General features: G+C 66.3%; 93 protein-coding genes and 1 tRNA gene (2 of these 94 only partly in view). 61 read left to right on the top strand and 33 right to left on the bottom strand.

From position 1 onward, the window contains the following. Positions 1–2176: the 3' portion of a cadherin-like domain-containing protein gene (locus A6A04_RS17015; protein ID WP_068495006.1), read on the top strand. 5735 nt of this gene lie to the left of the window's left edge; the window shows 2176 of its 7911 coding nt (coding positions 5736–7911); its start codon lies beyond the left edge, outside the window; its stop codon occupies positions 2174–2176. A gap of 205 nt (positions 2177–2381) precedes the next feature. On the opposite strand, the gene A6A04_RS17010 is transcribed toward A6A04_RS17015, so the two are convergent. Further along, a complete protein-coding gene (locus A6A04_RS17010; RefSeq protein WP_068495004.1) occupies positions 2382–3086 on the bottom strand; it encodes a cytidylate kinase-like family protein in 705 nt (234 codons plus the stop codon). 219 nt (positions 3087–3305) lie between these two features. Here A6A04_RS17010 and A6A04_RS17005 point away from each other — a divergent pair, with 219 nt between their 5' ends. The 3 genes from A6A04_RS17005 to A6A04_RS16995 are packed head-to-tail and all read left to right on the top strand — an operon-like array spanning position 3306 to position 5612. Continuing rightward, positions 3306–4106, top strand: a complete 801-nt coding sequence (locus tag A6A04_RS17005) for an IclR family transcriptional regulator (RefSeq protein WP_068495002.1) — start codon at positions 3306–3308, stop codon at positions 4104–4106. Then, on the top strand, positions 4103–4540 hold the full coding sequence (locus A6A04_RS17000; RefSeq protein ID WP_068495000.1) for a PaaI family thioesterase: 438 nt from the start codon (positions 4103–4105) through the stop codon (positions 4538–4540). The genes A6A04_RS17005 and A6A04_RS17000 overlap by 4 nt, the downstream gene beginning before the upstream one ends. A 31-nt stretch (positions 4541–4571) precedes the next feature. Continuing rightward, entirely contained in the window at positions 4572–5612 is a 1041-nt protein-coding gene (locus tag A6A04_RS16995) for a c-type cytochrome (protein ID WP_068494998.1), read from the top strand. 168 nt (positions 5613–5780) lie between these two features. Here the strand turns inward: A6A04_RS16995 and A6A04_RS16990 are convergent, their stop codons facing one another. The 3 genes from A6A04_RS16990 to A6A04_RS16980 are packed head-to-tail and all read right to left on the bottom strand — an operon-like array spanning position 5781 to position 9979. Then, positions 5781–7079 (bottom strand): HlyD family type I secretion periplasmic adaptor subunit, encoded by a 1299-nt coding sequence (locus A6A04_RS16990; RefSeq protein ID WP_068494996.1) that lies wholly within the window; start codon positions 7077–7079, stop codon positions 5781–5783. After that, entirely contained in the window at positions 7066–8742 is a 1677-nt protein-coding gene (locus A6A04_RS16985) for a peptidase domain-containing ABC transporter (protein ID WP_068494994.1), read from the bottom strand. The genes A6A04_RS16990 and A6A04_RS16985 overlap by 14 nt, the downstream gene beginning before the upstream one ends. Before the next feature lie 28 nt (positions 8743–8770). Next, positions 8771–9979, bottom strand: coding sequence for a TolC family protein (locus tag A6A04_RS16980; protein WP_068494992.1), 1209 nt, complete (start codon positions 9977–9979; stop codon positions 8771–8773). Positions 9980–10204: 225 nt separating this feature from the next. Between A6A04_RS16980 and A6A04_RS23480 the strand changes: the two genes are divergently transcribed. From A6A04_RS23480 to A6A04_RS16920, 12 genes are all read left to right on the top strand, one after another. Next, positions 10205–15301, top strand: a complete 5097-nt coding sequence (locus A6A04_RS23480; RefSeq protein WP_156612663.1) for a FecR domain-containing protein — start codon at positions 10205–10207, stop codon at positions 15299–15301. 57 nt (positions 15302–15358) lie between these two features. Then, entirely contained in the window at positions 15359–17047 is a 1689-nt protein-coding gene (locus A6A04_RS16970; protein ID WP_068494988.1) for a sensor histidine kinase, read from the top strand. Continuing rightward, positions 17040–18413 carry a sigma-54-dependent transcriptional regulator gene (locus A6A04_RS16965; RefSeq protein WP_068494986.1) on the top strand — a complete coding sequence of 458 codons (1374 nt, stop codon included), beginning with the start codon at positions 17040–17042 and terminating at the stop codon, positions 18411–18413. The genes A6A04_RS16970 and A6A04_RS16965 overlap by 8 nt, the downstream gene beginning before the upstream one ends. 149 nt (positions 18414–18562) lie before the next feature. Further along, a complete protein-coding gene (locus A6A04_RS16960; protein ID WP_068494984.1) occupies positions 18563–19879 on the top strand; it encodes an ABC transporter substrate-binding protein in 1317 nt (438 codons plus the stop codon). A 42-nt stretch (positions 19880–19921) separates the two neighbouring features. Beyond that, positions 19922–21223 (top strand): ABC transporter substrate-binding protein, encoded by a 1302-nt coding sequence (locus A6A04_RS16955; protein WP_068495102.1) that lies wholly within the window; start codon positions 19922–19924, stop codon positions 21221–21223. Between the two features lie 66 nt (positions 21224–21289). Further along, a complete protein-coding gene (locus tag A6A04_RS16950; protein WP_068494983.1) occupies positions 21290–22189 on the top strand; it encodes a branched-chain amino acid ABC transporter permease in 900 nt (299 codons plus the stop codon). A gap of 2 nt (positions 22190–22191) precedes the next feature. Further along, complete coding sequence (locus tag A6A04_RS16945; protein ID WP_068494981.1) at positions 22192–23136, top strand: branched-chain amino acid ABC transporter permease; 945 nt, start codon at positions 22192–22194, stop codon at positions 23134–23136. After that, positions 23133–23918 carry an ABC transporter ATP-binding protein gene (locus A6A04_RS16940; RefSeq protein ID WP_068494979.1) on the top strand — a complete coding sequence of 262 codons (786 nt, stop codon included), beginning with the start codon at positions 23133–23135 and terminating at the stop codon, positions 23916–23918. The genes A6A04_RS16945 and A6A04_RS16940 overlap by 4 nt, the downstream gene beginning before the upstream one ends. Further along, complete coding sequence (locus A6A04_RS16935) at positions 23915–24562, top strand: ABC transporter ATP-binding protein (RefSeq protein WP_068494978.1); 648 nt, start codon at positions 23915–23917, stop codon at positions 24560–24562. The genes A6A04_RS16940 and A6A04_RS16935 overlap by 4 nt, the downstream gene beginning before the upstream one ends. Before the next feature lie 16 nt (positions 24563–24578). Next, entirely contained in the window at positions 24579–25715 is a 1137-nt protein-coding gene (locus A6A04_RS16930) for an iron-containing alcohol dehydrogenase (RefSeq protein WP_068494975.1), read from the top strand. 13 nt (positions 25716–25728) lie between these two features. After that, a complete protein-coding gene (locus tag A6A04_RS16925; RefSeq protein WP_068494973.1) occupies positions 25729–27189 on the top strand; it encodes an NAD-dependent succinate-semialdehyde dehydrogenase in 1461 nt (486 codons plus the stop codon). Positions 27190–27363: 174 nt separating this feature from the next. Further along, entirely contained in the window at positions 27364–28518 is a 1155-nt protein-coding gene (locus tag A6A04_RS16920) for an iron-containing alcohol dehydrogenase (RefSeq protein ID WP_068494971.1), read from the top strand. A 5-nt stretch (positions 28519–28523) separates the two neighbouring features. Here A6A04_RS16920 and hpaR (A6A04_RS16915) read toward each other — a convergent pair whose 3' ends face one another. Continuing rightward, a complete protein-coding gene (gene hpaR, locus A6A04_RS16915) occupies positions 28524–29006 on the bottom strand; it encodes a homoprotocatechuate degradation operon regulator HpaR (protein ID WP_068494969.1) in 483 nt (160 codons plus the stop codon). A gap of 152 nt (positions 29007–29158) precedes the next feature. Here hpaR (A6A04_RS16915) and A6A04_RS16910 point away from each other — a divergent pair, with 152 nt between their 5' ends. Both A6A04_RS16910 and A6A04_RS16905 read left to right on the top strand, forming a co-directional pair. Then, positions 29159–30616, top strand: coding sequence for an NAD-dependent succinate-semialdehyde dehydrogenase (locus tag A6A04_RS16910; protein WP_068494967.1), 1458 nt, complete (start codon positions 29159–29161; stop codon positions 30614–30616). Further along, positions 30613–31005, top strand: a complete 393-nt coding sequence (locus A6A04_RS16905) for a GlcG/HbpS family heme-binding protein (protein WP_068494965.1) — start codon at positions 30613–30615, stop codon at positions 31003–31005. Before A6A04_RS16910 ends, A6A04_RS16905 begins: the two co-directional genes overlap by 4 nt. Here A6A04_RS16905 and A6A04_RS16900 read toward each other — a convergent pair. Together A6A04_RS16900 and hpaR (A6A04_RS16895) are read right to left on the bottom strand one after the other, a co-directional pair. After that, positions 30995–32170, bottom strand: a complete 1176-nt coding sequence (locus tag A6A04_RS16900; RefSeq protein ID WP_068494963.1) for an aspartate aminotransferase family protein — start codon at positions 32168–32170, stop codon at positions 30995–30997. The two genes, A6A04_RS16905 and A6A04_RS16900, sit on opposite strands and share 11 nt — an antisense overlap. An 11-nt stretch (positions 32171–32181) precedes the next feature. Continuing rightward, positions 32182–32646, bottom strand: a complete 465-nt coding sequence (gene hpaR, locus A6A04_RS16895) for a homoprotocatechuate degradation operon regulator HpaR (RefSeq protein ID WP_068494962.1) — start codon at positions 32644–32646, stop codon at positions 32182–32184. Positions 32647–32846: 200 nt separating this feature from the next. On the opposite strand from hpaR (A6A04_RS16895), the gene A6A04_RS16890 reads away from it, so the two are divergent. The 11 genes from A6A04_RS16890 to A6A04_RS16840 all read left to right on the top strand — a co-directional run bounded on the left by A6A04_RS16890 (position 32847) and on the right by A6A04_RS16840 (position 43060). Then, positions 32847–33902 (top strand): TRAP transporter substrate-binding protein, encoded by a 1056-nt coding sequence (locus A6A04_RS16890; protein ID WP_068494960.1) that lies wholly within the window; start codon positions 32847–32849, stop codon positions 33900–33902. A gap of 49 nt (positions 33903–33951) precedes the next feature. Beyond that, positions 33952–34485: a TRAP transporter small permease gene (locus A6A04_RS16885; protein ID WP_172822803.1), complete on the top strand. Its 534-nt coding sequence runs from the start codon at positions 33952–33954 to the stop codon at positions 34483–34485. Next, positions 34482–35810, top strand: coding sequence for a TRAP transporter large permease (locus tag A6A04_RS16880; RefSeq protein WP_068494958.1), 1329 nt, complete (start codon positions 34482–34484; stop codon positions 35808–35810). The genes A6A04_RS16885 and A6A04_RS16880 overlap by 4 nt, the downstream gene beginning before the upstream one ends. Before the next feature lie 17 nt (positions 35811–35827). Next, on the top strand, positions 35828–36601 hold the full coding sequence (locus tag A6A04_RS16875) for a fumarylacetoacetate hydrolase family protein (RefSeq protein ID WP_172822802.1): 774 nt from the start codon (positions 35828–35830) through the stop codon (positions 36599–36601). Beyond that, positions 36598–37359, top strand: a complete 762-nt coding sequence (locus A6A04_RS16870; RefSeq protein ID WP_068494956.1) for a fumarylacetoacetate hydrolase family protein — start codon at positions 36598–36600, stop codon at positions 37357–37359. Before A6A04_RS16875 ends, A6A04_RS16870 begins: the two co-directional genes overlap by 4 nt. A gap of 4 nt (positions 37360–37363) precedes the next feature. Further along, entirely contained in the window at positions 37364–38821 is a 1458-nt protein-coding gene (gene hpaE, locus A6A04_RS16865) for a 5-carboxymethyl-2-hydroxymuconate semialdehyde dehydrogenase (protein ID WP_068494955.1), read from the top strand. A 60-nt stretch (positions 38822–38881) separates the two neighbouring features. Next, a complete protein-coding gene (gene hpaD / locus A6A04_RS16860; RefSeq protein WP_068494952.1) occupies positions 38882–39745 on the top strand; it encodes a 3,4-dihydroxyphenylacetate 2,3-dioxygenase in 864 nt (287 codons plus the stop codon). 68 nt (positions 39746–39813) lie between these two features. Further along, positions 39814–40203, top strand: a complete 390-nt coding sequence (locus A6A04_RS16855; protein ID WP_068494950.1) for a 5-carboxymethyl-2-hydroxymuconate Delta-isomerase — start codon at positions 39814–39816, stop codon at positions 40201–40203. Positions 40204–40207: 4 nt separating this feature from the next. Continuing rightward, positions 40208–41014 (top strand): 2-oxo-hept-4-ene-1,7-dioate hydratase, encoded by an 807-nt coding sequence (hpaH, locus tag A6A04_RS16850; RefSeq protein ID WP_068494948.1) that lies wholly within the window; start codon positions 40208–40210, stop codon positions 41012–41014. Positions 41015–41028: 14 nt separating this feature from the next. Beyond that, the gene (gene hpaI / locus A6A04_RS16845) at positions 41029–41832 is read left to right on the top strand and encodes a 4-hydroxy-2-oxoheptanedioate aldolase (protein ID WP_068494946.1); all 804 of its coding nucleotides are present in this window, start codon (positions 41029–41031) and stop codon (positions 41830–41832) included. After that, positions 41822–43060, top strand: coding sequence for an MFS transporter (locus tag A6A04_RS16840; RefSeq protein WP_245651260.1), 1239 nt, complete (start codon positions 41822–41824; stop codon positions 43058–43060). Before hpaI ends, A6A04_RS16840 begins: the two co-directional genes overlap by 11 nt. 4 nt (positions 43061–43064) lie before the next feature. Here the strand turns inward: A6A04_RS16840 and A6A04_RS16835 are convergent, their stop codons facing one another. Then, positions 43065–44393, bottom strand: a complete 1329-nt coding sequence (locus A6A04_RS16835) for a sensor histidine kinase (RefSeq protein WP_245651259.1) — start codon at positions 44391–44393, stop codon at positions 43065–43067. A 119-nt stretch (positions 44394–44512) separates the two neighbouring features. On the opposite strand from A6A04_RS16835, the gene A6A04_RS16830 reads away from it, so the two are divergent. Then, positions 44513–44944, top strand: coding sequence for an NUDIX hydrolase (locus tag A6A04_RS16830; RefSeq protein ID WP_068494941.1), 432 nt, complete (start codon positions 44513–44515; stop codon positions 44942–44944). Between the two features lie 8 nt (positions 44945–44952). Here the strand turns inward: A6A04_RS16830 and A6A04_RS16825 are convergent, their stop codons facing one another. Continuing rightward, positions 44953–46347 carry a DEAD/DEAH box helicase gene (locus A6A04_RS16825; protein WP_068494939.1) on the bottom strand — a complete coding sequence of 465 codons (1395 nt, stop codon included), beginning with the start codon at positions 46345–46347 and terminating at the stop codon, positions 44953–44955. Between the two features lie 384 nt (positions 46348–46731). On the opposite strand from A6A04_RS16825, the gene A6A04_RS16820 reads away from it, so the two are divergent. Continuing rightward, a complete protein-coding gene (locus A6A04_RS16820) occupies positions 46732–46938 on the top strand; it encodes a (2Fe-2S)-binding protein (protein WP_068494937.1) in 207 nt (68 codons plus the stop codon). A 24-nt stretch (positions 46939–46962) separates the two neighbouring features. Here the strand turns inward: A6A04_RS16820 and A6A04_RS16815 are convergent, their stop codons facing one another. After that, complete coding sequence (locus A6A04_RS16815; protein ID WP_068494935.1) at positions 46963–48717, bottom strand: AMP-binding protein; 1755 nt, start codon at positions 48715–48717, stop codon at positions 46963–46965. Positions 48718–48863: 146 nt separating this feature from the next. After that, complete coding sequence (locus tag A6A04_RS16810; protein WP_068494933.1) at positions 48864–50030, bottom strand: SGNH/GDSL hydrolase family protein; 1167 nt, start codon at positions 50028–50030, stop codon at positions 48864–48866. A gap of 76 nt (positions 50031–50106) precedes the next feature. On the opposite strand from A6A04_RS16810, the gene A6A04_RS16805 reads away from it, so the two are divergent. Continuing rightward, positions 50107–50508, top strand: coding sequence for an HIT domain-containing protein (locus A6A04_RS16805; protein ID WP_068494931.1), 402 nt, complete (start codon positions 50107–50109; stop codon positions 50506–50508). A gap of 69 nt (positions 50509–50577) precedes the next feature. On the opposite strand, the gene A6A04_RS16800 is transcribed toward A6A04_RS16805, so the two are convergent. From A6A04_RS16800 to A6A04_RS16785, 4 genes are all read right to left on the bottom strand, one after another. Then, positions 50578–53391 carry a coiled-coil domain-containing protein gene (locus tag A6A04_RS16800; protein ID WP_245651258.1) on the bottom strand — a complete coding sequence of 938 codons (2814 nt, stop codon included), beginning with the start codon at positions 53389–53391 and terminating at the stop codon, positions 50578–50580. A 343-nt stretch (positions 53392–53734) separates the two neighbouring features. Next, a complete protein-coding gene (locus A6A04_RS16795) occupies positions 53735–55663 on the bottom strand; it encodes an ATP-dependent helicase (RefSeq protein ID WP_068494928.1) in 1929 nt (642 codons plus the stop codon). A gap of 88 nt (positions 55664–55751) precedes the next feature. Further along, complete coding sequence (locus A6A04_RS16790; protein WP_068494927.1) at positions 55752–57446, bottom strand: methyl-accepting chemotaxis protein; 1695 nt, start codon at positions 57444–57446, stop codon at positions 55752–55754. A gap of 79 nt (positions 57447–57525) precedes the next feature. Next, positions 57526–58911 (bottom strand): class II 3-deoxy-7-phosphoheptulonate synthase, encoded by a 1386-nt coding sequence (locus A6A04_RS16785; protein ID WP_068494925.1) that lies wholly within the window; start codon positions 58909–58911, stop codon positions 57526–57528. Between the two features lie 97 nt (positions 58912–59008). Between A6A04_RS16785 and A6A04_RS16780 the strand changes: the two genes are divergently transcribed. Then, positions 59009–59626: a class I SAM-dependent methyltransferase gene (locus A6A04_RS16780; protein WP_068494923.1), complete on the top strand. Its 618-nt coding sequence runs from the start codon at positions 59009–59011 to the stop codon at positions 59624–59626. Here the strand turns inward: A6A04_RS16780 and bluB are convergent. After that, the gene (bluB, locus tag A6A04_RS16775; protein WP_068494921.1) at positions 59616–60365 is read right to left on the bottom strand and encodes a 5,6-dimethylbenzimidazole synthase; all 750 of its coding nucleotides are present in this window, start codon (positions 60363–60365) and stop codon (positions 59616–59618) included. The two genes, A6A04_RS16780 and bluB, sit on opposite strands and share 11 nt — an antisense overlap. A 59-nt stretch (positions 60366–60424) precedes the next feature. Here bluB and A6A04_RS16770 point away from each other — a divergent pair, with 59 nt between their 5' ends. Beyond that, positions 60425–60985, top strand: a complete 561-nt coding sequence (locus A6A04_RS16770) for a gamma-glutamylcyclotransferase (protein WP_068494920.1) — start codon at positions 60425–60427, stop codon at positions 60983–60985. A gap of 102 nt (positions 60986–61087) precedes the next feature. Then, on the top strand, positions 61088–61267 hold the full coding sequence (locus tag A6A04_RS16765) for a hypothetical protein (RefSeq protein WP_068494917.1): 180 nt from the start codon (positions 61088–61090) through the stop codon (positions 61265–61267). A 22-nt stretch (positions 61268–61289) separates the two neighbouring features. Here A6A04_RS16765 and A6A04_RS16760 read toward each other — a convergent pair whose 3' ends face one another. Then, entirely contained in the window at positions 61290–63026 is a 1737-nt protein-coding gene (locus A6A04_RS16760; protein ID WP_068494915.1) for a sensor histidine kinase, read from the bottom strand. Positions 63027–63103: 77 nt separating this feature from the next. After that, positions 63104–64990, bottom strand: coding sequence for an ABC-F family ATP-binding cassette domain-containing protein (locus tag A6A04_RS16755; RefSeq protein ID WP_068494914.1), 1887 nt, complete (start codon positions 64988–64990; stop codon positions 63104–63106). A 170-nt stretch (positions 64991–65160) separates the two neighbouring features. Between A6A04_RS16755 and ndk the strand changes: the two genes are divergently transcribed. Beyond that, complete coding sequence (gene ndk, locus A6A04_RS16750; RefSeq protein ID WP_068494912.1) at positions 65161–65583, top strand: nucleoside-diphosphate kinase; 423 nt, start codon at positions 65161–65163, stop codon at positions 65581–65583. Positions 65584–65792: 209 nt separating this feature from the next. Continuing rightward, complete coding sequence (locus tag A6A04_RS16745) at positions 65793–66245, top strand: helix-turn-helix domain-containing protein (RefSeq protein ID WP_156612661.1); 453 nt, start codon at positions 65793–65795, stop codon at positions 66243–66245. A gap of 35 nt (positions 66246–66280) precedes the next feature. On the opposite strand, the gene A6A04_RS16740 is transcribed toward A6A04_RS16745, so the two are convergent. Next, complete coding sequence (locus A6A04_RS16740) at positions 66281–67213, bottom strand: cation diffusion facilitator family transporter (RefSeq protein WP_156612660.1); 933 nt, start codon at positions 67211–67213, stop codon at positions 66281–66283. Next, complete coding sequence (gene pdxH, locus A6A04_RS16735) at positions 67186–67773, bottom strand: pyridoxamine 5'-phosphate oxidase (RefSeq protein WP_068494910.1); 588 nt, start codon at positions 67771–67773, stop codon at positions 67186–67188. The genes A6A04_RS16740 and pdxH overlap by 28 nt, the downstream gene beginning before the upstream one ends. Before the next feature lie 100 nt (positions 67774–67873). On the opposite strand from pdxH, the gene A6A04_RS16730 reads away from it, so the two are divergent. The 6 genes from A6A04_RS16730 (at position 67874) to A6A04_RS16705 (ending at position 73224) form a co-directional block, all read left to right on the top strand. Then, entirely contained in the window at positions 67874–68344 is a 471-nt protein-coding gene (locus tag A6A04_RS16730) for an RT0821/Lpp0805 family surface protein (RefSeq protein WP_068494908.1), read from the top strand. A 77-nt stretch (positions 68345–68421) separates the two neighbouring features. Next, a complete protein-coding gene (locus tag A6A04_RS16725) occupies positions 68422–69339 on the top strand; it encodes a DnaJ C-terminal domain-containing protein (RefSeq protein ID WP_068494906.1) in 918 nt (305 codons plus the stop codon). A 12-nt stretch (positions 69340–69351) separates the two neighbouring features. Further along, entirely contained in the window at positions 69352–70491 is a 1140-nt protein-coding gene (gene tgt / locus A6A04_RS16720; protein WP_068494904.1) for a tRNA guanosine(34) transglycosylase Tgt, read from the top strand. Next, the gene (locus A6A04_RS16715) at positions 70481–70987 is read left to right on the top strand and encodes a hypothetical protein (protein WP_068494901.1); all 507 of its coding nucleotides are present in this window, start codon (positions 70481–70483) and stop codon (positions 70985–70987) included. The genes tgt and A6A04_RS16715 overlap by 11 nt, the downstream gene beginning before the upstream one ends. Next, positions 70984–71538: a methyltransferase family protein gene (locus A6A04_RS16710; protein ID WP_068494899.1), complete on the top strand. Its 555-nt coding sequence runs from the start codon at positions 70984–70986 to the stop codon at positions 71536–71538. Before A6A04_RS16715 ends, A6A04_RS16710 begins: the two co-directional genes overlap by 4 nt. 234 nt (positions 71539–71772) lie before the next feature. Beyond that, a complete protein-coding gene (locus tag A6A04_RS16705; protein WP_068494898.1) occupies positions 71773–73224 on the top strand; it encodes a bacteriohemerythrin in 1452 nt (483 codons plus the stop codon). Between the two features lie 181 nt (positions 73225–73405). On the opposite strand, the gene A6A04_RS16700 is transcribed toward A6A04_RS16705, so the two are convergent. The 4 genes from A6A04_RS16700 to A6A04_RS22740 all read right to left on the bottom strand — a co-directional run bounded on the left by A6A04_RS16700 (position 73406) and on the right by A6A04_RS22740 (position 78329). Continuing rightward, positions 73406–74365 carry a dimethyl sulfoxide reductase anchor subunit family protein gene (locus tag A6A04_RS16700; RefSeq protein ID WP_068494896.1) on the bottom strand — a complete coding sequence of 320 codons (960 nt, stop codon included), beginning with the start codon at positions 74363–74365 and terminating at the stop codon, positions 73406–73408. A 19-nt stretch (positions 74366–74384) separates the two neighbouring features. After that, positions 74385–75122, bottom strand: coding sequence for a 4Fe-4S dicluster domain-containing protein (locus A6A04_RS16695; protein ID WP_068494895.1), 738 nt, complete (start codon positions 75120–75122; stop codon positions 74385–74387). Beyond that, positions 75119–78019, bottom strand: a complete 2901-nt coding sequence (locus A6A04_RS16690; protein ID WP_068494893.1) for a molybdopterin oxidoreductase family protein — start codon at positions 78017–78019, stop codon at positions 75119–75121. The genes A6A04_RS16695 and A6A04_RS16690 overlap by 4 nt, the downstream gene beginning before the upstream one ends. Before the next feature lie 136 nt (positions 78020–78155). Further along, positions 78156–78329 (bottom strand): hypothetical protein, encoded by a 174-nt coding sequence (locus A6A04_RS22740; protein ID WP_172822800.1) that lies wholly within the window; start codon positions 78327–78329, stop codon positions 78156–78158. A gap of 134 nt (positions 78330–78463) precedes the next feature. Here A6A04_RS22740 and A6A04_RS16685 point away from each other — a divergent pair, with 134 nt between their 5' ends. Further along, positions 78464–80239, top strand: a complete 1776-nt coding sequence (locus A6A04_RS16685) for a glycosyltransferase (RefSeq protein WP_172822799.1) — start codon at positions 78464–78466, stop codon at positions 80237–80239. A gap of 15 nt (positions 80240–80254) precedes the next feature. After that, positions 80255–81310, top strand: coding sequence for a hypothetical protein (locus A6A04_RS16680; RefSeq protein WP_068494889.1), 1056 nt, complete (start codon positions 80255–80257; stop codon positions 81308–81310). On the opposite strand, the gene A6A04_RS16675 is transcribed toward A6A04_RS16680, so the two are convergent. Both A6A04_RS16675 and A6A04_RS16670 read right to left on the bottom strand, forming a co-directional pair. Continuing rightward, a complete protein-coding gene (locus A6A04_RS16675; protein WP_156612659.1) occupies positions 81264–84290 on the bottom strand; it encodes a PAS domain S-box protein in 3027 nt (1008 codons plus the stop codon). The genes A6A04_RS16680 and A6A04_RS16675 overlap by 47 nt on opposite strands. Continuing rightward, positions 84287–85120, bottom strand: coding sequence for a phosphate/phosphite/phosphonate ABC transporter substrate-binding protein (locus A6A04_RS16670; protein WP_082914998.1), 834 nt, complete (start codon positions 85118–85120; stop codon positions 84287–84289). Before A6A04_RS16670 ends, A6A04_RS16675 begins: the two co-directional genes overlap by 4 nt. A gap of 184 nt (positions 85121–85304) precedes the next feature. Here A6A04_RS16670 and A6A04_RS16665 point away from each other — a divergent pair, with 184 nt between their 5' ends. Then, positions 85305–86399 (top strand): cobalt-precorrin-5B (C(1))-methyltransferase, encoded by a 1095-nt coding sequence (locus A6A04_RS16665; RefSeq protein ID WP_068494885.1) that lies wholly within the window; start codon positions 85305–85307, stop codon positions 86397–86399. Here A6A04_RS16665 and A6A04_RS16660 read toward each other — a convergent pair. Then, entirely contained in the window at positions 86356–87120 is a 765-nt protein-coding gene (locus A6A04_RS16660; RefSeq protein ID WP_068494883.1) for a cobalt-precorrin-6A reductase, read from the bottom strand. The two genes, A6A04_RS16665 and A6A04_RS16660, sit on opposite strands and share 44 nt — an antisense overlap. Before the next feature lie 248 nt (positions 87121–87368). On the opposite strand from A6A04_RS16660, the gene A6A04_RS16655 reads away from it, so the two are divergent. From A6A04_RS16655 to A6A04_RS16635, 5 genes are all read left to right on the top strand, one after another. Then, the gene (locus A6A04_RS16655) at positions 87369–88769 is read left to right on the top strand and encodes a carbohydrate porin (RefSeq protein ID WP_245651257.1); all 1401 of its coding nucleotides are present in this window, start codon (positions 87369–87371) and stop codon (positions 88767–88769) included. Between the two features lie 144 nt (positions 88770–88913). Then, positions 88914–90806: a PhoX family protein gene (locus tag A6A04_RS16650; protein WP_068494881.1), complete on the top strand. Its 1893-nt coding sequence runs from the start codon at positions 88914–88916 to the stop codon at positions 90804–90806. Then, positions 90803–92716: a hypothetical protein gene (locus A6A04_RS16645; RefSeq protein ID WP_068494879.1), complete on the top strand. Its 1914-nt coding sequence runs from the start codon at positions 90803–90805 to the stop codon at positions 92714–92716. Before A6A04_RS16650 ends, A6A04_RS16645 begins: the two co-directional genes overlap by 4 nt. A gap of 125 nt (positions 92717–92841) precedes the next feature. Next, positions 92842–93276 carry a response regulator gene (locus tag A6A04_RS16640; protein WP_068494878.1) on the top strand — a complete coding sequence of 145 codons (435 nt, stop codon included), beginning with the start codon at positions 92842–92844 and terminating at the stop codon, positions 93274–93276. Continuing rightward, entirely contained in the window at positions 93273–95177 is a 1905-nt protein-coding gene (locus tag A6A04_RS16635; RefSeq protein ID WP_068494876.1) for a hybrid sensor histidine kinase/response regulator, read from the top strand. The genes A6A04_RS16640 and A6A04_RS16635 overlap by 4 nt, the downstream gene beginning before the upstream one ends. A gap of 1 nt (position 95178) precedes the next feature. Here the strand turns inward: A6A04_RS16635 and A6A04_RS16630 are convergent, their stop codons facing one another. Next, positions 95179–95883, bottom strand: a complete 705-nt coding sequence (locus A6A04_RS16630; protein ID WP_156612658.1) for a response regulator — start codon at positions 95881–95883, stop codon at positions 95179–95181. A 162-nt stretch (positions 95884–96045) separates the two neighbouring features. Here A6A04_RS16630 and A6A04_RS16625 point away from each other — a divergent pair, with 162 nt between their 5' ends. Continuing rightward, on the top strand, positions 96046–97092 hold the full coding sequence (locus A6A04_RS16625) for a sensor histidine kinase (RefSeq protein WP_068495087.1): 1047 nt from the start codon (positions 96046–96048) through the stop codon (positions 97090–97092). A gap of 263 nt (positions 97093–97355) precedes the next feature. Here the strand turns inward: A6A04_RS16625 and secA are convergent, their stop codons facing one another. Both secA and A6A04_RS16615 read right to left on the bottom strand, forming a co-directional pair. Then, positions 97356–100070, bottom strand: a complete 2715-nt coding sequence (gene secA, locus A6A04_RS16620) for a preprotein translocase subunit SecA (RefSeq protein ID WP_068494871.1) — start codon at positions 100068–100070, stop codon at positions 97356–97358. 287 nt (positions 100071–100357) lie between these two features. Beyond that, complete coding sequence (locus tag A6A04_RS16615; RefSeq protein ID WP_068494869.1) at positions 100358–102679, bottom strand: methyl-accepting chemotaxis protein; 2322 nt, start codon at positions 102677–102679, stop codon at positions 100358–100360. Between the two features lie 268 nt (positions 102680–102947). On the opposite strand from A6A04_RS16615, the gene A6A04_RS16610 reads away from it, so the two are divergent. The 3 genes from A6A04_RS16610 (at position 102948) to A6A04_RS16600 (ending at position 104756) form a co-directional block, all read left to right on the top strand. Further along, positions 102948–103032: transfer RNA gene (locus A6A04_RS16610), tRNA-Leu, on the top strand. Between the two features lie 55 nt (positions 103033–103087). Then, positions 103088–103774: a TetR/AcrR family transcriptional regulator gene (locus A6A04_RS16605; protein ID WP_216636123.1), complete on the top strand. Its 687-nt coding sequence runs from the start codon at positions 103088–103090 to the stop codon at positions 103772–103774. 70 nt (positions 103775–103844) lie between these two features. After that, entirely contained in the window at positions 103845–104756 is a 912-nt protein-coding gene (locus A6A04_RS16600) for a DMT family transporter (RefSeq protein ID WP_068494868.1), read from the top strand. A 363-nt stretch (positions 104757–105119) separates the two neighbouring features. Here the strand turns inward: A6A04_RS16600 and A6A04_RS16595 are convergent, their stop codons facing one another. Together A6A04_RS16595 and A6A04_RS16590 are read right to left on the bottom strand one after the other, a co-directional pair. Beyond that, entirely contained in the window at positions 105120–106382 is a 1263-nt protein-coding gene (locus A6A04_RS16595) for a GGDEF domain-containing protein (RefSeq protein WP_082914996.1), read from the bottom strand. Then, a complete protein-coding gene (locus tag A6A04_RS16590; RefSeq protein WP_172822798.1) occupies positions 106379–107134 on the bottom strand; it encodes a substrate-binding periplasmic protein in 756 nt (251 codons plus the stop codon). The genes A6A04_RS16595 and A6A04_RS16590 overlap by 4 nt, the downstream gene beginning before the upstream one ends. Before the next feature lie 367 nt (positions 107135–107501). Here A6A04_RS16590 and A6A04_RS16585 point away from each other — a divergent pair, with 367 nt between their 5' ends. The 6 genes from A6A04_RS16585 to A6A04_RS16560 all read left to right on the top strand — a co-directional run bounded on the left by A6A04_RS16585 (position 107502) and on the right by A6A04_RS16560 (position 115136). Then, positions 107502–108407, top strand: a complete 906-nt coding sequence (locus A6A04_RS16585) for an alpha/beta hydrolase family protein (protein ID WP_068494862.1) — start codon at positions 107502–107504, stop codon at positions 108405–108407. A gap of 127 nt (positions 108408–108534) precedes the next feature. After that, positions 108535–109083: a TetR/AcrR family transcriptional regulator gene (locus tag A6A04_RS16580; protein ID WP_068494860.1), complete on the top strand. Its 549-nt coding sequence runs from the start codon at positions 108535–108537 to the stop codon at positions 109081–109083. Next, a complete protein-coding gene (locus A6A04_RS16575; RefSeq protein ID WP_216636122.1) occupies positions 109080–110192 on the top strand; it encodes an efflux RND transporter periplasmic adaptor subunit in 1113 nt (370 codons plus the stop codon). The genes A6A04_RS16580 and A6A04_RS16575 overlap by 4 nt, the downstream gene beginning before the upstream one ends. 131 nt (positions 110193–110323) lie before the next feature. Continuing rightward, a complete protein-coding gene (locus tag A6A04_RS16570; RefSeq protein WP_068495082.1) occupies positions 110324–113401 on the top strand; it encodes an efflux RND transporter permease subunit in 3078 nt (1025 codons plus the stop codon). Beyond that, a complete protein-coding gene (locus A6A04_RS16565) occupies positions 113398–114093 on the top strand; it encodes an RluA family pseudouridine synthase (RefSeq protein WP_068494858.1) in 696 nt (231 codons plus the stop codon). The genes A6A04_RS16570 and A6A04_RS16565 overlap by 4 nt, the downstream gene beginning before the upstream one ends. Positions 114094–114326: 233 nt before the next feature. Next, the gene (locus A6A04_RS16560) at positions 114327–115136 is read left to right on the top strand and encodes a universal stress protein (protein ID WP_082914994.1); all 810 of its coding nucleotides are present in this window, start codon (positions 114327–114329) and stop codon (positions 115134–115136) included. 69 nt (positions 115137–115205) lie between these two features. Here the strand turns inward: A6A04_RS16560 and A6A04_RS16555 are convergent, their stop codons facing one another. Next, positions 115206–115343, bottom strand: the 3' portion of a protein-coding gene (locus tag A6A04_RS16555; RefSeq protein ID WP_245651256.1) for a methyl-accepting chemotaxis protein. 1569 nt of this gene lie beyond the right edge of the window; only the last 138 of its 1707 coding nucleotides appear in the window; the start codon falls outside the window, past its right edge; the stop codon is at positions 115206–115208.

Raw genomic sequence — 115343 nt, 5'->3', positions numbered from 1 at the left:
CTCGGCCAATGTGGATGCCAGCAATGCCGTCTGCGGCCGGGTCTACGACGCCAGCGGCACCGCCCAGGGCAGCCAGTTCACCATCAACACCACCACCGCCGGGGATCAGCAGTCGCCCCAGGTGACGGCCCTGGAAGGCGGCGGCTTCGCCGTGGTCTGGCAGGATTCCACCCAGGATGGTTCGGGCAATGCCGTGGTCGCCCGGGTCTTCGATGCCAGCGGCAACGCCCTCGGCACCGAGCAGCTGGTCAACTCCACCACCTCGGGCAACCAGGAATCGCCCGCCATTTCCGCCTTACCCGATGGCGGTTTCGTGGTCACCTGGCAGTCCAACGGCCAGGACGGCGACCTGCTCGGCATCTATTCCCGCCGCTTCGACGCCAATGGCTTCGCCACCGAACCCCTGACCCTGGCGGGCACCGCCCTGGATGACACCCTGGCGGTGGCCTCGGGGGTGGGCACCGTGGATCTGGGCGCCGGAGCCGACATCCTGGCCATCAGCGGCTCGGCCACCAGCAACTGGATCACCACGGTCACCGGCGGCGCGGGCAATGACAGTATCGCGATCGGCAACGGCAACCTCGTCATCGATGGTGGCGCCGATTTCGATACGGCCAGCTATATCACCGCCGCCACCGGCATCACGGTCACCCAGAGCGGCACCATCACCCTGGTCGATCACGGCAGCAGCGGTGTCGACCAGATCACCAATGTGGAGGTGCTCGAAGCCACCGACCACGACGACAGCATCGCCTTCGGCGGTGGCACGGTGACCACCGTCATTGCTGGCGCCGGCAACGATACCTTCAGCCTTGCGGAACTTCCCGGCAGTGACCTGGTGATCGATGCCTCGACCAATACCACCACCGCCTTGACCATGGCCATCACCGGCCGTGGCGCCGAATCGGTCATTCGCGACATGGCCTGGTCCGGCACCAATCTGGCCATGACCATGCAGGGCGGCAGCACCGTCACCGTCCAGGGCGCCGCCGACATCACCATTGGCGAGGGAAGTCAACTTCAGCATGTGGTGGCCGCCGGGGGCGCCAGTTCGGCCGGGGTCGGCTACATGGTGGTCGGCCAGGCGGGAGACACCACCCTGACCGGCAATACCGGCGACGACACCTTGCTGTGGATCTCGGGCGTCGTCGATATGGATGGTGGCGCCACCGGAACCGACACGGCGGATTTCCGCCATGCCGCCACCGCCGTGGTCGCCGACCTGTCCAATGGAACCGCCACCATTTCAGGCACCACCATTAACCTGTTCGACATCGACGCGGTGCGCGGCGGCAGCGGCGACGACACCCTGATTGGCGGCGCCGGCTTCAATTCGTTTACGGGTGGCGATGGCAACAATACCCTGGACGGTACCGGCGGCTTCAGCACCGCCTCCTACGCCGACCAGTTGGCTGGCGTCACCGTCGATCTGGGAGCCGGAACCGCAACCCACGGCGCTTATACCGACAGCCTGACCTATATCCGCGGTGCCATCGGCTCGGATTTTGCCGACATCATTACCGGCGGCACCAATAACGATGTGATCTATGGCATGGGCGGCGCCGACACCCTGAACGGCGGCGCGGGCACCAATACACTGGACTACTCCCGCGACGACGCGGGGGTGACGGTCAACCTGACCAGCGGCACCGCCACCGATGGCGGTGGTTCCACCGACAGCTTCAGCAATTTCACCTATCTGAACGGATCGAGCCACGCCGATACCATCACCGGCGGCACCGGTTCGGAAAGCATCAACGCCGGATCGGGCAACGACACCGTCATCGCCGGATCGGGCTCCAATATGGTAACCGGCGGCTTGGGCGACGACCTGTTCATGATGCATGCCAGCGGCGGCGTCACCACCGTTACCGATTACGGCACCGGCAGCGACAGCATCGGCCTGTCCGATGCCCAGTTCTCGTTCGGCAGTTCGGGGACCTTGTCGGCATCCGACTACGCCGAGAGCGCCACCGCCATGTCGGCGTCATCGGTGGATTACGGCGGCGGCAATACTGGCAGCGGCATCATCGCCATCGATAATGGCGGGTCGGTGGAACTGTGGCACACCACCGCCATGGAAGCGGCCACCACCGCCAATTCCCATCAGGTCGCCACTTTGAGCGGCGTCAACACCTCGGCGCTGGACAATACCGCCTTCCATCTGGCGGTTTGACACCAGCGGCAGACGTATGAAACGACCTGTCATCCCGACGACCACCGGAAGGAGGGATCTCCGCCTGGAATGCCGGTTTCAGGCCGGAAAAGTCGTTCCAGGATGAGGTCCCTCGCTGTCGCTCGGGATGACATGACGCCTCGGATCACCCGCCGCGCGGTATCATACTGAGAAAGGGGCGGCGAACCGCCCCTTCTCGTCCGGATCAGGCAACCTTCTTCAGGTCGCCGCGCAGCACCCGGCCGCTATGGACCGCCTTGGCCATGATGACGATCATGTCGACCACGTCCTCGAAGTCCTCCATGCGGTCGGTATTGACCGTGATGTCGAACTGGCTGGCGTCGGACAGGCGGGAATGGAACACTTCCCACACGAACTTGCCGCGACGGTGGTTGACCTCGCGGGCATGGGCCAGCAGGTCGGCCTCGCGGCCGTGTCCCGACGCCGCCATGCGGTGGGCGCAGACCTCGGGCGTTCCGGCGATGCGGACACGAAGCGCGCATTCCTCGGCCAGGATCACATGGGCGCCACGGCCGACGATCAGGCCGCCCAGGCGGCCCAGGCTCATCACCACCTTGACCAGGGTGTCGCGATAGGCATCGGGGCTGATGTCCTTGCCCGAGAACAGGCGGTAGAGCCACATGTCCTTGGCGCGGCCAAAGCCTTCGTCCAGCAGGCGGACGATGGCCGGGTCGTCCTGGAGACGCGCCGCCACCTGACGCAGAAGATCCTCGTCATACAAAGGCAAGTCGAGGCGCTGGCACAGGCGGGTGGCGATCACGTCACCGCCCGAACCGAAGTCGCGCGACAGGGTGATGACCGGTTGACGAGGGTGAAGATGCTCACCCTGGCGTGGCACGGTCGCCACTTCGGCCAAGGCGGAGATGACTGTCAGGATATTGGTTGTCATGGCGCTCTCCCATGGGATGCCGCCCCATATCCGTGATGATACTCCCGGTGGCCGTCGCCCGCCAGCCCCACGCAAAGCAGCCCCGCCCCGGAAAAAACGCGCTCCTGCCCTGCATGGCTGGCAATTCCGACTGGCGGAACTCGGTTCCGCGTCTTGTTGACAGGCCGAGCCTCGCCATGGTTAGGTCGCCTCCCCCTCCCCTGTTCGCCAGACACCGCCATGACCGATGCCCCGCGCCACCGCGATGAACTCGCCCAGGACCGCCGTTTCGTGGTCGCCCTGGCCCGTGGCCTCGACGTGCTGCGCTGTTTCCGGGCCGAGGACTTCGTGCTGGGCAACCAGGACATCGCGCAGCGCACCGGCCTGCCCAAGCCGACGGTGTCGCGCCTGACCCATACCCTGACCCGGCTGGGCTATCTCGACTACCTGGAGCGCCTGGGCAAGTACAAGCTGGGCAGTGGGGCCCTGTCCCTGGGCTATACCGCCCTGGCGGCCATGGATATCCGCCAGGTGGCGCGGCCGCTGATGCAGGATCTGGCGGATTATTCCGATGTGGCGGTGTCGCTGGGCAGTTTCGACCGCGACGCCATGATCTATGTGGAAAGCTGCCGGGGCAAGGGGGCGCTCACCATCGGCCTGTCGGTGGGCTCGCGTCTGCCGGTGGCCACATCGGCCATGGGCCGCGCCTATCTCGCCGCCCTGCCCCAGGCGAGCCGCGCCCCCATCCTGGACGAGCTTCGCCGTCGCCACGGCAACGGCTGGACCACCATGGCCACAGGCATCGACCAGGCGGTCCTCGACCTGGGCCAACACGGCTTCGTCCTGTCCCTGGGCGACTGGCACGGCGATGTCCACGCCGTGGGCGTGCCGGTGACCCACCCCGCCACCGGCGAGGTGATGGCGCTGAATTGTGGTGGCGCCGCTTTCCTGCTGCCGCGCCAGCGCCTGGAACAGGACCTGGGGCCTCGGCTGGTGTCGGTGGCGCGAAGGATCGAGCTGGCGCTGGGAGGATTGAAATGAGCCGCGACCTGCTGGATGGCGAACCGAAGTCAGGTTTCCAGGAACTGCTGGACTACCATCTGAGCGAATGGTCCCAGGACCGGGCGGTGCTGGAGCTGAGCATCGAGCGGCGCCACTGCAACCGGGCCGGTCTGGTGCATGGCGGCGTCCTGGCCACCCTGATCGACACCTCCTGCGGCTTCGCCGCCACCTTCTGTCCCCATCCCGGACGGGTAAGACGGGTAGTGACGCTGCAACTGACCTGCAGCTTCACCGGCCAGGCCCGTCACGGCACCCTTCGCGCCATCGGTCACAAGAAGGCGGGCGGCAGCAAAATCGTGTTCTGCTCGGCCGAGATTCTGGACGAGGACGGCCGCCTGATCGCCATGGGCGAGGGCAGCTTCCGCTATCGCACCGGCAGCGAATCGCCTGAAGGCGTCCTGCTCGCCCCTTGACAGTAACGGCAGCGAAAGAGCATCTGACGCCATGCCGGTTCCCGATCTCATCCTGCCCGCCTGGCTGCCCTGGCCCCTGCCATTCCGTCTTGGACTCGCCGTCCTCGACGAGCCCCGCTTGGCCGGTGACATCCATTGGGGCCTGGGCTGGGCGGCGGCGGCCCTGGTCCTGGCGCTGGCCGCCCTGGCGCCGCTGCGCCGACGCTTTCGCCTCGGCCTGCTGGCGGCGGCGGCGCTGGTCGCGGCCCTGCTGGCCTGGCCGCGCATCGACCTGCTGTTCGTCCCGGCCTATCCCACCAGTTTCCGCGCCTCGCCCACCGGGTTCTCCGCCGCCGCCATCGCCCGGGGCGAGGGGATCTATGCCCGCCATTGCCAGTCGTGCCACGGCGCCGAAGGCCATGGCGACGGCCCCGAGGCCGCCAGGCAGCCCATCCCGCCCGCTGATCTGACCGCCGAACATCTGTGGGATCATCCGCTGGGCGAAATGTTCTGGTGGATCAGTCGGGGCATGACCGCGCCCGACGGCCGTCCATCCATGCCCGGTTTCGCCGACCGGCTGAGCGAGGTCGAGCGTTGGGAGCTGATCGACTTCCTGCACGCCAATGCCGCCGGGGCCGATCTGGTTCAGATCGGCTTGTGGACCCATGTCATCGATGCCCCCGATCTGGTGGCGGTCTGTGGCGACGGGCGGCGGGTTCAATTGCGGCAGTTGTCGGGCCAGCCCGTGCATCTGCTGGTGGCCGACAAAACGCCGTTGCCCGAGGCGGGAACCAATCCCGCTTTTCGGATTGGCGGTGGCCCGGCCACCGACCCGGCTTCGCCCTGGTGCGCGGTGGAAGACCCGGCCTCGGCGCGCACCGCCTATTCCATCGCTTCCGCCCAGTCCCCCGAGGGATTGGAGGGCAGCCAGTTCCTGGTGGGGACCCAGGGCCATCTGCTGGCCCATTGGACCTGGGGCACCGCCCCTGCCGCCGATACGCTGGTTTCTCTGGCGCAGTCCCTGGGCAGCGTCTGCCTGGCACCACGCGGTGTGGATAGCGCCACGCGTCATGCCGCCCATCGAGACCGCTAATACCTCGCCACGCGTGATCCAACTCGCCATGTCATCCCGAGCGACAGCGAGGGACCTCATCCTGGAACGACTTTTCCGGCTTGAAACCAGCACTCCAGGCGGAGATCCCTCCTTCCGGTGGTCGTCGGGATGACAGGTTATTTCATCCGTCGGCCGGTATAATTCACCTCAGCGTTCGTGCAGGGCGGTATCGGCGGCGCCGATGAAGGGCTCCAGGATATAGGCCAGCACGGTGCGCTGGCCGGTGCGGATATTGGCAATCACCTGCATGCCGGGATACAGGCGGTAGACCTGGGCATTATGGCGGAAATGGTCGCTGGCGGTCTCGATGCGCACCTTGTAAAAGGCGCTGCCCTTGTCGGTGAGGTTGGTATCGGCCCCCACATGGATGACGGTGCCGTCGATGCTGCCGAACCGCACCGAATCCTGCGAAGCCAGCTTGATCTTGGCCGACTGCCCCACCGAGACATAGCCGATATCGTAGGTGGGCAGCCGCGCCTCGACGATCAGGCGATCGCCCGCCGGGACGATATCGACCACGGTGCCGCCGGGCTTGACCACGCCGCCCTGGGTGGCGACGTAGAGGGTCTTGACCACCCCGTCCACCGGCGAGCGGATCACCGTGCGGTCCAGATTGTCGCTGATCTTGCTGAAGCGCTGCGACAGCTCTTCCAGGTCACGCCGGGCCGAGGCCATCTGCTCGCCCACCTCCTGGCGATAGGCCTGCCGGGTGGTCTCGATCTGGGCTCTCGCCTCCTTGATCCCGGCCTGGGTGCGACGCAGCCCGGCCTCGTCCTCGTCGATGCGCGAACGCAGGTTGGACTGCTCCTTCAGCAGCGCCAGATGGGTATAACGGTTGGACAGGCCTTCGCGGATCATGGACTCGCTGATGGAAACCTGCTCGTTGAGATGGGTTAGGGTATTGCGGGCGTTGCGCAGCCGCGCCTCCACCTCGCCCACCGCCTGCTCGCGCTGGGTGAGCGCGTTCTGCAAGCCGCCCAGGGCGGAGTCCAGGCGCGAACGGCGCGAGCGGAACAGCGCCTCGGCGGCATCCACCAGATCGGGATGGGCCTGGACCACATCGGCGGGATAGGCGGGCTTGGAACTGTCGGCGGCCTCGGCCTCCAGCCGGGCCAGGGCCACCCGCAAAGTGGCGAGGCGAATGGACAATTCGTTGAAATCGGCGCCGCTGGCGGTGGATTGCAGCACCACCAAGGGCTGGTCACGGGTGACGGCTTCGCCCTCGCGCACCTGGATTTCCGAGACGATGCCGCCTTCCAGATGCTGCACCGACTTCAGCTGGCTGAACGGCACCACCTCGCCGAGCGCCTGGCTGACCACGTCCAGCACGCCGAAATGGGCCCAGACCAGGAAAGCGAGGATCAAGCCGCCCGCCAGGCGCACGAACAGATGGGTGGCCCTGGACACCGGGTCGATCTCGGGCGGGACGGTCTCAAGCTCCGCCATCGGCCGCCTCCCGCTTGAGCGGCCCGGTCAGGGCCGGAACCGGCTTGACCCCCATGTCCAGCATCCAGGTGGCGCCCCGGATCACCAGCGCGTCGTGGGAGAAGACGATGATGGTACGCCCCTCCTTGGCCAGTTCGTTCATGGCCACATAGACGGCGGCGCGCCCCTCGACATCCAGGGATTCGGTGGGCTCGTCGAAGATGACGAAGCGGCCGCCGGTGGCCAGGGCGCGAGCCAGGGCGATGCGGCGGCGGACGCCAAGCGCCAGATTTCGCCCGCCATTGCTGATCGCCGTGCCCATGCCATCGCGCGAGGAATCCAGCCAGCCCCGCAGCCCGGCGGCGCGCATCACCCGGTTGAGTTCGTCCTCGCCCATATCGGGATTGGCCGAGCGCACCACCTGTTCGATGGTCCCGTCCAGCAGTTCCGGTTCCTGCGGCAGGTATGACACCTGCTTGCGCCACCATTCCATGGACAGCTGCCGCAGCTCGACGCCATCCACCAGGATCTGGCCGCGCGCCGGCTCGATCAGCCCCATCAGCAGCCGGGCCAGGGTGGTCTTGCCGCTGCCGTTGGGGCCTGACACCGCCAGCACCTGCCCCGGATCGAGCCGGATGGACAGATGCTCGGCCAAGGGGCCGCTGGAGCCGGGATGGGCGAAGGCCACGTCCACCAGTTCCAGGCGCCCGGTCACCGCCTTCAGCGCCATGCCCGATTGCTGTTCGCGCGGCAGGCGCATGAAGTCGTGCACCCGGCGCAGCGCCAGATCGGCGCGGGCGAACATCTCGGCCATGCCCGCCAGCCGGTTGATGGGACCCAGCGCCCTGGCCGCCAGGATATTGGCGCCCACCAGCCCGCCCACCGACATCTCGCCCTTGACCGCCAGCACGGCGCCGACGGTGACGATGACGATGCCCTGCAGCACGCCCACGGTCTGGGTGATGGATTGGACCAGGCTTTGCCGCTCGCCCAGGCGTCGCCGCGCCGCCAGGACCCGCGCCCGCGCCATCCGCCACAGGCCGAAGGTGCGCCCGGCGGCGTTGAAGGCCCGCAGGGTATCGGCGCTGTGAATGGCGGCATCCAGGGCGGCCTGCACCTCGGTCTCGCCCTCGGCGGCACCGCGGACCACATCCTTCAGCAGGCGATCCCCCACCAGCACCGTGGCCACCGACAGCCCCATGAAGAACAGGGCGATGGCGGCCAGAAGCGGACTGAGGAAGGCCAGGGCGATCACGGTCAGGACCGCGAAGGGCACGTCCAGGGCGGCGCAAAGATTGGAGGGCGTGAAGATGCGGTCGATCTGGTCGAGACCGCGCATGATTTCCTGCAGCAATCCCCCGGGCAGGCGCTCCAGCACCGCTACCCGCGCCTGGGCCAGGGCGGAAAAGGCGCTTTCGCCCCGCAGCGCCTCGGCCGGGCCGGTCACGGCGGCGGCAAGGCGGATACGGGCCTCGCGGAAGCCGAATTCCAGGGCGCAGGCCAGCAGCACGCCGGTGGTCAGGGTCACCAGGGTGGCGTCGACCGCATAGGGGACATAGCGGTTCAGCACCAGCATGACGAACAAGGTGGAGGCCAGCCCCAGCAGGTTGATGAACAGCGTGGCCGCCAGCAATTCGCCCAGGATTACCGGATGGGCGAACAGACGACGCAAAAGTTCATTCATCGAAGCCGCCCCTTGCCTTGCGTCCCCCTTATCGAACGGCGGGGGGCTCCAGGGCGCCGATGACCGCCAGCACGGTATAAGACGCGATCACCACGTCGGCCTGGGCCGAGGCGGCCTGGCTCTGGGCGCCGATCAGGGCGGTTTCGCCCGCCAGCACGTCGATCAGCGAGCGATTGCCCAGCGAACGTTCCTTGCGGGCCAGTTCCAGGAATTCGTTGGCCAGATTGGCCTGATTCTTCAGCATCTCGGCGCGGGCCTTCTGATGCATGTAGTTTTCCCAGGCATTGCCCACCTGCTCCTCGATCTGGTCGCGGCCCTCGGCCAGGCGGCGTTCCGACGAGACCACCGAGCTTTCTGACGCCTTCAGGCTGTTGACGGCGGTGAAGCCCAGGTTGAAGGGCATGGACACCTCGACCTTGGCCAGGAATTCCTGCTGGGTGCCCATGGTGCCGCCGACATTACGCTTGTTGCGGGCCTCGCCCACCGCTTCGACCTTGGGCATGAAGCCCTGGGCGCGGGTGGCTTCCATCTGGCTGCGGGCGGCTTCCACCGCGAAACTGGCCGCCTTGATAGAGGGGCTGTTGGCCCGTGCCGTGACCAGGGCATCGGCCAGGGTGGCGGGCAGCATGTCCACCGGGACCTTGGGCAGCACCATGCTCTTGGCATCCTGCATGGGCTTGTTGAACACGTTGCGGAAGCGGTTCTGGGCCTGGGCCAGGGAGAATTCCGCCTGGATGCGGTTGGCCTGGGCACCCGCCAACTGGGTCTTGGCCTGCAGCACGTCGGACGACAGCCCCGAGCCCAGGTCCACCTTGGCCTCTTCCAGACCGGTCTGCTTGCGGATATTGGCCTCGGAGTCGCGGGCGTATTTCAACTGCTGCAGGGTGCGGACCAGATTGGTATAGGCGCTCAGCGCCTCCAGCATCAGGCTCTGGCGGGTGCCGTCGCGGACCGACTGGCTTTGCTGATGGGTGGCGGCGGCCTTGTCGATGCTGGCGTTGGTAGCGCCAAAGTCCCAGACCAGTTGCTTGAGAGACGCGGAGTATTCGTTGCGGTAGGCGGCGGTATCCTGGGAGAAGCTGGGCTTGTTCTGCTTCTCGTAGCCATAGTTGACCGTGGGAGTCAGGGTCGGATACCAACCGCCGCGCGCCACTTCCAGGGAATTGCGGGCGCCTTCCACATCGGCATCGGCGGCGACAAGGCGGTCACTGCTCTTTAGAAGGTCATCGAGAAGCATTCTCAAGTCGTCGGCTTGGGCTGAAGTCACCCCCACAGAGCAAAACAGCGCCGCCGCCAAGGCAAAAGACTTCCCGGACGTCATGGAGATACCCCCTTCGATTCAGTACGCCAAGATGATATATTGCGATTGCGAGATTTACCATAGGTAGATGCCGCAGATCGGCATCCCGCTGCTGGCGGGGCTAGCCATGGTCAGGGGAAGAAGATGCGGACACAGTCGGTGATGACAGAGCGTGGGGGCTCGGCTCCCGTCGTCGTGGATGGAGCTTCCGGCCCGGTATTGACCATGCCCGATGGCTTTGGCCTTGCCGCCGCCGACTTTTCCCGCTTCGGCCCCAACCTGCTCATCACCGCCCAGAATGGCGCCCAGGTGGTGGTCAGCGACTTCTACGCCCTGCCCGCGCCGCCGACCCTGGTCACCCCGGCGGGGACCATGATCCCCGGCGATCTGGCCATGCGGCTGGCGGGACCGCTGGCGCCCGGCCAGGTCGCCCAGGCCGCCACCACCGCCAGCGATGCCGCCCCCGCTGGCCCGGCTCCCATCGGCGAAGTGGACAAGGCCACCGGCACCGCCCAGATCCGCCACGCCGACGGCACCAGCGAACCCGCCGTCAAGGGCATGGCGGTGTTCGAGGGCGACATTGTCACCACCGGCGGCGGCGGCAGCGTCGGCATCGTCTTCATCGACGGTTCCACCTTCGCGGTGGGCAACAACGCCCGCGCCGTGCTGGAACAGCTGTCCTACGACCCGGCCACCAATACCGGCACCAGCACCCTGGCCATGACCAACGGGCCGTTCAGCTTCACATCCGGTGAAATCGCCAAGACCACGCCCGACGCCATGACGGTGAAGACGCCGGTCCTGACCATCGGCGTGCGCGGCACCACCGTGGCGGGCCAGGCCGCCGCCGAGGGCGGCAACAACACCGTGGCGCTGCTGCCCGATGCCAGCGGCACCGTCGGCCAGGTAGCGGTCAAGACCGGCGCGGGCACCCAGGTGATCAGCCAGCCCAACCAGGCCATCCAGCTGACCAGCTTCAACCAGGCGCCGCCGCCGCCGGTGGTGATGAGCCCGCAGCAAATCCAGCAGAATTTCGGCAGCGCCGTCCAGAGCATGGCCCCGGCCCAGCCGCCGTTGCAGCAGCGCACCGAGCCCCCGGCCTCGCCCCAGATGCGCCAGCAGCAACAGCAGCTACAGCAAAAGAGTGAGGCCGCCAAATCCATGACCCCGGCCGAGGCCGCCAAGGCCGCCGCCGATGCCAAGGCCGCCGCCGCCGCCAAGGTCCAGACCGAGGCCGCCAAGACCGGCACCGCGCCGCCCCCCGCCGCCCCCGTGGCGCCCACCGGCCCCGAAGGGGCGCCGCAAGGCCAGGGAGGGCCGCAAGGACCGGCCGGGCCGCAGGGCGAGACCGGACCGCAGGGGCCTGTCGGTCCACAAGGCCCCATCGGGCCTCAGGGTCCCCAGGGTCTGCTGGGTCCCCAGGGACTGCTGGGGCCGGGAACCGAATCCGGCCAGGGCCTGTTCGGCCCGACCAACGCCATGCTGAATCAGGCCACCGCCCTGCTGGGCGGCGAAGGAGCCAATCTGTTCGGCCCCAACGGCGCCAACAACGTGGAACAGGCCATCGACACCCTGATGAATGTGGCGGATGCCTTCGCCAACGCCCTGAACAACGCCTTCGAACAAGGCCAGTTCGGCGAGCAGTTGGCCCAGACCCTGCTGGCGCAGCAAGACGCCATCTTCAATGCCTTCGAAAACGCCATCCAGCAGCAGATCGACCGGGAAGTCCAAAACATCATCGAGCAGGCGCAGCACCAGGGGACCGTCACCCATCAACTGACCCATGGCGCGGAGAACGTCACCACCACCTCGGGCGTCAACGACAGCATCGTCGGCACCATGATGGGCAACACCGTCACCGTCCTGGGCAGCATGGGCGCGGGCGACGGCATGATCGATTTCGAGAGTTCCGACGCCGACAAGCTGATCCTGTCCAACGGGCCCAACATCTTCTACGCCGCCAATGTGGAAACCATCGACCTTCAGGCGACATCCGACAGCAACAACATCGCCATCGGCAGCTATGGCACCACCACCATCATATTGAGCCCCAATGCCGATGACGACATCACCTCGCAGCCGATCACCGGCTACGAGACCCTGATGTCGGCCGGAAGCGGCGCCCAGACCTGGAACATCGTCGGCAATGTGGCCAGCGGCGACGCCTTCGACATGGGCGGCGGCACTGACACTCTCAGCCTTCAGACCAGCGGATCACATACCCTGACCCTGACCGGGGTGGAAGCCCTGACCCTGGCTCCCAGCGGCACCGACATCACCTTCCAGCACTCCCTCAACGGGCTTTCGGTGACGGGCGGCAGCGGCACCGACATCCTGCGCTTAGCCAGCGTCTTCAATTCGCTGACCGTTTCCTCGGTGGAAACCGTGATCGGCGGCAGCGGCAACGACTCGGTGGTATTGCAGACCGAAGCCCTGGGCAGCGGTCCCTACGAGGTTGATTTGGCGCCCACCCTGACCAGCGTCGAGACCTTGACCATCTTTGCCCATCCGGGCAGCGGAGCCGGTTTCGGCTCGCAGACCACCCGCCTGGATGCCAGCAATTTCAGCAGCGACCTGACCACCCTTTACATCACCGGCGGCGGCGCGCTGCAGACCATCACCGCCGCCCTGCCCACCAGCGTCGCCACCATCCAGGTTCTGTCCAGCTTCAACGGCGAGACCGACACCAGCACCACCGACAGCAACGCCGCCTCCGTCACCGTCCCCTTCGCCGACACCGACATCACCGTGCTGGCCTCGGCCGCCACCTTGACCGTCAGCGGCGGGGCGGGCAGCAATGATTCGCTCACCCTGACCAATGGCACCCATAGCCTGACCAGCAGTGGTGTCGATACCATCACCATGAGCAGCGGCGGCACGCAAAACACTCTCGTTTTCAACGCCTCGCTATCCGGTGCCACCGTGACCGGCACCGGTGCCGCCAATGACCGGATTGATCTGAGCAGCGGCGGCAACTCGCTGACCGTCAGCAGCATCGAATTGATCAACGGCAACAACGGCGCCGACGTCGTCACCCTGGGCGGCGCCATCACCGGCACCACCATCGATCTGGCGGGCGGCAGCGACTCGCTCACCCTGGCCAACGGCGTCAACTCCATCACCGTCAGCAATGTGGAAGCGGTGACCGGCGGCACCGGCGCCGACACCATCACCCTGAACGCGGCCATCTCCGGCGGCACCATCGACCTGGCGGGCGGCACCGACATCCTGAACCTGGGCAATTTCACCAACAGCCTGACCGCCACCAATGTCGAATCCATTGTCGGCGGAACCAGCGGCGACACCGTCACCCTGGGCACCGCCTGGACCAGCGGCTCCATCGATCTGGCGGGCGGCACCGACGCGCTGATCCTGGGCAATTTCGCCAATACCATCACCCTCGCCAATATCGAATCACTGACCGGCGGCACCAATGCCGACACCATCACCCTGGCGGGCGTGGTCAGTGGCGTCAGCATCGACGGCGGCGCGGGCGTTGATGTGCTGTATCTGGCCAACGGGGCCAACACGCTCTCCGTTTCCAATGTCGACACCATCTTCAACAGCACGGGCGCCGATACCATCACCGGAGGCACTGGCGAGAATTTCATGAGCTATGCCAATGATACCGCCGCGATAAATATCAATTACAGCACGGGCAACTACACCGACGGATACTCGTCGGCCGACTATCTTTCCAACGTCTCGCGGGTGATCGGTTCAAACTACAACGATACTTTCACCCTGGCGGCAAACGCCTATACCGTATTGGCCGGTTCGGGCAATGACACCTTCTTGTTCAGTGGCTTTGGCGGCTCCACCTCCATCGACGGCGGCATCGGCACCGACCTGATCAATCTGAACAACCTGCCGGGCGCCACTGTCAACTTGACCAGCGGGACGGCGAGCCAGAATGGCAATGTCATCACCCTGTCCAACATCGAGAACGTAACCGCCCACTCCTCGATCCATGCCAACACCATCACCGGAAGTTCGGGCGTCAATGTCATCACCACCTATGGCGGCGACGATACCATCAACGGCGGCGGCGGCGCGGATTCCATCTTCAGCGGCGGCGGCGCCGACGTCATCACCGCCGGAGCGGGGCTGATCACCATCGACAGCGGCATTGGCAGCGACACCATCACCCTGACCGGGGCGGTGACCGGCGCCAGCATCGCCATGTCGGCTGGCACGGATGTCCTGACCCTGTATGACGCCACCAATTCCCTGAGCGTGAGCGACGCGGAAACCATCACCGGCGGCACCGGCGCAGACACCATCACCCTGAGTGCCTCCCAGACCTCGGGCACCATCGACCTTGGCGCCGGAATCGACATATTAACCATGGCCGCCGGGGGCAACTCCTTCACTGTCACCTACACGGAAACCATTACCGGCGGGACCGGAGCCGATACCATTACCCTAGGATCGGTTATGACCAGTGGAACCCTGGATTTGGCAGGCGGAAGTGACTGGCTAACATTGGCCAATGGTGTCAACAACCTTACCGCTAACAATATCGAGACTATTACCGGGAGCACCGGAAACGATACGGTTGTACTTGGAACCAACGTAACCGGCGGCGTTTTTGATTTTGGCGCAGGATCTAGTGACGTCCTAGCATTCAATGCAGGAGACAACTCAGCTTCAATTTATAACATAGAGTTGATTGGGATACAGGCACCTGGCGCAACAAATACACTTACAATCCAGAACTCCATTTCAAATGCCCAGGTTTCAGGATCAATCGGTGGCGGACATACCGAGGTATTGGTGCTCGCGAATGGTGGAAACACTATTTCTGTCGGCGCCTGGGAGACTATTATTGGCGGCACTGGCGCCGACACGCTGTCAAGATACCTTACAAATGGAACATTAATTGGCGGAGAGGGTCACGATACCTTTGAAACTGGAAATGGTGAGGTAATTCACTATTCCAGCGTTTCAGAGGTAACAGCAGTCGGCAACGTTAACTCTGATACCATCAATTACTTCAAGCAGTACGCTTCTGACTACCTTCAATTCACCACCGCATTTACTACTGACGCCACATCAAACATCCTAAATGCAAGCGACTTTGTGTCCGGGGCTGGACTTACAGCGGATGCCACGCGTCACTTTGTTTACAATACGACAGATGGCACTCTCTACTATAGTGCCACCCCTGATGGCAGCACATCCTCTGCCGTGGCTGTCATTCACAGCAATACGAGCACTCCGGCAACGGTCACAGCGGCCGATATTCATATCGTCTGACGAACCCGCCGGGTGGCGGGGCCTTCAAATCCCGCCGCCCGCTGATATAGTCGGGCCATGATGCTGCCGCGCTCGCTGGTGTCTCGCTATTTCGTCGTCTCGCTGGTGGCCGCCGTGGTGCCGCTGGCGGCAGTGGGCTATCTCTATGACAGCTATGCCCAGGACATCCTGCGGGCGCTCACCGGCCAGCGCCTGTCGGCGCAACTGACCGCCACCGCCTCGCGGCTGGGCTCGTTCTTCGACACCCGCATCTACCAGTTGGACACTTTGTCCAACTATCCGTCGCTGGCCTCCTATGTCGGCCGTCCCGATCGCGACGATCCCGAGATCAGCGCCCTGTTGCGCATCGAGGCCGACGTGCCCGACCTCTACGGCATCTGGTTCTTCAATGCCACCGGGCGGCTGGCGCGAGTGATCGCGGGCCAGGCGGCGTCGGGTCCGCCCTATTGGGGCGGCGAGGCCCCCGACATCTCGCGCCTGCCCCGGGTCAAGGTGGGCGGCACCGAGATCATCGGCCCGGTGGCGCCCAGGGACGGCGCGCCCGGCTGGTTCCTGATGCGTCAGGTGCTCCGCGATCCCCGTAGCGGCGAGGACAGCGGCACCATCGCCTTGCATGTGCGGCTGGCCTCGGTCACCGAACTGATGGGCGCCCCCGAGATCGGCAGCCTGATCCAGCCGGTACTGACCACCCCGGGCGGCGGCGTGTTCGACACCGTGGGCCATGTGGCGCGGATGCGCGGCGAACTGATGCCCGGCCCCGAGATCGCGCCGGGCTGGCAGGCGGCGCTGGTGATCCAGCCCGACGCCTTGCTGGGACCGTTCAATCAGGCCCGGCACTGGCTGTACATGCTGGTCTTCAGCTCGGTGGCCGCCGTGGCGATCCTGTTCCTGCGGCTGTCGTCCAAGCTGCGCCGCCGCCTGCGCCAGTTGGTGATCGGCGCCGACGCGGTGTCGGCCGGGCAGTTGGATTATCGCCTGCCCGAGACCGGCAATGACGAGATCAACGTGGTGTCGCGCGCCTTCAACGGCATGTCGCGCAAGCTGTCGCAGATGATCGAGCGTACCGTCAGCATCGAGAAAATGGCGGTGCTGGGTAAGTTCGCCACCGGCGTCGCCCACGAGGTGCGCAATCCCATGGCCACCATCAAGACCAGCGTCCAGGCCCTGGCCCGCCAGGAAGGCGACCTGGAGCGGCTGGAAATCCTCAACGGCGTCAGTTCCGAGATCGACCGCCTGACCCGGGTGATGGAGGACCTGCTGGAATACGGCCGCCCCCGCCCGCCCGAGACCGGGCCGGTGCCGGTGCGCGACCTGTTCCGCCGGGTCAATGCCCTGGTCAGCCCCGAGGCCGAGCGCCAGGGGCTGCATCTGGGCGTCATGGGCAGCGCCGATCTGGTACTGCTGGCCGATCGCGACCATGTCATGCAGATCCTGATCAATCTGGTGGTCAACGCCATGCAGGCCACCGCGCCGGACGGCGCCATCACCCTGCTGGCCCGTTCGGAGGACAATTGGGGGCTGATCGAGGTCTCCGATACCGGCGGCGGCATCGCCGACGACGACCTGCCCAAGGTCATGGACCCCTTCTTCACCACCCGGGCGCTGGGCACCGGATTGGGCCTCAGCATCTGTCGCCAGTTGACCGAGGTGAACGGCGGTGACATCCATATCGCCAGCGAGCCGGGCAAGGGCACCACCGTGACGCTCCGCCTGCCGCTGATGCGATCGGGAGACCGCCTTGGCTGACATCTCCGTCCTGATCATCGACGACGAGGTCCAACTGGTGCGTTCGGTGGTGTTCGCCCTGAAGGGAGAGGGAATCGCCGCCTGGGGCGTCCATAGCGGCGCCGAGGGGCTCGACGAGATCGAGCGCCGCCCGCCCGATCTGGTGCTGCTGGACCAGCGCCTGCCCGACATGCTGGGCATCGCGGTGCTGGAGCAGCTGCGCAAGCGCCAGTCCACCCTGCCGGTGGTGATGATCTCGGCCCATGGCGACACCAGGGCGGCGGTGCAGGCGGTCAAGGCGGGGGCGTCGGACTACCTGACCAAGCCGTTCGAACTGGACGACCTGATCCATGTCATCCGCACCACCCTGGAGCGGGAAAGGCTGGCGGCCGAGGTCGCCTATCACCGCAAATCCGTGGTGGGCGGCGACGGCGTCATCGGCGACAGCCCAATCATGGCCGACCTGATCGCCACCGTGGCCCGCATCGCCGCATCCAGCGCGTCGCGGGTGCTGCTGCTGGGGGAATCCGGCACCGGCAAGGGACTGGTGGCCCGCTCCATCCATAACCAGAGCAGCCGCGCCCGGGGCGCCTTCGTCGAGGTCAACTGCGCCTCGCTGCCGGAACAGCTGATCGAGGCCGAGCTGTTCGGCGCCGAGAAGGGCGCCTATACCGGGGCGCATCAGCGCCGGGTCGGACTGGTGGCCCTGGCCGATGGCGGCACCTTGTTCCTGGACGAGATCGGCGAGCTTCCCCTGGCGCTGCAGGCCAAGTTCCTGCACTTCCTGGAGAATGGCAATTACCGCGCCATCGGCGCCACCCAGGGCAAGACCGCCGATGTGCGTATCGTCGCCGCCACCAATCGCGACCTGGCCGCCGACGTCAAGGCCGGGCGCTTCCGGGAAGACCTCTATTACCGCCTCAACGTCATCCAGTTGCGCCTGCCCGCCCTGCGCGAGCGCGGCGGCGACGCCCTCGACCTGGCCCGCTATTTCGCCCGGCGCTACGCCGCCGAGAGCGGCTGTCCGCCGGTGAGCTTCGCCCCCGAGGTCGAGCGCCTGTTCGCCAGCTATTCCTGGCCGGGCAATGTGCGCGAGTTGAAGAACCTGATCGAGCGCCTGACCATCCTGCATCCCGGCCAGACCGCCACCCCCGCGGAACTGCCCGCCGACATGGCGCGGGAGCCCCGCATGGCAGGCGGTGACGACCGGCGCCAGAGCCTGCCCGACAGCCTGGACGCCAGCGAGCGGGTGCTGCTGACCGAGGCCCTGGCCCGGGCCGGGGGGCAGAAGGGCCGCGCCGCCGAACTGCTGGGCATCTCGCGCCACGCCTTCAAGCGCCGCCTCCAGCGCCTGGGATTGATGAGCGGAAACCGCTCATCATCGTGAGCGGTTGTGAGCGGTTTCCGCGCATGAGCGCCGCTCACTATCGGAAAACCACAATGCCCTCCTGACTCGATCCGCTGGCATGGGGGTTGCAGTTTCATGATCCGATAATAAATGCGACTGGAACACGGTCGCGCGGGGAAACGTCGAGGATGCCGAAAAGCCTGCCCGGACTCTGTCTGCACGGCCTTGCCCGAGCCGCGTTCGCGCTGCTGGGTCTGGCCACGCTGGCGCCCGCCGCCCAGGCCCGCATCGAGTTGGGCGCCCCGGCGGCCGAGGCCGAGGTCACCATCGGCTGCATGTATCCCATGTCGGGCCGCGCCGCCATCTACGGCAAGGACAGCGTGGCGGGGATCAAGCTGGCCCTGGCCGACCTGAAGGCGGGCACGCTGGGTCCCAAGCCCCCGAAGCTTCGCATCATCGTCGAGGACGACCGCTCCAAGGCCGCCTATGCCGTGCGCATCGCCGAGGACTTCGTGCGCCAGGACAAGGCCAAGTTCTTCTGCGGCATGGTCAGCTCGGGCGTCGCCCAGGCGGTCAGCGAGGTGGCCCGCACCCAGAAGGTGATCATGGTCGGCACCGACCATGCCTCGTCGCGCCTGACCATGGATGCCCTGCACCGCTACTATTTCCGCGTCAGCAACGATTCCTGGACCTCCAACGCCGCCGGAGCCCGCTATCTGGCCGAATTGCAGAAGGAAACCGGCTGGAAGCGCATGGCCTTCATCGGTCCCGACTACGATTACGGCCATGCCTCCTGGACCGATCTGCGCGAAAGCCTGCAGTTGCTGGGTGTCGCCTACGACAATGTGGGCGAGTTCTGGCCCAAGCTCTATGAGCCCGACTATTCCGCCTATATCAGCGCCATCGTCGAGACCAAGCCCGATATCGTGGTCACCGCCCTGTGGGGCGGCGATTTCGTCGCCTTCCTGCGTCAGGCCGCCACCACCAGCTTCTTCGAGTCCTCCCGGCTGGCCAATTTCGACACCGGCGGCAATTACGAGGTGATGCTGGCCCTGGGGTCCAATCCGCCGCCGGGGCTGATCTTGTCGGCGCGCCACCACAACAACTGGCCCGAGACCGAGGGCAACCGCGCCTTCGTCACCGGCTTCCATGCCTCCGAGGGACGCTACCCCACCTATGCCGCCGCCGGGGCCTATAGCGGCATCATGGCCATCGCCAGCGCGGTCACGGCCAGTGCGCCGCGCCACGATGTCGAGGCCATGGTCGACGCCCTGGAGACCCTGCGCCTGAAGCTGCCCAAGGACCCGGACGGCTTCACCTCCTATATCGACAAGTCCACCCATCAGATCGTCCAGCCCATGGCCATCGGCAAGGTGGTGCCCAATGCCGCCTTTCCCCCCGCCAAGGTCATGCTGGCCGACTGGCGGGTCTATGCCGCCGAGGACCTGATTCCCCCGCCCGAACTGGTGCGCAGACGCCGGGCCGTCATGGGCGGGAAACCGTGAGTACCCGAGTTATAACAAGCACAAGGGAGTGAAACCGTGAAGATGACCCAATCCTCCATCGCCCGCCGGGCCCTGACCGCCGCCGTGGCCACCGCCGCCCTGGCCTCGGCCACCACCGCCCAGGCCGCCGAGAACGGCAAGTTCCGCGTCGGCATCGTGACCTTCCTGTCCGGCGCCGCCGCCGGTCCGTTCGGCGTTCCCTCGGCCCATGCCGCCGAGACCGTCATCGACGCCCTCAACAAGGGCCAGTTGCCTGCCCCCTATAACACCAAGGGCATCAACGGCATGGAGATCGAGGCCGTCATCATCGACGAGAACGGCGGCGCCACCAAGCAGGTGGAAGAGTTCCGCAATCTGGTGGAGCGCCAGAAGGTGGACGCCGTCATCGGCTATATCTCGTCGGGCGACTGTCTCGCCATCAGCCCGGTGGCCGAGGAACTGAAGATCCCGACCATCATGTATGACTGCGGCACCTCGCGGCTGTTCGTCGAGAACAAGGCCCCCAAATACGTCTTCCGTACCGGCCTCGACGCCGTGGTCGACAATGTGGGCGCCGCCCGCTATCTGGCCGACACCCGCCCAAAGATGGCCAGCTTCGCCGGTATCCAGCAGAACTACGCCTGGGGCCAGGATTCCTGGGTCGACTTCGTCGAAGCCATGAAGCATGTCAAGCCCACCGCCAAGGTGGCGGCCGAACAGTTCCCCAAGATTTTCCAGGGCCAGTACGGCGCCGAAATCTCCGCCCTGTCGGTGGCCAAGCCCGACGTCATCCATTCCAGCTTCTGGGGTGGCGACATGGAAGCCCTGGTGCTGCAGGGCGGCGCCCGTGGCCTGTACGACGGCAAGACCCTGGTGCTGACCTGCGGCGAGACCGGCATCGAGCGCTACAAGGGCCAGGCTCCCAACGGCACGGTGATCGGCGGACGTGGGCCGTTCGGCGCCTTCGCCCCCAAGAACGCCCTGTCCGATTGGCTGCGGACCGCCTATCGCGCCAAGTGGAGCGATGAGCCCATCTATCCGTCGTTCAAGATGGCCCAGGCCATCCTGGCCCTGAAGACCGCCGTGGAAAAGGCCGCCCCCGCTGGCAAGCAGCCGAGCTCGGACCAGATCGTCGCCGCCATGACCGGCATCACTTTCGAATCGCCCTCGGGTACTGTCAAGATGGCCCGCGCCAGCGGCCATCAGGCCATGCAGGGCATCGCCTATGGCGAATACCACTATGAAAGCGGCCGGGCCGTTCTGAAGAACGTCAAGTCCTACGCCGACACCTGCGTCACCCCGCCGGATGGGACCAACGGCCAGGAATGGATCAAGGCGGGCATGCCCGGCGCCAAGTGCGATTGATCCTTTGACCTCTCCCCGGCGGCGGATATGTCCCGCCGCCGGGTCCTTGCCTGAGCGGAGCTTTCCATGACAACGCTTCTCGCCATCCTGGTGGACGGGTCCATCTACGCCTCGTGGCTGTTCCTGGTCGCGGCCGGACTGACCGTGATCTACGGCGTCATGCGCATCCTCAACATGGCCCATGGCAGCTTCTACGCCATCGGCGCCTATTCGGCCGCCTCGCTGGTGGGCTGGTGGTTCACCGGAGTGGGCGGCAATCCTTACGTCAGCTACCTGCTGCTGGTGGGCGCCGCCCTGGTGTCCGGCCTGGTGGTGGGACTGGTGGTCGAATTCGCCCTGCTGCGCCGCATGTATGGCAAGGACGAGATCCTGATGGTGATCATCACCTATGCCCTGCTGCTGATCCTCGAGGACGCGGTCAAGCTGGTGTGGGGCGTCGATCCCTATTTCACCTATCAGCCCTATTCCCTGATGGGCCGCTCCACCTTCGGCGGCCTGACCTTCGCCATCTACGACCTGGGCCTGGTGGGGGTGTCGCTGGCCATCGGCATCAGCCTGTGGCTGATCCTGAACAAGACCCACAAGGGCAAGCTGCTGCGCGCCGTCATCCATGACCGCGAGGTGGCGGTGGCCATGGGCGTCAACGTCAAGGCCATGTTCGCCGTCACCTTCGCCGTCGGCGCCACCCTGGGCGCCCTGGCCGGAGCCCTGACCGCGCCGGCCATCTCGGTTTCCCCCGGCATCGGCGTCGAGGTCATCGTTCTGGCCTTCGCCGTGGTGGTGGTGGGCGGCATGGGCTCCATCGGCGGCGCCGCCGCCGGAGCGGTTCTGGTGGGGCTGACCCGGGCCATGGCGGTGCATCTCGCCCCCGAGCTTGAACTGTTCGTCATCTACAGCGTCATGTCGCTGGTCCTGGCGGTGCGCCCGCAAGGGCTGTTCGGCCGCACCCTCGTGAGGAAGATCTGATCATGCGCCTCGATCGAACCGAACTCTGGCTGCTGGCCTCCGGCGTGGTCTTGGCGCTGGGTGTCTTCGTCCTGCCCAACTGGCTGACCTTCCTGCTGACCATCGCCTTCGCCAAGGGACTGGTGGTCCAGGGTGTGGTGGTGCAGATGCGGGCCGGACTGGTGTCCTTCGGCCAGGGCCTCTACTACTGCATCGGCGGCTACACCGTCGGCATGGGCGGGCAATGGCTGGGCGTCCACGACGCCTTCGTACTGCTGGCGCTGTCCATGGTTGCGGCGGCGGTGGTCGCCATGGTGCTGGGGCTGCTGCTGACCCGCTATCGCGAGATCTTCTTCGCCATGCTGACGCTCGCCTTTTCCATGATCCTGTATGGGGTCCTGGCCAAGAGCCAATCGCTGGGCAGCACCGACGGCTTCAACGTCCACGGCATCACCGCGCTGGGCTGGACTCCTGGTTCCAGCGGCAAGATGTTCGTCTATGTGCTGACCTGCGGTATCGCGGCGGTGGCGGCGGTGTTCCTGCACCGCCTGTCCAAGTCCAGCGTCGGCTATGTCTGCGAGGCCATCCGCGAGAACGAGGTCCGGGTGGAATATCTGGGCGCCTCGCCCCGTTGGACGCTGTATTCCACCTATGTGCTGGCGGCGGCGGTCTCGGCCCTGGGCGGCGGGCTGACCGGCATGGCCACCGGCCATGTGGACCCCGAGATGGCCTATTGGACCACATCGGGCGAGTTCGTCTTCATCGCCCTGCTGGGCGGCATCGGCCATGTGGCGGCGCCCTTCGTGGCCGCCAGCCTGTTCTCGACGGTCCGCACCTATGCCATCCAGTTCGTTCCCCATTCCTGGCAGATGATCCTGGGCTTCGTGCTGCTGGGCATCATCATCTTCCTGCCCAAGGGATTGTGGAGCCTGTTCAAACGCACCAGGAAGGCGGAGGCCCGGGTATGAGCCAGACCCCCATTCTCGAATCCCGCTCGCTGCACCGCACCTTCGGCGCGGTGGTGGCGGCCAAGGACATCAATGTCGCCATCCATGCCGGCGAGGTGGTGGGCGTGATCGGCTCCAACGGAGCGGGCAAGACCACCTTCATCAACATGGTCACCGGCTTCCTGCCCCCCAGCGCGGGCGAGATCATGTTCAACGGCCGCTCCATCTTAGGTCTGGCGCCGCGCAAGATCACCCGCATGGGCATGGCCCGCTCGTTCCAGGTGGCGCAGCTGTTCCCGGAACTGACGGTGCTGGACAACATGCTGGTGGCGCTGTCCATCGCCGAAAGCCCGCTGCCGTCCTTCCTGCGCCCGTTGCGGACGCCTGAGCGGGTGGAAAAGGCCGAGGCCACCTTGAAGGAATTCGGCGTCGCCGCCTTCCGCGACCATCAGGTGACGGCGGTGCCCCAGGGCACCCGCAAGCTGGTGGACATCGCCATGGCGCTGATCGCCAACCCCAAGATGCTGCTGCTGGACGAACCCACCAGCGGAGTGGCGGTGGAAGAGAAATTCCCCCTGATGGACAGCGTCATGGAGGTGGTCCGTCGCCACGGCGTCACCGTTCTGTTCGTGGAGCACGACATGGAGATCGTCGCCCGGTATGTCAGCCGTATCCTGGCCTTCTATGCGGGCGAGGTCATCGCCGACGGCCCGCCCGATCAGGTGCTGGACGATGCCAAGGTCCGCGAACTGGTGGTGGGCCACGGGCACGGCGGCCACGGCCGCGCCAGGAGGTCGTCATGAGCCTATCCATCGCGGCGCTGGACGTCGCCATCCACAAGATCCCGGTGCTGCGCGGCGTCAGCCTGGAGGTCCCCGACGCCACCATGGTCGGTCTGATCGGCCGCAACGGCGCGGGCAAGACCACCCTGATCCGTTCCATCATGGGGCTGCTGCCCGCCGAGGCCGGCGCCATCAGTCTGGACGGCGCCGATCTGATGGCCCTGCCCGGCCACAAGCGCGCCGGGCTGGGCATCAGCTACATGCCCGAGGATCGCCGATTGATCCCCGCCCTGACCGTGGAGGAGAACATCCTGATGCCCGCCTGGGCCAACGGCATCAAGGATGCCGCGCCCCGGCTGGAGTGGATCTATGAGATCATGCCCGAGGTCGCGGTGTTTCGCGACCGCCGCGCCCTGCAACTGTCGGGCGGCCAGCAGAAGCTGGTGGCCCTGGCCCGCGCCCTGATGCCGGGGCGCCGCCTGCTGTTGCTGGACGAGCCGTTCGAGGGCGTCGCCCCGGTGCTGTCGCGCCGCCTGACCGAGGTCATCGCCAAGCTGCGCACCGAGGGCCTGTCCGTGATCCTGTCCGAATCCGACGACACCCATTCCGCCGATCTGGTGGACCGCGCCTACCGCATCGAGCGGGGCGTGGTCACAGCGGGCTGAACCAGGAGATTCCGCCGTGAGCAATTTTATCTTCGAGACCACGCCCCGCATCATCTGCGAGGACAAGTCCTCGGCCCGGCTGGCCGAGTTGTCGCGCGAACTGGGCATCACTCACGCCCTGATCGTCACCGATGCCGGGCTGGTGGCGGCCGGTCTGCTGGCCCCCGCCCTGGAGGGCTTCAAGGCGGCGGGCATGCAGGCCACCGTCTTCACCGACGTCAAGATGGACCCGCCGGAAGCCTCGGTACTGGACGCGGTGGCGGCGGCCAAGACGGCCGGGATCGACGGCGTCATCGGCTTCGGCGGCGGTTCCTCCATGGACACCGCCAAGCTGGTGGCGCTGCTGGTGGGCAATCCCCAGGCCCTGCCCGATATCTATGGCATTGGCCTGGCCAAGGGGCCGCGCTTGCCCCTGATCCAGGTGCCGACCACCGCCGGAACCGGCTCCGAGGTCACCCCCATCGCCATCTTCACCACGCCCAGCAACGAGAAGAAGGGCGTGGTCAGCGGCTTGCTCTATCCCGATCTGGCGCTGCTGGACGGGACCCTGACCTGGGGCCTGCCCGCCCGCATCACCGCCATGACCGCCATCGACGCCATGGTCCACGCCATCGAGGCCTATACCACCCGCCACAAGAAGAACCCCATTTCCGACAGCATGGCCGTCAAGGCGCTGCAACTGCTTTACGCCAATATCCGCAAGGTGGTGAAGGACGGCGCCGACGCTCCGGCGCGGGCCGCCATGCTGCAGGGCTCCATGCTGGCGGGCATCAGTTTCGCCAATGCCCCGGTCGCCGCCGTCCATGCCCTGGCCTATCCCATCGGCGGCCATTTCCATGTGCCGCACGGGCTGTCCAACGCCCTGGTGCTGGTGCCGGTGATGGAATTCAACATGCCCGCCGCCGAGGCGTTGTATGGCGAGTTGGCCGCCGCCATCCTGCCCGGCAAGTCCAAGGGCGCCGACCTGCTGGACGCCATCGCCGAACTGGTGGCCGAGATGCCCATGGAGCAGCGGCTGCACGATGTGGGCATCAAGGAGGCCGACCTGCCCATGCTGGCCGAGGACGCCATGAAGGTGCAAAGGCTGTTGGTGAACAATCCCCGCGACGTTGCCTATGATGACGCGCTAGCCATCTACGCCAAGGTGTACTGAAAGGTCTTTTGCCATGAAGCTCAAGGATTCCTCCCTGCTCAAGACCCTGGCCTATGTGAACGGCGCCTGGACCGGCGCCGCCTCGGGCGCCAGTTTCGACGTGACCAATCCGGCCACGGGCGAGGTTTTGGCCTCGGTTCCCGACATGGGCGCCGCCGAGACCCGCGCCGCCATCGAGGCCGCCAACGCCGCCTGGCCCGCCTGGAGGGCCAAGACCGCCAAGGAGCGCTGCAACCTGCTGCGCGCCTGGTACAACCTGATCATGGCCAACCAGGAGGACCTCGCCGTCCTGCTGACCGCCGAACAGGGCAAGCCGCTGGCCGAGGCCCGGGGCGAGATCGCCTATGGCGCCGCCTTCATCGAATGGTTCGCCGAGGAGGCCAAGCGGGTCTATGGCGACACCATCCCCGGCCACGGCCCCGACAAGCGCATCATCGTGCTGAAGGAGCCCATCGGCGTGGTCGCCGCCATCACGCCGTGGAACTTCCCCAATGCCATGATCACCAGGAAATGCGCCCCTGCCTTGGCGGTGGGCTGCCCGGTGGTGATCAAGCCCGCCGAGGACACGCCGCTCTCCGCCCTGGCGCTCGCCGAGCTGGCCGAGCGGGCGGGCATTCCCAAGGGCGTCATCAACATCGTCACCGCCGCCCACGGCGCCGGGATCGGCGGCGAACTGACCGCCAATCCGCTGGTGCGCAAGCTGTCCTTCACCGGCTCCACCGAGGTGGGCAAGTTGCTGATGGCCCAATGCGCCAAGACTGTGAAGAAGGTCAGCCTTGAGTTGGGCGGCAACGCCCCCTTCATCGTGTTCGACGATGCCGATTTGGACGCGGCGGTGGCGGGCGCCATGGCGTCCAAATACCGCAATGCCGGTCAGACCTGCGTTTGCGCCAACCGCCTGCTGGTGCAAGACGGGGTCTATGACGAGTTCGCCAAGCGCCTGGCCAAGGCGGTGGCGGGACTGAAGGTCGGCCCCGGCCTGACTTCCGACGCCACCCAGGGGCCGCTGATCAACCAGGAAGCCATCGAGAAGGTGGAGCGCCTGTTGGCCGACGCCCTGTCCAAGGGCGCCTCTATCGCCTGCGGCGGCAAGCGCCACGACTTGGGCCGCACCTTCTTCGAACCCACCATCGTCACCAATGTCACCAAGGACATGGCCATGGCGAGGGAAGAGATTTTCGGCCCCGTGGCGCCGCTGTTCCGCTTCCACACCGAGGCCGAGGCCGTCGCCATGGCCAACGACACCGAATTCGGCCTGGCCGCCTATTTCTACGCGGGCAATGTCGCGCGGGTGATGCGGGTGGCGGAAAAGCTGGAATACGGCATCGTCGGCATCAACGAGGGCATCATCTCCACCGAGGTGGCGCCCTTCGGCGGCGTCAAGGAATCCGGCATCGGCCGCGAGGGCAGCAAATACGGCGTCGAGGACTTCCTGGAGATCAAATATCTCTGCCTCGGCGGCATCAAGGAGTAGTACCGGTCGGCGCCTGATCCGACTCATCCTGTCATCCCGAGCGGCAGCGAGGGATCCCATCCTGGAACGACATTTCTTACTTGGCGTCCGCATTCCAGGCAGAGATCCCTCCTCCCGATGGTCGTCGAGATGACAGGTCATTTCTTACACCGACAGGTATAGGGAGTAACCCCCATGTCCTTCGTCTTCCAAAGCGTGCCCAAGCTGGTCTGCGAGATCGGCGGGCTGGCCCGGACCGGCGAGCTGATGGCCGGTCTGGGGGCACGGCGGGTAGTGGTGGTCTGCGACGCGGGCATCCGGGCCTGCGGCTTCGCCGCCAAGGCCGCCGCCAGCCTACGTGATGCCGGAATCGAGCCGCTGATCCACGACGGGGTCCAGGCCGATCCTCCGGTCGCCGTGGTGCTGGCGGCGGTGGACGCCGCCCGGGAATTCGGCGCCGACGGCGTGGCCGGCCTCGGCGGCGGCTCCAGCCTGGATACCGCCAAGCTGGTGGCCTTGCTGCTGCGCTCGGAGCAAAAGATCGAGGAGATGTTCGGCACCGACCTCGCCACCGGCAAGCGGTCGCCGCTGATCCAGATTCCAACCACCGCTGGAACCGGGTCGGAAGTCACCTGGGTCTCGGTGGTCACCAATGCGGCGGGCGAGAAGAAGGCGGTCTATTCCCGCCAGTTGCTGCCCGACATCGCCATCCTGGATGCCGAGCTGACCGTGGGCATGCCGCCCAAGGTCACCGCCGCCACCGCGCTCGACGCCATGGTCCATGCCGTCGAGGCCTATACCAGCCGCACCCGCAAGAATCCCATCGCCGATTGCCTGGCCCTCAAGGCGCTGGACCTGCTCTGCGGCAACTATGCCAAGGTGCTGCGGAATGGTCACGACATGGCGGCCCGCGCCGCCATGCTGCAAGGCGCCATGCTGGGCGGCATGGCCTTCATCAACGCCTCGGTGGCCTCGGTCCATGCCCTGGCCTATCCGCTTGGCGCCCGCTTCCACGTGCCCCACGGCCATTCCAACGCCCTGGTGATGGGGCCGGTGTTCCGCTTCAACCTGCCGGTGGCGGCGGGACTTTACGCCGAACTGGCGAGCGCGGTACTGCCGGGACAGGGCTTCGCCAATGCCTCCGCCGCCGCGGAAGCCTTCGTGGCGGAGCTGGACCGGCTGGCCGCCCTGGGCGGGCTGGAAATGCGCATGGGCAAACTGGGAGTGAGCGAGGATGACATCCCTTCCATGGCCCAGGAGGTCACGGTAGGCATCCAGCGCCTGCTGGCCAACAATCCCCGCGACATGACCCAGACCGACGTGGAGGAGCTGTACCGCTCGATCTTGTAGCCGATCTACTTCCCAAGGCTGCGGGACAATTCGTCCAGCAGCAGATGAAGCTGCTCCAGACGCTCCGCGCCAAAGGCCTGGGCGATCTGGTCGTAACGTAGTTCGGCGCCGCTGCTCACCGCCACGACCAAGGCGTGGCCCGCCGGGGTCAGCGACAGCAGAGCGGCGCGCTGGTCGCGCTCCTCGGCCCGGCGGCGGATCAGCCCCTGGGCCTCCAGGGTGCGCAGGATGCGGGTCAGGCTGGGCATGCTGATCAGGCTGGCCCGCGCCAGTTGGCCCGCCCGCATCTCGTCATGCTGCGCCAGGGCCTTCAGCGCCCGCCATTGCTGCTCGGTCAGGCTGTGGGCGCGCAGATTGGGCCGAAATCCCGCCATCACCTCTTCCCGCGCCTTCAGCAGCGCCATGGGCAGAGAGCGCGAGAACGCCCGCAGCCGCCCCAGATCATCCGAGGCCGAGGAAGAGGCAGGACTGTCTTTGGACTCCGACACGCGACTTCCGGGGGTATGGGCGAGGACTGCACGCGATGATGTCATTGCCGACCGGTTCCGTAAAGCTTGGGTGCCAGACCTTGACACATTCCCGACCGCCATGTAAGGAATATATTAGCAATTAACTTGTTAAATAAACCGGGAGGCCTGCCGTGACCGCAATCGACCCCACCCTGATCAAGTCGCAGGCCTATGTGGACGGCGCCTGGGTCGATGCCCAGGACGGCCGCCGCTTCGATGTGCTGGACCCCGCCAGCGGCGAGGTGCTGGGCAGTGTTCCCGACATGGGCGCCGCCGAGACCAGGGCGGCCATCGCGGCGGCGCAGGCGGCGTGGAAGGGCTGGCGCTCGCGCACCGCCAAGGACCGCGCCGCCGTGCTGAAGGCCTGGTTCGACCAGATCATGGCCAACAAGGACTCCCTGGCCCGGCTGCTGTCGGCGGAACAGGGCAAGTCGCTGGCGGAAAGCACCGGCGAAATCGCCTATGGCGCCTCGTTCATCGAATGGTTCGCCGAGGAGGGCAAGCGCGCCTATGGCGACATCATCCCCACCACCGCCAGTGACCGCCGCCTGCTGGTGATGAAACAGTCCATCGGCGTGGTGGCGGCGGTAACGCCGTGGAACTTCCCCAACGCCATGATCACCCGCAAATGCGCCCCCGCCTTGGCGGCGGGCTGCCCGGTAGTGGTCAAGCCCGCCGAGGACACGCCGCTATCGGCCCTGGCCCTGGCGGAACTGGCGGAACGCGCCGGATTGCCCAAGGGACTGTTCAACGTGGTCACCACCCGCCAACCCGGCGCGGTGGGCGGCGAGATGACCGCCAATCCGCTGGTGCGCAAGCTGTCCTTCACCGGCTCGACCCGGGTAGGCAAGCTGCTGATGGCCCAATGCGCCGAGACGGTGAAGAAGGTCAGCCTGGAACTGGGCGGCAACGCGCCCTTCATCGTGTTCGACGACTGCGACCTGGACGCGGCGGTGGCGGGCGCCCTGGCCTCGAAGTTCCGCAATTCCGGCCAGACCTGCGTCTGCACCAACCGCTTCCTGGTCCAGGACGGCATCTACGACGCCTTCGCCACCCGCCTGGCGGACAAGGCCGCCGGTCTGGTGGTGGGCCACGCCCTGAAGGGCGTGGTGCAGCAAGGCCCGCTGATCAATGCCGCCGCCGTCGCCAAGGTCGCCGCCCATGTGGCCGACGCCAAGGCCAAGGGGGCGCGGGTGCTGACCGGCGGCCGCCCCCATGCCCTGGGCGGCAATTTCTTCGAGCCCACCGTGCTGGCCGACGTCACCCCCGCCATGGCCTGCTTCCGCGAGGAGACCTTCGGCCCGCTGGCGCCGCTGATCCGCTTCCACAGCGAGGACGAGGCGGTCGCCCTGGCCAATGACTCGGAGTTCGGCCTGGCGGGCTATTTCTATTCCCGCGACATCGCCCGGGTGTTCCGGGTGGCGGAAGCCCTGGAATGCGGCATGGTCGGGGTCAACGAGGCGCTGATCTCCAACGAGGTCGCCCCCTTCGGCGGCATCAAGGAGTCCGGCCTGGGCCGCGAGGGCTCGAAATACGGCCTCGACGACTTCATGGAGGTCAAATATGTCTGCGTCGGAGGCCTGTCATGAGGGAGGAAGACGCCCTGGCCGCCGTGCAGGCCGCCATCGCCCACGCCCGTGACCAGGACTTGCGCATCACCGTGGCGGCGGTGGATGCGGGTGGCCACCTCAAAGCCCTGATCCGCATGGACGGGGCACCGTTCCACGGCGTCACCCTGGCCACCGACAAGGCGCGAACCTCGGCCGGATTCGGCACCCCCACCGCCGTGTGGAAGGATCGCATCGGCGCCCGCGCCCATCTGCTGGAAGGCCTCAACGGCCGCGACGGCTTCATTCCCATCGGCGGCGGCCATCCGGTGTTCCGCGACGGCGTGCTGGTGGGCGCCCTGGGCGTGTCGGGCGCCACCGAGGATCAGGACTGTGATATCGCCGCCGCCGGGGTGGCCGTCATCCGCTGAAGCTGGCGCAGGTCCGGTCGATGATGGCCAGGGCCTGATCCACCTCGGCCTCGCCGATGATCAGCGGCGGCACCAGCCGCACCACATTGTCACCCGCCCCCACCGCCAGCAGGCCGTTCAGGAACAGCCGCCCGTTGACCTCGGTATTGAGCGGCACCGTCTTCAGTCCCAGCATCAGCCCCTTGCCGCGCACCTCGGCGACGACGCCGGGATGGTGGGCGGCAATGTCGTCAAGGCCGGCGCGCAGCCGCTCGCCCATGGCGCGGACCCGCTCCAGGAATCCGGACTCCTGCACCACGTCCAGCACGGCCTCGGCCACCGCCATGGCCAGCGGATTGCCGCCGAAGGTGCAGCCATGGGTTCCGGCGGTCATGCACGATCCCGCCCGCTCGCTGGCCAGCACCGCGCCCACCGGAAAGCCGCCGCCCAGCCCCTTGGCCAGGGCCATGACATCGGGCGCCACGCCGCTGTCCTGGTGGGCGAACAGGGTGCCGGTGCGGCCGATGCCGGTCTGGACCTCGTCCATCAGCAGCAACAGGCCGAATTCGTCGGCCAGCGCCCGCAAGCCGCGCAGATATGCCGGATCGGCCGGACGGATGCCGCCCTCGCCCTGCACCGGCTCCACCAGCAGCGCCGCCGTGGCCGGGCCGATGGCGGCCCGCGCCGCGCCCAGGTCGCCGAAGGGAACATGGTCGAAGCCCTCGGCGACCGGGCCGAAGCCTTCCAGGTATTTGGCGGTCCCGGCGGCGGCCAGGGTGGCGATGGTGCGGCCGTGGAAGCTGCCGGTGCAGGCGATGACGCGATTGCGTTCCGGCCGCCCCGCCACATGGTGGAAGCGCCGGGCGATCTTGATCACCAGTTCCATGGCCTCGGCGCCGGAATTGCAGAAGAAGACCGTATCGGCGAAGGAGGAATCGGTCAGCCGCTTGGCCACCCGCTCCTGTCCCGGCACCCGGTACAGGTTGGAGCAATGCCACAGCTTGTCCGCCTGGGCGTCCAGCGCCGCCACCAGCCGGGGATGGGCATGGCCCAGGCTGTTGACGGCGACTCCCGCGCCGAAATCCAGGAAGCGGCGGCCATCGGTGGCGGTCAGCCAGGCGCCTTCCCCACTCTCGAAGGCGATGTCGACACGATCGAAGACGGCAAGCAGATGGGCGGGAAACATGGGCTCTCGACTCACTTGGCGGGCAGTTTGACCAGGGGAATATCGGCGCCACGCAACACGGTCAGGCGCTGAAGCACCTCGTATAGCTCGGCTGTCTGGCGTTCGCCGATGACATTTTCGAGAAGGCGGTATTGCTCGGCGATCAGCGGCAGCGCCTCGTCCACCAGCGCCCGGCTGCGGGGGGTCATGCGTACCAGCACCCGGCGATGATCGCTTTCCACCCGCTCCTTCACCACCAGCCCCATCTCCTCCATGCGGGCCAGCACACCCGCCAGGCTGGGGCTGAGGAACAGGCAGGTCTCGCAGATCTGCTTGGGTTCCAGCGGCTCCTGGGTGCGCAGCACCCGCAGGATGCGCCACTGCTGCTCGGTCACCCCGAAGTGATTCAGGATCGGCCGGAAGCGGGAAATGATCTCCTCGCGGGCCTGGGCCAGCAGCAGCGGCAGATTGGGATGGGCAATGATTTCCTGGCTCAACGGACACGTCCCCGAAAAAGGTCGCCGCCATGGTTGCCCCAGGCGCCCCCCCGGGTCAACTCAACTTCACGGTTGACTCACTAACATGATAGTGACATGGTGTTTGCTAACATGTTAACTACATATCGCATGTTAAATAATTCGCCAGAGGCCCGGGCCATGCACCCGGACCCGGTCGACGGCAAAACACGGAGGAAACCATGCGTATCAGGACCGCTGCCATCAGTCTCGCCGCCCTGGCGCTTTGCGCCGTCACCGCCGCCCCCCGGGCCGAGGCGGCCGATGAGGTGGTGCTGAAATTCGCCCATTTCCTGCCCCCCGTCGCCCCCGCCCATGCCCAGGTCATCGGCCCGTGGTGCGACAAGATCGCCGCGGAATCCGCCAATCGCATCAAGTGTCAGATCTTCCCGGCCATGCAGTTGGGCGGCACGCCCTCGCAGCTGGTGGATCAGGTGAGGAACGGCGTCGCCGACATCGTCTGGACCGCGCCGGGCTATTCCGCCGGTCGCTTCCCCGCCATCGAGGCGCTGGAGCTGCCCTTCATGGTGGCCAACGCCCTGGACGGCAGCCGCATGACCTGGGACTACTACACCCAGTTTGCCAAGGATGAGTTCGCCGCCTACAAGGTTCTGGCGGTGCATATCGATGGCGGCGGCCTGTTCCACACCGCCAATACCGACGTGAAGTCCCTGGCCGAGGTCAAGGGCCTGAAGCTGCGCACCCCCACCCGCCTGGCCGCCAAGACCTTGCAGTCCCTGGGCGGTGTCCCGGTGTCCATGCCGCCGTCCCAGGTGGCCGACGCCATCGCCAAGGGCGTGGTGGATGGTGGCCTGCTACCGTGGGAGCTGATGCGCCCCACCAAGATCGACGAGGTCACCAAGTTCCACATCGCGCCGCCCACCGGTCGCCCCTTCCCGGTGGCCACCGTTCTGTCCGTGCTGATGAACAAGGCCAAATACGACTCGCTTCCCGCCGATCTGAAGGCGGTGATCGACCGCAATTCCGGCCCGGTGCTGGTGGAAGCCTTCGGCAAGGTGTGGGACGACGTCACCGCCGCCAATCTGAAATACGCCGCCACCATTCCCGGCACCACCGTCACCAATCTGGAGCCCGCGCCCTATCAGGCCATGCGTGACGCCGCCAAGCCGGTCGAGGACGAGTGGGTGAAGGACGTTTCCGCCCGCAATCTGGATGGCAAGGCCCTGGCGGCCGGGGCGCACGCCCTGTCGGCCAAGTACTTCCCCGCCCAGAACTGACGGCTGGCGGCCTAGGCCGCCAACCCTTCTTTCGCGAAGGAATCGTCCCATGACGGAAATGCTTTATCCGCCCGCCGAGCGGTCGGCCCACGACGTCATCGACGCATGGCTGAACCGTACCGCCGAGGCCATGGCCTGGACCGGAGGCATCACCCTGATGGCGCTGGTGGTGATGTCCCTGGTTTCCATCATCAGCCGCAAGCTCGGCTTCCAGCCGGTCAACGGCGATGTGGAACTGATGCAGATGGGCAGCGCCATCGCGGCCGCCGCCTTCATCCCGCTATGCACCCTGCGCGGCGACCATCTGCGGGTGGAGTTCTTCACCGAGGGCTGCCGCCCCGAGGTGAAGCGCAAATTCGACGCCGTGGGCGATGCCCTGCTGGCCCTGGTGCTGGCGGCATTGGCCTGGCGCACCGGCTTCCAGGCGCTGGACGGCCGCACCACCGGCGAGGTGTCGCCATTGCTGGCCCTGCCGCTGTGGATCCCGGTGGCGCTGATGGTGCCCAGCCTGGCCCTGACCGGCCTGTGCGCCATCTACCGCACCATCGTGGAATTCACCGTCGGCCTGGAGGACCCCAAATGAGCGGAACCGAGCTCGGCCTGATCGCCTTCGGCATCCTGATGCTGATGCTAGTGGTCCGCATCCATATCGGCGTCGCCATGTTCCTGGCCGCCACCGGCATCTATCTGGTGATCAACCGGGGCGACACCAACGCCTTGCTGTTCACCTTGAACAATCTGGTCTATGCCCGGCTGTCCAATTACGACCTGGCGGTGATCCCGCTGTTCATCCTGATGGGCCAGTTCGCCACCCATGGCGGCTTGTCCAAGGCCCTGTTCCATGCCGCCGGAACCCTGATCGGCCATTTCCGGGGTGGGCTGGCCTATGCCGCCACCGCCGCCTGCGCCGCTTTCGGGGCCATCTGCGGCTCGTCCCTGGCCACCGCCGCCACCATGGGGCAGGTGGCGCTGCCGGAGCTGCGCCGCCACAACTATTCCGGCCGTCTGGCCACCGGCACCCTGGCGGCGGGCGGAACGCTCGGCATCCTGATCCCGCCCTCGGTGCCGCTGGTGATCTATGCGGTGCTGACCCAGGAAAGTATCGGCAAGCTGTTCGTGGCCGCCGTCATTCCCGGCGTGGTCGCGGCGCTGGGCTATATGGCGGTGATCCGCATCATCGTCACCCTGGACCCCAAGGCGGGCCCAGCCTCCGAGCGGGTGCCGCTGAAGCAGATGCTGCTGGCCCAGATCGGCATCCTGCCGGTGCTGCTGGTCTTCCTGGTGGTGATCGTCGGCATCTATGGCGGCTGGGCCAATCCCACCGAGGCGGCCTCCATCGGCGCGGCGGCCTGCGGCATCATCGCCGTGGCCTCGGGCGGCATGAAGCTCAAGGACGTCAAGCAAAGCATCTTCGGTACCGCCATCGCCACTGCCATGATCTTCATGGTGCTGATCGGCGCCGATCTGCTGAATTCCGCCCTGGCCCTGACCCAGATGCCCACCGAACTGGCCAATTGGGTCAAGAACAGCGGCATGCCGCCGGTCCTGGTCCTGTTCACCATCATCGGCATCTATGTGCTGCTGGGCTGCGTCATGGACTCGCTGGCCATGATCCTGCTGACCATTCCCATCTTCTATCCGGTGGTGCTCGGCCTGGAATTCCACGGCATGAGCCTGGAAGACAAATCCATCTGGTTCGGCATCGTCGCCCTGATGGTGGTCGAGATCGGCCTGGTCCATCCGCCGGTGGGCATGAATCTCTACGTCATCAACAAGATCGCCAAGGACGTGCCGCTGAAGGAAACCGCCCTGGGGGTGCTGCCCTTCCTGGCCTCGGACTTCATCCGAATCCTGGTGCTGGTGTTCTTCCCGCCGCTTTGCCTGTGGCTGGTCCATGTGACCGGCTGAACCCAAGGATCATGACCATGCGTCTGGCACGTATCAACTTTCCCGGATCGACGGCACCGCTGGTGGCGCCGGTCACCGATGACGGACAGGGCCTTGACCTGGGCGGCCGCGTCGTGGCCATCCCGGATGGCGGCTTCGCCCCCGCCGTCACCGGCTGGATCTATGGCCCGCTGCTGAACGAGTCCGCCACCCTGGACCGCTTCGGCCCCCAATTGCACGACAAGCCCTATGTGGCACCGCCCACGGTGCCGGTGCTGTATTTCAAGCCCCGCAACACCCATCTCGGCCATGGCGGACGGGTGCGCCTGCCCGCCTACTCCGAGCGGGTCGAACTGGGCGCCAGCATCGGCATGGTGTTCCGGCGCTCCATCGGCCGGGCCGATCCCGCCACCGCCCTGGACGCGGTGGGCGGCTATACCATCGTGCTCGACCTCTCCGTGCCCAATGCCAGCGTCTATCGCCCGCCGGTGCAGGAGAAGTGCTTCGACGGCGCCTGCCCGGTCGGCCCCTGGGTGGTGGATGCCGCCCGCATCGGCGACCCGGCCAAGCTGGTGGTGAAGACCTATGTCAACGGCAGCCTGGTGGCCGAACGCCGCTTCGACGATCTGGTCCGCTCTCCCTCCCGCCTGATCGCCGACGTCACCGACTTCATGACCCTGGCCGAGGGCGACGTGCTGACCCTGGGCCATCCGGTCGGCGCCGTTCCCACCGCCGGGCGCGGCGATTCCATCCGCATCGAGGTCGATGGACTGGGCGCCCTGGACTGCACCATCGAGGAGGGCTTGGCATGAAGCGCGCCCGCGTCGCCTATAACGGCGCCATTCACCACGCCCGGGTCGAGAACGACCAGGTGATCCTGGCCGATGGCCGCGCCGTGGCGGAAGATCGGGTGGTATGGCTGCCCCCCGTCGAGCCCGGCACCACCTTCGCCCTGGCCATCAACTATGCCGACCACGCCAAGGAGCTGGCCTTCAAGGCGCCGGAAAAGCCCCTGGCCTTCCTCAAGGGGCCAGGCACCTATGTCGGCCACCGCGCCGTCACCCGCAAGCCCGCCGATGCCGAGTTCATGCATTACGAATGCGAACTGGCGGTGATCATCGGGCGCACCGCCCGCGAGGTGAAGGCCAAGGACGCCTATGACTTCGTGGCGGGCTATTCGGTGGCCAACGACTACGCCATCCGCAATTACCTGCAGAACTACTACCGCCCCAATCTGCGCACCAAGAACCGCGACGGCTGCACCGTGCTGGGGCCGTGGATGGTGGACAGGGACGACGTGGCCGATCCCATGGCCCTCGACATCCGCACCTTCGTCAACGGTGTCCAGGTTCAGGCGGGCAATACACGCGACATGGTGTTCGGCGTGCCCGCCCTGATCGAATACCTGTCCTCGTTCATGACGCTGGCGCCCGGCGACGTGATCCTGACCGGCACCCCCGACGGCATCGTCGACGTCAAGCCCGGCGACCAGGTGGTCACCGAGGTCGAAGGCGTCGGCCGACTGCTCAACACCATCGTCGATGACGAAACCTATTTCCAGCGGAGCTGATGCGATGATCAAGCACCTGATCAACGGCCGTTCGGTCGAAAGCCCGACCACCATCGCCAATCTCAACCCGTCCAACAACGAGGTGATCTGCGAGATCGCCGCCGGAGGCGAGCGCGAGGTCGCCGAGGCGGTCGCCGCCGCCAAGGACGCCTTTCCCAAATGGGCGGGCCTGCCCGCCGCCCAACGCGCCAGGCTGCTGCGCAAGGTCGGCGACCTGATCAACCAGCATGTGGACGAGATCGCCAAGCTGGAAAGCACCGATACCGGGCAGTCCTATTGGCGCACCAAGAAGATGCTGGTGCCGCGCGCCGCCGACAATTTCTACTTCTTCGCCGACACCTGTTGCCATGTGGACGGCGAGACCTATCCCACCAACGACCACCTGAACTACACCTTGTACCAGCCGGTGGGGGTGGTGGGCCTGATCTCGCCGTGGAACGTGCCCTTCATGACCGCCACCTGGAAGACGGCGCCCTGCCTCGCCTTTGGCAACACCGCCGTGCTGAAGATGAGCGAGCTGTCGCCGCTGTCGGCCGACCGGCTGGGCCAGCTGGTGCTGGAAGCCGGCATTCCGGCGGGGGTGTTCAACATCGTCCACGGCTATGGCGCGGCGGTGGGCGAAGCCCTGGTCAAGCACCCCGATGTGCGCGGCGTCTCCTTCACCGGCTCCACCGCCACCGGCAACCGCATCATCCAGGCGGGCGGGCTGAAGAAGTACTCCATGGAGCTGGGCGGCAAGTCGCCCAACATCATCTTCGACGACTGCGACTTCGAGCGCGCCCTGGATGCCGCCATCGTCGCCGTCTATGGCAATAACGGCGAAAGCTGCACCAACGGCACCCGCATCCTGGTGCAGGACTCCCTCTACGACCGCTTCGTGGCCGCCCTAGCGGCGCGCACCGAGAAGGTGGTGGTGGGCGACCCGCTGGAGGAGGCCACCAATGTCGGCCCCATGATCACCCGCGACCACTGGAAGAAGGTCACCAGCTATATCGAACTGGGGATCAAGGAAGGCGCCCGGGTGGTGGCGGGCGGATTGGGCGAGCCGCCGGGCTTGGCGTCGCATTTGAGGAACGGCAACTTCGTCCGTCCCACCGTCCTGGCCGATGTGGATAATTCCTGGCGCGTCGCCCAGGAGGAAATCTTCGGCCCCGTCGCCTGCGTCATCCGCTTCAAGGACGAGGCCGAGGCGCTGCGGCTGGCCAATGCCACCACCTACGGCCTCGCCTCCTATGTCTGGACCGAGAACGGCGCCCGGGCCATCCGCATGGCCGAGGGTATCGAGGCCGGACTGGTCTTCGTCAATTCCCAGAATGTCCGCGACCTGCGCCAGCCCTTCGGCGGCATCAAGGGCTCGGGCACCGGCCGCGAGGGCGGCCACTACTCCTATGAGGCCTTCCTGGAGGTCAAGAATGTCTGCGTCTCCAAGGGCAGCCACCACATCCCCCGTTGGGGGGTGTGAATAACCGGTCCCAAGACCGGATCCGTCAGCAACAGAGCTTCACGAGAGAGGAGAGTTCCCATGGGTAAGCTGGTTTTCGCGGCCAAGGTCGCTCACGTCCCCACCATGTATCTGTCCGAGCAGGACGGCCCGTTCAAGGGCTGCCGCCAGTCCGCCGTCGACGGCCATCGCGAGATGGGACGCCGCATGAAGGAATTGGGGGTCGAGACCGTCATCGTTCTCGATACCCACTGGCTGGTCAACAACGCCTATCACATCAACGGCAATGCCCATTTCAAGGGGGTCTTCACCTCCAACGAATTCCCCCATCTGCTTGCCGACATGCCCTATGAGCATGTGGGCAATCCCGAGATGGCCGATAAGATCGCCAAGATCGCCACCGAGGAGATGGGCGTCACGGTGCGCTCGCACCACATCGACAGCCTGGAGCTGGAATACGGCACCCTGATCCCCATGTGGCTGATGGGCGCCAAGGAATACGGCTTCAAGGTGGTGTCGGTGGCCTGTCTGTGCACCGTCCACGACCATATGGAATCGGCCACGGTGGGCAAGGCCATCCGCAAGGCCATCGAGGAATCCGAGGGCAACTACGCCATCGTCGCCTCGGGCTCGCTGTCGCACGCCATCCATCCCAACACCGCGCTGAAGACCATGGATCACTTCTTCACCATCTCCAACGAGTTCTACAAGCAGGTGGACCTGCGGGCGCTGGACCTGTGGAAGGAAGGCCGTTTCAAGGAATTCACCGCCATGCTGCCGCTCTACGCCAAGACCTGCCACGGCGAGGGGCTGATGCACGACACCGCCATGCTGCTGGGGGCGCTGGGCTGGGACAGCTATGACAAGAAGGTCGAGATCGTCACGCCGTATTTCGAGGCGGCGGGTACCGGCCAGGTCAACGCGGTCTTCCCCGTGGCGGCTTGATCCCCCCTGTCTCCCTCCCCCGCCTTCGGTGGGGGAGGGGAACGCCGAGGCCAGAAGGACGACAAGCCATGCCCCACTTCATCGCCGAGTACACCGACAACATCAAGGACCGGGCCGATATCCGGGGAATGCTGAAGAAGGTCACCTGTGTCCTGCTCGACCAGGGCGGCATCTATCCCATCGGCGGCATTCGGGCCAGGGCCATCGAGCTGCACGACTATGTCATGGCCGACGACCAGGAGGACTATGCCTTCGTCCACGCCACATTGAAGATCGGGGCCGGGCGCAGCGAGGCGGTCAAGAAGAAGACCTGCGACGAGTTGTTCGAGATGATGAAGGATCATTTCGCGCCGCTGTTCGCCGCCGGATATTTCGCCCTGTCCATGGAGCTATACGAGTTCGACGAGGGCGCCACCTACAAGCACAACAACGTCCACGCCCGTTTCAAGAAGGCCTGATCCCATGCCGCTCTCGCCCGACCAGATCGCCACCGCCGCCGCCCGCCTGCATCAGGCCGAACAAAGCCGCGTCCAGTGCGGCCAGATATCCCTGGACCATCCAGACATGACCATCGCCGATGGCTATGCCGTCCAGAAGGCCTGGGTCGATACCAAGATCAGGGAAGGCCGCGCGGTGATCGGCCACAAGATCGGCCTGACCTCGCGGGCCATGCAGCAATCCTCGCAGATCGACGAGCCCGATTACGGCACCCTGCTCGACGACATGCTGTTCGCCGACGGCACCGATATCCCGCTGGAACGGTTCATCCTCCCCATGGTGGAGGTGGAACTGGCCTTCATCCTGAAGCACCGGCTGGAAGGCGAGGCCGTCACCCTGCCGCAGGTGCTCTCCGCCACCGACTATGTCATTCCGGCGCTGGAGATCATCGACGCCCGCTGCCATCGCATCGATCCCGCCAGCAAGCGCCCGCGCAAGGTGTTCGACACCATCGCCGACAACGCCGCCAATGCGGGCATCGTCATGGGTGGACGGCCGGTGCGGCCCATGGACGTGGACTTGCGCTGGGTGGCCGCCATCATGTATCGCAACGGTGTCATCGAGGAAACCGGAGTCGCCGCCGGGGTCCTCAACCATCCCGGCAACGGCATCGCCTGGCTAGCCAAGCGCTTCGCCCCCCACGGCATCGCCCTGGAGCCGGGTCAGGTGGTTCTGGCCGGATCCTTCACCCGGCCGGTACCGGCGCGGGCGGGCGACACTTTCCATGTGGATTACGGGCCGCTGGGCGCCATCGCCTGCCGCTTCGTGTAAGGAGAAGAACGCCCATGCCGCCCGCCGCCAATCCCTTCAAGCGCGCCCTGGCCGAGGGCCGCCCTCAGATCGGCCTGTGGCTGGGTCTGGCCAATGCCTATACCGCCGAACTGTGCGCCGGGGCGGGGTTCGACTGGCTGCTGCTGGATGGCGAGCACGCCCCCAACGACGTGCCGCTGCTGCTGGCCCAGTTGCAGGCGGTGGCGGCCTATCCCTCCCATCCCATCCTGCGGCCGGTGATCGGCGACGCCGCCCTGATCAAGCAGATGCTCGATATCGGTGCCCAGACCCTGCTGGTGCCCATGATCGAGAGCGCCGAACAGGCCGCCGCCACCGTCGCCGCCATGCACTACCCGCCGCGCGGCATCCGGGGTGTCGGCGCGGCGCTGGCGCGGGCCTCGGGCTGGGGCCGGGTGGGCGACTATCTCAAAACCGCGTCGGACGAGCTGTGCCTGCTGTTGCAGATCGAGACCGCCAGGGGCCTGGACAATCTGGAGGCCATCGCCCTGACCGAGGGCGTCGACGGCATCTTCATCGGCCCGGCCGATCTGGCCGCCTCGCTGGGCCATCTCGGCCAGCCTTCCCATCCCGAGGTCCAGGCCGCCATCGAGACCGCCCTGGCCAAGCTGAAGCAGCTGAAGGTGCCCAGCGGCATCCTGTCCGCCGACGAGGCCTTGGCGCGCAAATATCTGGCGGCGGGGGCCGGGTTCGTGGCGGTGGGCATCGACACCATGGTGCTCAGCCGGGGGCTGGCGGCGCTGGCGGCCACGTTCAAGGATGTCGCCGCCCCCGCCCCGGCGGATCGCGGTGGTTATTAGCCTTCCCAAGACCTTCCGCGCCCTGGAGGCGCCGCGTTACCGCCGCTATTTCCTCGGCCAGGCGGTGTCGATCCTGGGCACCTGGATCCAGAGCGTCGCCATGAGCTGGCTGGTCTATCGCCTGACCGGCTCGGCGGCGCTGCTGGGGGTCACCGCCTTCCTGACCCAGGCGCCGCAACTGGTGGTCTCGCCCCTGGCGGGACTGATCATCGACCGTTTCGACCGTCGCCGCCTATTCCTGGCGGTGCAGGCGCTGATGATCACCCAGGCCGCCGCCCTGGCGGTGCTGACCGCCCTGGATATGGTCCAGCCCTGGCATCTGGTGGCCCTGGCCGGGGTGTTCGGCGTGCTGAACAGCGTCGACACGCCGCTGCGCCAGACCATGCTGAGCCAGTTGGTGGACGACCGGTCACATCTGCGCAACGCCATTGCCCTGAACGCCTCACTGTTCAATTCCGCCCGCTTCGTCGGGCCGCCGCTCGCCGGTCTGATCCTGGCCCTGACCTCGGAAGCCGCCTGTTTCGCCATCAATGCAGCCTCGTTCCTGGGCGTGGCGGCGGCGGTGGCCCGGCTGCCCTCGCCGCCCCGTCCCGCCACCAGCGGGGGGCTGATGGAGACCTTGCGCGAAGGCATCGGCTTCGCCCGCTCCAGCCTGCCCATCCGGGTGCTGCTGGCCAGTGTCGCCGCCATCAATCTGACGGGTTCGGCCTATCTGGTGCTGATGCCGGTACTGGCCAAGGAGGTGTTCGGCGGCGATGCCCGCACCCTCGGCTGGCTGCTGGGCGCCACCGGCGGCGGCGCTCTTGCCGCCACCATGCTGGTGGCGTCGCGCCAGGGCATCCCGCCGCTGCTGAGACTGGTGCTGGCGGGCTGGGGCATCTCCACCCTGGGCCTCGCCGCCCTGGCCGCCACCAGCCGTCTGGACCTGGCCCTGGTGGCCGCCTTCGGGCTGGGCCTGGGCATTTCCTCGGTCAATGTTTCCACCAACGCCATCCTGCAATCCCTGACTCCGGATCGCATCCGGGGACGGGTCATTTCCTATTTCACGGCGCTGCGGTTCGGCATGGATGCACTGGGCGGACTGGCGGCGGGTGCCCTGGCCGCCGCCTGGGGTACCGGCCTCGCCTTGGGGCTGGAGGCGGTCCTGGTCCTGGCGGGGGCCGGCTGGATGGGCTGGCATTCGGCCGATCTGCGCCGCGCGGTGGCGGCGGGGGAAGATCACGGCTGAGGGATCAGGCGGGGAACTCGGCCATCACCCGGGCTTTCGGCCAGGTGAACGTGACACAGGTCCCCTCGGCCCGGTCGGTCTCCACCCGGATGCCGCCGCCATGGCGCTCCACGATCTTCTTGACGATGGCAAGGCCAACGCCGGTTCCTTCGAATTCATCGCGGGCGTGCAGGCGCTGGAAGATACCGAACACCCGTTCGGCATGCTCGACGGGAATGCCGATGCCATTATCCGTGACGCTGATCCGCCAGGCGTCCTCCAGGTCGTGGCAGGCCACCACGATCTCGGGCGGCCGCTCGGGGCTGCGGTACTTGACCGCATTGCCGATCAGATTGAGGAACAGGCGTTCCATCTCGCTCTGATCGCCCATCACCACCGGCAATTCGCCATCGGCCCGTACCCGCGCCCCCGATTCCTCGATTTCGAATTGCAGATCGGCGGTGGCCGAGGCCAGGGCCTGTTCCAGGCTGACCTGCTGGTCGGTGGCGATACGGCCGACGCGGGAATAGGTCAGCAGATCATTGATCAGCCGGTCCATGCGCCGCACGCCGTCCCGCACGAAGCCCATATATTCCTGGGCATCGCCGTTGAGGTTGCCCTGAAGCTCCTCTTCCAGCAGCGAAACATAGCTGCCCACCACCCGCAACGGCTGGCGCAGGTCATGGGAGGCGACATAGGCGAACTGCTCCAGCTCTTCGTTGGAGCGCCACAACTCGCGGATCAGCCCGTCCAGCTCGTCTTCCAGCCGCTTCCTTTCGGTCACGTCCTGGATGATGGAATCCAGCCGGATCGGCGTCCCCGCCGCATCCACCTCCACCTCAGCCCGGCCGTTGATGATACGGATGTCGCCATCGGGGCGGATGATGCGGAAATTCCGCTCCAGCCGCCGCCCTTCCTTCGCCACAAGCTCCAGCGCGGCCTCGACCTCGGCGCGGTCCGAGGGATGGACGCAGTCCAGGAACAGCGACATGGACGGCTGGACCTCACCCGGGGTCAACCCCAGGATGGCATGAAATTCATCGGACCAGAGGGATTGGCCGCTTCTCAAGGAGCGCTCGGCGATGCCGAGCTGCGCCACCCGCTGCACGCTGGCCAGCAAGGCCTGGCTGCGTTCCTCGCTGCTGGCCCTGCGGTTCCGGTGGCGCCGGTCCATGGCCGCACCGGCCACCGCCCCCAGAAACGGAGACAGGCACAGGCAACCGAGCACCAGCGGTGTCGGTCCCGCTGCGGCCCACAGGGCGGCCCCCGACGGCAAGGCCACCAGCGCAGCCAATGCCGCCCCTTTCAGCACAGTCGCCTGGGCGCTTGACGTGATCTGAGTGATTATCCGCATCCTTACCGAAGGGTCACCTGGGCTCAAGCTTAGTGTTCCCATACCAATGGTCAAGTTGATACGAATGACAGGCCCTACGGCCAGGGCCATAGTCATGACTTTCAGTGAGTGTCGTTCCGATGCCCAGACAATACCCGTCCCATCCCCTGCTCGGCGTCCTGGCCCTGGTCACCCGCGACGACCGGGTTCTGATGGTCTTGCGGGCCAAGGAGCCCGACAAGGGCAAATGGGGTTTTCCCGGCGGCTTGGTGGAACTGGGCGAGACGGTGCTGGCCGCCGCCCTGCGCGAACTGTCCGAGGAAACCGGCCTGGTCGCCGAGGCGGACAAGGTGGTGGACGTGTTCGACGTCATCACCCCCGATGCCGGGGGCCGCGTCCGATATCATTTCGTGCTGAACGTGGTGGCCTGCCGCTGGCTGGCGGGCGAGGCGGTGGCGGCCGATGATGCCGCCGATGTCGGCTGGTTCAGCCTGACCGAGATCGATGATCCCGGCCTGGTCTGCAGCAGCAATGTGGGGCGGCTGGCCCGCATGGCCCTGCCGCCCCGATAGACCGAGACCTATCCCCGGGCGGCGGTGCGGCCGCCACCGGGCAGACCCTTGAAGCCCGGCTTGCCCTGGGGCTTGCCGCCCTGGGCCGGACGGGATGAGGACTGGGCCGGGCGACCGGCGCCGCCATGGCCATGCCCGCCGGGCTTGGCCGCATGGGCATGCTCGCCATGGGGGTTGCCGCCGCGTCCGGCCTGCGGCCGCGCCTGGGGCGGACGGGGAGCCTGGACGCGGGGCTTGGGCTTGCCCGAACCGCGCGACGCGATGTGCGGCGCATGGAAGGCGTGCTCGTAATCCACCGGCACCGCTTGGCGGATGGTCTTCTCGATGGCCCGCAGATACGACACTTCCTCGGCGTCGCACAGGCTGAGCGCGATGCCGCTGGCCCCGGCGCGGGCGGTGCGCCCGATGCGGTGGACATAGCTTTCCGGCTCGTTGGGCAGCTCGAAATTGATCACATGGGTGACGCCGTCCACATCGATGCCGCGCGCGGCGATGTCGGTGGCCACCAGCGCCTTGATGCGGCCGTCACGGAAATCGGCCAGGGCCTTCTGGCGGGCGCCCTGCGACTTGTTGCCGTGGATGGCGTCGGCGGTGATGCCTTCCTTCTCCAGCAGTTCGGCGACCCGGTTGGCACCGTGCTTGGTGCGGGTGAAGACCAGGGCGCGGCCGACGCTGGGGCAGCCCAGCAGCTCGGCCAGCAGGGTGCGCTTGTTCTCGCGGTCAACGAACATCACCTTCTGGTCGATCTTTTCCACCGTGGTGGCGGCGGGGGTGACTTCCACCTTGACCGGACGGTGCAGCACGCTATCGGCCAGGCCAACGATGGTTTCCGGCATGGTGGCCGAGAACAGCACGGTCTGGCGCGACTTCGGGATGGCGGCAACGATCTTGCGGATGGGCAGGATGAAGCCCATGTCCAGCATGCGGTCGGCCTCGTCCAGCACCAGCACCTCGACCGAGTCGAGACGGATGGCGCCCTGGTTCATCAGGTCCAGCAGACGGCCGGGGGTGGCGACCAGGATGTCGACGCCGCCCGCCATGCTCTTGATCTGGGGGACCATGCCGACGCCGCCGAACACCAGGGCGTGGCGCAGACGGTAGTGGCAGCCATAGGTCTTGAAGCTTTGGCCGACCTGCACCGCCAGTTCGCGGGTGGGGGTCAGCACCAGAACGCGGGTGCTCTTGGGCATGGCGCGCTGCTTGATCTGGTCCAGGCGCTGCAGGATCGGCAGCGCGAAGGACGCGGTCTTGCCGGTGCCGGTCTGGGCCAGGCCCAGCATGTCGCGGCCTTCCAGCAGATGGGGGATGGTCTGTTCCTGGATCGGGGTCGGCGTGGTGTAACCCTCGGACTCAAGGGCCTTCAACAGGGGTTCGGCCAGGCCGAGTTCGGAAAACAACGTCATCAGGTCTCTTTCTTCAACAAGGCGTCGTGATCGCGCCAACCCCTTGGGCGGCGGCGGACGACAGCGGGATAAACCCGCGGGCTGCGGGTCCGGATCGTTCCCTGGGCGCGCGGCCATGGGGCTATGGGCAAGGGAGTCTGGGCTCGGGACGGAAGGCGGCCGGTCTTTGCTAGGAGACCATGTGGCGCCGTGCGCGCTGTCCTCGAGCAGCCGAACGCGGATCGTCCGGAGCGAGGCGACCCTGCGCTACTTGCGGTGCAAAGTCAAGCGCCGCCGCTCCCGCCAGCATGCGAATCGCTATCACCCAAAAAATATGTTGGAATCCGTGATGCGAGTCATTATCATGCTCATAGTGACGTTCGGGACCCTACCGGAGAGTTCGCCATGTATGTCTGCCTCTGCCACGGATTCACGGACCGTCAGGTGCGCAGCGCCGTAGCCGAGGGCGCAGGCAATCCCAGTCAGGTGTTCCGGCAGTTCAACGCCAAGCCCCAATGCGGCAAATGCGTTTCCACCATGCGCGAACTGGTGGACGAGTCCAAGGGCGGCTGCGGCAAGACGGCGGGCTGTCCCTGCGGCAAGCGGAACTGAGTTCCGCCGCCCCGTCTCCCACACTTATTCGTCGTCGAAGCGCCCGGGACAAGGCGGCAGGTCGGGCAACAGCTCGTTGCCGTCCAGTTCCGCCACCGCCCTCGCCTTGAGCGCCCGCCGCAGGATCTTGCCCGTGGAGGTCTTGGGCAGTTCGGCAATGAAGTGAATTTCGCGCGGCGCCAGGGCGGCACCGAGTTCCTGGCGGGCAAAGGACAGCAGTTCGGCCCGAAGCGCATCGCCCGCCTCGAAGCCGGGATTGAGCGAGGCGAAGGCCACCGGCACCTCCCGCAGCAGCAGGTCGGGCTTGCTGACCACTCCCACCTCGGCCACCGCCGGATGGTCCATCAGCATGCCTTCCACCTCGAAGGGGCCGATCTGCTGGGCGCCGCATTTGATCATGTCGTCGGCGCGCCCCACGAACCAGAAGAAGCCATCGGCATCGCGCCGGACGAGATCGCCAGTGAAATACCAGCCATCGCGGCAGCATTTGCCGACCCGGTCATCGCCGCCGATATAGCGCGAGAACATGGCGGGCCACCCCTGGCGCAACGCCAGTTCGCCGACCGTATCGGCATCCGTCACCATCTGGGCCGCGCCGTCCTCGCATCGAACCACGGCGGCCTCGACCCCAGGCAGGACGCGCCCCATGGAGCCGGGGCGACGCCCCTGGCCGGGAGCGTTGGCGATGATGATGGCGCCGGTCTCGGTCTGCCACCAGGTATCCAGGAAGGGCACGCCCAGGGCCTTGGCTCCCCAGCTCACCGCCTCGGCGTTCAGCGGCTCGCCCACGCTGGCGGCCACCCGCAGGCTGTTGTCGCGATAGGAGCGGGCCAGGGCGGCGCCGAAACGCATCATGGTGCGGATCGCCGTCGGGGTGGTGTACCAGGCGGTCACCTTCTCGTCGTGCAGGATGCCGTACCAGCGCCGGGGCTCCACATCCGCTTCATCCACCAGCAAGGTGGCGCCGCAGACCAGCGGGGCGATGACGCCATAGGCGGTGCTGGTGACCCAGCCGGGATCGGCGGTGCACCAGAAGACATCCGCCTCGGTCAAGCCGAATACCGCCCGCCCGGTCATCAGATGGCCGAGAACCGCGCCATGGGCATGGACAACCCCCTTCGGGGTGCCGGTGGTGCCGCTGGTGAAATGCAGGAAGGCGGGATCTTCGGCCTTGGTGGAATGCGCCGCCATGGGCGTGGCGCCATCCACCAGGGCCTTGAAATCGAGGCACCCTTCGGGCAACGGACCCGTCGCATCCTCGGCGCGGACCAGCAGGACCTGGCGCAGGCCGTCCAATGCCGCGCGGCTGGAAACCAGCTTACGCAGATATAGATCTTCCGAGGCGATCAGGATACGGGCCTGCCCCACATCCAGCCTGGCCTTCAGCGGACCCGGGCCGAAGGCACCCGACAGCGGGCAATAGACACCGGCGGCTTTCCAGATTCCCAGGGCCGAGGCATAAAGCTCGGGGACGCGATCCAGCAGCACCGCCACGCTATCCCCGTGGCCGAGCCCCAGTTCGGACAGAACGGCGGCGATCCGGCCGGACCAGGCCGCCAGTTCGTCATATCCGATATTGCGACGGTCCTGGTGGCGGCCAATCCAGCGGATTGCCACGGCATCACCGCGTCCCGCCGCCACATGGCGGTCGGTGCAGGCAGCGCCGAGATTTAACGGGCCGGATGCCGATCCCGCCAGTTCAACCGCGAATTCATCCCAGGAAAAGCCCTGGGCAATGTTCTTTTCCTCGCTGGTCTTACCGGACTTCGCCGAAGCCATGCGTCCTCCCGAAACCTGTGCGGCGGTGGATGACTGCCGGACCTCCCCAGGCATCCTGCTCCCCACCTTCGCCGTCATATTGGGTCAAGCCCCGCCTTGCGCGCAACCACGCGTAACGCAGACCACCGATGCAGCATCAAAAAAGCTCAGCGCGGCGCCAGCATGCCGCCGTCCAGAATGGCCGAGGCGATGCGCTCGCCGATCAGCCTATTGAAACGCGGTGAATAGTGCACAGTGTCGATATAGGCATTGGCATCGGCGGGCTCTTCCTCGGCCAGCCACAGCAAGCCCTTGTCCCACAGCCGCCCCTCGGACTTCATCAGCGCCATCTTGGGATACCCCCGCGCCGAGTTCATGTGATAGCCCAGGGCCTCCTCCTTCACCGGGAACGGCCGCTTGCGGTTATCGTAGGTATAGGTCGGCACCGGCTGCTGCACGAACAGGGTCTTGAATCCCAAACGCTCGCCCGCCGCGTCGATCAGGCGGCGGTTGGTGTCCAGCCGGGTGATGACCTTGTCCACATCGGCCTCGGTCTCGCAGAAGCTGCCCCATTCGCGCACCATCACCGACTTGTCTCCGCCCAGATGGCGGGCCAACTGCACCACCGAGGACCGGTGCGACAATTCCAGGGCGATGGGCATGCGGGACCGCGCCCGGGTCAACTGGGTCAGACGCTCGTTCCAGGCCGAGACGTCGGGAATGGTGCAGTAGTAGAAATCGTTGAGGCCATCGACGAACACCGCCACATCGGGCTTGACCCCGGCGGTGAGCTGGCGTTCCAGGGCGATGCGTTCCTGGGTCGAGAAATACGACACAACGGCGAAATTGAACACCTGGACATCGTCGCGCCCGGCCGCCGCCAACGCCTTTTCCACCTGCGCCGGAATGGTTTCGTCGTCGGCGACGCCGATACCCATGGCGGTGGAGCCGCCATAGACGAAGACCTTCGGCCCGGCCGCCGCCAGTTCCTGGCCCGCCCGGCCATTGGAGCGATAGCCATCCTCGGCGATATTGAAATGCTTGCCCTTGTAGGGCGTCATCTTGTACTCGACGAACGGGCTGTAGACGGTATCGGACTGGCGCCAGCTTTCCGACATGATCTGTTCGTAGCGGGCGACATCGTCGGTATCATACAGCTTGCGGATATCGTCGGGGGTCCAGCTGATGGCGAAGGACGGGCGTTTCGCCCGCAGCATCTTCAAGGCCCAATTGGAGGCGGTCTCGGCGATGGTGATGCCGATCACCGAGCATAGCAGGATCACCGAGACCGAAACGAACAGGCGGCCCAGCGGATTCGATTGTTTCCGACGCATCCGGCAAATACCTTACGATGGCGAGGCCTTGGTGATACCGCGATTGCGCCAAGGGAGCAATGAGGAGAAATCAGGCATGTTCGTCCTTCATCCCAGACTGGAGGCAGATACCATCGCCATCACCGACTGGCCGCTGTGCCGGGTACTGCTGATGAAGGACGCCAACTACCCCTGGCTGGTGCTGGTGCCCCGCCGGGATGGAGTGAACGAACTGACCGATCTCGGCCCCGAACATCGGGCCGCCCTGATGGAGGAGGTGACCCGCGCCTCCGAAGGCCTGCGCGTCCATGCTCGCCCCGACCGCATCAATGTGGCCGCCCTGGGCAACATGGTGCCGCAACTGCATGTCCACGTCATCGCCCGCTTCACCACCGACGCCGCCTGGCCGAAGCCTGTCTGGGGCGCCGCCCCGTCCCAGCCCTATACCGACGAGGCCCTGACCAATCGCCTGATGGAACTGCGCGACATCCTGAAGTGAGGCGGTGCGGCCGAAAATGAAAACGGCGCCGGATCGCTCCGGCGCCGTCATTCATGGGATGGACCAAGCCTATTCCAGACGGCCCAGCGAACGGGCCAGCACCAGATAAAGCTTGCCCACCTCGGACGAGGTGAAGGTTCCGGTCAGGACGTCCATGTGGTCGGAGTTGCGGGCCTGGCTCAGCAGGGTCTCGAACTCGGCCAGATAGCGGGTGACGTATTCGCGGAACTCGCCATCGTCCTCGAACTTGTTCTTGATGGACGACATCTGGTGCTTGTCCAGATTCTTGAGAATCTTGCGCACGAAGATGCTCTGGTCGCCGGCATGGAAATCGCGCCAGGCCTTCTCGTCGATATTGGCGTTGAAGATGCGTCCGATATCCACCGACAGGCTCTGCAGCTTCTCGACGATGAAGGCGGCGTTCTGGAGGAAATGCTCCACCGAGGCCTGGGCCCGCTTCTCTTCCATCTGGCCGGTGCGCAGTTCCGCAAGCTTGGAGGCATTGACCAGTTCGTCGATCTGGCGCGCGAAGCTGTTGGAGAAGCTTTCCGCCTGCTGGGCCAGACGATCGCCGGTAATGCCGAGATCGTTGGACTTGGTGCGCACCATCTCGAAGGCGGCTTCCAGCTTGGCGCTGGTGCGTTCGGTGGCTTCCTGCAGGTCCGAGGCATGACGGCGCAATCCGTCACCCGCCGCCCGGACCTGGGCGGTGATGCGTTCCGACGAGGCGGTGAGGTCGCGGATACCGGCGCGCAGCATATCGCCGGCGGCGGTGACCTGGGCGGCGGTCTTGTTGGAGGCTTCCTCGAAATCGCGGCTGATGGTGCGCAAGGCATCGCCAGCCGTCTGGGACTGGGCGAACACCTGTTGGGCGGCCTCGCCCAGTTCCACCGCGTTCTGCTGGATGGCGGCGCCGAAGGCCTTGAGCACATCGGTGGAATCGTCGGCCACCCGGGCCAGGGACTGGGACTGCACCCGCAGGCTTTCGCCGACGCCGCCCACCGAGGCCTCGGCCTGGTCGGCGGAAATGACCACCTGCTCGGTCTGCTTGCGCAGCACTTCGGTGGCGGCGCGCACGCGCGATCCCAACTGCTCGGCCACATGGCCCAACTGCTCGGACCGCTTTTCCAGCACCTCGGCGACGCTGGTGGTCTCGGCCTGGGCGCGGGCGGCGGCGGTGCCCACATCGGTGGTGCGCTGGCGCAACGCCTCGCCCACCGCTTCCAGTTCGACGCCGACGCGGGACGACATGGCGATCAGGTCGTTGGTGTTCTGGCGCAGCGTGTCGGCGATGCCCTTGACGCGGCCCATCACCTGATCCGAGGTGGCGATGAGATGACGCGACTGCTGGTTCAGCGAGGCTTCCGACAGCTTGGACTGGGTCGAGACCACATTGGCGGCGTCGGCCAGTTCGTCGGCCTGCTTCCGCAGCGACTGGCGGATGGCCTCGGCCTGGGCGGCGGCCCGTTCGGCGCCCTTGTTGAGGTCCTCGATATGCAGACGCAGGGTCTCGGCCACTTCGCGGCCGCGCACGCTCATCTGGTCCGAGGCGGCGGACAGGGCGCGGGTCTGGGCCTGGAAGCCCTCGCCCACTTCGCGGATGCGGCCGATGGCCCGTTCCACGGCGGCGTCCACCTCGTCGCGGCGCTGGACGAAGACCTCGCCCACCGCGCCCATCTGGGTCGAGGCCTCATCGGCGGAAGTGCGCAGGTTGTCGGTATGGCGCGCCAGCACTTCCTCGATCTCGCGGAAACGGCCCATGGCCTGATCCGAAGCCGAGACCAGCTCGCGCGACTGCACGCCCAGCGCTTCCTCGACGATCTTGACGCGCGACAGCACGCGTTCGGTGATCTGGTCGAGGCCGGTGGCCTGCTGCTGCAGCGAGGCGGAGATGCGACTGGTCTGTTCCGCCAGCCGTTCGGCGGCAAGATCGAGATCGGTATTCTGGCGGGTGAACAGAGTTTCCAGCGCATCGACCCGTTCGGCGAGCGCGGTAGCCACCACTTCGGTGCGGTTGGTGGCCTGCTCGGCCGAGCTGCCCAGACTGGCGGACTGGCGCTCGAACATGGAAACCACCTGCTCGGCACGCACCACCGCGTTCTGGGACGTGCGGTCAAGGGCCTCGGTCTGGCCGCGCACCTGTTCGACCACGGTATCGGCGCGGGCAGCGGCACGGGCGCTGGTGGCCTCGATGGTCTCGAACTGGCCGCGCAGCAAATCGCCGAAATCACGGATACGGGTGGCCGAGGTCTCGGTGACGGTGTTGAGATCCTGGGTCTGGACCCGCAGCAGATGCTCCATCTCGCGCGCCCGGGCGGTGGCGGTATCGGCGGCCTTGGTCAGGCTGTCCACTTCCTGGCGCAGCGCCTCGACGGCGGCCTGGGCCTCGCCGTTGACGCGCCCCACCACCGTGGTCATGGCTTCCACCTGGGCGGCCAGCATGTCACGGATGGCCTCGCCCTTGCCCGAGGCCTCGGCCGAGGCCTGCAGCAGATGCTGGGCCTGCGAGCGAAGCGACTCGGCGATGGCGGCGACCCGGTGCTCGGAGCCTTCGGCCGGATAGGTCAGGCGGGACAACTGAAGACGGATATCGGACGAGACCGCCCGCAGCTCGCGGGCGCGGTCGAGATAGGCGATCACCAGCCAGAGGAAGGCCAGGGGCACGAAGGCGGCGCCGGCCAGCCCTCCCACTTCCTGGGGCTGCATGAAGATCAGGTTGCTCCAGCCCAGCGACGAATTGACGTAGCTGCCGCAAAAGCCGATCCAGGCCAGCGACAGGACCACGGCGACGATCTGGCCGAGACGTCCTCCACCTCCCCCCGAAGGCGGCGCGGACGGGACCAGGGGCTCAGACCGCAGAACCGGCAGAGGCGGGGCGGACACGGGGTCCCTCTCCGGGGTATCGACCACCGGAGCGGGCTTCGCCCCCGGATCCTCAGCCTCGGTCTCGCCTCTGGTCATCGTCGTGTCACCCATGAGTCAACCTTGAACGTCTGGAATTGCTGGCTCGCCACCGCCCGCAACCTGTCGGACGACAACGGATGAACCCTCGCCCCGCCAACGCGACGCACACGCGGACAGGACACCGGCTATCACCGGATGGTGTTCCAAGACATGGGCGGAAACTGCTCCCCCGCCCCCCCCGGACCTTGGATAGCGCCTCGCAGGATGCCTTTTTCATCCGCGAAAATCAAACACTGATCCCGTTGCTACATTTCGCGAAATGTCACGATTCGGCAGGCGTCCGCAGCCGTCGGCGGCGGGGTCTTCGAACCTTGGGCAGGGCAAGCTCGGGCCGCTTGCCGCCCGATGACTTCGCCGCCTCCGGGCGGGGTGGCGGCTGGCGCAACCGGGCCTCGCTGGCGGCGTCGTGGAAGCGGATCTGATCGGGGTCGAGACCGGCCAGCAATTCGGCCAGATAGGGCGATGGCGCCGCGCGCTTGCGCCGCTCGGCGGCAAAGCTGAGGACCAGCCAACGCTTGGCCCGGGTGGCGGCCACATACATCAGGCGGCGCTCCTCCTCCAGGTCGGGAGAGGAGTCGTGGGGCATCAGATCGGCCTCGCAGCCCGCCACCACCACCGCCGACCATTCCAGGCCCTTGGCACCGTGAATGGTGGACAGCACCACCGCATCGCCCCCGGCCTCGGCGTCGCGCAACGAGCGGCGCTGTTCCTCCATCAGCCGCAGGAAGGCCGCCAGCCCGTCGCATTCGGCGGCCAGATCGGCAGCGGTGAAGCAGAGGTCGCGCCACTGTACCCCTTCCTCTCCCGGCGGCCGGGCGGTGGACGAAACCAGGCGCCCGACCTGACGGCACAAGGCAGGCCAGGGCGCGGCGGCATCCACCTTGTCGGGGGCCTGCTCCATCAGCTTGTCCACCCGCTTGCCGTGGCCCAGCAGGGCGCGGGCGTCCAGGTCGCGGGGATCGAGCAGCAGGCGGATCATGCCCACCACCAGACGGACCGGCGCCAGTTGCCAGAATTCGCCCGAGCCCCGCACCACCACCGGGATTCCGGCCTCGGCCAGGGTGATCTGGATACGCGAGCCCACATGTCCGGCGCGGTAGAGTACCGCCATCTCGTGCCAGGGCATGCCGCGTCCAGCCAGACCGCGCACCACGCGGAGCACATAGGCGGCCTCGTCCAGGTCGTCGTCCAGCCCGGCGATGGTCAGGGCGAGGCGCGACGGGTTATGCGGCACCTGCTCCTTGGCGTGGCGCTTGCGGTTGCCCCGGATCAGCGCCCCGGCCGCCCGCACGATAGTGGCGGTGGAGCGGTAGTTGCGCCCCAGCCGGTAGAGCGCCGGATCGGGCCAGGCCCGTTCGAAATCCAGGATATAGGCGGGATCGGCCGAGCGCCAGGCATACAGGCACTGGTCGTCGTCGCCCACCGCCCACAGCCGGGCGCCGCCCGAGCGCAGCAGCCGCAGCATGCGTTCCTGGGCGGGATTGATGTCCTGGTATTCGTCGATCAGCAGATGGTCGAAGAATCCGGCGATGCGGGCGCGGTAGTCGGGATGGGCTTCCATGGCCGCCACCAGCGCCATGATCAGGTCGCCGAAATCGAAGCCCCCTTCCTCGGCCAGCGCCCGCTGATAGGCGGCGTATTTCTGGGCGGCCTCCAGCAGGTCGGTGTCATTTTTGGCCTTGGCCTCGGCCAGGGCCGCCGCCGGGTCCATCAGGCGGTCCTTGTAGGCGCCGAACACATCCAGCGGCTTCTTGTTCTCGTCGGACAGATACAGCCGGTGACGGGCGACGATGCGGGCCGAAGCCCGTTCGTCGAAAATGCGGAAGGGCGGACAGCCGGGCGGTGGATTGCGCCCCAGCAACCGGGCGGCCATGCCGTGCAGGGTGGCGATGGGCAGGCGGCGGAACTGTTCGGGATCGGGGGCCTGACCGGTCTCCTCCAGGCGGGCCTGGATGCGAAAGCGCATCTCGTCGGCGGCCCGCGCCGTGAAAGTGGACACGAAGATGCGCAGCGGCACCGCCCCGCCGTCCAGCAGATGGAGATAGCGCCCCACCAGGGTGGTGGTCTTGCCGGTTCCCGGCCCCGCCAGCACCAGGACGGAGGCGGCCGTCGCCTCGGCGGCGGCGCGCTGGTCGGGATCGAGGGGATTTTCGGGAATGGGGGCCGGGGCCGCCGCCGGGATGGCTGTCATGGGCGGCAGAGTATATGGTCGAGGGCGTTCCACACAATAGGTTGGTGCCTTTCGGCCCCAACCTATCTTCATCTAGCTAAAATCGCCCTCAACCGGCGGCCCCCTGATCGGCGCGCATGGAGTCCATGAAGGTATGGATTTCGCTTTCCAGGCTTTCGGCCTCGGTGCTGAGACGTCCGGCGATGTCCTGCACCCGCTCGGCGCTGCCCCCCGCCTCGGCGGTGGCGGCGGAAAGCTCGCCCAACACGGTGGTCACTTCCTGGGTGCCCGCCGCCGCCTCCTGGACATTGCGGGCGATCTCGGCGGTGGCGGCGCCCTGCTCCTCGACCGCCGCCGCGATGGCGCCCGCGATCTCGTTCAGGGTGCCGATGATGCCGCTGATGCCGCGGATGGCCGCCACCGCCTCGTTCGTGCGGGCCTGCACCGTCCCCACCTGGGAAGATATCTCCTCGGTGGCCCGCGCCGTCTGATTGGCCAGGGTCTTGACCTCGTTGGCCACCACCGCGAATCCCTTGCCCGCGTCACCGGCGCGGGCCGCCTCGATGGTGGCGTTGAGCGCCAGCAGATTGGTCTGCGACGCGATATCGTTGATCAGGGTCACCACCTCGCCGATGCGGCCCGCCGCCTCGGCCAGCCCCATCACCAGCGCGTCGGTGCGCTCGGCCTCGGCCACCGCCTGACCCGACATGGAGGACGAGCGGTGGACCTGCTGGGCGATCTCGTGAATGGAGGCGGACAATTCCTCGGCGGCGGTGGCCACCGTGCCCACATTGGCCGAAGCCTGCTCGGCGGTCGCCACCACACCCGCCGCCTGATCCCCGGCGCTGCGGACCGCGCCCGAGACGATGCGGGCGGCATCCTCCATATCCGATACCGCCGCCACCAGCACGTCGGACACCCGCTTGATGGACGCCTCCACGTCGTTGGCCAACTTGAGCCGCGCCTCGCGCCGCTGAATGGATGACCGCTTGTACGCCTCCTGCTGCTCGGCGCGGACGGCGTCGAGTTGGGCGGCCTCGTCGCGCAGCACGCCGATGGCGCGGTTGAGGGTGCCGATCTCGTCGCCTCGCGACGTCCGCTCCACATCGACGCTGAAATCATGCTGGGCCAGACGCTGCGCCACGTCCACCAGATGGGTGATGGGGGAAACGATATTGCGGGCCAGCAGGGTGACCAGCACCAGCGCCACCAGGGTAACCACCAGGGCGATCAGGCCGAACCGCCAGGCGGCGGCGCGGAATTCCGCATCCAGATCGTCGAGATAAAGGCCGGTTCCCACCACCCAGGACCACGGCGCATAGGCCATGGTCACCGAAACCTTGGCGATGGCCTCATCCGAGCCGGCACGGGGAAACTTGTAGAACACCCGGGCGGTGCCGGACTTGGCGCCGTCCACCAGCTGACGGATGAAGGGAATGCCATCGGCATCCTTCGCTTCCATCATGTTGGTGCCCTCGCGCTCGGGGCGGGGCGGCAGCAGGACATTGACGCCCTGGTAGTCGTAGATGAAGTAGTATTCCTGCCCCTGATAGCGAACCGGACGCAGGGTCTCGATGGCCTGGGCCTTGGCGGTGGCCTCGTCGAACTCGCCCGCCTTGGAACGGTCGTGGAAGGATTTGACGGTGGCGCGGGCCACTTCGGTCAACGACTGCACCTTGGCGATGCGTTCGTCGAGCATGGACTGGCGCAGATGGCTCAGCGCCACCCAGGACAGAACGATGAATCCCACCAGTGCCAAGGCGGCGATGGACAACAGCTTGATCAGAATACCCGAACGCCCCATGGCCCACGTCTCCCCCCCCTAAGCGGAACCCAGGGGAGAAGCGTACACCAGGGACAAAACTATCGCCAGCGGCGAAGAATCAGCGCGCCGCCGCCCGTGCCTTGGCCCGGGCCTGCACTCTCTCGTCCTTTAGTTGCTCGGCGATCAGGAAGGCAAGTTCCAGGGCCTGGGTCGCATTCAGGCGAGGATCACAATGGGTATGATAGCGATCACCCAGGCTTGCCTCGGTGATGGCGGTCATGCCGCCGACGCATTCGGTGACGTCCTGGCCGGTCATCTCGAAATGGACACCACCGGCATGCGATCCTTCGGCCTTATGGACGGCGAAGAAAGCGCGCACCTCTTCCAGGATGGTATCGAACAGGCGGGTCTTGAAACCGCTGGCCGCCTTCACCGTGTTGGCATGCATGGGGTCGCAGGACCACACCACCGAGCGGCCTTCCCGCTTCACCGCCCGGATCAGGCCGGGCAGGGCGTCGCCGATCTTGGCCGAGCCCATGCGGGTGATGACGGTGATGCGGCCTGGGATATTGGTGGGATTCAACTGGTCGATCAGGCGCAGCAGATCATCAGGGGTCATGCTCGGCCCGGCCTTGAAGCCCAGGGGGTTGCCGACACCGCGCAGGAATTCCACATGGCCCGCGTCCAACTGGCGGGTGCGCTCGCCGATCCACAGCATGTGGGCCGAGCAGTCGTACCAGTCGCCGGTGGTGGAATCGACGCGGGTCAGGGCCTGCTCATAGGGCAGCAGCAACGCCTCGTGCGATGTGAAGAAATCGGTCTCGCGCAGTTGCGGCGTGGTCTCCGAGGTCAGGCCGCAGGCCTCCATGAAGGCCAGGGTCTCGTCCAGGCGGGCGCACAGATCCTGGTAGCGGGCCCCCTGCAAGGTGCCGGCGACGCAGGACAGCGTCCACTGATGCACCTTGTGCAGGTCGGCATAGCCGCCCTGGGCGAAGGCGCGCAGCAGGTTCAAGGTGGCGGCCGACTGGTTGTAGGCCCGGATCATGCGGGCCGGATCGGGAATGCGGGAGTCCGGCGTGAACTCGATGCCGTTGATATTGTCGCCGCGATAGCTGGGCAGCGTCACGCCGTCGATGGTCTCGGTATCGGCCGAGCGCGGCTTGGCGAACTGTCCGGCCATGCGGCCGACCTTGACCACCGGCATGGCGGCGCCATAGGTCAGCACCACCGCCATCTGCAGCAGGGCGCGGAAGGTGTCGCGGATGTTGTTGGCGCGGAACTCGACGAAGCTTTCCGCGCAATCACCGCCTTGCAGCAGGAAAGCCTTGCCCTCGGCCACCTCGGCCAGGGACGCCTGCAGCCGCCGGGCCTCGCCCGCGAAGACCAGGGGCGGGAAATTGCGCAGGGTCTCCTCGACCTCGGCCAGGGCGGCCGCGTCGGGATAGGTGGGAACCTGATGGATCGGCTTCGCGCGCCAGCTTTCCGGCGACCAGTTCTCGGACATGAAAGTCTAAGCCCTAAACGGTAAAGAGAGAGCGGTTCATATACGACTCCCCGCGATATATTTCCAGTCCAACCTAAACCCTGTACCATATCGCCTGATGAGCGAACGCAAGACCCACTGGCAGAGTGTCTGGACAACCAAGGACCATGAGGAGACCTCGTGGTTCCAGGACGACCCCACCCCGTCCCTTGAGATGATCGAGGCGGCATCCTTGCGCAAGGACGCCGCCATCATCGATGTGGGCGGCGGCGCCTCGCATCTGGTGGACCGCCTGCTTGAGCGGGGATGCGTGCATGTGGCGGTGCTTGATGTCGCCGAGGCCGCCCTGCATCAGGCGGCGGAGAGGCTGGGGCCGATGGGAGACGATGTCACCTGGATCGTCTCCGACGTGCTGGACTGGCGGCCGGTGCCGGGGCTGTTCGACCTGTGGCACGACCGCGCCGTTTTCCACTTCCTGCGCGATCCCGGCGAGCAGGCCGCCTATGTGGCGGTGATGAAGCGCGCCCTGGGGCCGGAGGCGACGGTGATCATCGCCGCCTTCGCCCCCGATGGGCCGGAGAAATGTTCCGGCCTGCCCGTGGTCCGTCACGGCGAGCAAAGCCTTGCCCGCATCCTGGGGCCGGAATTCCGCCTGGTGGAGCATCGCCGTCAGGAGCATCAGACCCCCATGGGCAATATCCAGCACTTCACCTGGTGCCGCTTCGTCAGGGAATGATCCCACCGCCTTCGGCCGCCGCCTGCGCCCGGTCCAACTCGGCGGCCAGGGCTTCGTCCCGCTCGCCTTCCCAGCGATCCAGGCTGACCAGATCGGCCAGGGGAAGGCGTTTGCGCCAGCCCCGGCTTTCCAGTTCCGGCTGGGCGAAGAAATGACTGACCTTGCCGAGGCAGAGATAGGCCACCGGCACCACCCGTTCCGGCAGCCCGAGAATCTCTTTCAGGGCCGGTTCCGAGATGATGCTGACCCAGCCCAGCCCCAGCCCTTCGGCCCGCGCCGCCAGCCACAGATTCTGCACCGCGCAGACGGTGGAATAGAGATCCATGGTGGGAATATGGGTGCGGCCCAGCACCACCGGCCCCACCCGATCGCGGTCGCAGGTGACGCAGATATTGAGCGGCGCCTCCAGGATGCCTTCCAGCTTGAGCGAGCGGTAGACCGCCGCCTTGTCGCCGTCGAACATGGAAGCCGCCTCGGTATTGGCGGCCTCGAAGGCGGCCTTGATGCGCCCCCGCACCTGGGGCGAGCGCACCAGGATGAAGCTCCAGGGCTGCATGAACCCCACCGAAGGCGCGAAATGCGCCGCCGTCAGCACCCGGGCCAGCACGGCGTCGTCGATGGGATCGGGCAGGAACTGGCCGCGCACGTCGCGGCGCGACAGCAGCACGCGATAGAGCCCCAGGCGATCGGCCTCGGCCAGCGCGTCGTCCCCCTGGATGGCGGCTTCGTGTTCTGTCATTCTTCCGTCCCCTCCCGCTCGCCCTGGCGTGCGCCACCTTATATACAACTCGATGCCCCATGACCACGGAACGCGACCTTTGGGTATTCGGCTACGGTTCGCTGATGTGGCGCCCCGGCTTCGACTACGACGAAATCCGCCCGGCCCTGCTGGAGGGATGGCATCGCGATTTCTGCGTCTATTCCCGCCACTGGCGCGGCACGCCGCAAAAGCCCGGACTGGTGCTGGGCCTTGATGTCGGCGGATCATGCCGGGGCCTGGCCTTCCGGGTGGAAGCGGCCCGCCGGGCGGCGGTGATCGACTACCTCAACGAACGGGAACTGATCGGCTATGCCTATGTGGCACGCACCCTGGATGTGCGCCTTGACGATGGTCGAGTGGAAGCCGCCTATACCTTCGTCGCGGATACCGACCACCACCATTATGCCGGGCATCTGCCCCTGGAAGACGCCGCCGCCATCATCATGGATGCCGAGGGCTGCGCCGGGCTGAACCGCGACTACCTGATCAACACCATCCGCCAGTTGGAGAAGGACGGTTTTTCCGAGCCCGATCTCCACGCCTTGCTGGTGGAGGTCGAGCGTCAGACCGGCATCATCGAGGCCGGATCGGGCATCTGAGCCCCTCTTATATTGCAACGCAACATTCAAGCCGCCGTCATCATATCCACGGGGTGGATGTGGCATACCCTGACCATCCGACACTGGCCGGGAGTTGCCGCCATGAAATACCGTTGGGACGAAGTCAATCAGATGCGCGACATCCTGGAGGCCGAAATCCGCGGCCACCACTTTGACCGTGAACACGCCCGCCGTCTGGCCGTCACCCTGGCGCGCATGTTTCCCGACTGCGCCCAGAGCATGGGCCGCGTCGCCGAGCGCATGGCATCGGGCACCGGCTGACATCGGGATACGCTGAACCGGATCAGGCCCGCTTCACCAGGACGGTGAAGCACGAGCCCTTGCCCGGAACCGATTTGAGGTCGAGACCGTGGTCCAGCAGCACCGCCATGCGGCGGACCACGCCCAGGCCGAGGCCGAGGCCCTTGTTGCCCTTGCGGTCCCTGATGGCGTCCAGCCGGGTGAAGTCATCAAACACCGCCTGAAGCTTATCGACGGGAATGCCGATGCCGGTATCCCAGACCTGGATGGCCACCATGGCATCGCCTCGACGACGGCAGCCGATGCGAATGCCACCGCTTTCGGTGTAGCGCACCGCGTTGACCAGCAGGTTCCGCAGCATGCGTTCCAGCAACACCGGATCGCTGACAACCTGCGCCGAAGTGGTGATGGCGCCGATGGACAGGCCCTTGACCGAGGCCTCGGGCTCCATCTGCTCGGCCAGCCGGGCCAGCAAGGGCATCAGGTGGAACGTGGCGATATTGGGCTTGATCTTGCCTGCTTCCAGGGTCGAGACATCCAGCAGCGAGGTCAGCAGGGAATTGGTGGCCTCGATACTTTGGCGCAGCTTGTCCACCACCATGATCTGGCTGGGCTCGGTAACGCGCGAGGACAACACTTCGGTGAACATGCCAGCCGCCTGCAGGGGCTGGCGGAGGTCATGGCTGGCCGCCGCCAGGAATCGGGTCTTGCTGTCATTGGCCTGGCGCGCTTCCTCGGCGCGCTGCTCGGCCTCAAGGGTCCGCTGCCGCACCGCCGCCTCCAGGCCCCGCGCGATGGCTTCCTCGTTATCGATGGCGCGGAAGGCCATCCGGGCAACGCCGGACAGGCCGATGGCGATCACCAGGATGCCTCCCCCCAGGAAAAGCGCGGTCCGGCGCCAAGGGGCCAGAACCTGGTCAACCCCCATTCCCGCCACCACCACCACATTGAAGACCGGCAAGGTGCGATAGGAAATGATCCGTTCGATTCCATCGGTTTCCAGGGTGATGAACGTCGTCCCGTTGGGTTCGGCCGCCGTTGCCTCCGCCAGGGTGCCGCCCACGAAGGGATTGTCGACGAAATCCTCGGGCCTGGGCTGGCGCAACACGATCTGGTTATTGGTGCTGGCGGCGACAAAGCCATCGCGCCCCAGCACCAGACTGCGATGGTAATCGGCGAAGATCCCGACATCGATTCCGACACTGACCATGCCGGCGAAACGGCCGTGGGCATCGGTGACGGGACGGCTGACGGTGAAAATCAGGCGTTGATGGATGCGGGCGCGGAACATGGGCCCCACCACCACCGGTGCTCCGGCCGCCACCGCCTGGAACCAGGGCCGCGCGGCCAGGCTGACGCCGCCGGCGCTTTCTGGGGCGGCGGTGCTGTTCACCACCAGGCCCTTGGCATCGGTGGATACCAGGGCGCCGCGTTCCGGCAGGGTGGTGACCAGTTCCTGGAACCGGCGCAATTCCTCGGCGGCGGTGATTTGCCCGTCGAGCCGGGACCGGGAGATCTCGGCGGCCCGCATCAGGATGGAATCCGCGCCGCTCAGCATCCGGCTGAGATGCTCGTCCAGCAGGCGGGCCACGCCCTGGGTCCCGGAGGCGGCCTCCTCGATATCCGCCTGCCGCAAATGGATGATGACCGCGCCGACACCGCCGATCATCAGCACCAACACCAAGGCCACCAACAGCCGCAGCAGGCGACGGACCTGTTCCGGGGGCCTGGGCTGTCCGGCAGGGCGGCAGGTGGCAAGGGTTGGGGTCGGCGCGTCCACGGGAGAATGCCCAGCGGTTGAGTTTCGGTCGCAAGCCTACATGGTTGGCGTCCGAGACGAAAGGTCTATGCCTGGGGCTAGGCCTGCGCCTGGGCCGCCTCCAAGGCCTCCTGGGCCTCCAGCCAATGGATTTCAGCGGCCTCGACCTTGCGGGCCAGCTCCGCCTGCTGCAAGCGCAGCTCCGTCAGCCTGGCGGGAGGGCCGTTGTACAGGCCGGGATCCGCCAATTGCCCATCCAGGGCCGCTTGCTTGCGATGCAGCTCTTCCAGGGCTTTTTCCGCCGCCTGGGCCGCCTTGCGCAACGGCGCCAACTGGGCCCGGACCTCGGCGGCGGCCTTGCGATCGGCCTTGCGCAGCCCGGCATCGCCGGTCTTTTCCGCCTTGCCGCCGCGCCGGTCCTCGCGGGCCTTGTCCAGCAGCAGCTTGCGATAGGCGGCCAGGTCGCCGTCGAACGGCCGCACGCCGCCATCGCCCACCAGCCACAGATTATCGACGGTCAGCTCGATCAGATGGGGATCGTGGCTGATCAGGATCACCGCGCCGTCATAGGCGTTCAGCGCCGCCACCAGCGCCTCGCGGGCATCGATGTCCAGGTGGTTGGTGGGTTCGTCCAGGATCATCAGATGGGGGGCCTCGCGGCTCATCAGCGCGAACAGCAATCGCGACTTCTCGCCGCCCGACAGGCTGGAGACCTTGACATTGGCGCGCTCCTGCTCGAAGCCGAAGCGGCCCAGCTGGGCGCGGACCTTGGCCTCGGGCAGCCCCTTCATCAACTGGGCCATATGCTCGAACGGCGTCTCGTCCAGCCGCAGTTCCTCGGTCTGGTGCTGGGCGAAATAGCCGATCTTCAGCTTGCCCGGCTTGCGCAGCTGGCCGCCGATCAGGTCAAGCCGGTCGGCCAGCACCTTGGCCAGGGTCGACTTGCCGTTGCCGTTGGCGCCCAGCAGGGCGATGCGGGCATCCATGTCGATGCGGATGTCGAGGCCGCGGAGAATCACCGTATCGCCATAGCCCGCCACGCCGTGGTCGATGGCGATGATGGGCGGGCTGAGCGGTTCGGGGTCGGGGAAGTCGAAGGATAGGGCGCGGTCCTCCACCACCGGGACCACCAGTTCCATGCGTTCGAGCATCTTGACCCGGCTTTGCGCCTGGGCGGCCTTGGTGGCCTTGGCCTTGAAGCGGTCGATGAAGGACTGGATCTTCTTGCGCTGTTCCTGCTGCTTGACGAAGGCCTTGGACTGCAATTCCATGCGGGCGCGCCGCGTCGCCTCGAAGGCGTCGTAATTGCCGCCATAGGCGTTCAGCTTGCCGCCTTCCAGATGGATGATGCGGTTGGCGACCTCGTTCAGCAGTTCGCGGTCGTGGCTGATCACCACCAGCGTGCCGGGATAGGCCGCCAGATGGGCCTGCAGCCACAAGGTGGCCTCCAGGTCCAGGTGGTTGGTGGGCTCGTCCAGCAGCAACAGGTCGGGACTGGCGAACAGGGCGGCGGCCAGGGCGACGCGCATGCGCCAGCCGCCCGAGAAGCCGGAGACCGGCCGCGCCTGGGCCTCGGCATCGAAGCCCAGACCCGACAGGATGGATGCCGCCCGCGACGGCGCCGAATGGGCGTCGATGGCCAGCAGCCGCTCGTGAATCTCGGCGATGCGATGGCCATCGGTGCAGGACTCGGCTTCCTCGAACAGGGCGGTGCGCTCGGTATCGGCCGCCAGCACGCAGTCGATCAGGCTGGTCTCGCCCTCGGGGGCTTCCTGGGCAAGTCGGCCCAGCCGGGCGCGCGGCCGCAGATTGATCTCGCCGCCATCCAGATGGAGTTCACCCAGGATCAGCTTGAACAGCGTCGTCTTGCCGGTGCCGTTGCGCCCCACCAGGCCGACGCGCTGCCCCGCCGCGATATGCACCGTGGCTTGCTCGAAAATGGTCCGGCCGCCATAGCGGAACGTGATGTCGTTGATATGAAGCATGGCGGCGTCTTTACCACGCCCGCCCAAGGGTCACAAACACCCCGTTGCTCTTGGGCGTGGTTGGCGTTATAACCCGCCGTCCCCCGAGCGCCCGGCCGCCGGGGGCGAACGCGGCCGCTCGCCTTGCAGTGGCGACGCGGCGCGAGCAACCGCCGAAAGGAATTTCACGAATGGCTACCGAACGTACCCTGTCGATCATCAAGCCGGACGCCACCCGGCGCAACCTCACCGGCAAGATCAATGCCCGCTTCGAGGAAGCCGGCCTGCGTATCGTCGCCCAGAAGCGGGTCCAGCTGACCAAGGCCCAGGCCGAGCAGTTCTACTCGGTCCACAAGGAACGCTCGTTCTTCGGCGAGCTGGTCGCCTTCATGATCTCCGGCCCGGTGGTGGTCCAGGTGCTGGAAGGCGAAGGCGCCGTCGCCCGCAATCGCGAGATCATGGGCGCCACCAATCCGGCCAATGCCGCGCCGGGCACCATCCGCGCCGACTTCGCCGAATCCGTGGAAGCCAATTCGGTGCACGGCTCCGACTCGGCCGAGAATGCAGCCATCGAGATCGCCTACTTCTTCGCGGGCAGCGAAATCGTCGGCTGATCATCCGCGAGCAGCGGTTCTTTCAAACCCCCCGGAGCGGTCGCTCCGGGGGGTTTCGTCTTTTGGGACGCGCGAAAAGAATTATACTTCGAAAGAGAGAAAATAAACAAACAGCGTATCTTCTGGTTGTAAGATAGTTGAGGTTGCTACTTGAACGTCACTCTGCGGCGGGTAGAATTGGCGCAATACAACTTGTGCGGATGTCAATTATGCCTAGTTCCCGCCTGCCAAAAAGCCGCCACAATTCTTCCGGGCAGCCTAATCCCGTCGATGTTTATGTGGGAGCCCGCCTCCGTCTTCGCCGATCCCTGCTGGGATTGAGCCAGGAAGCCCTGGCCGCCGCCATGGGCCTGACCTTCCAGCAGGTGCAGAAATACGAACGCGGCGCCAATCGCATCGGCGCCTCGCGGCTGTTCGATCTGGCCCGCGCCCTGGGGGTGGGGGTGGACTATTTCTATCAGGACATGGGCGAGGAGGTGGCGGCAGCGGGAGCACGGCGCATGACCCATCATGTGGAGGAAGCCCCCCTGCGCCAGACTAGCCTGATGGACAGCAGCGAAACCCGCGACCTGGTCCAGGCCTATTACAGCATCGGCGACCCCCGGGTCAGGCGTCGGGTGCACCAACTGGCCAAGGCGCTAGCCGCCGTCTCCGGCCAATAGGCGGGACGACGGCGGTTCCCGGCCCGCGGGCGTGATCAGTCGAGGACGGCTTGCGGCTCGGCCACGCCCGCCGGGTCCTGGTGGATGATGACCTCGAAATTGGGGAATTCCGCCAAGATGGCGTGCTCGACCTCGTCGGCGATGCGATGGGCGTTGGCCAGGGTCAGCTCGGCGGGCAGTTCCAGGTGAAGCTGGATGAAGCCCTGGCGCCCCGAGGTCCGGGTGCGCAGATCGTGAAAGCTCAGGACCTCGGGATGGGACTGGGTGATGGCGCGGATCCGCTCGCGATCGGTGTTGGGCAGTTCCTTGTCCATCAGGGTGTCCAAGGAGCCCAGCATGATCTGCCAGGCATTCACCAACAGCCAGCCCCCGATGCCGATGGCGAAGATCGGATCGGCGGCGGACCAGCCGGTGGTCATGGACAGGGTCAGCGAGACGATGACGCTGGCATTGATGGCGACGTCTCCGGCGTAATGCAGCGAATCCGCCGAGATGGCGGTGGAGCCGGTGCGCCGGACCACATGACGCTGGAACATCACCAGGGCGACGGTGGCCAGGATGGAGAACACCATGACGGCGATGCCCCATTCCCCGTGGGATACGGGTTCGGGGCGCATCAGCCGCCCCGCCGCCTCGATCAGCAGCAGGCCGCCCGATCCGGCGACGAAGGTGGCCTGGCCCAGGCCGGCCAGCGCCTCCGCCTTGCCATGGCCGAAGCGGTGGTCGTGGTCGGCGGGCTGCAGCGCGTGGCGCACCGCCATCAGATTGAGGGCCGAGGCCCCCAGATCCAGGGTGGAATCGATCAGTGTCGACAGCAGCGACACCGACCCCGTCGCCGCCCAGGCCGCCAGCTTGACGGCGATCAGCAGCGCCGCCACCGCCGTCGAGGCATAGGTGGCCAGCCGCATCAGCCGACCATGCCCCAGGGGGTCGTCCTGGTTCACGGATACAGGTGTTGCAGCGCCCATTCCCCATCCTTTCGCGTATAGACGAAGCGATCATGCAGCCGGAACGGCCGATCCTGCCAGAACTCTATCCGATCGGGCACCAAGCGGAAGCCCGACCAGTGGGGCGGACGCGGCACCTTGCCCAGGCCGAACTTGGCGGTGAATTCCGCCACCCGCATCTCCAGTTCGAACCGGCCCAGCAGCGGCCGCGACTGCACCGAGGCCCAGGCGCCGATCTGGCTGGTCCTGGCCCGGCTGGCGAAATAGGCGTCGGCCTCGGCCTCGGTGACGGGCTCGGTGAGCCCCTCCACCCGGATTTGGCGCCGCAGGCTTTTCCAGTGGAAGCACAGGGCGGCGAAGCGATTGGCCGCCAGTTCCCCGCCCTTGCGGCTTTCCAGATTGGTATAGAACACGAAACCGGATTCGTCGGCGCCCTTCAGCAGCACCATGCGCACCGACGGCCGTCCGTCCGCTCCCACGGTGGCCAGGCTCATGGCGTTGGGATCATTGGGCTCGGCGGCCTCGGCCTCGCCCATCCAGGCATGGAACAGCGACAATGGATCGTCGGTGGCGGCGGACATGGGCACAGGCCCTTTCGCTTTTTTGAACTCAGGCGTAAAAATGCCTTAATTCAAGCCTATCTGTACAGGCGTTCAACCCCTTCATCCCTGCGAGCATCCCATGTCCAAAACACTCGGCAGATTTATTCCGGCCCTGGTGGCGGCCTCGCTGCTGACCGCCTGCGCCGAGGCCCCGACCAAGCAGACCATGGGCACCGGCATCGGCGCCGTGGGCGGCGCCCTGATCGGATCGCTGTTCGGACGCGGCATGGGCAATATCGCCGCCACCGCCGCCGGGGGCCTGCTGGGCGCCTGGGCGGGTTCGGCGGCGGGCAAGGCCTGGGACAAGGCCGACAAGGAAAAGGCCGACGAGGCTTTCGAGAAGGCGCATGCCGCGCCGGTCGGCCAGCAGGTGGCCTGGAGCAATCCCGAGACCGGCAATTCCGGCACCGTCACCGCCACCCGCGAGGGCAAGGACGAGACCGGCAATACCTGCCGCGAATACGAATCCAGCATCACCGTCGACGGCCAGGACCAGACGGTGAAGGGAATCGCCTGTCGCCAGACCGATGGAAGCTGGGCCGCGAAGTGATGGAGCCACCGAGGAATCTGGTGCCTTTGGTCCAAATTCCGTAACATGCGGCCTTGGATGGAAGAATCGAGGGCGCGGTGAAGGATCCCTATCAGGTCTTGGGCGTGGCGCGGACATCGTCCGACGAGGACATCAAGAAGGCGTACCGCAAGCTCGCCCGCGAACTGCATCCCGACCTCAACCCCGGCGACCACAAGGCCGAGGAGCGGTTCAAGGAGATTTCCGCCGCCTACGACTTCCTGTCGGACGCGGCCAAGCGCGCCCAGTTCGACGCGGGCGAGATCGATGCCAGCGGCGCCCAGAAGCGCCGGGCCTGGCGCGGCCATGGCCCCGGTGCCGGAGCGGGCGCCCGGCGCGGCGGCGGCCCGTTCGGCGATAATGTGGACGATATTCTGTCCGAGCTGCTGCGACGCAAGGAGCGCGGCAAGGCCCAGGCCAAGTCCGGCGCGGCGGGCGGCTTCGGCGGCGATGGCGATCTTCGCGTCTCGCTCAGCGTCGGCTTCACCGATGCCTGCGCCGGAACCATGCGGCGCGTCACCCTGGATCGCGGCCGGGTGGTGGAGGTCCGCATCCCGCCGGGGACGGTGGACGGCCAGACCCTGCGGCTCAAGGGCCAGGGACGGGTGGGCTTCATCGGAGTCGAGCCCGGCGACGCCTATGTGGACATCAAGGTCGAGCCCCATCCCCATTTCACCCGCCGCGACCGGGACATCCTGATCGAGATTCCGATCTCGGTGCAGGAGGCCATCCTGGGCGGCAAGATCACCGTGCCCACCATCGACGGCAAGGTGACGGTGACGGTGCCGCCCGAGTCCAATACCGGCTCGGTGCTGCGGCTCAAGGGCCGGGGCATCGCCGCCGCCGATGGCTCGCGCGGCGACCAGTTGGTGACGCTGACGGTGGTGCTGCCCGAGCATGACGCCGAATTCCGCAAGCTGGTGGAAAAATGGGGGCCACGCCATGGCTACGACCCCCGCGCCAAGTCTGGCCTCTAAGAGATTGTTCCCATGACCCAGTTCAGTTTCGAGCTTCTGGCCGAGGACGGCGCCGCCCGCCTGGGCCGCGTCCATACCGCCCATGGCGCCATCGACACCCCCGCCTTCATGCCGGTGGGCACCGCCGCCACCGTCAAGGCCATGCTGCCCGGCTCGGTGGCCGCCACCGGCGCCCAGATCGTGCTGGGCAACACCTATCACCTGATGCTGCGACCGGGCGCCGAACGGGTGGCGCGCCTGGGCGGGCTGCACAAATTCATGAACTGGCCGGGGCCGATCCTCACCGATTCCGGCGGCTTCCAGGTCATGAGCCTGGCCAAGCTGCGCAAGCTCGACGAGGACGGCGTCACCTTCCAGTCCCATCATGACGGATCGAGGCACCGGCTGACCCCGGAAAGCTCCATGGACATCCAGCGCCTGCTGGACGCCGACATCACCATGGCCTTCGACGAATGCACCCCCTTCCCCGCCACCCCGGAGCAGGCGGCCGTGTCCATGCGCCTGTCCATGCGCTGGGCGGCGCGGTCAAAGGCCGCCTTCGTGCCCCGTCCCGGCTATGGCCTGTTCGGCATTGTCCAGGGCGGCGTCTATCCCGAGCTGCGGGCGGACTCCGCCAAGGCCCTGCTGGAGATCGGCTTCGACGGCTATGCCGTGGGCGGGCTGGCGGTGGGCGAGGGCCAGGAGGCCATGTTCGCCACTCTGGAGGTCACCACGCCGCTGCTGCCCCGGGACAAGCCCCGCTATCTCATGGGAGTGGGGCGGCCGTCCGACATCATCGGCGCCGTGCTGCGCGGCGTCGACATGTTCGACTGCGTCATGCCGACGCGGTCGGGGCGCACCGCCCAGGCCTTCACCCGGCGCGGCACCGTCAATCTCAGGAACGCCCGGCACCAGGACGACCCGAGGCCGTTGGAGGAGGGCTGTTCCTGTCCCTGCTGCCGCGACCATTCGCGGGCCTATCTCCACCATCTGATCCGCTCCGAGGAAATCCTCGGCCCCATGCTGCTGACATGGCACAATATCCAGGCCTATCAGGACCTGATGCGATCCCTGCGCGAGGCCATCGCCGAGGGCCGGGTGGCGGAGTTCGCCGCCGAGGCGGCGCGGCTGGAAGCCCTGGGCGATATCGAGGTGTTGCGACATGCTGGATGAAACCGACGGACTTCCCCTCGACCTGCCCGACGCCGCCTTTGCCGCGCTGAAGGCGGCGGGGGCGGCATGGCATGACGAGTCACACGCCGAGGTCAAGGTGTTGGAGGCCCTGGCCCTGGCGCCCGACGCCCTGGCGGCCCGCATCGGCGCCTATAAATTCTATTTCTACCGCCACCGGCTGGATGAGGCCCTGCCCCACGCCGAATCCTGCGTGGATTTCGCCCTGGCCGCCCTGGGCCTGCCCGGCGACTGGCGCCGGGTGACGCCGGGTGATGCCGCCTTCGTCGGCACCGCCGTGACCCTGGCGCCGCTGCCCAAGCTGCTGATGCAAACCCTGATGGCCACCGGCTATGTCCTGGCGCGGCTGGGCCGCATCGCCGAGTCCGAGGAAGCCCTGTCCAAGGTGGTGGAACTGGATCCCACCGACCGCCTGGGTGCCGCCCGCCTGCTGGCCACCGTGCGCCGGGGCGGCGTCGAGGAGGAAGACCCGGCGTGAGCGATCACGCCCTCTACGCCCTGGCCTGGGCGGTGTTCGGCCTGTCCCATTCCGCCTTCGCCGGGCGAGGCTGGTTCGGCCGCTGGTCGCGGTTGGCCTACAACGCCGTGGCCGTGATCCTGTTTCTCGGCGTCGGCGCGGCGGGCGCCGCCCTGCTGGGCGATCGCCCGGTCTTCGACCTGCCGCTGGCGGTGCGGTGGGGAATGGGAGCGCTGCATCTGGCCGGATGGGGGCTGATGATCTGGTCGGCGCGCTTCTACGATCTGGGGCGCCTCGGAGGCCTGAGCCAGCTCCGCCATCCCGAAGCCGCCGCCGACGAGCCGCTTCGCCTGGACGGCCCCCATGGCCGGGTGCGCCATCCACTCTATGCCAGCGGCTTCCTGATCCTGTGGGGCGCGGCGCTGTCGCCGCTGGGTCTCGCCACCGCCATCTGGGGCAGCCTCTATCTGCTGGTGGGCACGGTTTGCGAGGAACGGCGGCTGCTGCGGCTTTACGGCGAGGCCTATGCCGACTACCGCCGCCGGGTTCCGGCTTTTATCCCGCACCGATAGAAAATATCACATTTGCAATATGCTCGAATACGGCATGGACCGTATTGTGGCGAGAAGTGTCGTGATGTAGAAATTGAATCGCATTGTCGCATATGCGCCTGCATTCTGTGCTTTGCGAGGTTGCGGTGATTACTTAGTCACGGCGGCAACTTCCATCGGGTAGAAACCCTACAGCTTTCGAATAGAAAGGCCCTTTTCCCAAAGGAGGAAATGGCCGTGGGGATATTGTCTGCGATGACGATGTCGTGGCGGGACAGCCTGTCCGTTGGCCTGGCCGAGGTGGACGAGGATCATCGGGCCATGTTCGCCCTGGCGGGGGTGATGGCGGCGGCGGTGGAAGCCGGGGATCTGATGGCCCTGGACCGGGCCATGCAAACCCTGGTGGGAGGGCTGGCCGATCATTTCAGCCGCGAGGAACGCATCCTGGCCGCGCGGGGCGACAAGCGCCTGGCGCGCCACCGCGCCAGCCACGACACCACCCTGGAGCGCTTCATTCTGTTGCGCCGTCGCTTCATCCTGGCCGAGGCCGCCGCCGACAAATGCCGCGTGGCCGCCGAGGCCCATGACTTCCTGACCGGCTGGCTGGTACCGCACATCGCCGCCGAGGATACCGATCTGCGCGCCGCCGCACGCGCCACCGAGATCGAGGCCCCCGTCTCGCTGCCGGTGCCCCCCTCCCCCAGGGACACCCGGGCGCCGGAAGGCGATATCGACTACGACCTGCCGCCCCATCTGGCCCATCTGCTGCGCCGGGTGGCCTTTGCCGTGCCACGACTGGGACCGCCATCACGGGAGTTCGACAGCTTCGAATCCCTGTGCGCCGCCGCCATCCGCCGCCGTATCGACCGGGTTCTGGTGTTCTTCCGCCGTCACGGCCCCCAGGTGGTCCGCGACTTGCCGCCGCCCTTCTTCGCCTCGGAGGCTTTCGCCCAACGCTTCGGCGAGGCGGTGGAGCGGCTGATCGTCCCAGCCATGCTGCAAAGCCGCCAGTTGCGCGGGCTTGCCGCCCATCTCGACTGGCGTTCCGCCGATGCCGACAGCTTCTGGTCGGCGGTGGAGCGGCCGCTGGCCGAGGACATGGCCAGCCGCTGGCGCGCCGCCTGGGACGAGTTGATGCTGGTGGAAAAGCTCCGCGACGATGGCAGCCGGGTGTTGATGGTCAAGGAAGCCACCAAATGGCTGCGCGAGATGCTGAAGCCTCCCAGCCTCCGCGACTACGACCTGCCCCGCATCGGCAATACCGAGATCGCGGCGTTTCGCTCGCTGTTCGATCCCGCCGCCGATCCCCTCCCCGATCTGGAGGCCGCCTGGCGCAAGTGCCACGACCTCTATGAACAGGAGCTCGATCCCCGGGTCTACCAGCAGCGGGGCAGCGATGGCGCCTTGCGCGACCATCTGCTGGCGCTGCATGCCAGACTTCCCGGCCATTGGGGCGAATTCCTGGTGCTGACCTGCCACCGGACATTCCGCCGGGTCAACACCCGCTATCTGGAACGCTTCACCGCCAGTGTCGGCCGCACCGCCGAGGAGCGGCTGCGCCACATGCCATTCCTGATGGGCTATCTGTCGCAACTGGCCGGGCATTCCCATATCCGGACCCAGGAACGCGACGACGAGGACAGCTGGAAGGCCGAACGCCAGGAGTTACAGAAATTCCTGCGGGGGATCGGACCGGAAGTGGCCTGAGAAATCCTGCCCGGCTGTCCGCTTCAAATCCGGCGATCCGATTCGCTGGCGACCATCAACAGTCGTCATACGCGGGCTCGTCCCGCGCATCCACGCCCATCCGCCAACCCCAATATGCCCAACAATGTTCGGGCCGATCCGCGTGGGTGGCCGGGACAAAGCCCGGCCATGACGGTACCTTCTACGCCTTGGCCTGGTAGTAGAGATTCTGGACATGGGTCCCGGCGGCGAAGAACACCCAGCGTTCCGCCAGCAGCCCGATGAACTGGCAGGCGAAGGCTAGGCAGGGCAGCCCGGCCGCCAGCAGGGCGGCGGGGGCGGCGAATCCCGCCAGCAGGAAGAACACGGTCAGGCCGCGCACCGTCTCCGGCCCGCCGGGGGCAAAGAACTCCACGGTATTGAAGCTTTGCCCCATGAAGCCCTGGGTCACCTGGCGGATCTGGCCGTGATGCACCCCGATGGCGGTCTTCATGGAGGATCGCGACTTGGCCGTCGCGTTCAGCCATACCTGCCACGACCGGGCCGCCAAGGCACCCAGGGTCAGCACCAGGGCCGCCGATGTCAGGAAGCCACGCAGGGCGGAGTCCATCAGGGTGGCGAAAGCGGCGGCCAGGGTGAAGCCCGAGGCCAGCCCCATCAGCAGGTAATTGATCACCGTCCAGCCCGAGGCCCATTGGCGGATGAAGCGGACGCAGGCATAGACCATGCCGGTGGCGACGAACAGGGCCAGTGACCCCGCCACTGCCAGCAGGCCCAGCGCCATGGCCAGGTCGAGGGTCTTGCCATTGCCGAAACTGGCCACCACCGGCGACCAGCCCAGGGCATGGACACCGCCATAAAGCACGGCGAGGCCGCAGACCAGCGGGATCAGGATGACTTCGCGCGACAGCCACGAGGTCCGCCAGCGGGTCGCCGCCCGCCAGCCGCGCTGGGGATTGGCCAGATGGAATATCGAGGCCACCAGCCCCAGGCACAGCAGCACCAGGGCGACCAGGGCGCCGATGGCGTAGAAGCTGCCCGGCGCGGGTTTGGCGCCGGTCCCGATGGCGTCATAGATCTGGCCACTGGCCAGGGCGATCAGCAGTCCCTGGCCCGCCCCGATCAGGGTGGTCAGGAAGACGACGGAAAACGCGGGTTTCATGATGCTCGCTCCTTTCCGTCTACCAGCTCGACACGCCGTCGATGGTGGGCGTGGTGAAGGCTGGCCGCGGCTTCTCGCCGTCGGCCTTCAGCGGATTGTCCACCCGCACCAGTTCATCGGCGTGCAGGGTGGTGGTGGTCTTGCGGCGCGGCAGATAGTGATTGGCCGGGCTGGTGCCCCATTCCGGCATCAGCTGGAAGCCGCCAGCGTCGCGGATGGCCTTGGACGCCTCGGACTCCGGGTCCTTGACGTCGCCGAAGATGCGGGCGCCGGCCGGGCAGGCCAGGACGCAGGCGGGTTTCCGGCGCTCCTCCTCGATGGTCTTGTCATAGATGCGGTCGACGCACAGCGTGCATTTCTTCATCACCCCCTGGACCGGGTCGAATTCCCGGGCGCCATAGGGGCAGGACCACGAGCAGTATTTGCAGCCGATGCACTTGTCGTAGTCCACCAGGACGATGCCATCCTCCTCGCGCTTATAGCTGGCCCCGGTGGGGCAGACCGGCACGCAAGGGGGCTCCTCGCAATGCAGGCAGCTCTTGGGGAAATGGATGGTCTCGGTATTGGGGAAGGTGCCGCATTCGAAGGTCTGGACGCGATTGAAGAACACCCCGTTGGGATCGGCGCCATAGGGATTGGTGTCGGTCAGCGGACCGGCCCAGCCCGAAGTGTTCCATTCCTTGCAGGAGGTCACGCAGGCATGGCAGCCGACGCAGACATTGAGGTCGATGACCAGGGCGAGCTGCTTGGTGCTCATGACTTCCTCCCCGCCAGGAAGGCGCGGACCTTGGCCTTGAACCCGATGGTCTGGCCGGGCAACGGCACCATGGGCTTGAATTGTGGCCAGCTCTCCTCGGCCTCGCCGGGCTTGCAGGCGGTGACCTTCAGCTTCAGGTCGTACCATGCCGCCTGGCCGGTGACCGGGTCGGAGTTGGAGACATGGCTCCCATCGGCCAGCATGCCGGGCAGTTCCTCGGAGATCAGGTGATTGAGCAGGAAGCCCTTGCGCGACTCATTGGCGTCGGCGTCCAGCGCCCAGGCGCCCGAGGCCTTGCCGATGGCGTTCCAGGTCCAGACCGTGCCCGGCTCCACCGCCTCGGTGAACTTGGCCTGGCACTTGATCTTGCCCCAGGGGCTTTCGGCCCAGACCCAGGCGCCGTCGCCGAAATTGCCCAGCGCGCCGACCTTGGGATGCATGAACAAGACGTTGCTGGTGTGGATCTGACGCAGCCAGGCATTCTGGGAATCCCAGGAATGGTACATGGCCATGGGCCGCTGGGTCAGGGCCGACAGCGGATAGCTGGCCCCGTCCGAGCAGCGCCATTCCAGCGGCGTGTAGAAGAAGGGAAGCGGGTCGAAGAAGGTTTTGACCCGTTCGCGCAATCGGTCGGGGGGCTGCTTGCCCTTCCACTTGCCCTCGGCGGCAAGGCGGAACTTCTGCATCACCTCGGAATAGATGTGGGGCATGATGGGATCGGTGAACCGCACCAGCCGGTGGCGATAGGCCCATTCCAGATAGCCCTTGTTCCAGTTGCGCATGTACTGGAAGGACGGCGGCAGGTGGTGGTGGTAGTGGTTGTTGTTGCGGGCGTACATTTCCCACTGATTGGGATTGGGTTCGCCCACCATGGACTTCTCGCCCGACTTGCCGCGCCAGCCCGACAGGAAGCCGATGCCCGATCCCGGTTCGGTCTCGAAATTGACGATGAAGTCGGGATAGTCGCGGAACTTGCGCGATCCATCCTTGTGGGTGAAGGCGGGCAGCTTCAGCCTTGTGGCCAGTTCGATCACCACTTCCTGGAACGGCTTGGAATCGCCCAAGGGCGGCAGGATCGGCACGCGGACCGAATCGACGGGTCCGTCGAATTCCGAGATGGGCCGGTCCAGGATGCTCATGACGTCGTGGCGTTCCAGATAGCTGGTATCGGGCAGCACCATGTCGGCGAAGGCCACGGTCTCGGACTGGAAGGCGTCGCAGACCACCAGGAACGGAATCTTGTATTGGCCGGATTCGTCCTTGTCGGTGAGCATCTTCCTCACCTCGGACGTGTTCATGGTGGAATTCCACGCCATGTTGGCCATGAACAGCAACAAGGTGTCGATGGGGTAGGGATCACCCCGCCAGGCATTGGTGATGGCGTTATGCATCATGCCGTGGACCGACAGCGGGTATTCCCAGGAAAAACCCTTGTCCAGGCGGATGGGCTCGCCATCGGCATCCACCGACAGGTCGTCGGGATCGGCGGGCCAGCCCAGCGGCGTGCCGGTCAGGGCCTCGCCCGGCTTGATGGCCTGCGGCCCCTTGGGCGGCTTGGGGCAGGGCGGGATCGGACGCGGGAACGGTGCCCGGTGGCGGAAGCCGCCGGGCCGGTCGATGGTGCCCAGCAGGGTCATCAGGATGCCCAGCGCCCGGATGGTGTGGAAGCCGTTGGAATGGGCAGCCAGGCCGCGCATGGCGTGGAAGGCCACCGGATTGCCGGTGATCTTGTCGTGCTCGTTGCCCCAGCAGTCGGTCCAGGCGATGGGCAGTTCGATGGTCTGGTCGCGCGCCGTCACCCCCATTTCGTGGGCGAGGCGGCGAATGGTATCGGCGGGAATGCCGGTGATACCCTCGGCCCATTCCGGGGTGTAATCCTTCACCCGCTCCTTCAGCAACTGGAAGGACGGCTTGACCGGAGTACCGTCGGCCAGGACGAAGCTGCCCATCAGGCGGCCCTCGGTGCCCTTGCTCCGGGCGATCACCGGCGCATTGGAGGCCCGGTCCCACCACATCTTGTCGGGAGTCTCGAAGGTGTCGGGCCGCACCGGCACGCTGCCCTCGCGCACGAACAGGCCGTGATCGTCGGAACTGGCGTCCTGGTTCACCAGTTCGGCGGCATTGGTGTACTGGACCAGGAAGTCGCGGTCGAACAGACCCAGCTCGATGATCTCGCGGATCAGGGCCAACAGCAGGGCGCCATCGGTGCCGGGACGGATGGGAACCCATTCGTCGGCGATGGCGGCATAGCCGGTGCGCACCGGATTGACGGCGATGAAGCGGCCGCCGCCGCGCTTGAAGGCGCTGAGTTCACGCTTCAGCGGATTGGAATGATGATCCTCGGCGGTACCGATCATGATGAACAGCTTGGCGCGTTCCAGATCGGGACCGCCGAATTCCCAGAAACTGCCGCCAAAGGTGTAGATCATCCCGGCCGCCATGTTGACCGAGCAGAAGCCGCCATGGGCGGCATAGTTGGGGGTGCCGAACTTGGCGGCGAACAGGCCGGTCAGGGCCTGCATCTGGTCGCGGCCGGTGAACAGGGCGAATTTCTTGGGATCGGTGGCGCGCAGATGGGCCAGGCGCTCGGTCAGGGTGGCGAAGGCCTCCTCCCAGGTGATGGGCTCGAAGGCGCCCTCGCCCCGCTCGGCGCCGTCCTTGCGCTTCAGCGGCTGGGTAAGGCGGGCGGGCGAATACTGCTTCATGATGCCCGAGGCGCCCTTGGCGCACATGATCCCCTTGTTCAGGGGATGGTCGGGATTGCCCTCGATATAGCGGACCTCGCCATCGCGCAGATGGACGCGGATGCCGCAACGGCAGGCGCACATATAGCAGGTTGTGGTTTTGACTTCCGATCGCCCGATTTCGGAATCGGGAATGGACACGGGATCCCTCATGCCGACCTTACCCCCCTGGAACTCTTCTTTATCCCCGGCCCTCAAGGGGCCTTTAAGGGCACTCTACTTTAGGAGGCTCTAATAAGGCAACCGGGAAAGGGGGCCGGGGACGGGAGGCGTCGGCAGCCTTGGCGACTCAGCCAAGCCTGGCCTTGATCTGGGCGACGGCGTCGCGGGAATAGAAGCTGCACACGCCTTTCTTGGCGGCGGGCTCGATGCCCAGATCCTTGATGGCTTTCTTCACCTTGGTGTCGGGGACGCCCAGTTCCTTGGCGATGTTACCGGCGGAGATCACTTCCTGTTCGGCCATGGCCGTCTGCTCCTTGCATGGGAATGTAACGCCGCCATGATAGCCAAATCGACAGACGGCGCCACCGACACCGATTGCCCCGGCGCCGGAATTGGGGCATCACGGAAGACTGGGCATACCGGCGGGACATGGGCATGGATCGGGACAGCAAGGATTCGGACGGTCTGGACCTCGCCGTGGTGGCGGCGGTGGCCGGCGGCTGGATCGAGGCCGAGGCTCCGCCCGAGACCCATGACATGCTGTTCACGGCCTTGGACGAATGGTCGGCCGAGCCCCGGCGGAGCGCCGCCAGGCTGTGGCTGACCCTGCTGGACCGGCTGGGGAGGGATTTCCGCTTCGACGCGGTCGTGTCGGCCTGCCGGGTGGCCCTGTCCCTGATGCCGTCACAGCATTGCTTCCGCTTCCTGTTGGCGCGGGGGCTGTTTCGGGTGGGCGAGGTGGACGCCGCCCTGGTCGAGCTGGAGCCGGTGGCGGCCCTGACCGCGCATAACCCCGAACAGATGCTGCTGCGGATCGAGATCGCGGCGGCGCGGGGCGAGGACCCTGAACCGCTGCTGGCCCTGGTTGAGGCCTGGCTGGCGGCCAATCCGAACTGGAGCGGCCAGCACGCTGCCCTGCTGCGGGGGCTGATCACCCTGGGGCGGAGCGAGCGTATCGGCCCCCTGCTCGCCCCGTTCCTGGCCGAACCCACCGAGGACATGGAAGCCCTGGTCGACCAGGCACGCCTCGCCCTGATCGGCGGCGATCCCCTGGCGGCGCGGACCCGGTTCGAACCGCTGTGGTCACGGGCCGATCCCGCCCTCGATCTAGTGGTCGGCCGCTTCGATGGCCGGGTCAGGCCCTATTCCGCCGAGATCGAGGCCGCCATCCTGGAGCGGATCGCCACCACCCCGGATGTGGCCGATCCGCCCGACGATCTGGGCGGCGACGAGCCCTTGCCCCCCTGCCGGGTGCTGCTGGTGGGGTTCGAGTCCTCCATCTTCCCCAACGACGTGGTCCATCATCTGCGCGAGTCCTGCATCGCCGCCGGGCTGGAGACGCATCAGATCCTGGACGACGCCCTGATCCTGGGCTGCGACGTCCGCCTGACCGATGCCGCCATCGAGGCGCGCATCGCCACCTTCGAGGCCGAGGTGGAGCGGCTGCGCCCCGAACTGGTGCTGATCGAATGGTGCTCGCCGCTGACCTCGCGCGGCTTGCGCCCCGACATCATGGCCAGGCTGAAGCAGCGGCTGGGCTTCCGGCTGATCGTCTCCATCCGCGATGCCCACGCCCCCGCCCTGGCCTGCATGACCGGCTGGCTGGAGGCGGCGGACACCCTGCTGGTGTTCCACCCCCTGTCGCCGATCCTGACCACCGGGGATGGCCGCTTCGCCGACCGGGTATTCTCTGGCTGGCACGCGGTGCAGCCCATGGCGCCGCCGCCGCCCTTCGAGGGGCGGCCGATCAATCTGAGCTTCGTGGGCAGCGTCTTTTTCACCATGCGCAACGCCATCTTGTCGGTACTGCTGACCGAGGACCTGCCCTTCACCGCCATTTTCGGCGACCAGCGCGCCATTCAGCTGCCCGACATGGCGGCCTATCTCGGCTTCCTGGGACAGTCGCGGGCGACCTTGAACATTTCCGCCCATACCAATTCCGAGCATCTGATCACCGGGCGGGTCTGGGAGGCGGCGGCGCTGGGGACCTTGCTGCTGGAACAGGACAATCCCTGCACCCGCCTGTTCTTCACGCCGTGGCGGCACTACCTGCCCTGGACCACCCTGGACGACATCGCGCAGCTTTGCCGCTTCGTCCACCGCAATCCCGGCGTGGCGGCCGAGATCGCGGGCCGGGCGCGGCTGCGGGCGGAGCGGCGCTATTCGGCCAAGCGGCTGTGGCGGGGCCTGCTGGCCCATGCCCGGCGCTGACGGGGAGCCCCACGGATGGATATCGTCGTCAAAGCCTTTTCGCGCCCCTTCTACCTGGACCGCTGCCTTGCCTCGATCCGGGCCAATCTGGACAATCTCGGCCCGGTCACCGTGCTGGATGACGGATTGTTCCCGGCCATGCGCGAGCATCTGGAACGCAAATACCCCGAGGTCCGCTTCGTCCGCTCGCCCTGGTGCGCCGTCAAGCCGCTGGCCATCCGCGAGCGCCTGCGCCAGCCGCTGCCCGACGATGCCGACCAGTTCGCCGGGCTGCGGGCCGATCTGGAACGGGTGCTGATCTGGCCCGGCGACATGGACCCACTGACCTTCTGGCGCGACGCCATCGGCGATCTGACGGGCGAATTCATGCTGCTGATCGAGGAGGATGTCTGGGTCTCGGACCATCTCGACCTCGCGGCGGTGGAGGATGCCATGCGCCGCCATGGCCTGCTGACGGTCTCGGCCTTCTATCAGGGCTTCCAGGCCTTTGGCGCCGTCCGGACCGGCGAGGAGGCGGGCGAGACCGCCCGGCTGGAGGTGATGGAGGTGCCGTGGCCGCCGCGCCGCGACATGGCCGACACCTATTTCCCCGTCAGTCTGGCCTTCTTCGACCGTCGCTTCTGGCTGGACTGCCATGCCACCGCGCCCGGCTGGATTCCCGAAGGCCCCATCCACGACCATGCCATGGAGGTGATGGCGGCCATGATCGGGCGGGGCGAGACGCCGGGCTTCGGCCGTATCTCGCCGCAGGTGCTGCATCACGGTTTCTCGCTGTCCACCAGGGTGCCCATGGCGCAATACGGTTCGGAGGTGACGCTCTACGACATCTCGGACCTGCTGTCCGTGGCCTGGCTGGAGGGGCGGCTGGACCCCATGCGGGACTTTCCCGCCGATTTCTCGGAAGACTACCTGTCGGGGCTGATCGCGGCGGCGCTGGGCGGCGACGCCGCCGGGGAATGGCAGCGTCTGCGCCGGACCTACGAGGCGGGGTATAGCCTGGGTCTTCACCTCAAGGCCGATCAGGTCAAATCTGCACCGCCGCCTGTCCCCCCACCGGCAAGCGAATCGTGAACACCGCGCCCTCGCCCGGCTTGCCGCCCACCACGATCTCGCCGCCATGCTTGGTGACCACCACGTCATAGCAGATGGCCAGCCCCTGACCGGTGCCCTTGCCCACCTCCTTGGTGGTGAAGAAGGGATCGAAGATGCGGTCCTTGATGTCGTCGGCAATGCCCGTGCCGCTGTCGGCGATGCTGATTTCCACGACATCGCCGCGGGCGGCGGTTTCCACCACGATGGTTCCCGGCAGGGGCTTGTCTGAAGCTTCGATGGCGTGGGCGGCGTTGACGATCAGGTTCAGGAACACCTGATTCATCTCGCCGGGATGGCAGTTGACCAGGGGCAGCGCCGGGTCGAAGCGGGTTTCGACACTGGCGGAATGCTTCCAGCTATTGCGCGACACCACCAGGGTGCTGTCCAGGGCCCGGTTGATGTCGACCGCCGATTTCTGGCTGGTGCCGGGATGGGAGAACTCCTTCATGGACAGCACGATGCGGGCGACCTGGGCGACACCTTCCAGCGACTGAGTCACGGCCAGGGGGGTCTCGTCGAGCAGGAAGTCCAGGTTGGCGGGATCGATCCGGGCTAGGAAATCCCGTCCGGCCTCGGGCCCTGCCCTGCCCTGCTCCAGTTCGGCGGCCAGCTTGCGCGCCTCGCCCACCAGGGGGATCACCTCGGCGGCGACGTTCTGGATGAAGTGCAGGTTGTCGCCCACATACTGGATGGGGGTGTTGATCTCGTGGGCGATGCCCGCAGCCAACTGGCCGACGCTGGCCAGCCGCGAGGCGTGCAGGGCTTCGCGCTGCGCCTCCTTCAAGGCCTCGGTCCGTTCCGCCACCAGACGTTCCAGCTCGGCATGCTGGTCGGCCAGGGCGCGCTGGTACTGGCGACGGATGGTGATGTCGCGGAACACCAGCACGGCGCCCACCACCTGCTCGCCCTCGATCAGCGACGCCACCAGATATTCCACCGGCATGGGCGGCTGGTCGGCGCGATGGAACAGGGCATCATCCATACGCTCGGCGACGCCGTCGCTGATGGCGCAGCCAATGGCGCGGCGGTCGGCTTCCGAAGCTTCCACCAGGGCGGTGAAGGCTTGGCCGATCATGGTGTCTGGATCGCGTTCCAGCATGGCGGCGGCCATGCGGTTGGCGAAGGTGACGGTGCCATCACGGTCCAACCCGACGATGCCGTCACCGGCGCAGTCCAGGATCAGCTGATAGCGGCGCTTCAACTGGTCCAGATCCTGCTCGCGGCGCTTGATGTCGGTGATGTCGGTGCGCACCCCCACCACGCCGCCATCGGCGGTGCGGTATTCCCGGCACAGCAGCCAATGACCGGTGGCGAGATGCATCTGGAAAGGCTCGCCGGTGGCCTCGCGGTGGGTGGCCAACCGGGTCGCGGCCCATTGGTCGAAGCTTTCGTCGTTCACCACGAAGACATCGCGATGGCGCCCCGCCATGATCAGATCGCGGAACGGAACACCGGGAATCAGCAGGTCCGACAGGGGTTGGAAAATCTTGTGGTATTCCCGGTTGCACAGCACCAACCGGTCCTGGTCGTCGAACACGGCGATGCCGTCGTTGATGCTTTCGATGGCGTCGGCCAGTTGCTGTTGGGCCTGGCGGGCGCGCTGTTCCGCCCGCGCCTCGCGGGTGATATCGGCGCCGATGCCGCGATAGCCGATGAAGCTGCCGGTCTGGTCGTAGAAGGGCATGCCGCTGATGCGGATGATCTTGCCGTCCTTGCCGCCCTCCGGGCCGATATGGAACAGCAGGTCGCGGAATGGGCGATGGGCGTCCAGATCCTCGGCGTGGACCTGGGCGAGGCCGGGGTCGTAATCGGTCAGGCCCAGCTCGAAATAGCTGAAGCCCAGCACCGCCGAGGGCTTCACGCCGAGGATATTGCCGATGCGTTCGGACACGAAGGTCAGGCGGTAGTCGATATCGGTCTCCCAGAACCAATCCGAGGCCGATTCCGCCAGGTCGCGGAAGCGGCCCTCGCTTTCCTTCAACTGCTCCTCGGCCCGCTTGTGGACGGTGAGGTCGGCCACGGTGGCGACCACCATGCGGGTGCCTTCCACCTCGACGGTGGTGGCGGTGACGAAGGCGGGGAAGCTGCCGCTGTCGACCCGGAAGGCCTCCATCTCCATGCCGTGGCTGGCGCCCAGCGGGTCGTTGGGGATCAGGGCGGCGATGTTCCAGCCCGCCACCATGTCGAGGGTGGCGGTGAACATTGTTTCGGCTGCGCGATTAATGGTCAGGATGCGGCCCTGGCCGTCCAGGGTCAGCACCGCCTCGGCGGAATTGTCGATCACCGCCTCCAGGCGCCGCTCGCTGCGCCTGAGATCGGCCTCGCGGCTGGCAACGGCATCGCCCATGGCCTGGAAGGCCTTGACCAGTTCACCGACCTCGTCGGAGGACTGCCGGGGCAGGACCACATCATAGCGGCCCTCGGACATCAGACGGCTGGCCTCGGCCAGACTGCGCAGCGGCGAGATCACCGAGCGGCTTTGCAGCCCCACCACCGTCAGGGTTCCGAAGACCAGGATGGCCGACACCACCAGCCCCATGCGCTCCACCAGGCTGAGGGCCGGCGCCACCTGGGCGTCGGCATCGAAGGCGACGCTGAGCCGACCGATGGGGCGCCCGATCAGGGTAACATCGGCAACCCGCGAGGTCAGCCCCATGACCTTGGATGGCTCCGCCAACGGATAGAGGCGTGCTCCGTCCCGGTTCAACAGGGTCAGGCCACGCCACCACGGATGGCGGAGCGCCACGCTGTCCAGGGTCTCGTGAATCTTGGCGAGATCGCCCGCCATCAGGTCGGGCACCATGGCCAGGGCCACCAGTTCCAAGGCCCGCTGCTCCGCCTCCAGCCGCTGGGTCAGCAGGGTCTGCTTCAGGGCGGCATAGGCGACGAAATACAGGGCCGCAAGGGTCATGGCGGTCAGCAACAGCAACGGCACAAGGAGTTTGGCTCGGATGCTCATGGCTCGACGACGAAGGCCTCCAACCCCAGGATGCGGAGGGAATCATAATCGCTATCGGCAGCTATGCCGATAGTCTTAATGGGGATGGCCGCCAGCAACGGAGCCATGGCCGGGTCACGACCGATGTTCAGCATCTCCGCCTTGACCCTGGATACCAGATCAGCGGAAACGCGGGGATGCGCCGCCAGGGGATGGGGAGTATAGGCGGCGGTCTCGTGGACCACCCGCAGCATCTCGCGGATTTCCGGCTTCTGGCGTTCGAAGGTGGCGCGAATGCCTCCGGCCGCATCGGCCAACCCCAAAACCACGTTGAGATAAGCGGAATCGTGGGAGCGGACATAGGACTCGGTGATCTGGATGCCGAACTTCCGCACGAACTCCGCCCGGGGGATCAGGGCGGCGCCGAATGCGTTGGGGGCGGGAAAGGCCACCTTGCGGCCATTGAGCGCCTTGACGTCGGTGATTCCGGAATCCTTGCGCACCACCACCAGCCCCGACAGCGGAGTCTCGGTATCGCGGACCAGGGCGGCGTAGCCCTGCCTGCGGTTGGCGAGCACGTAGTGAAACGGATTCATGTAGGCGAAATCATAGGCCCCGGCATGCAGGCCCTTCTCGAACAGGGGAATGCTCTGTTCGGTCACCAGCACGAAGCGCACCCCTGTTGATGCTTCAAGCCGTTCAATGATGGGGCGCCACGCCGATTCCAACTGCCGCAGGTCGAACTGGGGCACCACCGCCAGGGTATAGGTGGGTGGCTCGGCGGCCCGCAGTGGCAGGGGTGCCGTGGCCGCCATGGCCATGATCATGCTCAGGACGGTGCGTCGACGCATGGGAGGAGATCCTCAAGGGTGGTTCGCTTAGTCACCACTGTTTCAAAAGATCGGGCTTGGCCCCACCCCCATATGGGAGTGCCGCCCGCCCCCGATCCTGGCAGGTTCGATTTCCTGGACCGGGACGCTTAGCGCCGCCCCTGATCCGTGCTATGACCGGCCAGGATCAAGCGATGGGCGGAGCATGAGCGAAGCGGATTGCGACAAGCCCCTGCGGTCGGGCTGGACCACCGGCGCCTGTGCCACGGCGGCGACCCGGGCCGCCTGCGCCGCGCTGTTCGGCGACGGCTTTCCCGATCCGGTCACCATCCGCCTGCCGCGTGGCGAAACCCCCAGCTTTCCCCTGGCCCTGGCCGAGAGCGGCGACGGCTGGGCGCGGGCCGGGGTAGTCAAGGACGCGGGCGACGACCCCGACGTCACCCATGGCGCCAGCATCATCGCCACGGTTCGCACGGGATCGCCGGGCGGCGGCGTGGTGTTCCGCGCGGGCGCCGGGGTGGGCACCGTGACCCGGCCCGGCCTGCCGCTGGCGGTGGGCGAACCCGCCATCAATCCGGTGCCGCGCCGCCTGATGATCGCCGAGGCGGTCGAGGCGGCCAGCCGTCACGGCCGCGCCGCCGATCTGGAGATCGAGATTTCCGTGCCTGGTGGCGAACGCATCGCCCTGGGCACCTGGAATCCGCGCCTGGGCATCCTGGGCGGCATCTCCATCCTGGGCACAACCGGCGTGGTGGTGCCCTATTCCTGTTCCGCCTGGATCCACTCCATCCAGCGCGGCATCGACGTGGCGCGTGCCTGCGGCCTGATCCATGTGGCGGGCTGCGCCGGCAGCACCTCCGAAAAAGCGGTGCTGGCGCTGCGCGGCCTCGCCCCCGAGGCCGCCGTCGACATGGGCGACTTCGTCGGCGGCATGCTGAAATATCTGCGCCGCCATCCGGTCGCCCGCCTGACCATCGGCGGCGGCTTCGCCAAGATGTCGAAGCTGGCGGCGGGGCATATGGACCTGCATTCCGGCCGCTCGCAGGTGGATAAGGGGCGGCTGGCCACCTTGCTGGAAGGCCTGGGCGCCTCGGCCGAATTGGTCGCCAGCGCCGCCAGCGCCCATACCGGGCTGGAAGTTCTGGACCTGGCCGAGGCCCATGGCCTGCCGCTGGGCGACGCGGTGGCGGTCGAGGCGGCAAGGGTGGCGCGAGGGGTGCTGGGGGATGTGCCGGTGGCGGTGGATGTGGTGGTGGTCAACCGCCAGGGGCGGGTGGTGGGTGATTCCCTGACCCGCTGATCCAGGCCAGGGCCTCCTCGATCCCGGCGACGGTGGCGGTTTCGGGCCGCCGGGGGCGGCGGCGCATCACCACCGTCAGGCCCAACTGGCGAGCGGCGACCAGCTTGGCGTCGTCGCCGCCGCTGTTCTTGCAGACCACGGTGTCGATGGCGCGATCTTGCAGCAAGGCGGCCTCGTCGGCGACGCTGAAAGGGCCGCGCGCCAGCATCGCCTCGGCCTGGGCGAAGGCGGGCAGCGGCTCGGGCGCCTCCACCGAGCGGATCAGGAACCATATCCGCTCCAGGATCGCGAAGAGCGCCACCTCCTGCCGTCCCACCGCCAGCAGCACCCGACGGGCAGAGTCCCGCAGGGCGGCGATGGCCTCGTCCCAGTCCTCGACCTCGTGCCAGCGATCCCCCGCTTGCGCCACCCAGGCGGGGCGCTCCAGACGCAGCAGCGGCACTGTGCAGGCTTGGCAGGCCTGAAAGGCGTTAAGTCCCATGCGCGCGGCGAAGGGATGGGTGGCATCGATTACGGCGGTGATGGCGTTTTCCCGCAGAAAGGCTTCCAGCCCTTGCGGGCCGCCGAAGCCGCCGATGCGGACCTCCCCCGGCGGCAGGCGCGGCGCGCGGGTGCGCCCGGCCAGCGACACCACCACCGCCAGCCCTGGCCGCCCGGCCAACCGTTGAGCCAGGGCATTGGCCTCGGCGGTTCCGCCCAGGATCAGGATGCGGCGGGTCATGGAACAGGCTCCGGGAGACGGAAAAGCTCTGGGCAGCATGCCTTTGGCCTGGGGACCAGGCAAGCAAGCCATGCCCGGGCGTCCGGGCGCCGGATTGACAGTACCGGGGGCTTCCTGTATCTCAAACATGAGAATCGATCGCAACAGCCAGCCTCAACAGGGAGTTGGCGCCGCCGAATCGTTATAGTATAACATTTTTGCTCGGCCCGAGCATCTGATGCCGCATTCGTGACCGCAAGGGGAATTCCATGACCGTCCAAGATCATACGCGCCGCCCATGGCGGCTGCTTGCCGCCGTCCTGGCCTTGCCCTTGGCGGTGGCCGCGCTTCCCGCCCTGGCGGACGAGGCGCCCGGCGAGGAGAAGGGCTTCTGGGAGCGCGAGAAGCTGACCGGCGATTGGGGTGGGGTGCGCTCGGACCTGGCCGACCGGGGGGTCGAGCTGACCGCCACCTATACCGCCGAAACGCTGGGCAATCTATCGGGCGGCATTCGCCGTCGCGCCGTCGCCGCCGGTCTGCTCCAGGGCGATCTCGACATCAACCTGGACAAGCTGGTGGGCTGGCAGGGCGCTAAGATCCACGCCACCGCCTTCCACATCCAGGGCCGCCAGTTGACACCGAATTTCATCGGCGGCCTGATCCCGGTCAGCAGCGTCGAGGCGGTTCCCGCCACGCGTCTGTTTTCCTTGTGGATGGAACAGGCGGTGCTTGACGACAAGGTCTCCCTGCGGTTCGGCAGCGTGCCCATGCAGGAGGAATTCTACACCAGCACCTACGCCACCTATATGGTCAACAGCGCCTTCGGCTGGCCCGCCATCTACGCCGCCAATCTGCCCTCGGGTGGCGGTGGCTACCCCCTGTCCAACATGGGCACCCGGCTCAAGGTGAAGCCCACCGACGAGATCAGCCTGATGGCGGCGGTGTTCACCGGCAATGTGGCGCCCGGCACCAATGTGGGCAACGATGCCCAGCGCCGGAACCGCAGCGGCGTCGATTTCAGCTTCGACAGCCCACCCATCTGGTTCGGCGAGGCCAGCTATTCCATCAACCAGGACAAGGATTCCACCGGCCTGCCCGCCACCTTCAAGCTGGGCGGCTTCTATTACAACGGCAAGGTCGCCGACCAGCATTACGACGAGACCGGCCTGTCGCTCGGCAGCGGCGCCACCACCAATATCGCCCGCAATCATCGCGGCAACTGGGCGGTCTACGGCATCGTCGACCATATGCTGTGGAAGCGCCAGGGCACGCTCGACAGCGGCGTCGCCGCCTTCTTCCGCACCACCGTCATGCCCGAGGACCGCAACCAGATGAATTTCTGGCTCGACACCGGCCTCAGCCTCAAGGGCACTTTCGAGGGCCGCGACGACGACATCGCCGCCATCGGCTTTGCCTATGGCAAGATGAGCGATGAACTGGCCGCCCGCGACGCAGACGCGCGGCGCTTCGGCACCGCTACCGCCCCCGACCATGATTTCGAGGCGGTGATCGAGGTCAACTACGCCTATGCCGTGACCCCCTGGTGGACCCTGACCGGCTTCGGCGAATACCAGTTCCATCCCGGCGGCAGCGCCACCCTGCCCACCAATGGCGCCAAGGCCATTCCCGACGCCACCGTGCTTGGACTGCGCACCGGGTTCAAGCTCTAACCCATTCCCCATGGGTGTCGGACGGCCGGACGGATTTACCCGTCCGGCCGTTTCCATGTGGATTTCACGCAATCTTCACCGGACAAGTCCGCCACCAATCCCTTAGCTGGATGGTCGCAATCCGATCTTCGGGGGATCACCGTCATGTCCGCTTCACGCATCGCCGCCGCCGCCCTGGCCCTTTGCCTGCCCGTCGCCGCCCATGCCGCCGCCGCAAAGGTGGTGTCGGTCGGCTTCACCGAAACCCCGGCGCCGAGTTCTGACGCAGACATGCTGCGCACCTACACCACCTCCAAGGCGGTGGTGACCTATGCCGATGGAAGCAAGGTCGACTATCCCCTGTCCTACAATGTCCTGTTCCGCAATATCGACAAGGTCGGCGCCGCCCCCCACGAGGCCGGACGCCTGTTCGATATGGACGGCAAGCCGCTGGTCGACCCCAATGGCGATGCGGTCATCGCCGAGACCCCCGACGCCAATTCCCTGCTGAAGGTGGGCAACCGCCTGTTCCTGGTCACCCATTGGGAATACGACTGGCTGCTGGGCAATGGCCAGGACACCGAGAAGGCGCCCGGCTGGCATGCCCGCATGCCCATGGGCATGACGCTGACCGACATCGCCCAGGACAAGGCCAGCGGCGCGCTGAAAGCCACGGGGCAACGGAGCATCGACTTCGCCCCGGTGGGGGGCTTGTGGATTCCGTGCTTCGGCTCGCAGACGCCGTGGAACACCCATCTGGGCTCGGAGGAGGACTACGACCTCTATTTCCTCCCCGCCTCGGGCGACAAGCTGAACCGCAAGGCCACCGATGGGCTGAAGGCCCTGAGCGAGGTCTATTTCAAGGGCCGCAAGCAGGCCAATCCCTATGACTACGGCTATCTGGTCGAGGTCAAGGTGAAACCCGATGGCTCCACCGCCGTGACCAAGCACTACGCCATGGGCCGCGCCACCTGGGAGATGGGCAAGGTGATGCCGGACGGCCGCACCGTCTACAAGGGTGACGATGGCGACCATACCTATCTGTCCATGTTCATCGCCGACAAGGCGGGCGATCTGTCGGCGGGCACCCATTACGCGGCGCGCTGGATCCAGGAAAGTGCCGAGGGCGGCGGCAAGGCCCGGCTGCAGTGGATCCGGCTCGGCCATGCCACCAATGCCCAGGCCAAGGCGCTGCTGAAAAAAGGCGTCACCGCCGACGCCATCTTCGACTTCACCACCACCGACAAGACTCCCGACTGGCAGGCCCAGGGCTTCCACCAGATCATGGCCGGGCATGGCGGCATCGAGGTGCTGCGCGTCAGGAAGGGCATGGAACAGGCGGCGGTGATCTTCGAGCCGCGTCGGCTGGCCGCCATCCGGGGTGCCACCACCGAATTCAACAAGATGGAAGGCGTCGCCGTCGACACCCGCGACCGGCAGCTTTACATCGCCATGTCCTATATCGAAAAGGGCATGACCGCCGAGCCGGGCGCACCCGCCGACCACATCCAGGTGGGCAAGGTCACCGCCGGGGGGACCTATCAGGTCGCCCTGTCGGCCAAGCAGAAGGACGAGCGCGGCCGCGCCATCGATTCGGCCTGGGTCGGCACCGTCATGCATGTGCCCCCCGCCCTGCTGGGCGAGGACATCAAGGCCGACGCCAAGGGCAATGTCGCCCATGTGGACAAGGTCGCCAACACCGACAACGTGTTCTTCTCGGACAGGATGCGGACCCTGTTCATCGGCGAGGACTCCGGCACCCACGTCAACAATTTCCTGTGGGCCTACAATGTCGACACCAAGACGCTGACTCGCATCATGACCTCGGCCTCGGGGGCCGAGAACACTGGCCTGCAGGTGGTCGACAACCTGAACGGCCATGGCTACATCATGGCCAACGCCCAGCACCAGGGCGAATGGATCAAGACCATGCCGAAGGAAGTCAAGGAGCGGCTGGCCGCCAAGGCCCGCGAGTTGCACGGCGTCAACGCCAAGGGCGCGCTCAACTACCAGCAGATCGCCCCGGTGGGCTATCTGGGCGGGCTGCCCGGGCTGTGACACGACGGGGCCTTGCCGTCCTGATCCTGGCCGCCGTCCTTCCCCTGGGATGGGCGGCGGGCGAAGGGCGGCTTCCCCTGCTGGGCGAGTATGTGGACCGCTCCATCCTGCCCAATCCCTATGCCCACATCCCCGCCCAATGCCATATCGAGACCTCGGGCGGCTTGCAGAACGCCTGCCGCTACTGCCACACCAACGGCCCCGCCGCCGCCGGTCTGGGCAATAATTCGCCCCAGGCCGGGGCCAGCCTCCGCCTGGGCAATCTTCAGGAAGACTACAGCTTCGTGGCGCTGCGCCATCCCTTCGTGGTCAATGGCAGCGTCAATCCCTGGACCAATACCCTGTTCCCCGCCACCCTGCGGGCCGAGTTGGACCGACAGGGACACAGGCCCGAGGACTGGGACATGGACGCCTGGATCAGCCAGGACAACTGGACTCCGGCCTTCGCCAAACGGCCGGGATCGGTCCGGGACTGGGACGCGGGGGTGGCGCATCCCCTGCGGCTGTTCCCGGCCCTCGATCCCGCCGACCTGCCCGCCTCGCCCCAGGACGGCTTCGTGCGCAGCCGCAAGCCCGGCAACGGGCTGTTCCAGGACGGGCAAGGCTTCATCACCGGCTGGCGGGCGGTGAATTTCTTCCCCTATGGCATCTTCACCCCACGCACCGGCAGCGTTTCCGGCATCTATATCCGCCTGCCGGAACGGTTCATGAAGGATGGCGACGGCCGCTTCGACCTGGGCGTCTACGCCGCCAATCTCGAACGCCTGCGCCGCGCCATCCAGGACCGGCTGGGGCCGGGCGAGAGCCATTACCTCGGCGCCGCCGCCGGAATTGCGGTGGAGCGCGGCCTGTATCCGCTGGGCACCGAGTTCGCCCATCCGCTCCATTACGTGGAGATCGGCCCCGGCGGGGCCTTTCCCGGCACCCGGGCGCGGCGGGTCAAGGAAATCCGCACTATGGTCAAGCTGCGGCCGTGGTCGCCCGATTATGGCGGTCCGGAATTCAAGGAAGAGGACGCCCCGGTCTACGGCAACGGCGCCGAGGGCTGGGTGGACAACGGCACCGGTTGGCTGATGTCGGGCTATATCGAGGACCGCGACGGCGCCTTGCGGCCCCAGACCCTGTCGGAACTGGTGCAATGCGTCGGCTGCCACAGCGGCAATACCCGGGCGACCGAGAAGGGCTACGCCGCCTTCACCGCCGGGACCGGCAACACCATCGACTCCACCTGGGCCCTGCCCCGCGCCCTGGACGGGGCGAGCGGCTGGCGCGAGATGGATTATCTCGGCTATGTGGCCGAGGGCGAGGCCGGGCGCGCCAGTCTGGGCGACCGTCTCAACCGGGCCAGTGGGCAGGGCGAGTTCCGCGCTTTCCTGGACAACGTGGTGGGGCTCAGCCTTTACGGCGACATACCCGAGGGCATCGAGCGCTTCCTGGCCGCCACCATCCGGACCCAGGCGGGCTATTCCCGCGACTGGCCGAAGCTCGATACCTCGTCCTCCGAAGCCTTCCTCGCCGCCCAGGCGGCGCGGCGCTCGCTGCTGCGTGAATTGACCGCCCTGGGCGGCCATCTCGCCCCCGACGGCACCCTGCGGGGCGAGCTACTGTATCCGTCGCGGGCCGAGGCGCTGGCGGCGGCGACCCGCTATCGCCAGGTGGTGGCGACCCAGCGCTATGATTTCGGCAAGGACGTCTTTGCCGACACACCCGTGACCTTCCGCCATTTCCGGCCGCGCGGCAGCGAATTGGCGCACCAGGACGGCCGTCCCTATGGCGAGGGCGAGGTCGTGACCGACCGCCCCATCGACACCGACTCCGCCAGCTTCACCTATGGCATCGGCATCGCCAAGACCCTGATTACCCCCGAGCCCAGCTACCTGCCGCTGCTGGGAGGCCCGCCAACGCATTGAATTGTGCGAACAAATCCTAATTTCACCTGGCGCGCCGAATTTAGATTTTCTCCACAAAGCCTTGCGGTTTTGATGATTTTCATCCAGCTTCTCTCCCGGGGGGCTTTTGTGGTTCGGGGTTCAGTGTGGAAGAGAAGGACTGTCACGACATCTTGCTGGTGGAGGATGACGCCGGAGATGCCGGTCTGGTGCGTATCGCCCTTCGCCGCTCACGCCATCCCTGTCGACTGCATCATGTCAAGGACGGCCGCGAGGCCATGGCCTTCCTGCGTCGGGGCGAGGGCCACGACCAGGCCCCCAGGCCCGACCTGATCCTGCTTGATCTCAACCTTCCCGGCCGCACCGGGCACGAGATTCTCGAGGAAATCCGCGCAGACTCCTTGTTGTGCAGCATCCCGGTGGTGATTTTGTCCACCTCGGGGGCCGAACGCGACATCAAGACCGCCTATGCCCTTGGCGCCAGTTCCTATGTTTCCAAGCCCATGGATGTGGAGGACTTCACCGCCGCCATCCATTCCATCGAGGATTTCTGGTTCGGCACGGCGCGGATTCCGTCATGAGTTCCCCCATCCGTGTCCTGCTGCTGGAAGACGATCCGGCCGACGCAAGGCTGGTGGGGCAGATGCTGCGCCGGGTCAAGACCACACCGTTCGAGGTGGCGGTGGTGGGACGCCTGTCGGAAGCGATCGACAGCCTGACCCGCAATCCGGACGGCTTCGACGTGGTTCTGGCCGATCTCAGTGTTCCCGATTCCACCGGCATCCATACCCTGGACCGCCTGACGGCGGTGGCGCCCCACCTGCCGGTGGTGGTGCTGACCGGCAATGACGACGACTCCGTCGCCCTGGATGCGGTCAAGCGCGGAGCCCAGGACTATCTGGTCAAAGGCATCGGCGACGCCTTCATCCTGTCGCGGGTGGTCCGCTATGCCATCGAGCGCAAACTGGGCGAGGCGGCGCTGCGCGAGGCCCGGGACAAGGCCGAGCAGGCAGCGCGGGCCAAGTCGGTATTCCTGGCCATGATGGGCCATGAAATCCGTACGCCGCTCAACGGGGTGCTGGGCATGGCGCGGCTGCTGCAGGAGACGCCGCTGGACCATCGCCAGCGCTCCTTCGCGGAGACCCTGGTCTCTTCGGGCGAACTCTTGCTGGGCCTGGTCAACGACATTCTGGATTTCGCCCGCCTGGACGCCGAGGGCATGGGGCTGGATACCGAACCCTTCGACGTCATCGACGCCATCGAGGAAGTCAGGCTGGTACTGGCGGCGCGGGCCGAGGAGAAGGGGCTGATCCTGACCACCGCTTTCGCCCAGGGTATCCCTCGCGTCGTGGAGGGGGATCGTCTGCGGCTGCGCCAGATCCTGTTCAATCTGGTGGGCAACGCCATCAAGTTCACCGATCACGGCCACGTCTCCATCCAGGTGGAACCGCTGCAGCCCTTTGGCCTGCGCATTTCTGTGGCCGATACCGGCATCGGTATCGACTCTGCGGCCATTCCCAACCTGTTCACCGAATTCTGGCAAGGCGACAGCGGCACGGCGCGGCGTTTCGCCGGAACCGGCCTGGGTCTCGCCATCTGCCGCCGCCTGGTGGAGCTGATGGGAGGCGATATCGACTGCGACTCCGTTCCCGGCCAGGGCAGCACCTTCCGGGTCAACCTGCCCCTGGCATCGACGGACCTTCCCGTCCGTCCGGGCGGCGAGGGGGCGGCGCGTCCGGCGCCCGGCCCCTGCCGGGTGCTGCTGGTGGACGACAACGAGGTCAATCTGGCGGTGGCGACGGGCCTGCTGGAACAGCGCGGCCATTCGGTGACCACCGCCTCCGACGGCATGGCCGCGGTGGCGGCGGCGCAAGCGGGCGACTTCGACGTGATCCTGCTCGACATGCGCATGCCGGGCATGGACGGCATCGAGACCGCCCGGGCCATCAAGGCCCTGCCGGGTGAGGCGGGCAAGGTCCCCATGTTCCTGCTGACCGCCAATCCCGTCCGCGAGGACGAGGCCCGCAGCCGCGAGGCCGGCATTCTCGGTTGCCTGGCCAAACCGTTCCGGGTGGATGATTTCGGCCGCATGCTGGCCGGGCTGGCCCTGGGGAGTGGCGAAGCCAAGGCCAAGCCCGAAGACAGGCCGCTGCTGTCACTGGCCGATCTCCGGGCCGACATGGAGGTCCTCGGGCGCGACCGCATGGTCGGTCTGGCCGATCTGTACTGCCGCTCGTCGGCGGCGGATGTGGCGGCGCTGGAGGCCGCCTGCGCCCGTCCGTCCTGGACCGATCTGGTCCAGACCGCCCACCGCATGGCCGGGGCGGCTTTCAGCCTTCATCTCGGCGGTTTGGCGGCCGCCTGTCGCTCGCTGGAGGATGCCGCCCGAACCGAACGGGCGGATTCGACAGCCCAGGCCGCCCAGGTCAAGCTTATCTGGACCCGCTCGCTGGCGGCGCTGGAAACCGCGCTGAAGGAGTAGCTCAGCCGCCGACCAGGCGATAGCCGACGCCATGCACCGTCAGGATGATGGTGGGATGACGGGAATCGGCTTCGATCTTGCGGCGCAGCCGCCCCACCAGAACGTCGATGGTGCGGTCGATCACCGCCTCGCCATCGTGCTGGGTCAAATCGAGCAACTGGTCGCGGGTCAGGGCACGCCCGGCATTGCGGGCCAGGGCGGCCAGGACGTCGAATTCACCCCGGGTCAGACGGACCGCCTCGCCGCCGGGCGAGGTCAACTGGCGGGCGTCGCAGTCAAGACGCCATCCCGCGAAGGAATAGATGCCGGTGGCCGAGCGTTCGGCGGCCATGGACGGCGCCACCCGGCGCTGCAGATTGCGGACGCGCACCGCCAATTCACGGGGATTGAACGGCTTGGTGATGTAATCGTCGGCACCGATCTCCAGGCCGACGATGCGGTCGGTCTCGTCCTGGCGGGCCGTGACCAGGATGATCCCCACCGATGACTTGGCCCGCAATTCACGCGCCAGGATCAGGCCGCTTTCATCGGGAAGATTGATGTCGAGCAGGACCACGTCGGGCAAGGCACGGGCCACGGCGGCCTTCATGTCCTTGGCATCGGCGGCCTCGCTGACCTGGAACCCGTCAGCCGTCAGATACGCGGCCAGCTTGGCGCGGGTGACGGGTTCATCTTCAACGATCAGGATATGGGCCTTCGTCGACACCGTGTTCTCCGGGTCAATGTCAGTGTTCATTGTTCATTTACAGGGTATTGGCGGCCAATTCAACCGCCGCCGTAATTCCATTACCAAGGGATCTGTATAAGAGACAGCATGATCACTGGGGACCGGCAGCGGAACAATGCCGGAAAACGGGGCAGCGGCAAAGTGACTGAAGACACATCTTTCCTGCAGCGTTTCGACGACGGTGCGTCCGCGCGGCTGGCCCTTCCCATCGGCGGGCTGCTGGTGGTGGTCGCCTGGGTCGGCGTGTGGTGGGATATGAATGCCGCATGGTCCTTCATTGTCGGCGCCTTATCGCATTTTCCCGGACTGGGAGAATGGGGTCAGGTGGCGGTCGCCGTCCTGGTGGTGGGCGGCATGGCGGCCATGGGCCTGTCCTGGATCGCCATGCAGCGTCGCCTGACCCGGCTTGCCGCCGAGCTTCGCGCACGGGATACCGAACTGGATGAAACCCGATCCCGGCTGCGGCGCCATGTGGCCGACCTTGAGCGGGTCGCCGAAGTCGCCTCGCATGACCTGCAGGAGCCTTTGCGCCGACTGGTCGCTTATGCCCAATTGCTGGAATCGCACCAGCGGGGCGAAGGGGACGACGAGGCCCGGCTGTATCTGACCCATGTCATGGACAGCGCCCGGCGGATGACCGCCCTGATCAGCGGGTTGCGCGCCTTCGTGGCGGTGGACAGCCATCAGCCCTCGGGCGAGATCACCTCGGCAAAGGACGCGATGATGACGGCGCGCAAGCGGCTGAGCGGAGTGCTGACCGCCGCGGACGCGGCGCTGGTGGTCGATCCGCTGCCCGAGGTATCCGCCGACCGCGCCGCCCTGGTGGAAGTGTTCCTGCAGCTGATCGACAACGCGGTTCGCTTCCGCGCCCCCGAGCGACGGCCGATCGTGCGGGTTTCCGCCCATCGCGAGGGACGGATGGTGCGCTTCGAGATTCGTGACAACGGCATCGGCATTGACCCGGCGCGGGTGGCGCGCATGTTCGAAATTTTCTACCGCCCCCATGACGCCAGGAATTCCTCGGTGGCCGGGATCGGCATGGGCCTCGCAGTGGTTCGCCGCCTGGTGGAGCGGCTGGGCGGCGATGTCTGGGTCTCCTCTGAATTGGGCAAGGGCAGTTGCTTCGGCTTCTCGCTGCCCGCCGTGATCGAGGACGAGAATACGGATCAGGAGGCCATGGCCGCCTGATCCGGCCGGTGCGTCCATCCGCGGCGATCCCCGAACCCCAAGGCCGCGGGTGGAATAAAAGGAGGGGAGAGTGCCCCCAACGCTCTCCCCTCCCGCACTCAGGACGTTCCTCCGTGGCCATCCCCGAACCCCAGCGCCACGGAGGGGCTTGGAGAGGGAGCGACCCCCAAACGCTCCCTCTCCTTCATTTTCTCACTGGCGTGACGCCATGAAAAAACCCCCGGCCCATCGGCCGGGGGTTGTTCTCGTCAGCAGCCTTGGCGTCAGGAGGCGCCGTGGCAGTGCTTGTACTTCTTGCCCGATCCGCAAGGGCACGGCGCGTTGCGTGGCGTGCCCCCCCAGGTGGCGGGATCATTGGGATCGACGATGGTGCTGCGGGGGCCGGTCGTGACGGTGGCCATGGCCTCGCCGGTGCCCAGTCCGGCGAAAGCCGGGTCCTCGCGGGTCTCCATGGTCCGTGACGGGCCGCGCGGCTCCAGCGCCTGTTCCGGGTCCTCGTCGCCGAAGCGAAGCTGGACATGGGCCAGCACCGAAGTCACCCGTTCGCGCAGGTCCAGCAACATCTGCTGGAACAGGTTGAAGGCTTCCCGCTTGTATTCGTTCAGGGGATCGCGCTGGGCATAGGCGCGCAAGCTGATGCCCTGGCGCAGATGATCCAGTTGCAGAAGGTGGTCCTTCCAGGACTGGTCGAGCAGTTGCAGCAGCAGGCTTTTTTCCACCATGCGCATGGTCTCGGCGCCGTAATTGGCCACCTTCTCCGCCATCTTGCGGTCGGCATGGTCGATGAGGCGGGCGCGGATTTCCTGGTCGGCGATGCCTTCCTCCTTGGCCCAGTCGGCGATGGGAAGATCCAGGTTGAAGACGCGCAGCACTTCCTCGTGCAGCCCGGCCACGTCCCACTGGTCAGCATAGGCGCGCTCGGGGATGCAGCGGGCGACCATGTCCTCGATGACCTCGTGGCGGAAGGCGACCACTTCCTCGGCCACCTCGTCGGCGGCCATCAGGTCCTTGCGCTGCTCGTAGACCACCTTGCGCTGGTCGTTCATCACATCGTCGAACTTCAGCAGGTTCTTGCGGATGTCGAAGTTGCGGGCCTCGACCTTCTGCTGCGCCTTTTCCAAGGCCTTGTTGATCCAGGGATGGACGATGGCCTCGCCCTTTTCCAGCCCCAGCTTCTGCAGCATGCCGTCCATGCGCTGCGAGCCGAAGATACGCATCAGATCGTCTTCCAGCGACAGGAAGAACTTCGACGCGCCGGGGTCGCCCTGGCGTCCGGACCGGCCGCGCAGCTGGTTGTCGATGCGGCGGCTTTCATGGCGTTCGGTGCCGATGACGTAAAGACCGCCCGCGTCGCGCACCTTGCCCTTGTTGACCTCGATCTCGGCCTTCAGCGCCTCGATGCGCTTGGCGCGCTCGGCCTCATCGGTGATGTCGGCCAGTTCCATGCGGGTGCGCATGTCCAGATTGCCGCCCAACTGGATGTCGGTGCCGCGACCGGCCATGTTGGTGGCGATGGTCACCGCGCCGGGCACGCCCGCCTGGGCGACGATATAGGCTTCCTGCTCGTGGTAGCGGGCATTGAGCACCTGATGGGGGATCTTCTTCTTCTTCAGCAGGTCGGAGAGATGTTCCGACTTCTCGATGGAGGTGGTGCCCACCAGAGCGGGCTGCATGCGCGAGCGGCATTCCTCGATCAGGGTGACGATGGCGTCGTTCTTCTCGGCGGCGGTGCGATAGACCTCGTCGTCGGCGTCCTTGCGGCTGACCGGCAGATTGGTGGGAATCTCCACCACTTCCAGGCCATAGATCTCGTGGAATTCGCCCGCTTCCGTCATGGCGGTGCCGGTCATGCCCGCCAGCTTGGGATACATGCGGAACAGGTTCTGGAAGGTGATCGAGGCCAGGGTCTGGTTCTCGTTCTGGATGGTGACGCCTTCCTTGGCCTCCAGGGCCTGGTGCAGCCCTTCCGAGAACCGCCGGCCGTCCATCATGCGGCCGGTGAACTCGTCGATGATGATGACCTTGTCGTTCTTGACGATGTAGTCGACATCGCGGGTGAACAGCTTGTGGGCGCGCAGCGCCTGATTGACGTGGTGGACCAGGCTGACATTGCCCACGTCGTAAAGGGCGCCCTTCATCAGACCGGCCTCGGCCAGCAGCTCTTCCACATGCTCGGTGCCGCGGTCGGTCAGGGTGACGGCGCGCTGCTTCTCGTCCTTCTCGAAATCCTCGGCCACCAGCGACGGCATGATGCGATCGACCAGGCGATAGAGGTCGGAATTATCCTCGGTGGGGCCAGAGATGATCAGCGGCGTGCGGGCCTCGTCCACCAGGATAGAGTCCACTTCGTCGACGATGGCGAAGTTGAAGCTGGCGCGATGGCACATTTCCTCCAGCCGGAACTTCATGTTGTCGCGCAGATAGTCGAAGCCCAGCTCGTTGTTGGTGGCATAGGTGACGTCGCAGGCATAGGCCTGCTGGCGTTCCAGATCGTTGAGGCCGTGGACGATGACGCCCACCGTCAGGCCGAGGAAGCGGTAGATCTGCCCCATCCAGTCGGAATCGCGCTTGGCCAGGTAGTCGTTGACCGTGACCACATGGACGCCGTTGCCCGACAGCGCGTTGAGATAGACCGCCAGGGTGGCGACCAGGGTCTTGCCTTCGCCGGTCTTCATCTCGGCGATGCGGCCCTGATGCAGCACCATGCCGCCCAGCATCTGCACGTCGAAATGGCGCTGGCCCAGGGTGCGCTTGGCGGCCTCGCGCACGGTGGCGAAGGCCTCGACCATCAGGTCGTCCAGGGTCTCGCCCGCGGCGACGCGCTGCTTGAAGATCTCGGTCCGTGCCCGCAACTCGTCGTCGGAGAGCGCCTCCAGCAATGGCTCCAGGGCATTGATGGCGTCGATGTGCTTCTTTAGCGGCTTGAGAATACGATCATTCGCGGTTCCGAAGATCCGCCGGGCAATGGCGCCGAACATAAGCTTCCTCGACGTGAGTGGCCGAGACCCCCGGATGGAGGCCCTTCGCGACCGGCAAGAGATAGAGGCAGGGCCGCATTCTGTCAATCTTCGCGGGCTGCCGGACCAGGGCAATCGGGTGAAGGAAACACATCCGTTTCCCCCCTCTCCCGCTTGCGGGAGAGGGTCGGGGTGAGGGCCTGAGGGCCGCGACTTGATGTCGAATGGCGCGCCGACGCACGCACCCTCACCCGTCTCGGCTTCGCCTCGCCACCCTCTCCCGCAAGCGGGAGAGGGAATGTCATCGTTCAGGCGGCGCGCTTCAGTGCTCCCGACATCTCTTCCAGCAGGTCGAGAACCTCGCGCGAGGCCTGGTTCAACCGCTCGACCTCGGCCATGGCGCCCTCGGTATCGCCCTGGGCGTGCAGATCAAGGGCGCGCTTGCCATGGGCATGCACCCGCTGGTGCGGCTCCTGCAGCGCCGTATAGGCGGGCAGACGGGTCAGGCGCTCGTCGACCAGATTGTCATACCACTTGCCCAGGCGGCAGGTGTGATGGTCCGACAATTGGGATGAGGTCAGGCTGTTCAGCCCCAGGATGCGGTCGAGGATAGAGCGCTTGAACCGCACATGGTCGTTCTTGGCCACCTGCAGCAATGTCTCGGCAGTGCCCATCTTGGCGAAATCCTCGGCCCGCTTGTCCAGGACCGTGGCCGCCTCGGCCATGGAGCCGATCACCTTGCTGATCTCCTCCAGATTGGTCTGCGACACCGTGGCGATGCTGGCCGTGGCCGACGACACCTCGGCGGCGGCGGCACTCTGCTGCCCCAGGATGGTGGCAATCTCGTGCATGCGCTGGGTGACACCGTCGATGCGCCCGGCGATGGCCTCCAGCCCGCCGGTGACCTCGCCCACCGCCCCCATGCCCTCCTCGGCGGCGGCGCGCGAACGGCGCATGGCGGCCTGGGCTTCCCCCATTTCAGTGGTCAGCCCCTGGATGCGGTCACGGATGTCGACGGTCGCCTTGGCGGTCTGGTTGGCCAGGGTCTTGACCTCGCCCGCCACCACGGCGAATCCCTTGCCCGCCTCGCCCGCCCTTGCCGCCTCGATGGTGGCGTTGAGCGCCAGCAGGTTGGTCTGTCCGGCGATGGCCTCGATCTGGTCGATGATGGCGGCGATCTGCCCCGAGGCCGCGCCCAGAGACTCGATCTTGTCGCCGACGGCCGCGACCGCACCGAGCAGCGAGTCCATGGCATGGCGCGCGGCGGCGGTGGCGGCGACGCCGCTCTTGGCCGCATTCTCGGCGTCGGAGGCTTCCTGGGCCGCGATCTCGGAGGATTCCGAGATGGTGTGAACCGAGGCCACCATCTCCTCGATAGCGCTGGCGATGGACTGGCTTTGCTCGGAGGACTGGCGGATCGAGCCAACCATGCGGGCCAGGACCACCCCCGCCTCGTTGCTCTGGATGGCGGCCTCGACCACGCCCTCAAGCTGCAACTGCATGCCGTCGCGCAGGTCCTTCTGCCCCGCTTCCAACTGCTCCATGGCCCGGGCCTGGGCCTCTTCCAGGGCGACGGTGCGGCGAACCTCCTGCTGCACCACCTCGACGGCGCGGGCCATGTGGCCAATCTCGTCGGCACGGTCCAGGCCGTGGACATCCACATCGAAATCACGTTTGGCGATGCGGTCCATGGCCGAGCTCATGGCCAGGATCGGCCGGGTGATGTTGCGGCTGAGCCAGGTTCCCACCGCCAGGGATACCAGAACCGCGCCCACCAGCAGCATGGCCATGATGCGATGGGCCTCGGCCAACTGGCTGGCGTAGTGGCTGGCATCCATGGCGATCTCGGCCACGCCCAGCGGCTTGCCGCTGTAATCCTTCACCGCCCGGGCCAGGACGGCGATGCGCCCGCCTGACGCATTCTCCTGCGCCTTCAAGACATCGCGTCCCTCCATGGCCGCGATGATCTCGGCCTCGGTCAGGTTGGAGGTGGCGATGGTCCCGGCGAACGGCTTGAACCCGTCCTTGCCCTTGACGTGAAGGGCGACATCGACGCCAAACGACGCCTTGAAGTCGGCGAAGAAGGGCTGGCCGAAACTGAGGCCGAATTCCACCGACCCCACATGCCGCCCCTCATCCATCAGCGGCATCAGCCCGCGCACCCCCAGTCCGGCGACCCCGTATTCCAGCCCCTTGGTCGATGTCCTGGTGGTGTTGGTCTGGACCACGGTCTGACGGATGGCGGACAGGTCGTCACCGAACTTGGCAGGGGAATGGACCCGCAGGAACGAGGTGGCGGGCGGCAGATGGAACTGGAACTGCTCGATGCCGAATTCCTTGGCCATGGCCTTGAACGGCGGCACCATCTGGGCGGCCAGGACGTCGCGCTGGCCACTGGCCACCAGATGCGGGACTCCGGGCAGATTGGCCACCAGCGCCGCCATGGCCCGCGCCTGGGAAGCCGATCCGTCGATGGCGTCCACCAACTGCTCGAAGCGGCCCAGCAATTCGCGGTGCTCCGCCTGTTCGATCAATGACGCGGCATGACGACTGGTGACCCATCCCATCAGCGCGGCGGTACCCACCGACATGGCGACCAGGGCGGTTCCAAAACGAGCGGCGATCCCCATCAGTCCTCAAGCCCCCTCGGCGTGGTATTTCGGCAAATCCGCAGTCCGGACCTACGAACATAGATTGAAATCACAAAGCTAAAGCTATCATTGGGACAATAATCACCAACCAATAGCCGTGCGCCTGGATCATTAGAAAACGCACATGCATTTTAATCAATAAAAAACTTATGTAATTGGTATCGGCGCCAGATCCGAGGGCTGAGTTGAAGCGCAAGGCTTGGGGAGTGGGCCTGGCTGGGGTATAAGAGGGCGCTTCCCAGCCCCCGGCCCCTTGGCGGAACTGGTAGACGCAAGCGACTTAAAATCGCTCGCCTTCGGGCGTGCCGGTTCGATTCCGGCAGGGGCCACCATCCGCACGGGATGACATGCGGAAAATAGACTCTGCCTCTATTTCCCACGCTCTCCGTGAACATCAAGCCGATCCACTGTCCGGTGAGCGGGCTTGATATTAAAGACCATTTGGTCCATATATTGAGCATGACACAGCAAACCTCACCGCGGATGCCGCGCGGCCGGCCCCGAGAGTTCGATACAGACGCTGCTATCGAGCGCGCCATGGGCGTATTCTGGTCGTGCGGCTACCATGGCACATCGCTTCCTGATTTGCTTGAGGCGACGAACCTCTCGCGTGGGAGTCTCTATGCCGCTTTTGGCGACAAGCACGGGCTCTTTTTGCGCGCCCTCGATCGCTATATTGACGATGCTTTGGCGCGGCTCGATAGCGAACTCGGTCCACGGGACAATGCCTTGACGGGTGTGCGAACCTGTTTGGCCGGTTATGTCGATCGCACCAGCGGCGTGGCCGGCAAGCGCGGATGCCTAGTGGTGGCAACCGCCATGGAATTGGCCGCCCATGACATCGAGGTGGAGCAGCGAATTCGCCGGTTCTTCAAGACTATGGAGACGCGGCTGACAGGGGCACTGGCGCGCGCGCAGGCAGCAGGACAACTGGCCGATGGCGTCGAGCCCGCGAGCGTCGCCCGCCTGCTGCTCTGCCTGGTCGAAGGCATGCGTGTCGTCGGCAAGACAGATCCCGACCGAGCGGCGTCGCAAGCCGTGGTCAAGACCCTCATCGACCGCTTCGCGAAGTAGCGCATCACATGGCCAGAGCATTGTTCGGGCACGCCTATATATGGACCAATCGGTCTCGAAAGGAATCCCCATGACTCCGACCCAAATCGCTTGCGCGGTGCTCGTGCCCCTGTTTTGGGGCGTGCAGTTCGTCGTCATCAAAGTCGGCCTGACGGCGTTTCCTCCCCTGTTCTTCGTGGGTCTGCGCTTCGCCGCCGTCGCGGTGATTCTGCTGCCGTTCGTTGGGCGACCGACCCGGCGCGAACTCGGGCCGATGATCGCCATCTCGGTCTTCTTCGGCGGCCTGAACTTCGCGCTGTTCTTCGTCGGGCTCGGGCAAGGACTGGCCAGCGTGTCGGCCGTCGCTCACCAGCTCTCAACACCCTTCACGGTTCTGCTTGCCTGGTCGCTTCTCGGTGAGCGGCCCACAACGCGCGTCATCATCGGCGTTGCTCTGGCATTCGGAGGCGTGGCGCTGACCGTGGCGGAGCCGAATGCCTCGGTAATGATCGTGCCGACCTTGCTGGTCATCGCCGCGGGCTTCGCCTGGGCGATCGGCAGCGTGCTCACGAAACGGCATGGCCCGTTCGAACCGCTGAAACTGATGGCCTGGATGTCGCTCTTCACCGTCCCCCAGGTCATGGCGACCTCCCTCGTGATCGAGCATGGCCAGCTAGCATCGCTCCATACGGCCAGCCTGACGGCTTGGCTGGCCTTCGCCTACACTGTCTTATTCGGCGCGGTGATCGGCTGGGGCCTTTGGTTCTGGCTGATCGCCCGGTGCTCGATGACGCGCATGGCGCCCTTCGCGCTGCTACAGACCGTCTTCGCGGTAGTCGCTGGGGTTGTGTTCCTGCACGAACCCCTGACCCCAACGCTCGTCGTGGGCGCCGTCATCTGCATCGCCGGCGTAGCCATCACCCAGAGCCGATCCTTCGCCCAGGCTAGCCCGCCGACAGCACCCCGCGCACCGATCGAGCCAATCCAAGAAGAATGTCTGTGAGCCGGTAATCTCCCTGTCAAGAACGGGAGGATTACCCACTTACGTGATGTAAGTTGGGGCCCGCGCTGGCGCAAAAAAGCGCGACGCAGCAACGACCGTGCAAACACAGAACCGTACACAGCTTGATCTTTGCGCAAATTTCTCTTGCAAAGACAACGTATTATATAAACACAGTTAACTTAAAATCGCTCAACTTCGGGCGTGCCGGTTCGATTCCGGCAGGCGCCATTCCCGCCGAGATGGCAAGCAAATGGGCTTCCCGGTTCATGATCCTATTAGATGAACACTGCGACAGCCGCCGAGCGGTGTGGGCGCGGTCGAGGGCTGGAATGATGCCATGTCCCTGCGTTCGGGCAAGACGCCCTATTCGGCCTCGATCCTGTCGCGCCCAGCTTCCTTGGCCCGGTACATGGCACAATCGGCCCGGGCCAGCAGCACGTCGCAATCGTCGCTGTCGCGGCGCAGGCTCGTCACGCCGACGCTGGCTGAATAGCTGAACCCGCCCTGATCTGTGCTGATTTCCTGGCTGCGGATCGCATCGAGAATGCGCGTCGCCACCTCGGCAGCCTGAGGCAAGGCCGTGTCAGGCAGCAAAACGAGGAATTCCTCGCCACCGAGCCGGGCCAGCAAATCCGACGCGCGCAACTGACCTTGGGTCGTGCGCGCAAAATTGACCAGGGTATCGTCGCCGGCGCCGTGCCCCCACCGATCGTTGATCCGCTTGAAATGATCCAGATCCACCGCCAGCAGAGACAGGGGCGAGCCGGTCCGTTGGGAGCGCAGGATCTCAACCGCCAGACACTCCATGAAATGGCGGCGGTTCGCCAATCCGGTCAAGGGGTCGGTGCGAGCCAGCTGTTCCAGCCGTCGATTGGCCTGTTCCAACGCCTGGGTGCGGTTCTGGACCTGAAGCTCCAGGCTTTGGTTGACCTCGAGCAGGGCGGCGACATGGGTCCGTCTTTCGCGGTCCAGGGTCTCCAGCATGCGGTTGAAGGCGTCTTGCAGCCTGCTCAGCTCGTTTTCCTCGGTCTGGTGCAGGTCGACGCGCCGATGACCCAGCGAATCCAGGTCGATGGCCGCCACGGAACCGGTCAAGTCGCGCAGCGGCTGGCCCAGCCTGCGACGGAAGGCCAAGATGAACAGGGTGGTCAGCGCCAGACTCTTGATCACAGCGCTAACCATGATCATCTGGAACCCCACCCTCAGACGCTGAAGAACAACGGAGTCGGCGGCAGAAAACGTGACACGGGCCAAATGAATGTCTTCGCCCGAAAAGTGGTAGGACACGTTGAAGGCGTGTTCGATGGTGGCCCCGATCAGCCCGGTATCATGGCCACGCCTGATCTCGCGCCCCGACTTGTCGGCGACCCGGACCGATGAGATCAGCGGAAGATCAGTGACGCCCAGCATCAAGGCGTCCAATTGCTCGCGGTTCAGCTCCCACAAAGCCCTTGCCAGGGCAGGATAAAAAGTTCGCTCCGCCCCTTCCAGTTCCTGTTGCACCATGGTCCTGGTATGGGCGTATTCGACGGCCATCTGGGTCAGCGTGACCAGTACGGTGATCGAGAAATAAATGGATAACACCGAGCGCAGCAACTGCCAGGACAACTTCTTCCTGTTAATCATCGCTTGATCTCGAAATACCGATCAATATAGCGCCGGTAAATGGCATCGTAGGTGCCGTCCTGGCGGATGGCGACCAAGCCACGATCGAAGTCGTCGCGCATCTTGGGATCGACGAAAGCGGTCTTGTAAGGGGTCGGCTCAAACAGATTGAAGGCTTCGTACTCGACCTTGCGATCGATCCGCCCCTCGGCCACCAGCTTTTCACGGTAGAACCGGAAGATGCCCTCGTCCATCACCGCCACGTCGATGCGGCCCAGCAACAGCATCAGGGCCTGGGTTTCCTGGTTGGCGATTTCCTTGTAGTGCGGGTTATTGACCATGGCCGTCCCGAAAGCCCCGCCGATATACTTGCTGGCGTTCTGAAAGGCGACGACCGTCTTATCCCCGAGATCCTCCACCCCCCGCACGCGCAGGTTCCGCTCCTTCAGGGTGAAGGCGAAATTGTGATACTGCATGAAATCGGCGGAATAATTGGCGGTCAGGCCCGAGTTCTCGCGGATGATCGCGGTGCCGTCGACACGCTTCTCGGCGAACATCTCGAAGCCCCTGCCAATCGGGACGTAAACCGGAGTGACGGTATGGCCGGAACTCTTAAGCGCCGCCTTGACGATGTCGATGACAATGCCTTCGCCACTTTCAAACACATAGGGTGGCGTGTAGGACGAAAAGATGATTTTGAGGTCGCGGGCCGAGGCCACGGCTGGCCAGAACAAAACCAAGCACAGCCATCCAACCACGACACGAAAAGGCATGCACACCTCCGAATCTAGCGGGGCACGCCCGCCCCCCTGCTTTTGGCTAGAAAGCCCGCCTTGAAAACCCATATCCGCAGACAGGGATTTATATTTGTAGGTCCTGATGTTCAGGCCGGCAAGCTACGACAAATTCTAAATTGAAACATTGTGTAAGACTCGCGCATTGGCCAAACACCCTTGAGTTCCCCAGAAACCGCTAAAGGATGAATTCCGCTCACCCGTCGCCACGGGCTTCTCGTTTGTCGCCGATCCCTCGGCCCGCCACTGTGGGACATCACCATGGAGGTCGAGATGACGGACAATCCGCGAAACAATCGCCCGATGATCCTGATGGGCGCGCCCCTCCCGGTTCCGGCGTGAGATCATGGAAGCCATCACCATCCCTTGCTGCGACGGCTACGACCTGCATGGCCATGTCTGGCACCCGGCCGCCGACCGGCCAAGAGCAGCGGTCATCATCAATCCGGCCACCGGTGTGCTGGCGCGTTATTATCACCGCTATGCCCGGTTCCTGAGCGGAGAGGGCTTCGCCGTCCTGACCTATGACTATCGCGGCATCGGCCTGTCGCGGCCCGAGCGGATGGCCGGAAGCGGGTTTCGCTGGCGCGACTGGGGCGAGTTGGATTTCGACGCCGCCGTCACCTGGACCCGCCACAGTCTGCCCGACGCCGATCTGATGGTGGTGGGCCACAGTATCGGCGGCTTCCTGCCAGGATTTGCCCCCGCTTCCCGCCATCTCCACCGCATGCTCACCGTGGGGGCGCAATACGCCTATTGGCGTGATTACGCGCCGGGCAAGCGGCTGGGCCTGGTGCTGAAATGGCATCTGGCCATGCCCGCCCTGACCGCGCTGCTGGGCTACTTCCCGGGGCGCAGGCTGGGCTGGCTGGAGGATCTTCCCGCCGGTGTCGCCCATGAATGGAGCTTTCGCCGCGCCCGCATGGAGGCCAGCTATCCCAACCGCGAGCGCCCTGCCCTCCTGGATCGCTTCGCGGCGGTGCGCGCCCCCATCCTGGCGGTGGGCATGGCCGACGACGAGTTCGGCACCCCCCAGGCGATCCGCAGGGCGCTGGGCTATTATCGGGGCAGCCAAAGGCGGCAGGTCCTGCTGGCGCCGTCCGACCTGGGCTTCAACGCCATCGGCCATTTCGATCTGTTCCATGACCGCCATCGCGACGGATTCTGGCGCCAGAGCTGTGCCTGGCTGCGCGATGGCCTCTGCCCCTGGTCCGTTTCCGCCTTGCTGCCGCCCCACGCCATGGTCGGATGAATCCACACGCGATGTGCGGCTTTGCGCCAGACGCGGGGCCATCATGCTTCGGTAGGGGGTGGACTCGGTCAGTCTCTTCATCATACCGTCCAGCCGGTACACCAACCGTCCGGACGGTACAGCTCCCATGGGCACCAGTGAAGACATCATCGACGCCGCCATGGCCATTGTCCGCGAGGACGGAGTGGCCCGGCTGACCCTGGACGCCGCCGCCAAGCGGGCGGGGGTGAGCAAGGGCGGCGTGCTGTACCATTTCAAGAGCAAGGACGACCTGATCCGCGGCATGGTCCAGCGCCTGATCGACCAGTGCGACCAGTTGAACCGGTCCTATTACGAATGCGAACCCGAAGGCCCCTATCGCTGGGCCCGTACCCTGGTGAAAGCCTGTTTCGATCCCACCGGCCCGGCCAATGACCCGGTGGGGGGCGCCCTGCTGGCGGCCATCACCGTCAATCCGGTGCTGATGGAACCCATCCATGCCATGTATGCTCGCTGGCAGGACCGTCTGGCGGGCGACAGCCCCGATCCTACCCGGGCGGGCCTGATCTGCTGCGCCATGGACGGATTGTTCTTCCAGCGCCTGATGGGCATCCGGCTGGGAGACGAGGCGGCACAGGAGCGCCTGAAGCTCCACGCCCTGAATTTGCTCACCGACACCGAAGGAGGCCGCCCGTGAAGGCCAAGCGTATGATCATCATGCTGGTGGCCAGCGCCGTGATTTTCGGCGGCGTCTTCGGCTTCGTCAGCTTCAAGAACGCCATGATCAAGCAGTATTTCGCCACCATGCCCAAGCCGGTGGTGGCGGTGACCGTCGCCCCCGCCCGCCAGGAGACCTGGCGCGGCGCCATTCCGGCGGTGGGCAGCCTGCAGGCGGTCAACGGCGTCGACATCGCCGCCTCGGTTTCGGGCCTGGTCAAGGACATCGCCTTCCAGTCGGGCCAGGAGGTCAAGCGCGGTCATGTGCTGGTGCGGCTCGACACCGATGTGGAGATGGGCGACCTGCGCAGCGCCGAGGCCGAACTGGCCCTGGCGCGCACCAGCAACGACCGCAACACCGCCCTGCTGCGCTCCAATACCGTCAGCGTCGCCGCCCTGGAAAAGACCCAGGCCGAGTTGAAGGTGCGTCAGGCCAAGGTGGGCGGCCTGCAGGCCCAGATCGCCAAGAAGTCGGTCACCGCCCCCTTCGACGGCACCCTGGGCGTGCGCAAGATCGACCTGGGCCAATATGTCCAGCCCGGCCAGGTCATGGTCAATCTCCAGGACCTGTCGCTGATGCTGTGCGACTTCACCGTGTCGCAGAAGGATCTGGCGGCGGTGGTGCCGGGCCAGCCGGTGCGCATGAGCACCGACGCCTATCCCGGCCGCAGCTTCGACGGCACGGTGGCGGCGCTGGAGCCGCTGGTGGACGCCAGGACCGGCATGGTGACGGTCCAGGCCAAGTTCCCCAACGACGAGCGCATCCTGCGCCCCGGCATGTTCGCCAAGATCGAGATCGACAAGGCGGGTGCCGAGCAGGTGGTCACGGTGCCGGTCTCGGCGGTCTCCTACAACCTGCACGGCGACGCGGTGTTCGTGGTCCGCGACGGCGCCGACGGCGCCAAGACGGTGGAGCGCGCCGTAGTGCAGTTGGGCGAGCGCAAGGACGGCATGGTGGTCGTGCTGCAGGGCGTGAAGCCTGGGGAGCTGGTGGTGACCTCGGGCCAGGTCAAGCTGGAGAACGGCAGCCTGGTGCAGGTCGCGGCCGAGGACCCGCTGAAGCCCCCGGCCAAGACGGTGATGCAGTAGCCCCTTTCCCGTCATCACCGGGCTTGACCCGGTGATCCACCCGACGCGATCCGGCATGGATGCCCGGATCAAGTCCGGGCATGACGGCGAAAAATGGAATGGGCGGCCCCGCCGCCCGGGAGTATCGGGATATGTTCGACATCTTCATCAAGCGGCCGGTGATGGCCTCGGTGGTCAGCCTGCTGATCCTGTTCATCGGGCTGCGGGCGCTGTCCAGCCTGCCGGTGCGGCAGTATCCCGAGATGACCAATACGGTGATTACCATCACCACCACCTTTCCCGGCGCCGACGCCGACCTGATCCAGGGCTTCGTCACCCAGCCGCTGCAAAAGGCGGTGGCCACCGCCGAGGGCATCGACTACCTGACATCGAAGTCGTTGCAGGGCGCTTCCATCATCAAGGCCTATGTCCGGCTGAACGAGGACCCCGAGACCGCCATGACCGAGGTCATGAGCAAGGCGGGCGAGGTCCGCGCCGTGCTGCCCAAGGGCATCAACGACCCGGTCATCAAGAAGGAGACCGGCCAGAGCTTCGCCTCGGCCTATCTCGCCTTCTCGTCCGACCGGCTGAGCCAGCAGCAGATCACCGACTACGTCATGCGGGTGATCCAGCCCAAGCTGGCGGCCGTGCCCGGCGTCGCCAACCCGGAAGTGTTCGGCGGCCAGAAATTCTCCATGCGAGTCTGGCTCGACCCGGAAAAGCTGGCCCAGTACGGATTGGGCGCCGAGGACCTGCGCGCCGCCCTGATGTCCAACAACTTCACCTCGGCCTCGGGCTCCACCAAGGGGTCGTTCGACGTCATCAATACCCAGGCCGCCACCGACCTGAAATCGGTGGACGAGTTCCGCCAGTTGGTGATCAAGCATGACGGCACCCGGCTGGTGCGGCTCGGCGACGTGGCCGAGGTCAAGCTCGGCCCCGAGAACGATGATATGAGCGTGTTCGCCAGCGGCGACCGCGCCATCTTCGTCGGCATCTACACCACGCCGGAAGCCAATCCCCTGACGGTGATCCGCCAGGTGCGCGAGGAGGCCCTGCCCGCGCTGCAGGCCCAGCTTCCCCCCGGCCTGACCGCCAAGGTCGCCTATGACTCCACCTTGTTCATCGAGGCCGCCATCCACGAGGTGATCGTCACCATCCTGGAAGCGGCGGTCATCGTCATGGTGGTGATCTTCTTCTTCATGGGCTCGGTGCGCAGTGTCGCCATCCCGGTGGTGACGGTGCCGCTGTCGCTGGTGGGCGTCGCCACCTTGCTGCTGGCGCTGGGCTTTTCCATCAACCTGCTGACCCTGCTGGCCATGGTCCTGGCCATCGGCCTAGTGGTAGACGACGCCATCGTGGTGGTGGAAAACATCCACCGCCATATCGAGGAGGGCCATTCCCCTGTCCAGGCCGCCCTGCTGGGCACCCGCGAGATCGCCGGGCCGGTCATCGCCATGACCATCACCCTGGCCGCCGTCTATGCCCCCATCGCCTTCATGGGCGGCCTGACCGGGTCGCTGTTCAAGGAATTCGCCCTGACCCTGGCCGGGTCGGTGATCGTGTCGGGCATCATCGCCCTGACCCTGTCGCCCATGATGTGCTCGAAGATCCTTAACCACGACGACGACAGGAAGGGGCTGCCCGCCCTGATCGACCGCACCTTCGAGAGGGTGCGGAGCCGCTACGAGCGCTGGCTGGCCGCCTCGCTGACCGACCGCCCCACCACGGTGATCTTCGCCCTGATCGTCATGGGCAGCCTGCCCTTCCTGTTCCTGGCGGTGCCCACCGAACTGGCACCAGAAGAGGACCAGGGCGTGGTCTTCACCGCCTATACTGGCCCGGCCTCGGCCAATACCGACTTCATGGAGGCCTTCTCCCACCAGATCGACCACAAGCTGCGCGCCTTCCCCGAAACCCGCGACAGCTTCCTGATCAACGGCATGGGCGGCATCAACCAGGGTTTCGGCGGCACCGTGCTGACCGGCTGGGACGAACGCAAGCGCGCCGCCAAGGAGCTGACCGCCGCCTTCCAGCTGGCGCTGAACGAGGTGTCGGGGGTGAAGGCTTCGGTGTTCCCGCCGCCGCCGCTGCCCGGCGTCGATGGCCTGCCGGTGCAGTTCGTGGTCTCGTCGACCTCCGACTACCGGCAATTGCTGGACTTGCAGGGCGAAATCATCCGCCGCGCCCAGACCTCGGGCATGTTCGCCTTCATCGACGGCGACCTGAAATTCGAAAGCCCCCAGACAAGGGTGGTGATCGACCGCGACAAGGCCGCCGCCTACGGCGTCACCATGCAGCAGATCGGCGACGCCTTCGCCACCATGACCGGCGGCAATTACGTCAATCTGGTCAATCTGCAGGGCCGCTCCTATCAGGTCATTCCCCAGGTCAGCCGGGAATTCCGCCTGGAGCCCGCCCATCTCGGCCGCTTCCATGTGCGCGTCAGCGACGGCACCGCCATTCCGCTGTCGTCGCTGGTCAGCCTGGAGCCCGGGGTGCGTCCCGATTCCCTCAACCAGTTCAACCAGTTGAACTCGGTGACCATCTCGGCCTTCCCCATGCCGGGCGTCACCCTGGGCCAGGCGCTGGACCTGCTGGCGGGCATCGCCCGCGAAGTGCTGCCCCAGGGCGCCACCGTCGACCATGCCGGACAGTCGCGCCAATACGTCCAGGAAGGCAACGCCCTGGTGCTGACCTTCGTCTTCGCCCTGGTCATCATCTTCCTGGTGCTGGCGGCCCAGTTCGAGAGCTTCCGCGATCCGCTGGTGATCATGGTCTCGGTGCCGCTGTCCATCTGCGGCGCCCTGATCCCGCTGGCTCTCGGCGTCGCCAGCATGAATATCTATACCCAGGTGGGGCTGGTGACCCTGATCGGCCTGATCACCAAGCACGGCATCCTGATCTGCGAGGTGGCGCGCGAGCGCCAGGAGCAGGACGGCCTGAACCGCACCGAGGCGGTCAGGATCGCCGCCGGGCTGCGCTTGCGCCCCATCCTGATGACCACGGCGGCCATGGTCACCGGCCTGCTGCCGCTGCTGTTCGCCAGTGGCGCCGGGGCGGCATCGCGCTTTTCCATCGCGGTGGTGATCGTGGCGGGCATGACCATCGGCACGCTGTTCACCCTGTTCGTGCTGCCGGTGATCTACACCTTCATCGCCACCGAACGTCATCGGGTCGAGGAACAGGCGCCCCACCCACAACCGGCCACCGAGGCCGAAACCGCATGACTCCGGAGGAGTTGGCCGCCCGGGTGCTTTACCGCGACGGTGGGGTGCTGATCATCGACAAGCCCGCCGGGCTGATGGTCCATGCCGGGCCCAAGGGCGGCGACCATCTGGGCAATTACCTGGACGGTCTGCGCTTCGGCCTGAAGTCGTCGCCCGAACTGGCCCATCGCCTGGACAAGGAGACCTCGGGCTGCCTGGTGCTGGGCCGCACCCGCAAGGCGCTGGCCCAACTGGGCGATCTGTTCGCCAAGGGCCAGGTGGACAAGACCTATTGGGCGGTGGTGGTGGGCCGCCCGCGCGAGGCCGAGGGCGTCATCGACCTGTCGCTGAAGAAGCGCGAGCGCAGCCATGGCTGGCGCATGGAGGTGGACCGCTCCGGCCTGCCTTCCGTCACCCAGTGGAAACTGCTGGGCAGCGACGGACGGCTATCCTGGCTGGAATGCCAGCCGCTGACCGGCCGCACCCACCAGATTCGCGCCCATTGCGCCGCCATCGGCCATCCCCTGGTGGGCGATCCCATCTATGGACGCGGCACTGGCACCCTGGCGGGCGACCGCCTGCTGCTGCATTCGCGCGGCATTTCCCTTCCCGTTTATCCCGGCAAGCCTGCCGTGGCCGCCACCGCCCCGGTGCCCGAGCACATGCAAAGCTACCTCCTGGCCTGCGGCTGGGATGCTTTGGAGACTGTCTGAGGTTGGTGGAGCCGGCATTGCCTTTCGTCACCCTCGGGCTTGACCCGAGGGTCCATGGATGGCCGGGTCTAGCCCGGCCATGACGAGTGGAGAGAAAGCTTCCACCCAAGCCTGACAGACTCTAATTACGCAATCCGTTACCGAATTACGTAATTTCGCTTGACGCCGGACCCGTCCGGCGGTGAACTATGCTGACCGGTTCAAAACAAAATAGTCCGGGCAGGGTGGCGTTCATGAGCATCAAAGACATTCTGGTTCACGTCGATGGCGACGAGAGCACGCGGGCGGGTTTGGCGTTGGCTGTTTCCCAGGCCAAGCGATTCGGGGCACGCCTGACCGGGCTGTTCGCCCGGCGCGAGGTCCATAGCGCGGCCATGGTGGCGCACCGCCCCAGCGATACGCTGCTGGCCGAGGCGGCCAAGGCGCGCGACATCTTCGAGACGGCCGCCCAGGGCCTGGAAACCCGCTGGTGGCAGATCGAGCACGGCGCCGAGGACGAAATGGTCGCCGAGGTGGTGTTCTGCAGCCACTATGTGGACATGGTGGTGATGACCCAGCCAGTGCCGCATACCGGCCACGTCCCGGCCACCATGGTGGAGCAGTTGATCCTGGATTCCGGCCGCCCGATCCTGGTGGCCCCGGCCGTCGGCAAAGGCGAGCCCATCGGTGAGCGGGTGGTGATCGGCTGGCGCTCGGGCAAGCAGGCGTCACGCGCCCTGCACGATTCGCTGCCGCTGATCAGTGGCGCCAGGGAATTGCTGGTGGTCTACCGCCGCGATCTCGTGGCCCGCGACACTTCGACCCCGCCGGTCAACATCATCGACCACCTGATCGCCCACGGCCTGCCCGCCACCGGCGAAAGGGTGATGACCGAGGGGCTCGGCGTGATGGATACCCTGCTGTCGCGCGCCTATGACGTCAATGCCGACCTGCTGGTGATCGGCGGCCATATGGGCAAGATCCTGTCCTTCCGCGGCAAGGCCGGGGCCGGTACCCGCCACATCCTGGCCCATATGGGACTGCCGGTGCTGTTCTCCTGCTGAACGGAACACGGCTTCAACGGCAACGGCCGCCCCTCGGGGCGGCCGTTTTCGTTCCGGATCGTCACGGCATCACGCCTCGCGGATACCGTTCAGGAAGCGATCGACCTCGGCCCGCAGCGTGGCGGCCTGCTGCTGCAGCGCCTCCACCGCGTCCAGCACCTGCCGGGCGGCGCGGTCGGTTTCGTGGATGGTCTTGGACACACCGGT

It is taken from the genome of Paramagnetospirillum marisnigri (genome assembly GCF_001650715.1).
GTDB lineage: Bacteria > Pseudomonadota > Alphaproteobacteria > Rhodospirillales > Magnetospirillaceae > Phaeospirillum > Phaeospirillum marisnigri.
This window is presented reverse-complemented; position numbering and strand designations above follow the sequence as displayed.

Excerpts from the sequence above, each read along its gene's own strand:
- A6A04_RS17010 (WP_068495004.1), bottom strand. The coding sequence starts at position 3,086 with ATGACAACCAATATCCTGACAGTCATCTCCGCCTTGGCCGAAGTGGCG.
- A6A04_RS17005 (WP_068495002.1), top strand. The coding sequence starts at position 3,306 with ATGACCGATGCCCCGCGCCACCGCGATGAACTCGCCCAGGACCGCCGT.
- A6A04_RS17000 (WP_068495000.1), top strand. The coding sequence starts at position 4,103 with ATGAGCCGCGACCTGCTGGATGGCGAACCGAAGTCAGGTTTCCAGGAA.
- A6A04_RS16995 (WP_068494998.1), top strand. The coding sequence starts at position 4,572 with ATGCCGGTTCCCGATCTCATCCTGCCCGCCTGGCTGCCCTGGCCCCTG.
- A6A04_RS16990 (WP_068494996.1), bottom strand. The coding sequence starts at position 7,079 with ATGGCGGAGCTTGAGACCGTCCCGCCCGAGATCGACCCGGTGTCCAGG.
- A6A04_RS16985 (WP_068494994.1), bottom strand. The coding sequence starts at position 8,742 with ATGAATGAACTTTTGCGTCGTCTGTTCGCCCATCCGGTAATCCTGGGC.
- A6A04_RS16980 (WP_068494992.1), bottom strand. The coding sequence starts at position 9,979 with ATGCTTCTCGATGACCTTCTAAAGAGCAGTGACCGCCTTGTCGCCGCC.
- A6A04_RS23480 (WP_156612663.1), top strand. The coding sequence starts at position 10,205 with ATGACAGAGCGTGGGGGCTCGGCTCCCGTCGTCGTGGATGGAGCTTCC.
- A6A04_RS16970 (WP_068494988.1), top strand. The coding sequence starts at position 15,359 with ATGATGCTGCCGCGCTCGCTGGTGTCTCGCTATTTCGTCGTCTCGCTG.
- A6A04_RS16960 (WP_068494984.1), top strand. The coding sequence starts at position 18,563 with ATGCCGAAAAGCCTGCCCGGACTCTGTCTGCACGGCCTTGCCCGAGCC.
- A6A04_RS16955 (WP_068495102.1), top strand. The coding sequence starts at position 19,922 with ATGACCCAATCCTCCATCGCCCGCCGGGCCCTGACCGCCGCCGTGGCC.
- A6A04_RS16950 (WP_068494983.1), top strand. The coding sequence starts at position 21,290 with ATGACAACGCTTCTCGCCATCCTGGTGGACGGGTCCATCTACGCCTCG.
- A6A04_RS16945 (WP_068494981.1), top strand. The coding sequence starts at position 22,192 with ATGCGCCTCGATCGAACCGAACTCTGGCTGCTGGCCTCCGGCGTGGTC.
- A6A04_RS16940 (WP_068494979.1), top strand. The coding sequence starts at position 23,133 with ATGAGCCAGACCCCCATTCTCGAATCCCGCTCGCTGCACCGCACCTTC.
- A6A04_RS16935 (WP_068494978.1), top strand. The coding sequence starts at position 23,915 with ATGAGCCTATCCATCGCGGCGCTGGACGTCGCCATCCACAAGATCCCG.
- A6A04_RS16925 (WP_068494973.1), top strand. The coding sequence starts at position 25,729 with ATGAAGCTCAAGGATTCCTCCCTGCTCAAGACCCTGGCCTATGTGAAC.
- A6A04_RS16920 (WP_068494971.1), top strand. The coding sequence starts at position 27,364 with ATGTCCTTCGTCTTCCAAAGCGTGCCCAAGCTGGTCTGCGAGATCGGC.
- A6A04_RS16905 (WP_068494965.1), top strand. The coding sequence starts at position 30,613 with ATGAGGGAGGAAGACGCCCTGGCCGCCGTGCAGGCCGCCATCGCCCAC.
- A6A04_RS16900 (WP_068494963.1), bottom strand. The coding sequence starts at position 32,170 with ATGTTTCCCGCCCATCTGCTTGCCGTCTTCGATCGTGTCGACATCGCC.
- A6A04_RS16890 (WP_068494960.1), top strand. The coding sequence starts at position 32,847 with ATGCGTATCAGGACCGCTGCCATCAGTCTCGCCGCCCTGGCGCTTTGC.
- A6A04_RS16885 (WP_172822803.1), top strand. The coding sequence starts at position 33,952 with ATGACGGAAATGCTTTATCCGCCCGCCGAGCGGTCGGCCCACGACGTC.
- A6A04_RS16880 (WP_068494958.1), top strand. The coding sequence starts at position 34,482 with ATGAGCGGAACCGAGCTCGGCCTGATCGCCTTCGGCATCCTGATGCTG.
- A6A04_RS16875 (WP_172822802.1), top strand. The coding sequence starts at position 35,828 with ATGCGTCTGGCACGTATCAACTTTCCCGGATCGACGGCACCGCTGGTG.
- A6A04_RS16870 (WP_068494956.1), top strand. The coding sequence starts at position 36,598 with ATGAAGCGCGCCCGCGTCGCCTATAACGGCGCCATTCACCACGCCCGG.
- hpaE (WP_068494955.1), top strand. The coding sequence starts at position 37,364 with ATGATCAAGCACCTGATCAACGGCCGTTCGGTCGAAAGCCCGACCACC.
- hpaD (WP_068494952.1), top strand. The coding sequence starts at position 38,882 with ATGGGTAAGCTGGTTTTCGCGGCCAAGGTCGCTCACGTCCCCACCATG.
- A6A04_RS16855 (WP_068494950.1), top strand. The coding sequence starts at position 39,814 with ATGCCCCACTTCATCGCCGAGTACACCGACAACATCAAGGACCGGGCC.
- hpaH (WP_068494948.1), top strand. The coding sequence starts at position 40,208 with ATGCCGCTCTCGCCCGACCAGATCGCCACCGCCGCCGCCCGCCTGCAT.
- hpaI (WP_068494946.1), top strand. The coding sequence starts at position 41,029 with ATGCCGCCCGCCGCCAATCCCTTCAAGCGCGCCCTGGCCGAGGGCCGC.
- A6A04_RS16835 (WP_245651259.1), bottom strand. The coding sequence starts at position 44,393 with ATGCGGATAATCACTCAGATCACGTCAAGCGCCCAGGCGACTGTGCTG.
- A6A04_RS16830 (WP_068494941.1), top strand. The coding sequence starts at position 44,513 with ATGCCCAGACAATACCCGTCCCATCCCCTGCTCGGCGTCCTGGCCCTG.
- A6A04_RS16825 (WP_068494939.1), bottom strand. The coding sequence starts at position 46,347 with ATGACGTTGTTTTCCGAACTCGGCCTGGCCGAACCCCTGTTGAAGGCC.
- A6A04_RS16820 (WP_068494937.1), top strand. The coding sequence starts at position 46,732 with ATGTATGTCTGCCTCTGCCACGGATTCACGGACCGTCAGGTGCGCAGC.
- A6A04_RS16815 (WP_068494935.1), bottom strand. The coding sequence starts at position 48,717 with ATGGCTTCGGCGAAGTCCGGTAAGACCAGCGAGGAAAAGAACATTGCC.
- A6A04_RS16810 (WP_068494933.1), bottom strand. The coding sequence starts at position 50,030 with ATGCGTCGGAAACAATCGAATCCGCTGGGCCGCCTGTTCGTTTCGGTC.
- A6A04_RS16805 (WP_068494931.1), top strand. The coding sequence starts at position 50,107 with ATGTTCGTCCTTCATCCCAGACTGGAGGCAGATACCATCGCCATCACC.
- A6A04_RS16795 (WP_068494928.1), bottom strand. The coding sequence starts at position 55,663 with ATGACAGCCATCCCGGCGGCGGCCCCGGCCCCCATTCCCGAAAATCCC.
- A6A04_RS16790 (WP_068494927.1), bottom strand. The coding sequence starts at position 57,446 with ATGGGGCGTTCGGGTATTCTGATCAAGCTGTTGTCCATCGCCGCCTTG.
- A6A04_RS16785 (WP_068494925.1), bottom strand. The coding sequence starts at position 58,911 with ATGTCCGAGAACTGGTCGCCGGAAAGCTGGCGCGCGAAGCCGATCCAT.
- A6A04_RS16780 (WP_068494923.1), top strand. The coding sequence starts at position 59,009 with ATGAGCGAACGCAAGACCCACTGGCAGAGTGTCTGGACAACCAAGGAC.
- bluB (WP_068494921.1), bottom strand. The coding sequence starts at position 60,365 with ATGACAGAACACGAAGCCGCCATCCAGGGGGACGACGCGCTGGCCGAG.
- A6A04_RS16770 (WP_068494920.1), top strand. The coding sequence starts at position 60,425 with ATGACCACGGAACGCGACCTTTGGGTATTCGGCTACGGTTCGCTGATG.
- A6A04_RS16765 (WP_068494917.1), top strand. The coding sequence starts at position 61,088 with ATGAAATACCGTTGGGACGAAGTCAATCAGATGCGCGACATCCTGGAG.
- A6A04_RS16755 (WP_068494914.1), bottom strand. The coding sequence starts at position 64,990 with ATGCTTCATATCAACGACATCACGTTCCGCTATGGCGGCCGGACCATT.
- ndk (WP_068494912.1), top strand. The coding sequence starts at position 65,161 with ATGGCTACCGAACGTACCCTGTCGATCATCAAGCCGGACGCCACCCGG.
- A6A04_RS16745 (WP_156612661.1), top strand. The coding sequence starts at position 65,793 with ATGCCTAGTTCCCGCCTGCCAAAAAGCCGCCACAATTCTTCCGGGCAG.
- A6A04_RS16740 (WP_156612660.1), bottom strand. The coding sequence starts at position 67,213 with ATGGGCGCTGCAACACCTGTATCCGTGAACCAGGACGACCCCCTGGGG.
- pdxH (WP_068494910.1), bottom strand. The coding sequence starts at position 67,773 with ATGTCCGCCGCCACCGACGATCCATTGTCGCTGTTCCATGCCTGGATG.
- A6A04_RS16730 (WP_068494908.1), top strand. The coding sequence starts at position 67,874 with ATGTCCAAAACACTCGGCAGATTTATTCCGGCCCTGGTGGCGGCCTCG.
- tgt (WP_068494904.1), top strand. The coding sequence starts at position 69,352 with ATGACCCAGTTCAGTTTCGAGCTTCTGGCCGAGGACGGCGCCGCCCGC.
- A6A04_RS16715 (WP_068494901.1), top strand. The coding sequence starts at position 70,481 with ATGCTGGATGAAACCGACGGACTTCCCCTCGACCTGCCCGACGCCGCC.
- A6A04_RS16705 (WP_068494898.1), top strand. The coding sequence starts at position 71,773 with ATGACGATGTCGTGGCGGGACAGCCTGTCCGTTGGCCTGGCCGAGGTG.
- A6A04_RS16700 (WP_068494896.1), bottom strand. The coding sequence starts at position 74,365 with ATGAAACCCGCGTTTTCCGTCGTCTTCCTGACCACCCTGATCGGGGCG.
- A6A04_RS16695 (WP_068494895.1), bottom strand. The coding sequence starts at position 75,122 with ATGAGCACCAAGCAGCTCGCCCTGGTCATCGACCTCAATGTCTGCGTC.
- A6A04_RS16690 (WP_068494893.1), bottom strand. The coding sequence starts at position 78,019 with ATGAGGGATCCCGTGTCCATTCCCGATTCCGAAATCGGGCGATCGGAA.
- A6A04_RS22740 (WP_172822800.1), bottom strand. The coding sequence starts at position 78,329 with ATGGCCGAACAGGAAGTGATCTCCGCCGGTAACATCGCCAAGGAACTG.
- A6A04_RS16685 (WP_172822799.1), top strand. The coding sequence starts at position 78,464 with ATGGATCGGGACAGCAAGGATTCGGACGGTCTGGACCTCGCCGTGGTG.
- A6A04_RS16680 (WP_068494889.1), top strand. The coding sequence starts at position 80,255 with ATGGATATCGTCGTCAAAGCCTTTTCGCGCCCCTTCTACCTGGACCGC.
- A6A04_RS16675 (WP_156612659.1), bottom strand. The coding sequence starts at position 84,290 with ATGAGCATCCGAGCCAAACTCCTTGTGCCGTTGCTGTTGCTGACCGCC.
- A6A04_RS16670 (WP_082914998.1), bottom strand. The coding sequence starts at position 85,120 with ATGCGTCGACGCACCGTCCTGAGCATGATCATGGCCATGGCGGCCACG.
- A6A04_RS16665 (WP_068494885.1), top strand. The coding sequence starts at position 85,305 with ATGAGCGAAGCGGATTGCGACAAGCCCCTGCGGTCGGGCTGGACCACC.
- A6A04_RS16660 (WP_068494883.1), bottom strand. The coding sequence starts at position 87,120 with ATGACCCGCCGCATCCTGATCCTGGGCGGAACCGCCGAGGCCAATGCC.
- A6A04_RS16655 (WP_245651257.1), top strand. The coding sequence starts at position 87,369 with ATGACCGTCCAAGATCATACGCGCCGCCCATGGCGGCTGCTTGCCGCC.
- A6A04_RS16650 (WP_068494881.1), top strand. The coding sequence starts at position 88,914 with ATGTCCGCTTCACGCATCGCCGCCGCCGCCCTGGCCCTTTGCCTGCCC.
- A6A04_RS16635 (WP_068494876.1), top strand. The coding sequence starts at position 93,273 with ATGAGTTCCCCCATCCGTGTCCTGCTGCTGGAAGACGATCCGGCCGAC.
- secA (WP_068494871.1), bottom strand. The coding sequence starts at position 100,070 with ATGTTCGGCGCCATTGCCCGGCGGATCTTCGGAACCGCGAATGATCGT.
- A6A04_RS16615 (WP_068494869.1), bottom strand. The coding sequence starts at position 102,679 with ATGGGGATCGCCGCTCGTTTTGGAACCGCCCTGGTCGCCATGTCGGTG.
- A6A04_RS16600 (WP_068494868.1), top strand. The coding sequence starts at position 103,845 with ATGACTCCGACCCAAATCGCTTGCGCGGTGCTCGTGCCCCTGTTTTGG.
- A6A04_RS16595 (WP_082914996.1), bottom strand. The coding sequence starts at position 106,382 with ATGATTAACAGGAAGAAGTTGTCCTGGCAGTTGCTGCGCTCGGTGTTA.
- A6A04_RS16590 (WP_172822798.1), bottom strand. The coding sequence starts at position 107,134 with ATGCCTTTTCGTGTCGTGGTTGGATGGCTGTGCTTGGTTTTGTTCTGG.
- A6A04_RS16585 (WP_068494862.1), top strand. The coding sequence starts at position 107,502 with ATGGAAGCCATCACCATCCCTTGCTGCGACGGCTACGACCTGCATGGC.
- A6A04_RS16580 (WP_068494860.1), top strand. The coding sequence starts at position 108,535 with ATGGGCACCAGTGAAGACATCATCGACGCCGCCATGGCCATTGTCCGC.
- A6A04_RS16570 (WP_068495082.1), top strand. The coding sequence starts at position 110,324 with ATGTTCGACATCTTCATCAAGCGGCCGGTGATGGCCTCGGTGGTCAGC.
- A6A04_RS16565 (WP_068494858.1), top strand. The coding sequence starts at position 113,398 with ATGACTCCGGAGGAGTTGGCCGCCCGGGTGCTTTACCGCGACGGTGGG.
- A6A04_RS16560 (WP_082914994.1), top strand. The coding sequence starts at position 114,327 with ATGAGCATCAAAGACATTCTGGTTCACGTCGATGGCGACGAGAGCACG.